Raw genomic sequence first — 94876 nt, 5'->3', positions numbered from 1 at the left:
TTTGGCCGGGGGGGGGGGGGCCTCGAGGCCCCGCCAACGCTCAGTGCGGTTTGGTCACCAGCGTGCCGAACAGGGTGACCGAGATATGGATGTCGCCGCGGTCCGCGCCTGCCTGCAGATCGGCGAGGAGTTGATCGCGATCGCTCGCGGTGATCGCCCCGCGCAGGGCGGCCAGGTCAGCGATGCGGCGCACCAGCGCTCCCGCGCCGACCGTTCGGTCCTGCACCAGTGCGTGTGAGCCGATCTCCTCGACCACCAGGCCGGTGCCGCTGAGCAGCCCGGGGAGGCGTCGGCCCGAGAGCGGATTGGTGGTCGAGGAGATCAGGGTGTCGATCACCGCGCTCACCACCCGGGGGTTGCCGGGATGCACGATCGCGGTCGCCCAGTCGCAGTCCACCACCACCGCGCGCCCACCGGGCCGCAGCACCCTGGCGATCTCGGCCGCCGCCCGCGCGGGTGCGGTGAGGTGCTGGAACACCCGTTCGCACAGCACCGCGTCGAAGGTATCGGTGCCGAACGGTAAGCCGTAGGCATCGCCGGAGACGAAGCTCGCGCTCGACCCGGACTCGATCGCGCGGCGCTGCGCCGAGGCGAGCAGATGCGGATCCGGCTCGACGCCGATCGCGGTGCCGTGGGGCCCGACTTCCTCGGCGAAGGTGAACACCTCCGATCCGGTGCCCGACCCGATGTCGAGCGCGCTCTCGCCGGGCCGCAGCGCCAGCGCGGTGTGACTCCAGGCGCCGAGCGCGCGCATACCGGGTCGGGTGACTTCCAGATCATGGGCGTCGATCAGCTGATCCCGGGCCGCTCGGTCGAAGCGGGCCGGGCGTGGGGTGTAGTCGGTCATTCGCACCGCCAGAGTGGGAGCAGTCCTCGTGAGCATGGACTCAGAGGCTACTGGTGAAATGTGTCACGATGAATGTATGACTCGCACGCTGTGCCTCGCGCAGGAATCCGAGGCCGACGAACTGCTCAGCACCGACGATTTCGCGCTGCTGCTGGGAATGCTGCTCGACCAGCAGTACCCGATGGAGCACGCGTTTCGTGGGCCGCGCAAACTCGCCGAGCGCATGGGCGGATTCGATCTGCGCCGCATCGCCGAAGCGGATCCGGCCGAATTCGAGGAACTCGCGGCCACCCCACCGGCGATTCACCGTTATGGGCGGTCGATGGCGCGGCGGGCCCAAGCGCTCGCCCAGTATGTGATCGAGCACTATGACGGCCTACCTGCGCAGATCTGGACCGCGGGCGATCCCGACGGCGCGGAGGTGCTGCGCCGGTTGCAGGACCTGCCGGGGTTCGGGGCGCAGAAGGCGAAGATCTTCCTCGCATTGCTCGGAAAACAGCGGGGCGTGCAGCCCGACGGCTGGCGAAAAGCGGCCGGATCCTATGGCGACGACGGGTCGCGACGCTCGGTCGCCGACGTCGTCGATGCCGAAACATTGTCGGAAGTACGAGAATTCAAGAAGCAGGCCAAGGCGGCGGCCAAAGCCTCGAAATGAATTCCTAGTTAAGATCTAGCTGCTTTTTTCCCTCGTCACGAGGGTGGATCTGCTCGAAGCTTGCATCTCGAACAGCTCCACAACAGATGAGGGATTGGCAGTTTTATGAAGATGAGGAAGTTCGCCGTTGTCGCGGCGCTCCTGACCGTGGCTACGGGCATCACGGCAGGCACCGTGAACGCCGCGCCGGCCGAGGAAGCCGCCCCGATCAACTACACCGCCGAGGTCGTCGACGATTCGAAGGCCGTCATCACCACCGATGCCGGCTCGCTGGTCGAAGAGGACGGTGTCTTCAAGATCAAGGCCCCCAACGGCGCCACCCTCGCGGGCACCCCCCTGAGTTTCCGCCTCGACGAGTTCGAGCTGCCGATCGCGGCCGAGATCTCGGGCAACACCGCGACCCTGACCCCGCAGCTGGATCCGGCCAAGGCTGTCTACAAGCCGGTCGCGCTGCCCTACGAGGACAAGGCGCCGTGGAAGACCGAGTACGAGCGTGAGCAGGCTGCCTGGAGCCGTCTGACCTCCACCATCTCGCTGGGTGCCGCGATCGGCACCCTGGTCGGTGGCCTCGGCGGCGCCGCGCTCGGTTGCGTCGCGGGTGCGGCGGGCGGCCTGGTCGCCGGTGGCGTGCTCGGCGCGATCTTCGGCGCCCTCCCCGGCGGCATCGGCGGCTGCGTCGTCGGCGCCACCACGATCGGCGCCCTCGGCGTCATCCTGGGCCAGATCTTCATCACCGCCCCGGTGGCGATCGGTGCTGCGATCCAGTACTTCTCCACGATCTCCGCGCCCTTCAACGCGCCGGCCAAGTAAGTCCGACCGGATCGTCGAAACCCTCTGCGGGAACTCGGTTCCCGCAGAGGGTTTCCCCCGTTTGTACCCATTGCGCCTGTCGTGTGCCCCCGCTGACCTGCGGCGATGATGTGCCTCAGCGCACAATTCGCCGGTTTGGCTTGGATGGGTCGGGATTAGGTGTTAACTTGATTGTTATGTCCAGCAACCATCTCCCCGCCCAGCGGGTCACGTACGTGACCGCCGCTCTGGGCTTGCGGTTGCCGTTGACGCGCGAACTGTGTCGTTCCTGCTTCTGCAGCTGAGCCCTTCAGGTTCGCGAGCTGCCACGCCCCACGTGTAGGCAATCCCGTTGGGATAACGGGATTTTTGGCAAGGAACTTCATATGTCTGCTCCCATCATCGATCGCCCCGTCTCCCGGACGGGCGCCGGTCGCCCTCGTGTTTCCCGCCCCGTTGTGCCGCCGGAGCTGCGGCGTAGCGACAACCCCGCCGCAGCGGTGCTGCGTACCGCGGCCTCCGGTCCGGTCTCGCGCGACAACGCCGCGCGAGCAACGGGTTTGAGTATCGCCACCGTCAATCGGCAAGTGGCGTCGCTGCTTTCGGCCGGACTGCTGCGTGAGCGGCCCGATCTGACCGCCGCGGGCGCGGTCGGCAGGCCGCGGGTGCCCTTCGAGATCGATCACGACGCCTACCTGACGCTGGGCATTCATATCGGCGCCGAGGCGACGAAGATCGTCGCCGCTGATCTGCGTGGCCGCATTCTCGGCGGGCTCGCCATCGCCACACCGCAGACCGGGCAGGAATTCGCGGTCACCACCGTCGCGCGCAGCGCCAAGGCGTTCCTGCAGCGGTGGCATCGGCGGACGCCGCTGTGGGCGGGTGTGGCCATCGGTGGGCGGGTGGATCCGCAGAGCGGTGTGGTCGACCATCCGAAGCTGGAATGGAAGGGTGCGCCGATCGGGCAGGTGCTCGGCGATGTGCTCGAGCTGCCGGTTTCCGTCGCGCCGCACGTCGAGGCGATGGCTGCCTCGGAGCTGCTGCTGCCCACCTTCGACGCGCGCAGGCCCGAGCCCGATACCGAACTTCCCGCTGCTCAGCACGGCAGCAGCCTCTACTTCTACGTCCGTGAGACCGCGGGCATCGCCGTCACCCTCGACGGCCGGGTACACACCCCGAGCAACGGCCCGGGGTCGATCGCGCATCTGCCGACGGGCTCCGATGTGCAGTGCACGTGCGGCCGGCGTGGATGCTTGGAAGTGACCGTCGGTGATCGGGCCCTGCAGGCGCGGGCTGTCGGTCGCGGAATCATCCCGGCGCACAACGGGACTGCCGGGACCACGATCAATGATCTGTATCGGGCGGCCGAGTCCGGGTCCGAATCGGCGCGGGAACTGCTCGCCGAGCGGGCGACGATGCTCGGACAGACTGTCGCGCTGGTTCGCGACATGCTCAACCCGGATCGAGTTGTGCTGGGCGGTCAGGCGTTCACGGGGTACCGGCCCGCGCTGGGGCATGTGGCTCGCTCGTTTTCGCAGAGCACGCAGTTGGCGGCCACCGATATCCGGATCAGTGGATTCGGGGGGAAGGTCCAGGAGTTCGCGGCGGTGGTTACTTCGCTGAGCGCGCTGTACGCGGATCCGTTGGCGGCTATCCGCCGGGTGTGAGAGCTGAGAAAGGCCCTGCGACTCTTCTGAGTGGCAGGGCCTTTTCGTATGCCAAGGTCGCTCAGCGCGGGTTGAAGGCGCCTTCCAGTGCGGTGATGAAGAACGGGAACTGGGCGGCGAAGCGGTGGAGGTTGGGGTCTCGGTCGTAGCCGGCGAACCAGTAGAGGCCGGGCTGTGAGTCGGCTGCGGGGTTCATGTCGCGGAAGGTGCGGATCCAGTTGTCCGCTCGGCCGCTGATCACCGTGTAGGGGAGGGCGCGGGAGAAGATCGTCTCCTGGTCGATGGGCGGGATCCGGTCGCGTACGACGGTGTCGAGACCACGGTGCATCGCGCGGATTCGGCCTGCGACGGTGTCGCCGAGTGGGGTTCGGGTGGGGAGGTAGTTAGGGAGCAGCATCGCCGCTCCGCCTGCCAGGGCGATGGCCACGCCGACCAGGGCGTGCCCCGCGGTCAGGGCGAGGGTGACCGTGATGATCAGGCCGAGGGTGATCAGGGCGGCGCCGATCCAGCGGGGGAGCGCGCGCTGTTTCGGATCGGCGAAGGCGCCGGTGGCGACGGCGTCGTTGCGCATGGCGGCGCGGATCGGGTCCAGTTGCAGGCGGCCGGGGGCGCGCAGTTCGCGGACGGCGACGGTGTCGGTGCCTTCGGGCAGCAGCATGTCGTAGACGGTGCGCTCGTATTCGCGCAGCTGGTCGTCGGGGGCGTTGACGCGGCTGATGCGCCAATCGTCTTCGCCCCGCGCGTTCACGGGGGTGATCCACAGGTAGCGCCGGACGGCGAGATCGACGACGGTGGCGGCGATGTCGACCGGATCGGCGTGTTCGTCGATGATCAGGCCGGCCTCGCCGGGGAGCACGCCGTCGGGGGAGGTGAACTCGACGCGGCCTGCCTGCTGGATCAGCGGATCGAAGGTGTCGCTACCCGCCACCGCGGCGGCAGCCCGCTTCCGCGCCAGCAGTACGTAGGCGATCATGCCCGCCAGCGCGAGCAGGAAGGCGCCGAAGGCCGCGAGCACGGGGGTGGTGAAGGCGAACGGGCCCGTACCGCCGCCGCGCACATCGGCATTCGCGGGCACGGTGCCGGGCGGCATCTGCAAGGTGAGGTCGATGGCATCGCCCTTGCGCAGCTCGGTCTGGTGCAGATACAGCACGCCGTCGGGTTCGGTGTGGACATCGGCGCACGGCTTGGCATTGCCCGCCGAGCCGAGTTTGCAGTCGACGATGCCCATTTGGAAGCTCGGGCTGATCACCGAGACGTCGAGCACGGCGATATCGGCGTTGAGCACGCCCAGCCAGTGGAACACCTGCGTGCCCGGCATGTCGGAGACGGTGTTGTGCACCGTATACGTGAACTTCGATTCGCCCGGCTTCGCCTCGACGACGAACTGGTCGTTGACAGTGGTGGCGGTGCCCGTACCGCTCGCGGTCACATCGGTGACCTTGAAGACCCGTTCCACGTCGTCACCGACCTTGAGGCGCAACGGCAGCGACATCGTGAAATTTCCGTCGGCGGGTACCGCGACAGTTTCGATGACTTCGAGCACACCGGTTTCGGTGAGCGTGAGGTCGGCGGTGATCGAAACACCGGAGGTGGAGGGCTCCGTATGGGCTACCGGCGCGGCCACGAGCAAACCCGCCGCAGCGAGCAGCAGCGCGCCAGCGGCGCCCCCCCGAAAAGTCAGCATGGGTGCTTACTCTAGACAGCTTGCTATTCTGCGTCAGCGGCTGTCGACGACTCATGAGACGAGGGGGGTACGGGGGAGTGACTCAACCACCGTACGGTTATGGGCCGAACGGCCCAGGTGGACGACCGGTTCCACCACCCCCCGGCTATGGTCCGCCCCCGGGATACCGGCCACAACCGGGATATGGGCAGCCGGGTTATCCACAGCCGCAGGGCTATCCACAGGGTTATGGGCAGCGTCCGGCGTATGGTCCGCCGCCGGGTTACCGCCCGCCGCCGATGCCCTATGGGCCGCCGGGCAGGCCGACTCCGCCGCCGCGTAAGCGGGGCGGTGGCTTCACCTCGGCAATCCTGGTCGTCATCTTCCTGCTGGTCGGCGGGCTGGTGAAGTACGCCGTCAATACCGGCGTCGACCTCGGGATCGGCGCGATCGGTCCGAAACCGACCACTACCTATACCCCGCAGCCCGGTACCGCGCCCGCCGCGACCGGCGACAACCCGCTGCTCACCGACTCCGACGGCACCCTGGTCCCGGCATCGTGCAATTACGCGCCGTGGGGCACGCAGGTGGACAAGGCGCGCGCCTTCTTCGAGTCGGCCGCCAAGTGCCTCGAGTCGGCATGGAAACCGCTGCTGGCGGAGAACAATCTGCCCTTCGAGTCGCCGACGCTCAGCGTCACCGCGACCACCGACGGCATCACCACCCCGTGCACCGGGTCGACGAGCAACTTCGCCGCCTTCTACTGCCCGGCGAACAAGACCATCTACATGCCGATCAGCCAGCTGCAGACCGAGCAGTTCCGCGACAACTGGGTGGTGTACCTGTCGGTGTTCGCGCACGAGTACGGCCACCACGTGCAGGCCCAGTCGGGCATCCTGCGCAAGGCCAACAGCGAGCGCGTCGACGCGGGCGCCCGCTCGGCCAAGGGGCTGGAGCTCTCGCGCCGAGTCGAGTTGCAGGCCAACTGCTTCGACGGCATGTTCATCGCCTCCTCGAAGGGCGGTGGTTCGCTGACCTCCTCGCAGGTCACGGTCGCCACCAAGGATTCCTACGGCCGCGGTGACGGCCCCGGCGACATGCGCGACCACGGCACCGCCGAGCACGGCGGCCAGTGGTTCGAAACCGGCCTGGACCGCAACCTCACGGCCCAGTGCAACACCTTCACCGTCGCTGCGAGCGAAGTGAACTGAGGCACCCCGCCTCTCCGCGCCTGCCGGGCTCGGGCGCCACACCGGTAGCGTGAGCGGCCGACGGCGGGGCGCGGGGTGAGTCAGCCCGTTCCCGGTGAGTTACCCATATCCGCGCGTGACCAGTTGTCAGGTGATTTCATGTATCCCCCGCCTCCTCCGCAGCCGCCGTACGGTAGGCCCCTGCCGCCACCGTATGGCGGGCAGATGCCGCCGTATGGGGGACAGATGCCGCCTTACGGACACCCGGCGATGCCGCCCTACGGCAGACCGTTGCCGCCGCCTTACGGCTATGCGCCGCAGGGGTATCCGCCGCCGCGTCGGGGTGGTTCGGGTGCGGTCGGTGCGGTGTTGACGGTGTTGACCGTGTTCGGGGTCATCGGGTTGCTGGTCGCCGCGGTGGCCCTGTCCGATCAGAGCTCGCCGGGCTCGGTCGCCAAGACGACGCCGCCGAGTTTCACCTACAGCTCGAATTCGCCGGTGCCGACCACGAATCCGACGACAGCGCGCGCTACGACCACCGCGCGCACCACGGCGCCGACAACGACCAAACCGGCGGGGCCGCAACCTGTTATCGCCCTCGGTCAGCATCCGCTGTTCAGCAACGACGACGCGGGCCTGACGAACATGGACTGCGATCTGCCGCGCTGGTCGACCGCCGCGGCGGTGGCCAAGGCGTTCTTCGCGGCGGCTCAGGTGTGCCTCGATCAGATGTGGCGATCGAATCTGACCGCCGCGAATCTGCCGTTCCAGAGCCCGGGTCTGGTTGTCGCGGAACAGCCGTCGCAGCTGTCGTCGCCGTGTGGTGGTTCAACCAGCGACGCGTTCTACTGCAGTGCCTCGAGCACCATCTACATGTCGACGGAGGGGTTGGTGCTGCACAACACCCCGTATCCGCCGATGGAGGCGCTGTCGGTCTACGCCCACGAATACGGTCACCACATCCAGGGGCTCACCGGCCTGATGCAGGCCTCGTCGAACCAGCGTCGCGAGCAGGGCACGATGTCGGCGGGCGGGCTGGAGACCTCGCGTCGAATGGAGCTGCAGGCCAGCTGTTTCGGCGGCATGTACATCGGTTCGTCGGAAGCAGGCGGTTCGTGGACCTCGCAGGAGGGCTACGCCGCGGTGAAGCACAACTACAACCGCGGTGACGGCGACGGCCGCCACCGCGATCACGGCACCCCGGACCACAACGGCAACTGGTACAACCAGGGCTACTCGAAGAACCGCAATTTCGAATGCAACACCTGGTTGGCACCAGCCGACGAGGTCAGTTAGTTGCCGTAGTGGCCCTCGCCGAAGCGGCGGGGCGAGGAGCCGTGCACCCCTTCGGCGTAGGCGGTTTCGGCGTGGAGGGCGAAGTCGATGCCCGCTGTTTCGTCTTCCTTGCTCACCCGGAAGCCGATGATCTTGTCGATGCCCTTGCCGAGCACCCACGAGACCGCGAAGGCGTAGGCCGCGACCACCAGGACCGCGACGAGCTGCTTGCCGAGCTGGGCGAGGCCGCCGCCGTAGAGCAGCCCGTTCACGCCGCCGGTCATCACCTGGGTGGCCAGCAGGCCGATCAGGACCGTGCCCACGATGCCGCCTACGAAGTGCACGCCGACCACGTCGAGCGAATCGTCATAGCCCGCTTTGTGTTTCCAGCCGACCGCGAACGAACACACCACGCCGGCGGCCAGGCCGACCAGCACCGCGCCGAGGGTGTTCACCACGCCGCAGGACGGGGTGATCGCGACCAGACCGGCCACCGCGCCCGAAGCCGCACCGAACGTGGTGGGCCTGCCGTCGCGGATCTGTTCGACGATGAGCCAGCCGAGCATGCCGAGACTGCCCGCGACCAGGGTGTTCAGGAAGACCGCCGCCGCGGTGCCGGTGGCGCCCAGCGCGGAGCCCGCGTTGAAACCGAACCAGCCGAACCACAGCAGACCGGCGCCGAGCAGCACGAACGGCAGGTTGTGCGGACGCATCGCATCGATGTTGAAACCGATGCGCGGTCCGAGGACCAGCGCCAAGGCGAGGGCGGAAGCGCCGGAGGCGATCTCGACCACCAGCCCGCCCGCGTAGTCGAGCGCGCCGAAGTTCAGCAGCCAGCCGTCCGGCCCCCACACCCAGTGCGCGATCGGCGCGTACACCGCCAGCGTCCACAGCGGAACGAACACCATCCAGCCCGCGAACTTGGCACGGTCGGCGATGGCGCCGGAGACCAGGGCGGCGGTCAGGATCGCGAACGTCAGCTGGAAGGTGACGAACAGCAGCTCCGGAATGGTGCCGCGGACGGAGTCGGGATTGATCCCGGCCAGCCCGAGATGCTCGAGATCGCCGATCAGGCCACCACCCGCGTCGTCGCCGAACGCGAGGCTGTAGCCGGCGACCAGCCAGACCACGGTGACCAGCGGGATCGCGATGAAGCTCATCATCAGCATGTTCAGCACGCCGGTCGAGCGCACCATCCCGCCGTAGAACACGGCCAGTGCGGGCGTCATCAACAGCACCATGGCGGTGGCCGCGAGTAGCCAAGCAGTGGCCGCCGGGTCGATCGTTGCGGGCACGGTAACTCCTTTCACGCGTGGATGCGTTGCGAGAAAGTTACCGAACACTCACCACGGATGGCGGCGCTAGCCCCGGTTTTCCTTGGCCAGCGCCCGCACGCCGCGCTTGCCGGGAACGGGCAGGTCATCGCCGTCGGCGAGCCACTCGGCAGTGGTGAGCCAGCGGCGCTGGGCATGCGCGTCGGCCACGTCGAAGAACAGGCGGCGGCCGCGATCGTCGCGCGCGTCGCGGGCGAGCACCGCCCAGCTCGGCGGCTTGCCCCGGTCGGCGGTGTGTTCCACGACGAAGCCCGCGACCAGCTTGCCGATCATGTTGACCGGCTTCTGCGAGACCCGGTTGCCGTATTTGGTGGTGTGCCAGCGCCGCGCCGGGCACAGTGAACCGGGGCTCGCGTTCGAGGCGATCCAGCCCGCGCGCTGTGCCCGTTCGATCAGCCACAGATGCTTGACCGCCGACGGCGCGATCTCACCCACCCGTTCGGCGATGAGCGTGCAGACCTCGGCATCGGCGAGGATATCGCGCCTGGTGGGGCCGATATCGTGGTCGGTCCAGTGCGCCGCGGCGAGGCGGGCCAGCACGCGCCCGAACTCGTCGATGCTGCGCTGGGCGCGACGGCCGAGCCGCTCGATCCGCTCGGCCTCGCGGCGCATCTCGTTCTGCGCGGTGAGCGTGCGAATGGCCGCCATCGTCGGCACCTGCCCGCGTTCGAGCAGTTGCAGGATGGCGTCGGCGGTCGCCGGGTCGGCTGCGGCAGCGACGGGTAACGAGTCGCGTTTGATGTCGAAGTCTTGTGGGCTGATCGCCCGGCTCAGTAGCCCGACTGCGGCGTTGTCGCCGGCGAAGTCGGTGTGGGCGAGCCAGGCGGTTGCGATGTCATCACACGACAGCACGGTGAAACGTTCCTCCGGTCGGTGCGGTGGGGGAGCGATCGGTGCGCGAAGGTTGTGCCCCGGTCGGGATGAGGGACCGGCCGGGGTCACCAACCTGATGAAGGTTTGGCCACCGAAGTTGCCGAGATCCACGGTAGCCAGGCACTTGCGCCGCTGTCACGACCGTTCATTGTTTCGTTACATCCGGTAAGGGGCCGTCAATCGGGGAATTGGTTTGGATTGCCGTGGCAACCAGTATCAACAGACTGTTCGATGGCGGATTCGCCACGTGTGTGGCAGTCGATAGCTCAGCCGTTGCGCCTAGCGGCACGCTTTGCACCTACGCTCCATACCGCGAAATTCAATGTGATTTAGATCACATCATTATCAAGGCTTCGTTACCGCGCGCGGGTACAGTGCCAGCCGCCGATAAACCCTGTCGGACACTCTCGGTAGCCTGTGGGTCGTGGCTCTGTACCGGAAGTATCGACCGGCGACATTCGCAGAAGTAGTGGGTCAGGAGCACGTCACCGACCCGCTGAGTACAGCGCTGGATACCGGACGGATCAGTCACGCGTATCTGTTCTCCGGGCCGCGTGGTTGCGGTAAGACGTCGTCCGCGCGCATCCTCGCGCGGTCGCTGAACTGCGTGGACGGGCCGACGTCGACCCCGTGTGGCACGTGCTCGTCGTGTGTGGCGCTCGGGCCGGGCGGCTCGGGCAATCTCGACGTGATCGAACTCGACGCGGCCAGTCACGGTGGCGTCGACGACACCCGCGAGCTGCGCGATCGCGCCTTCTACGCGCCCGCCGAGTCGCGCTACCGCGTGTTCATCGTCGACGAGGCGCACATGGTCACCACGGCCGGTTTCAACGCGCTGCTCAAGATCGTCGAGGAACCGCCCGCCCACCTGATCTTCATCTTCGCCACCACCGAGCCGGACAAGGTGCTGCCGACGATTCGCTCACGCACGCACCACTATCCGTTCCGGCTCCTGCCGCCCGCCACCATGCGCGGACTGCTCGGCAAGATCTGCGAGCAGGAGCACGTACCGGTGGAGGAGGCGGTGTACCCGCTGGTCATCCGGGCCGGTGGTGGTTCGCCGCGCGACAGCCTGAGCGTGCTCGACCAGCTGCTGGCCGGCGCCGGGCCCGACGGTGTCACCTACCCGCGCGCGGTCTCGCTGCTCGGCGTCACCGATGTGGCGCTGATCGACGACGCCATCGACGCGCTGGCCGCCGATGATGGTGCGGCCCTGTTCAACACGGTCGATTCGGTGATGGAAGCGGGCCACGACCCGCGCCGGTTCGCCGTCGACCTGCTCGAACGGCTGCGCGACCTGATCCTGTTGCGCGCGGTCCCCGATGCCGCCGACCGCGGCCTGGTCTCCGGTCCAGGCGACGTCCTGGAAAGAATGCGTGACCAGGCCGAACGTCTGGGCCCCGCCACCCTCACCCGCTACGCCGAACTCCTGCACGAGGGCCTCGGTGAAATGCGCGGCGCCACCGCCCCGCGCCTGCTCCTCGAAGTGATCTGCGCCCGCATGCTCCTGCCGTCGGTGTCCGACGCCGAGTCGGCCACCCTGCAACGGCTGGAACGGCTGGAACGCGGATTCGCGAGCGGATCGGCCCCCGCGCCCGCCCGCCCGGGGCCTGCGGCGGGTGAGTCACCCGCCGAACGCCCGGCCGTCCCGGCCTCCCGTGGCCGCCGCGGTGCGGAACTCCTCGCCGCCGCGCGCGCCGAGAAGGAAGCGGCGACCAGCGGATCGTCGGCATCCGGCGCCGCGAGCCCTGCTGTCGCGGAACAGAAGACCGCGGCCCCGGCCACACCGCCGGCACCCGTGACGTCCGCACCGGGTGTGTCCCCGAGAGTGTCTGCACCCGGTTCGCCGACCGCACCGCAAGCATCGGCCACACCGGCTGCACCGCAAGCGCCGACCGCACCGCCCGAGCAGGCAGCGCCGACGGCACAGTCGGCACCGACCGCATCACCCGAGCAGGCAGCGCCGACGGCACCGCCCGCGCCGACGGCACCGCCCGCGCCAACGGCACCGCCCGCGCCGACGGCACCGCCCGCGCAGCTCGAGCCCTCCGCGCCGCCCATCGATTCCGGGCACAGTGCCGTTGACATCTCGTCGGAAAGAGTCGCTTCCCAGCGGCTCGCGGCAGATTCTCCCGAGGTCGAGGCGACCCGTCTGACCGGCAGCGGCTCGCGCGCAGCCGACATCGACTCGATTCCGGAAGCGGTAGCACCGCAGGTGGATTCGCCGGTTCAGCCGGAACCCGAACTGGGTGAAGCCGAAGCGCCGTCGCGGGTCGAGACTGCTTCTGCACAGGTGGAGCCGCCGGTCGGCGCGGCACCCACCGAGGATCTGGTCGGGATCGTCGATGCCGCGTGGCCGGAGATCAAGGGCAGGGTGCGGGAGTTCGGGGCTACCTTGCAGGCGCTGTTGTCGGGGGCGGCGGTGTCGCGGGTCGAGGGCGAGGTGATCGTTTTCGCGCATCCGGCCGCGCCGTTGGCGCAGCGGTTGTCCGATCCGCGCAATATCGAAGCAGTGCGTTCGGCGGTGCGGGCCGTGCTCGGGCGTGAACTGGATGTGCGCTGGGAGACCGGTGCGCCCGCGCCGCGACCCGCGCCCGCCGCCAAGGCCGGGCCCGCGCGGGGGCCGGGAAATCCGGAGGGTAAGCCCGCGGGACGCCCCAAGTTCTCGCGGCCGAGCCAGGCGGCGGGCAACCAGTCGCCGAACCGGGCGAACCGGCCGTCCGACGACGACATTCCGCCGCCGGATTTCCCTGACCTCCCCGACGACCCCGGCCCGGACGAGGGGTCCGAGTCCCGGTCCGGTGGCGATTCCGCGCGCAGCGCCGCCGTTCTCGCCCCGCCGACCCCGGAGGAAGAACGGGAGATGCTGGCCGCCGCCGCGGTGCCGGTGGCTCCCGGTGACCGTCAAGACCCGGACGAGGTCGCGCTGGCGTTGCTACGTGAACAGTTCGGAGCAAAGAGTCTGGATGGTTGACAGCCACCGTCCGTACCGCGTTAAGTTAACCGGAGTTCGCACACCACGGTAGTATGAACGGGTGGCCGGTTTCACCGGATGAGCATGGTTCTATGCTCCGCTGGTGTTTGCCGGGATTTGTACGGCGTCGAGACAATTGGTCGTGGCGTTCGTGCGGCCACCGCACCCCAAGGAAGGAAACACTCCGATATGACCACAGAGGCCTACATCTACGAGGCCATCCGCACTCCGCGCGGCCGCGGCAAGAAGAACGGCTCGCTGCACTCGGTCAAGCCGATCGATCTGACTGTTGGTCTGATCCAGGAGCTGCGTGGCCGCTTCCCGAACCTCGACGAGGACCAGATCTCGGACCTCATCCTCGGCGTGGTCACCCCCGTCGGTGACCAGGGCATGGACATCGCCCGCACCGCGGTCACCATCGCCGGCCTGCCCGACACCGTCGGTGGCTTCCAGCTCAACCGCTTCTGTGCTTCCGGCCTCGAGGCCGTGAACCTGGCTGCGCAGAAGGTTCGCTCCGGCTTCGACGACCTCGTCATCGCCGGTGGCGTCGAGTCGATGTCGCGCGTACCGATGGGCTCCGACGGCGGCTCCTGGGCGCTCGACCCGGCCACCAACTACGACGGCTACTTCGTGCCCCAGGGCATCTCGGCCGACCTGATCGCCACCATCGAGGGTTTCACCCGCGATGACGTCGACGCCTACGCGGTGCGCTCGCAGGACCTGGCCGCCGCGGCGACCACCGGCGGCTACTTCGCCAAGTCGATCGTCCCGGTCAAGGACATCAACGGCCTGGTCGTGCTCGACAACGACGAGCACATGCGTCCCGGCACCACCGCCGTCGACCTCGGCAAGCTGAACCCGGCCTTCGCCGGCATCGGTGAGATGGGTGGCTTCGACGCCGTCGCGCTGCAGAAGTTCACCTACATCGAGAAGATCAACCACGTCCACCACGGTGGCAACAGCTCGGGCATCGTCGACGGCGCCGCCCTGCTGCTGATCGGTTCCGAAGAGGCGGGCAAGAACTCGGGTCTGACCCCGCGTGCCCGCGTCGTCGCGACCGCCACCTCCGGTGCGGACTCCACCATCATGCTCACCGGTCCCACCCCGGCCGCCAAGAAGGCGCTGGCCAAGGCCGGTCTGACGATCGAGGACATGGACCTCGTCGAGATCAACGAGGCCTTCGCCTCCGTGGTGCTGAAGTTCCAGAAGGACCTGAACGTCCCGGACGAGAAGCTGAACGTCAACGGTGGCGCGATCGCGATGGGCCACCCGCTGGGTGCCACCGGCGCGATGATCACCGGCACGGTGCTCGACGAGCTGGAGCGTCGCAACGCGCGCTACGGCCTGATCACCCTGTGCATCGGCGGCGGCATGGGCGTCGCCACCATCATCGAGCGCGTCTGAGCTCCGGCCGACTTTCACTTCTCATAGGAGAGAACGAAAAACTATGACTGACAACATCATCGGCTGGGAGAAGGACGCCGACGGCGTGGTCGTCCTCACTATCGACGACCCCAGCCAGGGCGCCAACACCATGAACGACGCGTACCTCGCGTCGATGAACGCCACCGTCGACCGCCTCGAGGCGGAGAAGGACGACATCACCGGTGTCGTCATCACCTCCGGCAAGAAGACCTTCTTCGCCGGCGGCGACCTGAAGAACATGATGAAGGTCGGCCCGGACAACGCGGCCGAGGTCGTCAAGATGGTCACCGACGTGAAGGCCCCGCTGCGTCGCCTCGAGCAGCTCGGCAAGCCGGTCGTCGCCGCCATCAACGGCGCTGCCCTCGGTGGCGGCCTGGAGATCGCGCTGGCCACCCACTACCGCATCGCGGCCGACGTCAAGGGTTCGGCCATCGGCCTGCCCGAGGTCTCCCTGGGCCTGCTGCCCGGTGGCGGCGGCGTGACCCGCACCGTGCGCATGCTCGGTCTGCAGAACGCGCTGATGCAGGTGCTGCTGCAGGGCCAGCGTCACCGCGTCACCAAGGCCAAGGAAATCGGCCTGATCGACGAGGTCGTCGCCACGGTCGAGGAACTGATCCCCGCCGCCAAGGTGTGGATCGCGGCCAACCCCGAAGCGGCGCAGCCGTGGGACAAGAAGGGCTACCGGATCCCCGGCGGCACCCCGTCCACCCCGGCCTTCGCGGCGAACCTGCCCGCGTTCCCGGCCAACCTGCGCAAGCAGATCAAGGGCACCAACATGCCCGCCCCGCGCGCCATCATGGCCGCGGCGGTCGAGGGTGCGCAGGTCGACATCGACAACGCGCTGACCATCGAGGGCCGTTACTTCACGAGCCTGCTGACCGGTCCGGTCGCGAAGAACATGATCCAGGCGTTCTTCTTCGACCTCAACCACATCAACGGTGGCGGCTCGCGTCCGTCCGTCGAGGATGTGCCCAAGCGTGAGATCAAGAAGATCGGTGTCGTCGGCGCCGGCATGATGGGCGCGGGCATCGCCTACGTCTCCGCCAAGGCCGGCTACGACGTCGTCCTCAAGGACGTCGAGCTCGCCAACGCCGTCAAGGGCAAGGGCTACGCCGAGGCCATCGAGGCCAAGGCTCTCTCGCGTGGCAAGACCACCCAGGAGAAGTCCGACGCGCTGCTGGCTCGCATCACCCCGACCGCGGACGCCGCCGACTTCAAGGGCGTCGACTTCGTGATCGAGGCCGTGTTCGAGAACCCGGACCTCAAGAACAAGGTCTTCCAGGAGATCGAGGACATCGTCGACGCCGATGCCCTGCTCGGCTCGAACACCTCGACCCTGCCGATCACCCTGCTCGCCAACGGTGTGAAGCGCTCCGAGGACTTCATCGGTATCCACTTCTTCTCCCCCGTGGACAAGATGCCGCTGGTGGAGATCATCAAGGGCGAGAAGACCTCCGACGAGGCGCTGGCCCGGGTGTACGACTACACCCTCGCCATCAAGAAGACCCCGATCGTCGTCAACGACAGCCGTGGCTTCTTCACCTCGCGCGTGATCGGTACCTTCATCAACGAGGCCATCTCCATGGTCGCCGAGGGTGTCGACCCGGCCACTGTCGAGCAGGCCGGTCTGCAGGCGGGCTACCCGGCCGCGCCGCTGAAGCTCAGCGACGAGCTGAACTTCACCACCATGCAGAAGATCTACAAGGAGACCTCCGAGGCCATCCTTGCTGCCGGTGGTGAGCTCAACGCCGCGTCCGCGAAGACCGCCGAGGTCCTCAACACCCTGATCGACAAGTACGACCGCAAGGGCAAGCTGGGCGGCGCGGGCTTCTACGAGTACGTCGACGGCAAGGCCACCGGCCTGTGGGACGAGCTGCGCGAGATCTTCAGCTCGAGCCGTGAGCTCCCGGAGGGTGTCACCTTCCAGGACCTCAAGGACCGGATGATGTTCGCCGAGTCCATCGAGACCCAGAAGTGCTTCGACGAAGGCGTGCTCACCAGCACCGCCGACGCGAACATCGGCTCGATCTTCGGCATCGGCTTCCCGGCCTGGTCGGGTGGCTCGCACCAGTTCATCGTCGGCTACCCCGGTGGCCAGGAGGCCTTCGTGGCTCGCGCCGACGAGCTGGCCGCGAAGTTCGGCCCGCGTTTCGAGGTCCCGGCCTCGCTGCGCAAGTAAGTCGGTAGTTCCCGGTTTCGCACCGGGTCGGCGCCCGTCACCTCTATGAGGTGGCGGGCGTTCGCCGTTGTCGGGGCAGTCAAGAGTCCAGCTCGGACTTCGGAGGTGGTGGGGCGGCGACCGACAGTTCGGGTGGTGTTCACCTGGGGGTGTGGTGCGGTGGATAGCTTGTCGGTCATGGGACGTCGGGTGGCTGCAGCGGTTCTGGGAATTGTCGTCGCGGGGGGCGCGGTGCCGGATGCGGGGGCCGCGGTCGATGGCGTGCGGGTGCTGGGGGAACAGGTCGTGGGGCACGACGTCGAATTCGGGGAGACGGTGGTCGGCGGGCTGTCGGGCATCGACTATCGCGCCGACGCCGGTGAATTCGTCTTGATCAGCGATGACCGGTCGGAAAAGGGGCCCGCCAGGGTGTACACGGCTCGGATTCCAGTGGGGGAGACGGGTATCGGGCCCGTGAGCTTCACCGGCACGAAGCCGCTGCTGCGGGCGGACGGCGGCGTGTATCCGCCGAAATCGGTGGATCCCGAGGACATTCGGGTTGATCCGTGGACGGGAGACTACTTCTGGACACAGGAGGGCGAGCGGACCGGTGAGGTGCTTGCCGATCCTTCGGTACGGGTGGCTCGCGCGGACGGCGGGTTCGTCGCGGAGCTGCCGATTCCGGAAAACGAACGGATGCGCGCTGATTCGGGGCCACGGCAGAACCAGGCGCTCGAGGGGGCGACGTTCGCGGCCGGTGGGGCGTTGTTCGTGACCGCGATGGAGGGGCCGCTGCTCCAAGACGGTCCGGGCGCGACCACGACGGCGGGGGCCACGACGCGGATCACCGTCCAGGCCAGGTTCGGGCCGGTGCTCGCGCAGTACGCGTACCCGCTGGAGCCGGTGTTCGCCGAGTCGCGGCCGGAGGCCGGGCAGGCGAGCAACGGCGTGACCGCGATCCTCGCCGACGACAGCTTCGATCCGACCCGATTCCTGGTGGTCGAACGGGCTTTCGCCAAGGGGGTGGGGAATCGGGTGCGGATCTTCGAGATCGACACCACGGCCGCGGGTACTGTGCTCGACGCGCCGATCGCGGGTGCTCGCCCGGTGGCCAAGCGGCTCGTCGCCGACCTCGCCGATCTGGGGATCGAGGCCGTCGACAACATCGAGGGAATGACCTGGGGCCCGCGCCTGCCCTCGGGTGAGCGCACGTTGGTGCTGGTCGCGGACAACAACTTCGCGTCCGAACAGCGCACTCAGCTGATCGCGCTCGCGGTGCGCTGAACCGTGGGTTTCGGACAACCGTTGCCGCCACAGCGTCGAATCTCCACCCGATAGACGCCGGATCGCGCTAGCTTGGATATGTGCGGTGATGTCGGTGACCTCCCCGCATGCCGACCGAAACGCCGGTGACGCCGATGGTGAGAGGTGGTCACATGGATCCGGAGCAGACGCGTATGCGGCGCGGCCTGGCCGAGGCGGCGCCGGTGGGGCTCAATACCCAGCGGACGGTGGCGCCGGGAGTGCCCGACGAGGCCGTGATCGCGGAACTCGATGCCATGGGCCTCACGGGGGCCAAGGAGATCGGGCGCGGCGGATTCGGCGTGGTGTACCGCGCATTGCAGCCGGCGCTGGATCGCGTGGTCGCGGTGAAGGTGCTGTCCTCGGAGATCGATGTGGAGAGCCGGGAACGGTTCCTGCGCGAGGAACAGGCGATGGGCAGGCTGTCCGGACATCCGAATATCGTCGACATCCTGCAGGTCGACGTGACCGCGACCGGGCTGCCGCTGATCGTGATGCCCTACGCCTCGCGCGGCTCACTCGAACGCCTCATCCACGATCGTGGCCCGCTGACCTGGTCGGATACGCTGCGCGCCGGGGTGAAGCTGGCCGCGGCGATCGAATCGGCGCATCGGGCGGGCATCCTGCACCGGGATGTGAAACCGGCGAACGTACTGATCAGCGGGTACGGCGAACCGCAACTCACCGATTTCGGCATCGCCCGCATCCCCGGCGGATTCCAGACGTCGAGCAGCTTGATCACCGGTTCGCCCGCGTTCACCGCGCCGGAATTGCTCAAGGGCACTGAACCGACCGTGCGGTCTGATGTCTACGGCCTCGGCGCGACCCTGTTCGCCCTGCTGACCGGCCATGCCGCGTTCGAACGCCAGGCGGGGGAGAAGGTGGTCGCGCAATTCCTGCGCATCACCACCCAGCATGTCCCCGACCTGCGCGCTCAGGACATCCCCGGCGACGTGGCGGAAGTGATCGAACGGGCCATGTCCCCCGAGCCCGCCGACCGCCCGGCCTCGGCCTACGAGTTCGGCGAACTGCTCCGCGAAGTGCAGCGTGCGCACGGCCAGATGCCCGACGAAATGGCATTGCTCGACTCCGAGGAGACCACCGACGACGCCCCGGAGGTCCTGAAGTCGGTCACCGGCCGCCGCAGCTGGCCGCTGACCTTGCAGGCCGCAGGTGCCTCGGTGCCCATGCCGGGTTCGACGACCGGCACGTTTCCGCCGACCGCTGCCACCAAATTCCGCCCACCCACGCCCGCTCGCGAACCCTTCCCGCGCCAGCGCCTGCTCGACGTGCTGCGTGCGGGCGGCGAGCGCCGACTCGCCCTGATCCACGCGCCCGCCGGTTTCGGCAAGAGCACCATCGCCACGCAGTGGCGCGCCGACCTGGCCACCCGCGACATTCCGGTGGCGTGGCTGGGCGTCGACCAGGACGACGACAGCGAGATCTGGTTCCTCGCCCACCTCATCGAGGCCATCCGCCGGGTGCGCCCCGATGTCGGCGCGGGTCTCGAGCAGGTGCTGGAGGAGCGGCCCGCCGACGCGGTCGCCTATGTGATCGCCACCCTGATCGACGAGATCCACGCGAGCGGGCGCCCGGTGGTCGTCGTGGTGGACGACTGGCACCGGGTACGCGATCCCGGCGTGCAACGCGCGATGGCGACCCTGCTCGACAACGGCTGCCACCACGTGCGGTTCGTCATCACCAGCCGCGATCAGTCCGGCCTGCCGATCAGCAGGTTGCGGGTGCGCGACGAACTGGTGGAGCTGGACGCGGCCGCGCTGCGGCTCACCGAATCGGAGACCCGGCAGATCCTGGTGGAGCGCAACGGTTTCGCGCTCACCGACGAGCAGGTCGAACAGATCCACCTCGCGACCGACGGCTGGCCCGCCGCGATCCAGCTGGTGAGCCTCACATTGCGCGACAAGGCCGATCCGGCCCAGTTGCTCGCCTCGCTCGCCGAGGGCGGGCACGGGATGCGCGAGTATCTGGCCGAGAACGTGCTCGACGCGCTGGCGCCCGAGCAGCTGGAGTTCCTGATGGCGATCTCGGTGGTCGAGCGGGTGAACGGGTCGCTGGCCGGCGTGCTCGCCGATGTCTCCGATGGTGCGGCGATGCTGGAGCAGGCCGAGCAGCGTGAGCTCTTCCTGCATCGGATCCAGCACGATCCGGAGTGGTACCGCATGCAACCGCTGTTCGCCGAGCATCTGCGCGCCCGCCTCGACCGTGAACATCCAGGACGTTCGAAAGCGCTGCACCGCAAGGCCGCTCGCTGGTACGCCGAGCATCAACTGCTGCGCAAGTCGGTGGATCACGCGCTGGCCGCGACCGATCTCAAACTCGCCGCCGACCTGCTCGAGAGCGGGGGCATGGACCTGATCGACGGATCCCGGCTCGCCACCCTGCTCGGCACCGTCTCGAAACTACCTGTGCAGCAGGTGACCTCACGGTCGAAGCTCTTGATGGCGGTGGCCAGGGCGAATATGAACATGCAGCAGACGGGGACCGCCCGCAACGCGCTCGGCCGGCTCTCGAATCTGCTGGCCCGCAGCTCACCCGGCGAACCGGAACTGACCGAACAGCGATGTGTGGCAACGGTGCTGGACGCTGCCGACCGGGTAGCCCACGATGACATCGCCGAGGTAGCCGACAGTCTGGTACCCATTCTGGACGAACCCGGCGACCTGCCCGCCTGGACGGTGTCGACCGCCGCGAATCTGATGTCGTTCGTTCGGCTGTGCGAGTTCGACTTCAGCGCGGTGACCGAGCTCCAGGATTGGGCCGCCGACTATCACACCCAGTCGAAGGACCCACTCGGTCCGGTATTCGGGCTGTGCGCGCTGGGCGACGCCGCCTACGAGCAACTCGACATCGCCTCTGCTACCACCTCTTTCGAGCAGGCATACGAAGCCGCGCGCACCAAGTCGGGGCCGCGCTCGGACGCCGCACGGATCGCGGCCGCCCTGCTCGGCGAAGTGGCCTATCGCCGTGGCGATCTGGCGCTGGCCGATCGGCTCCTCGACGAGAGCCACGAGCTGGTCACCCGGGTCGGTCCCGTCGACTTCCTGATCGCGACCTTCGTGGTCGGTGCCAGGGTGAAGGCGGCTCTCGGCGATCAGTACACCGCCTCGGCCCGCCTCGACGAAGGCGCGCGAGTGGCCGCGGAGAACGGCTTGGCTCGCCTGGACGCGCATGTGCGGGCCGAGCGGGCCAGGCTCGGATTCCCCACCGGCGAAGACACCTTCGTCCCCGACAGCTCCGGTAACGGCGCACGGCGCAAGAAGGGCGCCGCCGCGCTGATCACCGAGGCGCGGGCCATCGCCGACATTCGGCGGCTACTGGCCGAACAGCGCCTGCGTGCCGATGATCGCGCGGCCCGCCATGCGCGGGTGATCTACGCGAAAACACTCGAACAGGGCCGTCCCCGGGCGGAATTGGACGCGACCCTGCTGCTCGCGGAGTGTCTCGCGTCGGCGGGATGGGTCGGGGAGGCGACCGGGCTGGTGCTTCCGGTCCTGCGCACCTGCGCCGAACTGGGCTGGACCAGACCGCTGCTGGACGCGGGGCCGGGGGTCGTCGGCCTGCTCCACGTACTGCGCACGCAATCCCATGACGGGCAGGATCATCCGATCCTGCGCGCCCTGCCCGGTCACTTCCTCGACGAATTACTGGTCTGATCGCGGCCCGGTGGCCCGGGCCGCGATCAGCGACCTACGGCTGCCACCACGGGCGCAACGGGACGTCCCAGGCGCCGTTCGCGTCGAGCTTCACGCCGAGCACATGGTGCAGCTGGATCACGTTGCGCTGGAAGCCGAGTCGGCATCCCGCCATGTACAGGCCCCACACCTTCGCGGTGCCCTCGCCGACCTCGGCGACGGCCGCGTCCCAATTGGCGACCAGGTTCTTGCACCACTCGTGCAGCGTCAGCGCGTAGTGCTCGCGCAGATTCTCCTCGTGCAGCACCTCGAGGCCGACGTTCTGGATATCGGAGATGATGCGTCCGGAGCCGATCAGCTCCCCGTCGGGGAACACGTAGCGGTCGATGAAATCGCCCGCCTTGGTGGTGCGGGTGTTGTCGTGGCGGGTGATGCAGTGGTTGAGGAACAGGCCGCCCACCCGCAGCTTGTCCTTGATGTAGCCGAAGTAGAACGGGTAGTTGTGCACGCCGATGTGCTCGGTGAGGCCGATCGAGGAGACCGCGTCGAATTCGCCCTCGGGGATGTCGCGGTAGTCGCTGTGCCGGACCTCGGCGAGCTCGCTGAGACCTTCCTCGGCGATCTTCTGCTGTGCCCAGGCGGCCTGTTCGGCCGACAGCGTCGCCCCGATCACCTTCACGCCACGGCGCGCCGCATAGCGGACCATGCCGCCCCAGCCACAGCCGATGTCGAGCAGCCGGTCGCCTTCCTTCAGGCGCAGCTTGTCGAAGATCAGCCGGTACTTGTTCTCCTGTGCCTGCTCGAGCGTCCAGTCCTCGTCGCCGTACACCGCACAGGTGTAGGTCATCGACGGGCCGAGGACGTACTCGTAGAACTTGTTGGAGACGTCGTAGTGGTGGTGGATCGCCTCGGCATCGCGAGTCTTGGAGTGGCGTAAGCCTTCCAGCGCGATCCGGCGCCAGCGCGGCAGCGTTTCCTGCGGCGGGGGCGCGATCGGCTTGAGCCGCTCCCAGCCCAGCGAGCGCGCGATGGTGACCAGCGACAATGCCGAAGGACGATGGAACTTCATGTCCTGCATGGCCTTCAAGATGTCGTACGGGTCGCCGGGATGCACTCCCTCGGCGATCATGTCGCCGGCGATATAGGCCCGCGCCATGCCGAGGTCGCCAGGGGCGCCTGCAAGGTAGTTGATGCCGCGTGGGGTCTTGATCTCGAGCGCGTAGGGCGCGTCCTCCGGGCCGGTCGCGCTGCCGTCGTAGGCGGTCAGGCGGACGGGGATTTCGCCGTCTACGAGGCTCTCGACGACCTCGGCGATGTTGAGCCGGGTGCCCAGCTCGGCCAATACCTCGGATCGGTCCTTGAATGTCGTCACTTGCGTTGCACCGCCTTCGAATACAGATTCAGCAGTCGTTGGTCCGGGTCGTAACGGGTCTTCAGTTCGGTGTAGGTGTCGCCGCCGTAGAGTTCGGCGAACTCGGCCTCGTCGTAGTAGGAGTCCGAGTAGAGCGACTTGTGTCCGTCGAACGCGGACACGATCTTCTCGATGGCGCGGTTGGCCGCCCCTTCCGGTTGACCTCGCTCTGTCGGCACCGCCGACCAGAATCCGACATTGACGTAGGTGCGCTGTGGCTCGAGCGGATACAGCGGCCACGGACGCGCACCGTCCGTCGCCGGCGCGTCGTCGAGCGCACGCAAGCGCAATGGGCACAACCAGATCGGCTCGATGGGTATTTCCCGCAGGAACCATTCGACGAAGTCGGCGGTGTGCTGGACCGGCACCTCGATGTCCTGTACGACGCGTTCTTGCGGCGGGTTGCCCTTGCGGGCCTGCCTGCGGTCGTCGATGTGGTACTTGCGATCGAGCGCGACCAGTTTCCAGTAGAAACTGCTGCGGCGGCGCGACTTCGGCCAGAGCCTGCGGATCTTCGGGTTCTGCGCGCCGAACGCGCGCGAGCACCAGAACCAGTCGGTGTCCCAGCGCCACAGGTAATCGTGGATGGTCAGCCGGTCCCGGATCACGCCGTCGGGGTGCTGTAGGGAGCGGTAGAAGATGTCCATGCCGGTGTAGTCGCTGACCGGGCCGGGCTCGTCGGTCTGGCGACCCAGGGTCAAATAGCTCTCGTTCGCGCTGAACACCACGCCGTCGATGTAGTCGACAGCTTCGTCCTGGAAGCGGCGTTCGACGACGATCCGATCGAGTTCGGCTTCCAGTTCGCGCAGGTCGTGGAATCGCACGTGGCGTAATTCCACGAACGGCAGGACGGGTTCGAGTTCGATCTTCAGCCGGACGGAGTATCCGAGAGTGCCGTAGGAGTTGGGGAAGCCGTGGAACAGGTCGGCGTGCTCGCCGGTCGGCGTCGCGGTGACGATCTCCCCGGCCCCGGTCAAAATGTCCATTTCCAGCACGGATTCGTGGGGTAGCCCGTTGCGGAACGAGGTGGATTCGATGCCGAGACCGGTCACCGCCCCGCCCAGGGTGATGGTCTTGAGCTGGGGCACCACCAGCGGCGCCAGCCCGTAGGGGAGGGTGGCCGCCACCAGGTCCTCATAGGTGGTCATGCCCGCGACGTCGGCCGTGCGGGCCTGCGGGTCTACCGCGATCACCTTCCCGAGGCCGGACACGTCGAGACCGGGCGCGGTGGGTGCCGCCCTGGCCCGGAACAAGTTCGATGTCTTCTTCGCCAGCCGGACGACGGCGCCGGGTGGGATGGCGCGATAGCTTTCCAGCAGTCGCTCCACTCCCGCTCGATGCGCGGCATATCCGGACTCGCGTGTGGCCGGTTCGTGACCAGCCCTACCCAAAAGACTCACTGCCACCCTTTGACGCTAGTACGACCGTGTCCGCCGGGCCACCGGATACTTGCGCGCCGCGACAAAATGTCACGCACATGTTCCCGCACCGCCCGAACCTGGTCGGGTGAAGCGGTCGGGGACAGGGCAGGATGTAACCCGGTCGAGATATCGCCACACCCCCAGCAAGGAGTCAACAGTGGGACAGGTCAGCGCCAGCAGTTCGATCGTCGTCGCCGCGGATCCGCAGCGCACGCTCGCCGCGATCGGCGACTACGAGACGATCCGGCCGCGCATTCTTTCCTCGCACTACCGCGACTACAAGGTTGTCGAGGGCGGCAACGGCGCGGGCACCGTGGTGGAGTGGACGCTGCAGGCCACCGAGAAGCGCTCACGCAACGTGCGCGCGACCGTGACGGTGGCCGATTCGGTTCTCACCGAGCGCGACGCCAACTCCACCATGGTCAACACCTGGACCGTCACCCCCGACGGCACCGGCTCGAAGGTCACCGTCGAGACCACCTGGAAGGGTGCGGGCGGCATCTCGGGCATCTTCGAGGGCATCTTCGCCCCGCTCGGCCTGAAGAAGATCCAGGCCGAGGTGCTGGGCAACCTCTCGCGCGAACTGGCCTGAGCTCAGTTCACGGGTCAGTCCTTGCCGATGTCGAAGAGGTTTCCTTCGGGGTCGGCGAGGGTGGTCCACTGGAGGCCGTACTCGTCGAAGTCGCCGATGTGCTTGCCGCCCAGGCTGACTGCGCGTTCGATGTAGTCGGCCCACTCGGCTGTGTGGAAATCCAGATGGACCACGTTCTTGCCAGGTGTCTTGTCGGGAACCTGGATGAACATCAGGATCGGGGCGAGACCGGCGGATCTGCCGACGGTGGCGAAGAACTGTGAGGCCTCCGGGTCGACGGGTACGTCGAGCAGTTGCGCGTAGAACTCGGCCTGGGCCGTGGCGTTGTGGCAGTCCATGGTGATGTTCGCCAGGGCGATGGTCATCAGATTTCTCCTTCGGTGATCGGCCAGCACACTTCGGTGCGGTAGTCGGCCGGGTTATCGGTGATGTCCGGTCCCACGAGGTAGCGCTCGCGGACCGGCTCGTCGGGCAGTGCGGCGCCGTGCTCGGCGACGTGGCTGCCGAGGGCGCCATAGGTGCGGTCGAAGTCTTCGAACGGGCCGTCGTGCACCGCCACGGCGAAGTGGCGGGCGGGAAAGTCGACGATGGCGAGGCCGCGGGTGGGGATGAACTCGGCCCCGGGCGGCAGCGGCACGTACGCGGTGACCTCGCCGTTGGCCTCGGTGAAGAACTCGGTCGAATACGTCGCGCCCGCAACGCCTCCCGGATCGACACCGGACTCCAGCAGGATCATGTACAGCTGCTCGAACGCCGTGCCGCACCAGTCGGCGATGTCGGTGCGCTCGACCTGTTCGGTGACCGTGAGCGCTGTGAACGCGGGCTCGATCCGGTAGTCGACCTCGATCGGCAGCGGGGGCGTGGTGAGCAGGGCGCGCAGCGAGACCACCACCTCACGGGTGCGTTGCAGCGCCGCCTCCATCCTGGTGAGGTGCGCCCGCAGGGTGGTGTCACGCTCGGCGGGATCCGCGGTGGCGAGCACGGTGCGGATCTCCGGCAGCGGCATGTCCAGGTCGCGCAGGCGGCGGATCAGATGCGCCCGCTCCACCTGGTCGGTGGAATAGCGGCGGTAGCCGGTGCCCGCGTCCACCGCGGCGGGCTCGAGTAGCTCGATCTCGTGGTAGTACCGCAGCGTCTTGACGCTCAGATGGGTGAGGCGGGCGAACTCGCCGATCGCCACGGTTGCTGTCATGAAGTCCAGGGAACACCCTCCAGCGGGTGGAGGGTCAAGAACCGATCAGGCGGGCGTCAGCACGAAGGCGGCGAGCAGCGGCCACGAGCCCTCGCGCCACCACGAATAGCCGAACCAGACGCCGGGGGTGACCTCGCGGATCTCGTCGTAGACCTGCGGGGTGGGCGACGGCGCGTAGTTCAGCGCCCAGGTGGGGGCGCCGTCGAGGATCGACGGTGCGCGATAGACATCGGCGGGAAACGCCTCGATCCCGGCCCCGGTGACCCGGTTGGTCAGTGTGCCGCCGTCGGGCCCGGTGCGGAACACCTTGCCGATCCACAACGACTCGGCGGCCCCTCTGAACTGCTGCGGGCGTGTCACCCACCCGTTGGTGAGGCCCACCGGCACCGCGCCCGCCTGCGAGTCCCGGTAGATCTGGTCCTGCTGGGTGACACTGCACCGGAAACGCAACGAATCAACGGTCGCCGCTCGATTGCCGGAATCAAGAACGCAGCCGTTGCCGTAGTCGTTGATCCCGGTCCCGGAATCGGCCGATACGGCGGCGGGTGCGAGAAGAAGCAGGCTGGAGAACGATACGCCCAAGGCCATCATCGAAGCCAGGCGCGCACGGGACACATTCATCGGATCTCCTAGAGATTGCTGAATCATTGCCCTACCTAGGCTGATCGTATGCGCGAATCGTCTGCGGAACCATCGTTTCAGTGACCGTTTCCCACGACTAAACTGGCAACCGCACGCGGCCATGCCCCGCACCCGACGTATCCCACGGTTTTCGGCCGCCTCGCACCCGAGGGGCGAGACGGAAACGCCGAAGGCGCAGTATCGTCCCTCGGGTGCGAGGCCCCCAGGGCCGAAAACCCCGCGGCGCCAGCCGCCAAAAAACACAGGAGTGTTGTGCAACCCGGTGATGGTCAGTTCGATATGCAGGCACTGCTCGCCCAGGCTCAGCAGATGCAGCAGGCAGTGATGCAGGCGCAGGCCGAGCTCGCCGAGACCGAGGTGGCGGGTCAGGCCGGCGGCGGTCTGGTGCAGGCCAAAATCAAGGTCAGCGGCGAGGTGATCGCGTTGACGATCGACCCGAAGGTGGTCGATCCGGAGGATGTCGACGGACTGCAGGACCTGGTGATCGGTGCGATCAACGACGCGATGGCCAATGCGCAGCAGCTCGCGGCCGAGCGCCTCGGCCCGCTGTCGCAGGGTCTCGGCGGCGGCTCGATGCCCGGTCTGCCCGACTTCTGATGTATGAGGGGCCGGTTCAGGATTTAATCGACGAGCTGGGCAAACTGCCCGGTGTCGGTCCGAAGAGCGCACAGCGCATCGCTTTTCATCTGCTGCAGGTGGAGCCGCCGGATATCGACAGGCTGCAAGCCGCTCTGCAGAAGGTGCGCGACGGCGTCCAGTTCTGTGTGTCGTGCGGCACCGTCGCCGATGGTGAGCTGTGCCGGATCTGTGCCGACCCACGCCGCGACCGCACGATGATCTGTGTGGTCGAGGAACCCAAGGATGTGCAGGCGATCGAGCGCACCCGCGAGTTCCGTGGTCGCTACCACGTGCTCGGTGGTGCGCTCGATCCGCTCAGCGGCGTCGGGCCGGATCAGCTGCGGATCAGGGAACTGCTCACCCGCATCGGCAATCAGGAGGACGGCATCGATGTGAGCGAGGTGATCATCGCGACCGACCCGAATACCGAGGGCGAGGCGACGGCCACCTATCTCGTGCGGATGCTGCGCGATTTCCCCGGGCTCACCGTCACCCGGTTGGCCTCCGGGCTGCCGATGGGCGGCGACCTGGAATTCGCCGACGAACTGACCCTCGGGCGGGCACTGTCCGGCAGGCGGACGCTGTAGGACGGATCGCGGCGCGCTGGTCGCCGCCGGTCACGTCCGTACCGGGATCAGAGCTCGACGCGGGTCCAGGCGACGCCGTCGGTGGTGGCGGGCTTGCCGTTGGCCCACTCCCAGATGATGCGGGCGACCTGCGCCGGGTCGTCGAGGGTCGTGCCGAAATGCCGGTCGGGGCCGCCGTCGCGATATTCGAGGGTGTAGGGCCCGTTCGGGTCGCGATAGGTCTGGATGTAGCGCTGTTCGCCCTGCTCGACGATGAGATACGGGTTGGGCGCGGCGAGCCCGGCCACCCAGTGGTGGGCCAATTCCTCGGTGAGATAGGGGAATTCGCCCGCGCCGCCGTGCGTGACGTTGATCGGGATGTGGCCCGCCGGGTCGATGAGCCAGGTCAGCTGCGGATCGTAGACGGCGTAGCCGCGCGGGGTGGCCAGGTCGAAGAGCAGATTGCGGACGAAGCCGATGGCGTCGTACGGCGAGGGGATGTAGAGCGTGTCGCCGCTGGGACCGCCGACGGATTCGACGCTGAGGAACGAGTCGTCCACCGGCAGTTCGGCGTTGCGCGCGTTCAGTTCGGCCGCGATCTCGGCGATCGATGCGGACTCGGTCACGCCTTCCTGGGCGGCCAGGTACGCGTCGATCTCGTCGACAGAGCTGGCGACGCCGGACGGCAGGAGGATGTGGTCGTAGCTCACCCGGCCAGCCTACGGGGAGCGGAGTCGGCGGTAATCGATGTGGTCCCTGCCCCGCGCTATTACCAGCGTGTTTCGAAAGGGGGGCCGGTCGGGAAACTCAGGTTTCGTCGACCCGCGCGGTGTCGGGGGTGTGTGGTCCACTTGGTGGATGGGCATCAAGGTGTCACTCGAGCACCGCACGGCATACTCCTTCGATCGTCTCGTCGAGGTGCATCCGCATGAAGTGCGGTTGCGCCCCGCGCCGCACTCGCGGACGCCGATCGAGGCGTATTCGCTCGAGGTGTCGCCGGCCGAGCACTTCGTCAACTGGCAGCAGGACGCGTTCGGCAATTTCGTTGCGCGCCTGGTGTTTCCGAATCCGACCAAGGAGTTGTCGATCACCGTGGGGTTGATCGCCGACCTCGAGGTGGTCAACCCGTTCGACTTCTTCATCGAGGATTACGCGGAGTTCTTCCCGTTCGAGTACGACACCGCACTCGCCGAGGATCTCGCGCCCTATCTGCGGCGCGTCGACGAGGCGGAGCCGGGCAGCGGCCCCGGCGAGTTGTTGCGGGAGTGGGCGCGGGTACACCGGCCGCAGGGCCGGACCCGTGCCATCGACTACCTCGTGGAACTCAACTACGCGCTGCGCAATTCGGTCGACTACACCGTGCGCATGGAGGCGGGTGTGCAGACACCCGATCACACCTTGCGCACCGCGCTCGGGTCCTGCCGCGACTCGGCCTGGCTGCTGGTCGGCGTGCTGCGTGAGCTGGGGCTGGCCGCCCGCTTCGTCTCCGGCTACCTGGTCCAGCTCACCTCCGACGTGCCCTCGCTGGACGGCCCGTCGGGCCCGACCGCCGACTTCACCGACCTGCACGCCTGGACCGAGGTGTATCTGCCCGGCGCGGGCTGGGTCGGCATGGATCCCACCTCCGGACTGTTCGCAGGCGAGGGCCACATCCCACTCGCGGCCACCCCGCATCCCGGCGCCGCCGCCCCGATCACCGGGGCGACCGGGATCACCGAGGCCACCCTCGACTTCAGCAATGTGGTTCGGCGTATCCACGAGGATCCGCGAGTCACGCTGCCCTATACCGATTCCCAGTGGGACCGCATCGTCGCCTCCGGCGCCGCGATCGACGCGCGGATGGCCGCGGCCGATGTGGGCCTGACCATGGGCGGCGAGCCCACCTTCGTCTCCATCGACGACCAGATGAGCGCCCAGTGGACCACCGACGCCGACGGCAGACACAAACGTGAGCGCGCCGTCGACCTGGCCGACAGGCTCCGCGCGATCTACGCGCCGACCGGCATCGTGCAGTATCGCCAGGGCAAGTGGTATCCCGGAGAACCGTTGCCCCGCTGGGAGATCGCGATCGCGTGGCGGCCCGATGGCGAGCCGGTCTGGCAGCGTCAGGACCTGCTCACCGACCCGTGGACACCGATTTCGCAGCACACGCCGGTGAAGCCGGTCGCCGAGACCGGCGGGCACTCGAACGGCTACGCCCCGGCCGGTGCCGAGGTCGCGACCGCTGTTGTCGCGCTGGGCCTGGCGGACGAGTCCGGCGTGAACGCGGCCGATGACGTGCCGGGGCCGGTCGACGCGGTGTCGGTGCTCGATGCGCAGCTACCCCCCGTGGGCCCGGTCGACATGGTCGCGGTCTTCGACGCGCGCCGTCGGGTCGGCGGTGACGAACTCGCTGCCGCCGTCGTCGCGCTGGGGCTCGCCGACGATGACGATGACCGGCGCGACAGCGAGCCGGTCGGTATCGACGTGGTCGACGAGGCCGATCTCGCGGAAGCCTCGGAACCTGCTCTCGAGGCCGTGGACCTGGAGGTGGTGGAGTTCGACGACGGACCGGCGCTGATCGACGAGCCCGTCGAGTTCGTCGCCGCCGAGCACCGCCGGGCCGCGGAGAGTCAGCAGGCCAGCGCTGAAGCCGGCGGTTCCGTTCGCCCCGCGAAGAGGGCCGAGGAGCCGAAGAGGGCCGAGGAGCCGAAGAAGGCAGCCGAGGAGTCGGTCAAGGCTGCCGAGAAGGCCGAGGACCCACTGCGAAAAGTGCTGCGGAAGAGCAAACTTCGTGGGAAGAAGGGCAAGGCGAGTGCGCCGCAGTCGGCCTACCCGCCCATCCAGCTCGCCCGTTCGCAGCCGATCAACTCGGCCGCCGGAGTGATCCCCGACCGGGCGCCCGCTGCCGATATCGGCGCGGCCAAGGCGCTGATCGCTGAGATCGCGGGCACCCTGGGGTTGCCCGATGGGCAGGTGCGGCCCGCGTTCGAGGATCCGCTGGCGCGGTTGGCGGCGACCGTGAGTGCGCCGTACGGCGATCCGCCGCCCGCCGACATCGACCCGGCCGAGGACTCGCCCGAGGTGCGGCGGGTATTGCTCGAGAGCCTGGAGGAGTCGGTCGATCAGCCGTCGGCATATGTGCTGCCGATTCATCGACGGGCCGACGGCGCGGGCTGGGCCAGTGCCGACTGGCAGCTGCGTCGCGGGCGTGCCGAGGGCGGCCGCGGCCGGATCGTGTTGGCCGATGGTGATTCGCCTGCCGGACTTCGCCTTCCGATCGGGTCGGTGTCCTGGCACACGCCGCCGATCCTGCCCGACAGCGACCCGCTCTATCAGAAACCGCTGCGCGCGGAACGGGCCGAGCCGCCCGCAGCGGTGGAGCCCGCCGATTTCACCCCGACGACCGCGCTGGTCGCCGAGGTCAGACAGGGGCGGCTGCACGTGTTCCTGCCGCCGGTCGCCGAGCTCGACGACTTCCTCGATCTGATCGCCAAGGTCGAGGCAGCCGCGGTGGCGATCGGGCAGCCGGTGGTGCTGGAGGGCTACGCCCCGCCGAGTGATGCACGGCTACAGACGTTTTCGGTGACGCCCGACCCGGGCGTGATCGAGGTGAACATCATGCCCACCAGCTCGTTCGCCGAGCAGGCCGAGGTGCTGAACACCCTCTACGAGCAGGCCAGGTTCGCCCGGCTGAGCACCGAGTCGTTCGACGTGGACGGCACGCACGGCGGCACCGGCGGCGGCAACCACATCACCCTCGGCGGGGTCACCCCGGCGCGTTCGCCGATGCTGCGCCGCCCCGACCTGCTGGTCTCCATGCTCACCTACTGGCAGCGTCATCCCGCGCTTTCGTACCTGTTCGCGGGTCGTTTCGTCGGCCCGACCTCGCAGGCGCCCCGCGCGGACGAGGGTCGCGAAGGCGCGCTCTACGAACTCGAGATCGCCTTCGCCGAGGTCGCCAGGCTCACCGCCGAGCAAGCCCACGGGCCGACGCCGTCCGAGATCCAGTCGGCCCCTTGGCATATCGATCGCGCACTGCGCCATCTGCTCACCGATCTCACCGGCAACACCCACCGTGCCGAGTTCTGCATCGACAAGCTGTACAGCCCCGACTCCGCGCGCGGCCGTCTCGGGTTGCTCGAACTGCGCGGCTTCGAGATGCCGCCGCATTTCCAGATGGCGATGGTGCAATCGCTGCTGGTGCGCGGCCTGGTCGCGATGTTCTGGGACAAGCCGCTGCGCGCGCCGCTGATCCGCCACGGGTCCAACCTGCACGGCCGCTATCTGCTGCCGCACTTCCTGATGAACGACATCGCCGAAGTGGCCGCCGACCTGCGCGCGGCGGGCGTCGACTTCGACACCGCCTGGCTCGACCCCTTCACCGAATTCCGCTTCCCCCGTATCGGCACCGCCATGATCGGTGAGGCGGAGCTGGAACTGCGCGGGGCGATCGAACCCTGGCTCACCCTCGGTGAACAGACCACCGGCCAGGGCACCGCTCGCTACGTGGACTCCTCGGTGGAACGGTTGCAGGTGCGACTGGTCGGCGCCGACCGCGGCCGCTACGTCCTCACCTGCAACGGCATGCCGGTTCCGCTGCTGGCCACCGACAAATCCGATGTGCAGGTGGCGGGCGTGCGCTACCGCGCCTGGCAGCCGCCGAACTCCCTGCACCCCTCGATCACCGTCGACGCCCCCCTGGTGTTCGACCTGATAGACGTCGCGACGGGCATCTCCCGTGGCGGCTGCACCTACCACGTCGTGCACCCCGGCGGCCGCGCCTACGACGACGCACCCGTCAACGCCGTCGCCGCCCAATCGCGCCGTAACCGCCGTTTCGAGGCCGCCGGTCATACGGTGAACCCGATCGATCCCGCCGAACTCCGTGCGAAGATCGCGGCACAGTCGACCGATGTGGGAGCACCAGGCATCCTGGACCTACGCCGCGCGCGAACAGTCTGGGGCCAGTAGGAAAGGGGAGGCCCGGCGCGCCACAGAACGCCGGGGCGACCAGCACACCGATCTGGTCACCAGTCGATGGAAGTCACCGGCTTTGGGTTTGCGGCCGTCCCGATTCTGGACTGACGGAGGGAGGGAGCGCAGCGACTGACCGGAGGAGGGAACAATCGGGACAATCGGTGCCGCAAAACCCCGCGGCGCCAGCCGCAAATAAACACAGGAGGCTCGGTGGCTCAGCGCGATGAAGCGCAACGGGGCGGGAATCGGCCGGGATCGGGCGTTCGCGCTCAGGTTGCCGAGCAGTTCGCGCGGTATCGGGCTGACAGTTCGGCGGGGGCGCGCTTCGACGAGTGCGGCAGGCCGACCAGGGGCTATTACGACGAGTTGGTCGACGGGCGTGGGCGGGTGCGGTCGATGTGGTCGGAGCTGTCGGCCGACTTCATCGACCAGGGGATCGGCGGGATCGACCGGATCGATCACCGGGTGCGCAGGCAGATCGAGGACGACGGTGTCACCTACACCGAGGTCGGCCTGGGCGGCGACGACGACACCGCGATACCGCAACCGTGGCGGCTGGACCCGATTCCGCTGCTGGTGTCCGCCGAGGACTGGACCCGCCTCGAAACCGGTCTCGTGCAGCGCTCGCTGGTTCTCGATGAGGTGCTCACCGACGTCTACGGCCCGCGCAGGCTGCTGAGTTCGGGCCTGTTGCCGCCGGAGGTGGTGTTCGGCAATACCGGGTATGTGCGGGCCGCGCACGGCATCACGATCCCCGGCACCCACCAGCTCTTTCTGCACGCCTGCGACATCAGCCGGTGGAGCGACGGGCAGTTCCGGGTTCTCGCCGACTGGGCGCAGGCACCCTCGGGCGCCGGGTACGCGCTGGCCGACCGTCGTGTGGTGGCTTCGGCCATTCCCGAGGCTTTCGAGCACGCGGGACCGCGTCCACTCAGCCCGTTCGCGCGGGCCATGCGGTTGATGCTTGAGGAGGCGGCGCCCGAACTGGCCGATGGGGAAGAGCCGGTCGTCGTCGTACTCAGCCCGGGTTCGCATTCCGAAACCGCCTTCGACCAGGCTTATCTCGCGCAGATGCTCGGGTTCCCGCTGGTGGAGAGTTCCGATCTGGTGGTGCGCGACGGTGCGCTGTGGATGCGCTCGCTCGGCAGCTTGGAACGGGTCGACGTGGTGTTGCGGCGGGTGGACGCCGAGTTCTCCGACCCGCTGGATCTGCGCCCCGATTCGCGGCTCGGCGTGGTCGGGTTGGTCGAGGTGCTGCGTCGCGGTGCGGTGACGGTGGTGAACACCCTCGGTAGCGGGTTGCTGGAATCGCCCGCGCTGAGCCCGTTCCTGCCGCGCATCGCCCGCTCGGTGCTCGGCGAGGATCTGCTGCTCGATGCCACCCCCACCTACTGGGGTGGCGACGACACCGAGCGCGCGCACTTGGTGTCGCACGTCGGTGACCTGGTGATCCGCTCCGCTGTCGACGGCTCGACGATCTTCGGACCGAGCCTGTCGGCGGCCGAGCGCGCCGATCTCGCCGCCCGGATCCAGGTCGAGCGATGGAAGTGGGTGGGGCAGGAGCCCGCCGAGTTCTCGGTCGCGCCCGCGGTCGACGGCCCGGCGGGGCTGGCGCCGGCACCGGTGGGTATGCGGTTGTTCTCGCTGGCCAGGCGGGGCAGCTATACGGCGATGTCGGGTGGCCTCGGTCAGCAGCGCATGCGGCTCGAACCGACCCGCAGCGTGATCAAAGTGGCCGCGAAGGACGTGTGGGTCCGCGCGGCTCCGGCCGCCGTGCCCGCGGCGAGTTCCGAAGCGCCGCACGAGGAGCGGTTGCGCAGGGCGGTGCCGGTCGTCGAGGCGATCAGCTCGCCGCGCGTGCTCAACGACCTGTTCTGGATGGGCCGCTACAGCGAACGCGCCGAGTCGGTGGTCCGCCTGCTCGCCGCCACCCATGACGTCTATCAGGACTATCGCTACCGACCGTGGCTCGATGGCGCCGAAGCCTTGCCGATCCTCATGCGTGCCCTGTCGATCACCACGGGCACCGTCGCTCCACAGTCGGTGCTGCCCAATGGAATCGGTCAGCTGGTGGCCGTGCGATCCGGCGATGTCGCAACCGAAGATACGAACCCCGATGCTGGGCACCGTGATTCGGTAGGCGCCGAAGCGCCTGACCCGTTGGCGACGCGGTCATCGCGGTCCTCGGGCAGCGAAGATGCAGGAACGGAGGCGGTGGAGCACGACGCGCCCGCTGAACCGAAGGCATCACAGTCGGCGGGGCAGAGCCGGTCCGCTGGTCGGGATCAGCCCACAGCGGACGAGCCCGAACCCGATTCCGAGGCAGAGGCGCCGTGGGAGCGGGCGGGCACCAGTGCGCTGGCCCGCGCGCTGCGCACCACCGGTGTCACGCCCGAACGTGGTTCGGAGCCGGTGCCGCCCCCCGAGCCCGAGCCGGTGCTCGCTCGGTCGCGACAGGCGCAGGGCCAGTTCACCCACCGAGCCATGGATTCCAGTGGTCAGGACGGCGTGGCCGCGCGGCGGGCGGTGGCCGGAGCTTCGGCTGAGGGGTTCGGGTACCTGGCCTCGTTGACCGGTGATCGTGAGCTGGCCGGGTCGCTGTCGTACGCGGTGGATCACTACGGATCCGCCGCGCGAGCGGTGCGCGATCAATTGTCCGGTGACACCTGGATGATCATCGGCGCCGTCGACCGCGCACTGGCCGAATTCCGCAGCGCCAGTACCGAACAGGAGACGGCGTTGTCGTCGGTGCATTCGCTGGCGCTGGCGGCGCTGCTGTCGCTGTCGGGGATCGGCGCGGAGTCGCTGGTGCGCGACACCGGCTGGTACGTCATGGATATCGGTAAACGGATCGAGCGCGGGCTGGCGGTGACGTCGCTGATCAATGCCGCACTGGGGCGACGGAGTTCGGCCGAAGTGCAAGGGGTGGTCGCGGAGGCCGTGCTCACCGCCACCGAGTCGGCGGTGAGTTACCGTCGCCGCCATCGTGGTTCGGCGCATGTGGCCGCGCTCGCGGGACTGCTGCTGTTCGACCCGGGCAACCCGCGGTCGCTGATCTATCAGCTCGACCGTCTCGAGGCCGACTTCCAGGCGCTGCCCGGTGGTTCCGGCGCCTCGCGTTCGCAGCGCCTGCTCGCCGACGCCCAGCGCATGCTGCGCCGCGTCGACCCGGCCGACCTGGAACACACCGACGACGACGGCGTGCGCACCGAACTGGTGGAACTGCTGGAGGGGGTGCACTTGCGACTGCGCAAGCTGGCCGAATCGTTCGAGGCCACCAAACTCACCGTCCCGCTGGGTATTCAGCCGCTCTGGGGCAATACCAGGATGGTCGGATGACCCGGCGATACATGGTGGTGCACCGCACCACCTACAGCTACTCCGACGAGGTGACCAGCTCCTACGGTCGCGCGTATCTCACCCCGCGCGAATATCCGGGTCAGCGCCTGCTCGAGCACGAGATCTACATCGACCCGGTGCCCTCGGACCGCTCGGTGGGCACCGACGTCTACGGCAACACCACGACGTATTTCCACGTGACCTCCGAGCATCGCAACCTCGAGGTCACCGGCGAGTCCCTCATCGATGTCGACGGCGAAGACCCGGCGGCGCTGCCGGGTGCCGACATGCCTTGGGAGTCGGCGCGTCCTACGTCTGCCACCGGCCCGCTGGCCGTCGAGTTCACCCTCGATCTGCTCCCGCCCGAGATCACCCCCGACGTCCTCGCGTACGCCGTGGAGAGTTTTCCGCCGGGCAGGCCGCTGCTCGAAGCCGTGACCGAGCTGAACACGCGCATCCACCACGACTTCCAGTACCGTTCCGGGTCCACGACGGTGAGCACCAGCGTGGCCGACGTGTTCGCCGCCCGCGAAGGCGTGTGCCAGGACTTCGCCCGAATCGGCGCGGCGTGCCTGCGCGCGCAGGGCCTGGCCGCACGCTACGTCTCCGGCTATCTCGCCACCGACCCGCCGCCGGGTAAGGAACGCATGGTCGGCGTCGACGCCACGCACGCGTGGGCCGCGGTCTGGTTGCCCGGCGCCGACGACACCGATCGCACCGGCCGCTGGATCGCCTTCGACCCCACCAACGACCAGTTCGCCGACGAGCGGTACGTGACCGTGGCGTGGGGTCGCGATTACCAGGACGTTCCGCCGCTGCGTGGCATCATCTACACCGACGCGAAGCAGTCCACAATCAAGGTATCGGTCGATGTGGCCCCGGTGGAGGTGTAGTCCGTGCGTGATTTCGTTTGTCCGAACTGTGGCCAGCAGCTGGCTTTCGAGAACTCTGTCTGCCTGTCGTGCCGCAGCGCACTGGGTTTCAGCCTGGGGGAACGGGCGCTGGTGGTGATCGGTGACCCGCCGAGCGACGAGGCGATCGACCACGTGGCCGGCGTCGTCGACAGCGATCGCTTCCGCCTGTGCGACAACCTGCATGTGGCGCAGTGCAATTGGCTGGTCGACGGTGACGCGTCCGGTCCCGGCCTGTGCGTGTCGTGCAAGCTCACCAGGACCAGGCCCAACGACACCGATACCGACGGCCTCGCCGCGTTCGCCGAGGCCGAGACGGCCAAACGGCGATTGATCTTCGAGCTGGTCGAGCTCGGGCTGCCGATCGTCGGCCGCGACGAGGATCCCGAACACGGGCTGGCCTTCGATCTGCTGTCCAGCCGGACCGACGGCGTGCTCACCGGCCATATGGACGGCGTGGTCACCCTCGACCTGGCCGAGGCCGACGACCCGCACCGCGAGCAGTTGCGCATCGAGATGGCCGAGCCGTACCGCACGTTGCTCGGCCACTTCCGGCACGAGACCGGGCACTACTACTTCTCCGTGCTCGTCGCCGACGACGCTGCCCTGCAACGCTTTCGCGACCTGTTCGGCGATCCCTTCGCCGACTACCAGGCGGCACTGGACCGCCACTATTCCCAGGGTGCGCCCAGCGGCTGGAAACGCGACCACGTCTCCTCCTACGCCACGATGCACGCCGCCGAGGACTGGGCCGAGACCTTCGCCCACTACCTGCACATCCGCGACACCCTCGACACGGCGGCCGCTTTCGGACTCGCCCCGGCGGGCGCGACGCTGGACCGCCCACAGATCGGCCGCGCCGGGTTCGACAAGATCATCGAGCTCTGGCTGCCGCTGACCTGGTCGCTGAACATGGTCAACCGCTCGATGGGCCGCGACGACCTGTACCCCTTCGTGTTGCCGGAGCGGGTGCTGGAGAAGATGCGCTTCGTCCACGATCTGTGCACCGGCAGTCATGCCGCCGCTCCGGAGGCTGTCGTCTCGACGGGGTAATACCTTGTCGATTTCGCTGCGACGAACGTCACAGCTGGCTACGCTGCGAGATTGAGACCGGAGCGTCTCAATCCGGTCGGTACCTCGACCCGGACTGCTCGACGAGAAGTGTGTGGCTATGAACTCTCCACTGGTATCAGTCGGTCTGCCGTTGGCGCTGGCGGTGATCATGTTCGGCCTCGGGCTCTCGCTCACCGGCGCCGACTTCGCCCGCATCGCGAAGACGCCGCGCATCGTCGCCATCGCGCTGGTCTGCCAATTGCTGGTGCTACCGGTGGTCGCGTTCGGCCTGGTGCTGCTGTTCGACCTGACGCCGATTCTGGCGGTCGGCATGATGCTGCTCGCCGCCTCGCCCGGCGGGACGACAGCGAACCTGTTCAGCCACCTCTTCCGTGGTGACGTGGCGCTGAATGTGTCGCTGACCGCGGTCAATTCGATCATCGCGGTCGTCACCGTGCCGCTGGTGACCAACTTCGCCATCGGCTACTTCGAGCCGAGCGGCGAGGACGGTTCCGTCGGTTTGCAGCTGAGCAAGGTGATCCAGGTGTTCGCCATCGTGCTGGTTCCGGTCGGCCTGGGCATGCTGGTGCGCCGCTGGTCGGCGGAGTTCGCGGACCGGATGGACAAGCCGGTCCGCATCGGGTCGGCGATCACCTTGCTGCTGGTGATCGTCGGCACCATCGTCAGCGAGCGGGAGACCCTGACCGACTCGCTCGCCGACGTCGGCGCCATCACCGTCGTGTTCTGCCTGATCAGCCTGTCGGTCGGCTACTACCTGCCGCGCCTGCTCGGCGTCGCCGACCGCCAGGCCATCGCCTGCTCGTTCGAGGTCGGGATCCACAACAGCACCATCGCCATCACCATCGCGATCAGCGTGCTCGACAGCACCGAGCTGGCCGTTCCCGCAGCGGTCTACGGCGTGCTGATGTTCCCGCTCGCCGCGCTCGTCGGCTGGCTCATCACCCGTCGGCAGGTGAGCGTCGCCGTCTAGATCAGGCGTGGGCCGCGTAGATGTGGCGAGCCAATTCGTCTCGGAGGGCGCTGAACTCGGGGTCGGCACGGATCGTGGCGAAGTCGGCGCCCGCCTCGAAGGTGGGCGTGACGTCGTGCACGATCCGGCCGGGCTCGGTGCCCATCACCAGGATTCGGGTCCCGAGGAGGATGGCTTCCTCGATGCCGTGGGTGACGAACAGCACCGTCTTGCGGCGATCGCGCCACAGGGTGAGCAGTTCGCGCTGGAGTCGTTCCCTGGTCAACGCGTCGAGGGCGCCGAAGGGCTCGTCCATGAGCACGATGCCGGGATCGTTGATCAGCACGCGGGCGATCTGCGCGCGCTGCTGCTGGCCGCCGGAGAGCTCGTAGGGCTTGCGGTCGCCGAGCTGGTCGAGTCCGACCAGCTCCAGCAGCCGCTGCGCGTCGGCCCGCCGCGTCTGCTTCGACACCCCACGGACTTTCGGACCGAACTCGACATTGCCGCGGACCGAGAGCCAGGGGTAGAGGTTGGCCTGCTGGAAGACCACGCCGCGGTCGGGATCGGGTCCGTCGACCACCCGATCGCCGACCCGCACCGCACCCGAGGTCGGTGGGAGGAATCCGGCGAGGATGTTGAGCAGGGTGGACTTGCCGCAGCCGGAAGGGCCGATGACGCAGACGAATTCGCCGGGTTCGATGGTGAGGTCGGTCGGCGCGAGCACCACGACGTCGCCGTCGGGACCGGGGTAGCTCTTGCTCACCCCGGTCAACGTCACCCGCTCGGCATCGGCGGCCACCGGCCCCGCGGTCACGAGCCCGCGCCCGCCGCGGCAGTGGCGGAGATGCCGTCGCGGTACTGCTGATCGGTGCCGACCGCGGCGATGCCGCCCTGGCTCAACAGGAATCGCGCGGTACCGGCGAGGTCCGCGCCGAAGCCGCCACCCAGGTACTTCGCGCCTGCCTGCTCGGCGGCGGGCAGGTACTGGTAGCCCGCCAGCTGCGGAACGACCTTGTCGGGGGCGATACCGAGCTGCGCGCCGATCGACACCGCGGCCTCGGCCTGCTGGTTCTTCAGCTGACCGACGGCGTAGTCCTGCACCTTGGCCCAGGTCTTCGCGAACGCGGCGTTGTCGGCGAGGAATTTCTTGTCGGCGATCGCGACGTCGAAGGTCGGCGCACCGCCCGCCGCGGTCTCGGCACTACTGGTGAGCACGGTGCCGCCCGCCGCGGTGAGCTTGGACAGCGTCGGGTCCCAGACCCAGGCGGCATCGATCTGATTGCCTTGCCACGCACCGGGAATCGCATCGGGAGCGAGGTTGATCAGCTCCACCTTGCCGGTGAGTCCGGCCTTGTCGAGCGCGGCGAGCAAGCTGTAGTGGGAGGTGGAGCCGAAGGGCGTGGCGACCTTCCTGCCCGCCAACCCGGCCAAGCTGGTGATCGACTTGTCCCGCACGACAAGCGATTCCGAGGTGCCGATCACATCGTGGATCCACACCACCTGCACGGGCAGGTTCAGCGGTGCGGACAGCGCCTTGGTCGCCGGGCTCGAACCGAGCGTGCCGATATCGAGTCCGCCCGCGCCGAAGGCCTGCACCACATCGGCGCCGGAGGAGAACTGGCTCCAGGTGATCTTCGCGTTCGGCAGGCACGCCTGCAGCAGGTTGCGGTCCTTCACCACCAGATCGCCGTTGGGGATGGCTTGGAAGCCGAGGCGAACGGTGCTGGTAACGCTCGGATCGGCGGCGAACGGGCAGCTCGCGGCCGCGCCGGTGTCCTCGCGCCCCGATTCCACGCAGCCCGCGGTGACAGCGACAACGGCGGAGAATGCGGCCGAGGTCGCGACGACCCTGCGCAGTGCGGTTTTCATACTTTGCCTTTCCAGGGAACAGCTCGGGCGCCGATGAACACGATCACCGCGTCCAGCAGCATCGCCGCCACGCCGATCACGATGATGCAGGCGATGGTGAGCGGCGTATTCAGTTGCGTGCCCGCGATATACGCGAGTCCGCCGATGCCGGGGATGCCGTTGTTGAGTTCGGCGGCCACGACCGTGGTCCAGGCGAAAGCCGTCGCGATGCGGATACCGCTGATCACGTTGGGCAGGGTCGCGGGGAGTACGACGAGGGAAATGACCTGTGCGCGACCGGCACCCAGTGAGCGCGCCGCGTTGAGGTAGTCCTGTTTCACGCCCAGTACGCCGTCGAGCGTCGCGATGACGATCGGCGGGAACGCGGCGAGGAACAGCAGCCAGATCTTGGCGGTGTCGCCGATGCCGAACCACACGATGAGCAGACCGATGTAACCCAGCGGCGGCAGGGCGCGCAGAAAGTTCAGGATCGGCTCGGTGACCCACCGCACCGGCGCGACCATCCCCATCACGAACCCGACCAGCGGCCCGGCCACGATCGCCGCACCCACCCCGATCGCGATCCGCTGGAGGCTGGCCAGCAGGTGTTCCCACAGGTAGTAGTTCTGCTCGCCGACCACGAACCGATCCACGCCGTCGGCGATCCGATGCGTGGAATTGGCGCGCACGAAGGCATCCCACACCGCCTTCGGCGACGGCAGATACAGCGGGTCGACCAATCCGGCGGCCGTCACCACCGTCCAGCCGGCCAGCACGACGCCGAGCGCCACCACCGCGGCCAGCACCGAACCACCCCGCCGAGGTGCCTTCGCAGTGCTCGGTTTCGCACCGGCCGCTTCGTCGGCGTCCACGGTCGACACCACTGCGGTCACCTCGGCACTCCTCACCTCCGGTGCCGGGCGGATTCGTCCAGCACTGCGAAGGGAGACGCTATCGGCGCAGGTAGCGGTTACGGGAGGTTAAAAGTCGCGATGAGCGGAAGTCCGCGTGGCGGCGTCGATCCGCTGTCGGGTCAGGCGCGCAGGCGTTCCTTGCGGAGGCGATCGACCTCGGGAAGGTCGAGGGGAGCCAGGTCGGTGGCGGGGATACCGAGGGCCTTGGCGATGAGGAGGTCGGCCAGCTCGGGGTTGCGGGCGAGCGCGGGACCGTGCAGGTAGGTGCCGAAGACCGAGCCCTGGACCACGCCCTCGGTGCCGTCGCCCACGCCGTTGCCGACACCTCGGGTCACGCGGGCCAGCGGGGTGGCATCGGAGCCGAGAGTCGTGCCGCCCCGGTGGTTCTCGAAGCCGGTGAGAGGAGCTTTCAGGCCGGGAACCAGCGGCGTGGTGGTGACCTCGCCGATGGCGCGCACCTTCTGCGGCGAGGTGGTGACGTCGAAAAGGCTGACGCCGTCGACCTTTTCGCCCGCCGAGGTCTCGTACCAGTTGCCGAGCACCTGGATGGCGGCGCAGATCGCGAGCACCGGTGCGCCCTTGGCGGCGGCCTGCTGGAGGCCGGGGTACTTCTGCAGGTGGCGGGTGGCCAGGCGCTGCGCGGAGTCCTCGGCGCCGCCGAGGGTGTAGATGTCGAAGGAATCCGGGACGGGATCGGCGAGGGTGATGTCGATGATCTCGGCGTCGTAGCCCCGCATCCGCAGGCGCTGGCGCAGGACCAGGGCATTGCCGCCGTCGCCGTAGGTGCCCATCACGTCGGGCAGCACGAGGCCGATACGAAGGGTTGACTCGCTCACTTGCGGGCCTCCAGGTCACGGTTGAGATCGCGGAACGCGGTGTAGTTGGCCAGCACCTCGACATGTCCGGGGGGACAGGAGGCGATGGCGCGCACAGGATCCGGGATGAGCGTGTGCTCGACACCCGCGTAGGTGAGGCGCACGGCGAGATCGGTGGCGCGCTCGCCCGAGGCGACCACCTGCACGCCCTCGAAGTGCTCGAACCGCACGTCCCACAGCCACGACAGGTCCTCGCCGTCGGGCACCTGACCGTTCACCGCGATCACCAGACCGGCCGAGGCCGGGTCGATCATCGACAGCGCTTCCTGCCAGCCCGCGGGGTTCTTGGCCAGCAGCAACCGCGCGTCGTGGTCGCCGACGGTGACGGTGCGGTAGCGGCCCGCGATCTCGCGCACAGTGCCGGTGGCATCGGTGGCCTTCGCGGGCTCGGCGCCCATCGCGACCGCCGCGGCCACCGCCTGCGCGGCATTGCCGCGATTCGCGCGACCCGGCAGCGCCAGATGCAGCGGAGCGCGGAAACCGTCAGGGCCGCACAGGTCTTCGCCCTCGAGCCACCACACCGGCTGCGGGCGATGGAAATCGGCACCGGTCGAGCGCCAGTTCTCGCCCTCCCAGACGATCGGCTCGCCGCTGCGCGGACAACTCGTCGCGTCGACGGCCCAGCCGCTGCCCGCCGACACCCACACCACATTCGGGTGGTCGTAGGCGATGGAGGCCACCAGCACGTCGTCACAGTTGGCGATGACGACCGTGTCGGGATGACGCAGGAGCCCGGCACGCAGCTTGCGTTCGATCATGTTGATCTCGCCGACCCGGTCGAGCTGGTCGCGGCTGAGATTGAGCAGTACCACGGCGGCCGGATTCAGCGCGTCGCTCACGTGCGGCAGGTGCAGCTCGTCGACCTCGATCGCGGCCAGCGCCACACCCGGGTGCAGGCTGAGCGCGGCCACGATGCCCGCGTCCATATTGGCGCCGTCGGCCTGGGTGGCGACGTCGCCGAGCGTGCCGAGCGCGGCGGTCGTCATCCGGGTGGTGGTCGACTTACCGTTCGTGCCGGTGATCAGCACCGTTCGCCGACCGCGCCCGAGCTGCGTCATGATCGACGGATCGATCTTCAACGCGATCAGGCCGCCGATCATCGAACCCTTGCCGCGACCCGCCTTCTGCGAAGCCCACGACGCTGCCGCCGCTGCTCGCAAGGCCAAGCGCCCACGCACCGAGATGTCTGCCACGCCGCGAGTCTATGTGCGCGCCGTCCGGGCGCGCGTGCGGGAGCGGTGTGAGCTTGTCCGGGTCAGGTCGGTTCGTCGAAAAGGTTGGGCATGCCCTTGGCGTAGCGGTCGGCGTCGATGATGCGCAGCGGCTCCAGTTCGGGGGTGCGGCGCAGCCGGAAACCACGGCAGCGCGGCGCCGGCGAGCCCGCCACGTCGAGCAGCGCGTTCACCGCCGCACGGGCCGACTCGTTGGCGCCCTCCATGGTCGCCAGGTCCACATCGGTGCGCACGTAGTCACCGGCGAGGAAGAGATTCTCGATCGACCCGTGCGCCTCGGGGCGGGCATCCCACGAGCCGGCGGTATTGATGAGCAACGGGTCGGCATTCGCGTTGTGACTGCCCTGCCAGGTGATTCCCGGATCGAGAAACCAGGAATGCACATCGGCGGGCCGGAGCAATTGTTCACGATCGTTGAGATGGCTGCTCAACTGTGCCCAGACTTCGCGGAAGATCTCCTCGTGGGTGCACGCGGTGGCGGGTTTGCCGTACAGCATTCCCGGCGAATTCCAGTCGGAGATATCGATCGAAAGGCAATCGGCCACCGTGCCGTCGCCGAAGGACGGCAGTTTATCGGTCCACAGCTGATTCTGGCTGATCGAGGTGAGTGACCACGGCGAATCGACGTAGGCCGTGTGTCCGCGCGAAATATGCAGGGGCGCACGGAAATAGATCTGTATTCCGTTCATCCAGTCGACGAAGAGCCGCTCCGTCGCGGCGAGTTCGGGCGCCACGGCGAGTACCTGCGACGACCACAGTTTTCTCGCGTGTTCCACCGGCAGCGCCACCACGAAATAGTCGGCGTCGACGGTGCGCGCGCCCGTGGCGTCGGTGATCCGCGCCGCCCGGATCCGCCGGTCGCGCACCTCGAGTTCGCTGACCCGTGCGCCGAGTTCGAAACGCACGCCCAGCTCACGCAGGTGCCGCACCCACGGATCGATCCAGGCGGCGTTGGTCGTGTTGTTGAGCACGCGGTCGAGGCCGCCGTCGTTGCCGAGGCCGAGCGGGTTGCCGAGGAACTGTTCGCCCATGCTGCCGATGGTGCGGGTGCTGGCCAGGTTCTCCTTGGCGGCGACCATGATCGATGTCAGCGACCGGGACACGACCGCGCGGAACTCGTGCGACCGTTCGTGCCCGTGCACGAAGTCGTACCAGGAGGTGTGCTCCCACTGGCCGAAACGGCGGGCATCGCAGCTGGTGTTGAACACCATCAGCCGATTGGCGAAGAACAGGCCTTCCGCCGCCGACATCTTGGCGGTCGTGGCGATGGTGCCGGCCAGGGTTTCGCGGATCGAATCCGGCGTCGCCTGCGCGGCGGTGAAGCTGTCGGGCAGGGCAAGGGTGATGTCGTCGCTGTCACGGCGGGAGAACCGGGCCTCCGGCACGGCGATGAGGTTGTTCCACACACCGTCGGGATTGCCCGGATGCGGAATGCGGCGCATCGTGTCGGGCAGGTTCTGATAGAAGCCGGGGAAGAAACGGAACCCGTGCTCGCCGGGCAGATCGGGTCTGCCGTCGCGGCCGGTACCCGGCACCCCCACGCTGCGGGCCTTGCCGCCCAGCGCGCGTGCCTCGTACACGGTGACCTCGAACCCGCGCTCGGCCAGTTCGTGCGCGGCCGTGAGCCCGGCGACACCGCCGCCCAGAACCGCTACCCGGCGCCCCGGCGGCGCGGCGAATCCCGGCGCTCCCGCCACGGCCCCCGCCGCTATCACCCCCGCTGCGACCGTGCCACGAAGAAGGTTCCTTCGCGAAACGGGCCACCGCTGTTCCGCCATACGCTGTTCAGCTGCCTTGCTCGAGTATTGCCTGGGATTTGCTACCACTCTAGAGCGCGGCGAAGACCTGGCTGTATCGACCTGTGCGTCGTTCGCGAGCTCAAAACCGACCGGTCGCACGGAAACACATCGGGCGACCGGTCACATGCTAGCCAGAGCTCGAGCGGTCGTGGGCTGAATTCGGGTTCAGGCTCGGGCCAATTCGGGGGTGGGGGCGGGCGATGGCGCCTTCGGGAGGCCCAGGCCGGTGGTTGCCGCGAAGGCGCCCGCGATCACGATCGCCCCGCCGATCAGCGCGGCCACCGACGGCTGTTCGTCGAGGACCACCCACGCCGCCGCGATGCCGACGACCGGCACGAGCAGCGACAACGGCGCCACGGTGCCCGCCGGATAGCGGCTCATCAGATAGGTCCACAGGCCCGAACCGCACACGGTCGCGAGGACGGCGATGTAGGCGACGGCGCCGAGTGCGGGCAGTCCGTCGGCGGAGAACGCGGCGCCGACCGCGCGGAAACCGGTGCCAGGCCCCTCGACAGCCATCGACAGCGCCAGCATCGGCACGACGGGAACCACCGACATCCACAGCGTCAGGTGCAGGGGGTTGTAGCCGGGGGAGTCGGCCCCGGCCTGACGGGCGCCGATATTGCCGAACGCCCAGCCCAGGCCGCCCGCCAACGTCAGCAGGACCGGCAGCAGGGTGGCGTTGGCCAAGCGGTCGGCGCCGATGATGACCATGCCGAACACGGCCACCGCGAGTCCGGCGACCTGCACCGGCCGCAAGCGCTCGCGCAACAGCACCGCGCCCAGCATCACCGTGAACGGCGCCGAGGACTGCAGTACCAGTGAGGCGAGGCCGGTCGGCATGCCGGTGCGCATCGCCGTGAACAGGAACGCGAACTGCAGAATGCCGAAGCCGGTGCCGTAGAGCAGCAGCCAGCGGGTGCGCACGGCCGGACGTGGAATGAAGATCAGCACGGGGATCGCGATGACGGCGAAGCGCAGCGCGACGAAGAAAAAGGGCGGGAAGTGGTCGAGGCCGATGCGGATGGCCAGGAAGTTCAGGCCCCAGAGCACAACGACGGTCAGTCCGAGCAGGCGATCACGGGAGGTCACGCCCTTATCGTGCGGGCCGCTAAAGATCAGCACAATCGAATAAATGTGGATGGATAACGTAGTTTTACTTCATGTTCTCGATTGAGCGACTGCGCATTCTGCGCGAGCTGGCCGACCGCGGCACGGTCGCCGCCGTCGCCGAGGTGCTGTCGATGACCCCGTCGGCGGTCTCGCAGCAGTTGAAGGTGCTGGCCAGAGAGGCCGGGGTCGCGCTGCTCGAACCGGACGGACGCCGGGTGCGGCTCACCGACGCGGGGCAGGCGCTGGTGCTCCGGGCCGACGACGTGCTCGCCGCGATGGACCGGGCCACCGCCGAGATGGCCCACTACCGGGGCTCACCGCGGGGTCAGGTGCGGGTGGCGTCGTTCCCGTCCGGTGCGGCACTGCTGTTGCCGCTCGTGCTCGCCACGCTGGCCACCAGCGGGGTCGAACTGGTCGCGGGCGACGAGGACCTCCCGCCGAGTGAGGCGTCGAAACTGCTGGCCGACTACGACATCGTGCTCACCCATCGCGACGAACGCGCGCCGTCGCTGGCCGGGCCGAGATTGTCGGCGCGAGTGCTGATGCGTGAGCCGATCGATGTCGTTGTCGCACCGGATCATCCGCTGGCCGGGCGTTCGTCGGTGCGCCCGGAAGAACTCGCCGAGGAGACCTGGGTGAGCGTGCGCGGCGGGTTCCCGGTCGACGACGTGCTCGAGTCCATCGCCACGGTCACCGGGGTACGGCCACGGATCGCGCAGCGGCTCAACGAGTTCCGGGTGATCGAAACGCTCGTGGTCTCCGGCTACGGCGTCGCGCTGATGCCGCGCTACGCCGTAGCCCACCCCGACTTGTCGGTGCTACCGCTGGCCGGGGTCCGCGCGGCCAGGGTCTACGAGATCATCACCCGCCCGCAGGCGCACCGCAGCCCCGCCATCGCGACGGTGCTCGACGCGTTCGAGGCCGCGGCGCGCGAGGTGATCGCGCGCTGACGGTGCTACCTCAGAACTGACCCGGCTGGTACTGCTGACCCGGGTAGGGCTGGCCCGGCTGATACGGCTGCTGCTGCTGGTGCTGCTGACCGTGGTAGCTGAAGTCGTCGGCGACCATCGCGGCCAGTTCGAGCAGGGCCCGCCTGGTCGGCTTGCTGACCAGTTCGAGGTCGATCTCGGCGCCCTCGGCCAGGTGATCGTCGAACGGGACGATCTGCACGGCGCGGGTGCGGTCGAGGAACAGCTTGCGCAGCTGATCCAGGTCGACCGTGGAAGCGCCACGGCGAGAAGCGTTCACGACGACGACGGTGCGTTCGACCAGCTTGGAGTAGCCGTGGTGATCGAGCCAGTCCAGCGTCGCCGACGCGCTGCGCGCACCGTCGATCGCGGGGGAGGTGACCAGCACCAGCGAGCTCGCCATGTCCAGCACGCCCGACATCGCCGAGTGCATCAGGCCGGTGCCGCAGTCGGTGAGGATGATGTTGTAGAACGACTGCAGGATGCCGATGGCCTTGCGGTAGTCGGCCTCGCTGAAGGCCTCCGACACGGCCGGATCCTGTTCGGAGGCAAGCACTTCCAGTCGGCTCGGGGCCTGCGAGGTGTGTGCGCGGACATCCGAGTAGCGGGTGATCTGCTGGTCTTCGAGCAGATTGCGCACCGTCGAACGGGTCTGGCGCGGTACCCGGTGGGCGAGCGTGCCCAGGTCGGGGTTGGCATCGATGGCGATGACGCGGTCACCACGCTGGGACGCGAAGGTGGAGCCGAGACCGACCGTGGTGGTGGTCTTGCCGACACCGCCCTTGAGCGAGAGGATCGCGATCCGGTAGTCGCCGCGCACGGGCTGGTTGACCCGTTCGCCGAGATCGCGGTAGACGACATCCGCCGCCGACTCACCCGGATTGATCACACCGCCGGACACCTTGTGCACAGCCTTGCGCCACCCGCTGCGCGGCGACTTCCGCGCGCGCTTGAGCAGGTTCAGGTCGTTCACCGAATGGCCGGGCTGGCCCGGTGCCTGCATGTGCTGCGGCTGGAACGGCTGCTGCTGCTGGGGAGCCGGGCCGCCGCCCCACTGCTGACCCGGCGGGGGACCAGGCTGGCCGAGCTGGCCGGGGAACTGCCCGTGCTGACCGGGGAACTGTCCCTGATCGGGATGCTGGCCGGGGAACTGCCCCGGCTGTTCCGGCTGCTGACCGGGCGGCATCCCACCCTGCATCGGCTGCTGGTACATCGGCGGCGGCGGAGGCGCCCAGCTGTAGATGGGCTCGGACTGCGGGCCCTGCTCCTGGGCGGGGAACTGCTGCTGCTGTTCGGGACCGGGGTACGGCTGACCCTCCGCGCCGGGGTACTGCGGCGGCACGCCGGGCTGCGGCTGCTCGCCCGTCGCGTGCGGACCGGGGTAAGGCTGTTCGGCGCTCGGCTGACCAGGAAGCCACGGCTGCTCGCCCGGCTGACCCGGCCACGGCTGCTGCTCGGGGCCGTTCACCGGCGGCTGCCCGCCGTTGTTCTGGTACGGATCCGGCACCGAGTACGGCGCGCCCTGCGCGAACTGGCCCGGCGGCGCGAAACCGGCGGGCTGGTACACGGTCTGGTCGGCGAGGCCGGCCGCGCCGGGCTCGGCGACGGGCTGGTCACCGGTCGACGGCTCGACGGCGTCACCGGTCGGCTCGGCAGCGGTGTCGGCGGGCTCGATGTCGTCCTCGGTCGCGGTCTGCACACCGGAGGGACCGGACGCAGCTTCGGACACGTCAGCCGACGGACTCTGCAGCCACGGCGGCGAGGTCGGATTATGGTCGTTGTTGGTCACAGTTCCCCCACTTGCTCGCTGAACGAGCAGGAAAGCTCGGCGCTGAATATGCCCTAAAACGCTAACACGGAGGCAATTTTCGCGCGTCGGGGGCAGTAACTCCCATGCCCCAGAGCGAATTCGAATGCTCCCAGCTCAACCGGTATATCCGGAACGAGGCCGACCGGGCGAACCGAAGTTGTCCACAGGCCCGAGAATCTATCCACAGGCACAAAAGCGGCCGGGACCTCAGGTCCCGGCCGCCATAGAGCGAGCTACTGCGCCGCGCGGTTCACGGCCGAGACGACGGCTCGCAGCGAGGCGGTGGTGATCGAGGTGGCGATGCCGACGCCCCAGACGACCTTGTCGCCGATGGCTACCTCGACGTAAGCCGCGGCCTGGGCGTCGTCGCCCGCGGACATGGCGTGCTCGCTGTAGTCGAGGACGCGGACCTCGAAGCCCACGGTCGCGATCGCGTCGACGAACGCCGCCAGCGGGCCGTTGCCGGAACCGCTGATCTCCTGCTCGACGCCGTCGACCTTCACGGTGGCCACGATCGAGTCGACGCCGCCGTCGGTCTCGGCCGCGGTGACCTTCTGCTTGATCCGCTCGAGCGGCAGGATCGGGTTCAGGTACTCGGTGGCGAAGACGTCCCACATCTCCTTGGGCGTCACCTCGCCGCCCTCACCGTCGGTGATCGCCTGGATCGCCTGCGAGAACTCGATCTGCAGGCGACGCGGCAGCACCAGACCGTGATCGGTCTTCATGATGTAGGCCACGCCGCCCTTGCCCGACTGCGAGTTCACCCGGATCACGGCCTCGTAGGTGCGGCCGACATCCTTCGGGTCGATCGGCAGGTACGGGACCTCCCAGACGATGTCGGCCACATCGGCGCCCTGGGCGTCGGCGGCGGCCTTCATCGCGTCCAGGCCCTTGTTGATCGCGTCCTGGTGGCTGCCGGAGAAGGCGGTGTAGACCAGATCGCCGCCGTAGGGGTGACGCTCGGCGACGGCCAGCTGGTTGCAGTACTCCACCGTGCGACGGACCTCGTCGATATCGGAGAAGTTGATCTGCGGGTCGATGCCGCGCGAGAACATGTTCATGCCCAGGGTGACCAGGCAGACGTTGCCGGTGCGCTCACCGTTGCCGAACAGGCAGCCCTCGATGCGGTCGGCGCCGGCCTGGTAACCCAGCTCGGCGGCCGCGACGGCGGTGCCACGGTCGTTGTGCGGGTGCAGCGACAGCACGATCGAGTCGCGGCGGGCCAGGTTGCGGTGCATCCACTCGATCGAGTCGGCGTACACGTTCGGCGTGGCCATCTCGACGGTCGCGGGCAGGTTGATGATCAGCGGCTTGGCCGGGGTCGGCGCGATGATCTCGGAGACCGCGTCGCAGACCTCGCGGGCGTAGTCGAGCTCGGTGCCGGTGTAGGACTCCGGGCTGTACTCGTAGCGCCACTCGGTGTCGGGGTAGCGCTTCTCGATCTCCAGGCACAGCTTCGCGGCATCGGTGGCGATCTTCTTCACCGCGTCGCGCTCGGCGCGGAAGACCACGCGACGCTGCAGGATCGAGGTGGAGTTGTAGAAGTGCACGATCACGTTCGGTGCGCCCGCGCAGGCCTGGAAGGTGCGCTCGATCAGCTCGGGGCGGCACTGGGTGAGGACCTGGATGGTGACGTCGGCGGGGACCGCGCCGTCTTCGATGATCTCGCGGACGAAATCGAAGTCGGTCTGGCTCGCGGCCGGGAAACCGACCTCGATCTCCTTGTAGCCCATCCGCACCAGCAGGTCGAACATGCGGCGCTTGCGGGCCGGGCTCATCGGGTCGATCAGGGCCTGGTTGCCGTCGCGCAGGTCGACGGCGCACCACGCGGGGGCGCGATCGATGATCTTGTCCGGCCAGGTGCGGTCGGGCACCGTGATCGGCTCGACCTCTTCGGCGAAGGGGCGATACCGGAACGACGGCATCGAGGAGTTCTTCTGGGTGTTCCAGGCGGGCTGGTCGGCCGGTGCGGGTTTGCCGGGGGCCGAAATGGTGCGCGAAGCGGATACGAATGCGTCAGCCGAGGACATGCAAGTTTCTCCGTGGGTGTGATGGATTCCCGTGAATGGGAGCGGGTCGACCGGCGCGTTGGAACCCCGCGACGGGAGCCGGTCCGTATCAGGACCCGTCGCGGCGGCCGAGAAGAAGAGCCCGCTGCAGCATGATCCTCCGAGCTTACCGCGTGCCCACCCTTGCTCGTAAGCGACCCGGGCCAATTAGGTGAACCGAGTCCGCTGGCTTTCGCTCACCGGTTGACCAGTACGGTTTCCCCCATAACGCACGCTTGTACGGACCTTCGCGTCCGACGAGACGTACCAAAGGAATTCGCATGACTTGGTTACAACAGGTGGCCATCTTCGCCGCGGGCATCGCGGCGGGTGGCATCAATACGATCGTCGGATCGGGCACGCTGATCACCTTTCCCACGCTGCTCGCGTTCGGGTTGCCGCCGGTGACAGCGAATGTGTCGAACACGATCGGTCTAGTCCCCGGCTCGGTGAGCGGGGTGATCGGCTATCGGCGGGAACTGGAGGGGCAGCGGTCCCGACTGCTGCAGCTGGGCACCGCGTCGCTGCTGGGCGGCATCACCGGCGCGATCCTGCTGCTGACGATGCCCGCGGAGGCGTTCAAGGCGATCGTCCCTGTCCTCATCATCGTGGCGCTGATCCTGGTCGTCGTGCAGCCGCGACTGGCCGCGTGGGTGAAGCAGCGCAGGGCGAACGGTGCGTCGGCGGCGCCGGAACACGGCGGCCCGATTCTGCTGGTCGCGGTCTTCGCCACCGGCATCTACGGCGGCTACTTCGGGGCCGCCCAGGGTGTGCTGCTGATCGGTCTGCTCGGGGTGTTCGTGCACGAGGACATCCAGCGGCTCAACGGCGTGAAGAACGTGCTCGCGCTGATCGTCAACGGGGTGTCGGCGGTGATCTTCATCGCGATCGCGGAGGTGGACTGGCAGGTGGTCGCGTTGATCGCGGTCGGCTCGATCATCGGCGGGCAGCTCGGCGCGAAGGTCGGGCGGAAGTTACCGCCGAATGCGCTCAGAGGGGTGATCGTGGTTGTAGGCACGATCGCGGTGATCCGCCTGCTCACCAGCTGAGGTCCCACCCCGCACCACGCGTCGCCATGACATGTGACAAATACCCGTACGACCGGGCGATTGTCCGGTTTGCAAGGTATTCTTCGCGTCGGCCATGCGTGATGAGGGAGGTGGCCTGGTGCACAGACGTGCCTTTTTCAAGGCGGCGGGACTGGCGGCTGTTGCCGGTGCTGTGGGAACGACGCTGGCGAGCGTGCCCGCTTCGGCGGATCCGCGCGAGGCGATGTTCCAGTCCTGGGTGCCGGAGATCTTCGCGCCGATTCCGGACGCACCCGCCCACACGCAGGCCATCGTCATCGGATCCGGCTTCGGCGCCGCCGTGACGGCGCTGCGCCTGGCCGAGGCCGGGATCGCCAACACCGTGCTCGAGCGCGGTTCACACTGGCCCAACGACCCGTGGCGTGAGATCTTCACCGGCGACGATCTGCCCGACGGCCGCGGGTTCTGGCATCGCACCAGCTTCACCGGCGTCACCAAGGTGCCGATGAGTTTCAGCGCGTTCGGCGGGGTGCTGGATGTGACCGAATATTCCGGGCTCGACGTGTGGCGCGCCGCCGCGGTCGGCGGCGGTTCGGTGATCTTCAGCGGAGCGATGGTGGCTCCGCAACGCACACTGTTCGACCAGGTCTTCGGTGGCGTCGTCGATTACGGCGAGCTGGAAAGCGTCTACTACCCGCGGGTGCGCCAGATGCTGCGGCTCGACACGATGCCGGCCGACATCTACAACTCCTCGCCGTTCGCGCACTCGCGCGCCTGGGACGACCAGGTGCGCGCGGCCGGATACCAGCCGCTGCCCAACGACTCGATCTTCACCTGGGACGTGCTGCGCAGCGAGCTCGCGGGCACCTCCCGTGCCTCCGCCACCACGGCCCGCTCGAACCTCGGCAACTCCAACGGCGCCAAGTTCGACCTCAACCAGAACTACCTGCGCTACGCCCGCGAGACCGGCAAGTCCCAGGTGTTCCCCGGCCACCGCGTCGACGCCATCGCCCAGGAGGCGAGCGGCCGGTTCGTGGTGGCCGTATCGAAGCTGGCTCCGACCGGTCAGGTGCTGAGCACCCGCAACCTGACGTGCGACAAGCTGTTCCTCGGCGCGGGCTCCATCGGTACTTCGGAGCTGCTGGTCCGCGCCCAGGCCACCGGCACGCTGCCCAACCTCAACGAGCACATCGGCGACGGCTTCGGCACCAACGGTGACGTGGTGCTGGCCCGCGGCGCGAGCGCTATCGCGGGCCAGGGCCAAGGTGTGCCGAGCGCCAGCCGGATCCACGACGAATCCAACGTGCCCCTCACCCTGGAGAACTGGTACATCCCCGGTATCCCGTTCGAGACCGGCGCGCTGGCCTCGCTCGGCATGGTCCTCGACCCGACCCGTGCCCGTTTCGGCTATCACACGGCGTCGGGCGGCGTCGGCCTGAACTGGTCGACGGCCACGCAGCACGCGGTCGCCGCGGCGGCTCGCGTGGTCGACCACCGGATCGCCGAGCGCGCGGGCGCGGTCGCCGAATACGGCGCGCTGGGCTACGACGCCAACGCCCAGTTCACCGCGCACCCGCTCGGCGGCGCGGTCCTCGGCAAAGCCACCGACGCCTTCGGCCGCGTCCACGGACACCCCGGCCTCTATGTGATGGACGGTGCCGCGATTCCCGGCAGCACCGCGACGGTCAACCCGTCCCTGACCATCACCGCACTGGCGGAACGCAACATCGAGGCCGTCCTGCGCGGCTGAACACGCCACCGACCGGCGTCGGCAACTCCCCTCGCGGCGTCGGTCGACCAATTAGCGTGGGCAGCGATGTCAAGGCCGACCTACGCGGCGCCGACCGCCAGATATTCAGGAGCAACAGTGGCTTCACCGGGGATCGAACGGGTCGAGGCCCTGCCGGACGTGCGCTCGAAAACGCCGACTCTGCGTACCGACATCCTCATGCTGATCCTCGCGATCATCTCGGTGGTGCTGGTCGTGTGGATCACCTTCTTCGAGGTCAGCGGCCCGACGTACCACGCGATCGTCATCGTCGACACGTCGATCTGCGCGATCTTCCTCGTCGAGTTCATCTGGCGCTGGCGGCGGGCGGGGTGGCCGTGGTCGTTCCCGTTCATCTACTGGTACGAAGTGCTCGGCATGATCCCGGTGACCAGCCCGCTGTTCCGCAGTTTCCGGCTGCTGCGCATCGTGGTGATCTTGATCCGGCTGGGCCGGGTAGCCGACCGGGCGCTGGGGGAGCGGGTCACCGCGACGATCGTCAACCGGTTCGTCGGCACGATCGTCGACGTGATCAAGCGTCCGATGACGATCGCGATCCTCGACGAGGTCTCCAAGGTCCTGCGCGCGGGCCACTACACCCAGAACATCGCCGCCGCGCTGGAGGAGAACCACGCCGAGGTCGACCAGCTGATCATGGACCTGATCAAGAACGATCCGCAGACCGGCAAACTGCGCTACGTCCCGTTCCACGACGACATCATCCGGCTCGTCGCCGACACGGTCTACCGGATGCTGCGCCAGCTGCTCGACGACCCGCGCACCGACGAACTGGTCGCGGACATGCTGCGGGAGAACCTCGACCAGATCAACGACGCGGTGCGTGCCGGGGTGCGGGTCCCGCCCTCACACCGAGGGGCGACGCCCGCCGAGCACGGCGTGCGCCACCACCTCGGTCAGGTCAAGCGTGCCTGATCTGGTCGCGCGGCTGGGCGAAGCGCAGGGTCTCGAAGATCACCAGCACGGACAGCAGCGCGCACAGCACGGTGAGCGAGGCGAGCGCGGGCAGGTGCGCGGCGAACGGGATGAGCGCGAACAGCAACGCGGCTACCACCAGGCGTTCGGTCGACAATGACTTGGTCGCATAGTATTTCGCGAACGTGATGCCGAGCAGGAACAGCGCGGGGCCACCGTAGAGCGCGCCGAGCGGGATGCCGTACAGCGGATCGGTGAGCGTGTGATGCGAGGAATCGCCGACGTAGTACAGCACCTTCTTCAAGCCGAGCGAGAGCCCGATGATGCCGACGATCATCGGGAAATGCCCGTACATGTAGGTGGTCTGGGCGATCTTGATCTGTCGCGCGTCCTTGGCATGGGCGAACGCGTGCTCGATCGAGATCGCGGCGACATCGAAGTACAGCCACCACAGCAGGCCGGATATGGCCAAGCCGAGCATCGAACCGAGCGTGATCGGCCACGAAATGGGCAGTCCGGCCACTCCGATGCCGATCGAGACGATGGATTCGCCCAGCGCCACGATGATGATGAGCCCGTAGCGTTCGGAGTAGTGCTTGGCCGAGTTGAGGCGCCAGTCGGTGCCCGCCGCCCAGGTCCAGACCATGTCCCCGACGATCGCGGCGAGCCACAGCAGGATCTGGGTGAGACCGGTCGTCATCGCGGCGACGACCAGCAGTGTCGTTCCGACGGTGACCGAGCCGACCGCCCAGCGCAGCAACTGCCTGCGCAGCTGAGCATCCCCGGCGCTGATCGTCCAGAACACCACCACGTGCACCAGTCGCACGACCAGATAGGCCACCGCGAACACCAGCGGACCGAACCAGCCACCGGCCAGATCGCTGAAGGCCTCGGGAATGGTGAGCGCGGCCAGGAACGCACCGCCCATCGCGACGAACATCGCGACCCGCGTGATGCCCTCGTCGGCACGCACCACATTGCCCAGCCACGAATACGCGATCCACAGCCACCACATCAGGGCCAGGACCAGCGTCGCACGCAGCATGTTCGCCGCGGTGGTGTCGTCGGCGGCCAGTGCGGTGACCATGGTGAACGCGAAGACGATCACCAGGTCGAAGAACAGCTCGAGCTGGGTCACCGAGTTCTCTTCGGTGACGGGCTGGAACCGGACCCGTCGATTTCCGATCATGGGGTCAATATTCGCACCCCGGGTTGCGATTCGCGGACTGAAGATCGACGACGCGGGGGTTCGGCGACGGCGCGAACTAGCCGGCCGCGAAGCCACCGACCTCTGGGTACCGCTCGGCGAAGTCGATGAAGTTCGCGACCGTCTCGTCGTGCAGTTTGCGCAGGCTTCGGTTGAACAGGATGCCCGGAATGGGCAGCGGAAGGGAGAGTTCTACGTGGTAGTCGACCTCGGTGCCCTCCGGGGTGTCGACCAGTTCGATCCAGCCGCCGCCCTTGGAACCGCGGCTGCTGTCGACCACCCGCCACTCGGACCGGTACTGCTCCCAGGAGTATTCGAGCACCTGGGCGTCGGAGTTACCCATGAAGTGGGCGGTGGCGAAAACTCGGCGCGGCCTGCCGTCGGCATCGCGCGGCCCGACCCGGACATCACTGAGCGAGGTCGACCACTCCGACATCAGGTCAACGGCCAGTAGTGCGTCCATCACTTGGTCGATCTCGGCGTCAACGGTGAATCGGATGTCGATCTTCGAGCGCATCTGTGTCTATCCTCCGAACCCCCGCAGCTTTCGCGCCCGATTGTGCACAGTGGTACCAGTGATCGTCAACACGTCTATGGTCTGGACAAATGACCGGGTCAGCTGCTTATCACACGCTCGACGGCCGTTTCGATCAGTGCCATGCTCTGCTCCTCGGTGAAGATTCCGGGCAGTGTGAGGTGTTCGACGATGAGCCAATTGAGCGCCAGATAGAGCAGTAGTACCGACTCCGCGTCACCGGGTAGACCGGACGCCAGATGGTTGCGGACGTTGAAATCGATGTCGGCCCGGACGCGTTCGGTGAGCACCGTGCGCAGTTCGGGCCGCCGGGTTGCCTCGAGTCGTAGTTCGAGCAGCGCGAGATAGGCCTTGCGATGCGATTCGATGCGCCCGACCACCTCTTTCATCAGCGTGGTGATGTTGTCGATGTCCTTCGGGCCGTCGCTGACCAGGGCCATCGTCTCCTCGCTCGGCTGCACCACCTCGTAGAAGCGGACACCGGCCTGGGTGAGCAGTTCGTCGCGATTGGCGAAGTAGTTCGACGCGGTGCCCGCGGGGACGGCCGCCTGTTTGTCCACCGCGCGGAAGGTGAGGCCGCGGGCGCCCTCGTCGGCGAGGACCTCGATGGCCGCGTCGAGCAGGGCTTGCCGACGTTCGGGATTAGTTCGCACTTGACACCACTCCATCCGTAGTACTACGTTGAAACCACTTCAAACAGAGTACTACATCTGAGGCGGTAACCATGCGAAAGCTTGTCTACTACATCGGCGTCTCCCTGGACGGCTACATCGCGGGCTCCGGCGGCGAGGTCGACTTCTATCCGACACCGCAGAACTATGTGGAGTGGATGATGACGGAGTTTCCCGACGCCATCCCGACCCACCTGCGCGCGCACTTCGGCATGGACCCCGACCTGCCTGCCAAGAACTGGGACACCGTGCTGATGGGGCGCGGCACCTACGTGCTGCCGGATGAGCACGTCGAGAGCCCGTTCTCGCACCTGAAGCAGTACGTCGTCTCGTCCACACTCGACCAGGCCGACCATCCCGGAGTCGAGATCGTCTCCGGTGATCCCCTCGAGCTGGTGCGCGAGCTCAAGCAGCGCGAGGGCGGCGACATCTGGCTGTGTGGCGGCGGGAAGCTGGCCGGGCAGCTGCTCGACGAGATCGACGCGATGATCATCAAGAGCTATCCGATCGTCGCGGGCGAGGGTGTCCCGGTCTTCACCGGCGTCTTCAAACCGACACAGTTCGTTCCGGTACAGCGCAAGGAATTCGACAACGGCACGCAGGTCACCTGGTTCGATCGCGCGTGAATTCCGTGGTTATCCACAGGTGACAAGCCTGTGTCGTTTTCCACAGGCAGGGCAGGTAGCAGCAAAACCGGTGGCCCGCGCCCGGTACTCTTGGTCGCTGATACCAACCTGACACTCGATCGTGAAGGACCTGCTGTGGCTCTCGTAGTTCAGAAGTACGGAGGATCCTCGGTGGCTACCGCCGAGCGGATCCGGCGCGTCGCTGAACGGATCGTGGAGACCAAGAAGCAGGGGCACGATGTAGTTGTCGTGTGCTCGGCGATGGGCGACACGACCGATGAGTTGCTCGATCTCGCGGAGCAGGTGGCCCCGGCGCCGCCTGCTCGCGAGATGGACATGCTGCTCACCTCGGGCGAGCGCATCTCGAATGCCTTGGTGGCCATGGCTATTCACACGCTCGGCGCCGAAGCTCGCTCGTTCACCGGCTCGCAGGCCGGCGTGATCACCACCGGCGCGCACGGCAACGCCAAGATCATCGACGTGACCCCGGGCCGCCTGCAGGAGGCGCTGGCCGAGGGGCAGATCGTGCTGGTGGCCGGCTTCCAGGGCGTGAGCCAGGACAGCAAGGACGTCACCACGCTGGGCCGTGGCGGCTCCGACACCACCGCCGTCGCGCTGGCCGCGGCGCTGAAAGCCGATGTCTGCGAGATCTACACCGACGTCGACGGCATTTTCTCCGCCGACCCGCGCATCGTCCCCGACGCCCAGAAGCTCGACAAGATCTCCTACGAGGAGATGCTCGAGATGGCGGCCTGCGGGTCGAAGGTGCTCATGCTGCGCTGCGTGGAGTACGCGCGCCGCTACAACGTTCCCGTTCATGTTCGGTCGTCCTACACCGACAAGATCGGCACCACTGTTTTCGGATCGATGGAGGACATTCCCGTGGAGCAGGCAATCCTGACCGGCGTCGCACACGACCGCAGCGAGGCCAAGGTGACCGTCGTCGCCCTGCCCGACGAGCCGGGCTACGCGGCCAAGGTGTTCCGCGCGGTGGCCGACGCCGAGATCAACATCGACATGGTGCTGCAGAACATCTCCAAGGTCGACACGGGCAAGACCGACATCACCTTCACCTGCCCCAAGACCGACCTGGTCCGCGCGGTGCAGAAGCTCACCGAGCGTCAGGACGAGATCGGCTTCGCCGAGATCCTCTCCGACGATCACATCGGCAAGGTCTCCCTGGTCGGCGCGGGGATGAAGTCGCACCCGGGTGTCACCGCCACCTTCTGTGAGGCGCTGGCCAACGCGGGCGTCAACATCGACCTGATCTCCACCTCGGAGATCCGGATCTCGGTGCTCGTGCGTGATACGGAACTGGATGAAGCGGTGCAGGTGTTGCACAAGGCATTCGATCTCGGCGGCGATGAAGCCGCTGTCGTCCACGGCGGAACGGGGCGTTAAGCAATGGGTGTACGTGTAGGTGTTGTCGGCGCGACCGGTCAGGTCGGCGCCGTCATGCGCAAGCTGCTCGAAGAGCGCAACTTCCCGGCCGACGAGGTGCGGTTCTTCGCCTCCTCGCGTTCGGCGGGCAAGACGCTGCCCTGGCGCGGTGGCGAGATCGTCGTCGAGGACACCGAGACGGCCGATCCGTCGGGCCTCGACATCGCGCTGTTCTCGGCCGGTGCCACCATGTCGCGTGTGCAGGCCCCGCGCTTCGCCGCGGCGGGCGTCACCGTGATCGACAATTCCTCGGCATGGCGCAAGGACCCCGATGTGCCGCTGGTGGTGTCGGAGGTCAACCCCGAGGCCACCCGCAACCTGCCCAAGGGCATCATCGCGAACCCGAACTGCACCACCATGGCCGCGATGCCGGTGCTCAAGCCGCTGCACGACGTGGCCGGTTTGCAGCGCCTGATCGTGTCGTCCTACCAGGCTGTATCCGGCTCCGGTCTGTCCGGTGTCGAGGAACTCGCCTCGCAGATCCGCGCGGTGTCCGCCGACGCGGAGAAGCTGGTGCACGACGGTTCGGACGCCGAGTTCCCCGCGCCGAACAACTACGTCGCGCCGATCGCCTTCAACGTGATCCCGCTGGCCGGTGCGCTGGTCGACGACGGTTCCTTCGAGACCGACGAAGACCAGAAGCTGCGCAACGAGAGCCGCAAGATCCTGGGCCTGCCCGACCTGCTGGTGAGCGGCACCTGCGTGCGGGTCCCGGTCTTCACCGGGCACTCGCTGTCGATCAATGCCGAATTCGCCGAACCGATTTCGGTGCAGCAGGCCAAGGACCTGCTGGCCAAGGCGTCGGGCGTACGTCTGGTCGACGTGCCGACCCCGCTGGCCGCCGCAGGCCAGGACGACTCCCTCGTCGGCCGCATCCGCCACGATCCGGGCGTGCCGAGCGGTCGCGGTCTCGCGCTCTTCATCTCGGGCGACAACCTGCGAAAGGGCGCCGCGCTGAACACGATTCAAATCGCGGAAGTTCTGCTCGAGAACCGCTGATCACCCGTCGACGGCCGGGCCACCTTCGGGTGTGCCCGGCCTTTGTCGTTGTCAGGGCTCGACCCGGCGCAACCCGTCGAGAATGACCGAGAAGGTGAGACGGCGCCGGCGATCGTCGGCGTCGCGGGTGGCGGCGAACCCCGCTTTCAGGATGAGCATCAGGTCGTCGACCTCCAGGTCCGGTCGGATCGCGCCCGCCTTTTGCGCCCGCACCAGCAGGATCCCGATCGCCGTACTCAGGTCGGCGGTAGGTCCTAGCGCGGCCAGCCGCTCCGAGCCGACCGCGTCGGCCAGCTCGCGTTTCACGCCGTTCTCGCTTCCGAGGAAGGCCAGGAATTCGAAGAAGGCGCTGCCCGCGTCGTCGGCGGTACCGAGTTCGCGCGCGTAGGCGGCGGCACGTTCGACTCGGTCGATGATCGCGGCGGTGAACAGCGCTTCCTTGGTCGGAAAATGCCGGTAGACGGTGCCCGCGCCGACGCCCGCGCGCCGGGCGATGTCGTCGAGGGGAACCGAAATCCCTTCGGCGGCAAAGGCTTCCTGGGCCGCGGCCAGCACCCGTTCGCGGTTGCGGCGGGCATCGGCGCGCAGCGGGCGTGGTTCGTCGGTCACGGCCGTGATTGTATCGGCGGTCGTTGACAAGCGGGGCGAGCGTTCCGGATGATAAGCGGGTCCATCGTTCCGTTTCATCGAAAGGCTGCCGATGATCCCCACTCCGGTCCAGGTCGCCGAACGGCTCATGGCCGTTCTCCCCGCCCGCGACGCGGCCGCGTTCACCGAGTCGTTCGCCGCCGACGGCGTTTTCGAGCTGCCGTTCACGCCGCCGGGCGCACCAGCTCGGATCGAGGGCAGGGCGGCGATCCGCGCCGCCCTGGACGAGGCTTGGGCCGCCACGTCATCGGTCCGGATCCACGCGGTTCATCCCCGTATCTACGCCACCGACGATCCGGAGACCGTGGTGGTCGAGACCGAGGTCGAGGTGACCAAGCCCGGGGCGGAGCGGATCCGAGTGCGCTCCGCCATCACGGTGATCCGGGTTCGGGAGGGGGAAGTAGTGCTGTTTCGCGACTACCTGGACTCGGGCCGACTCGCCGCGGCTGTGAACGGCTAGCGGATTCCCGGGGTGCGTGGGTCGTGGCCTACGCAGGCCAGGATGGCGCAGCCCGGTGGGATGCTGGCGAAGGGTGCGGCCAGGGGCTGGTTGAGGCAATCGAAGACGGTGCAGCCGGGGTAGGCGCCGGGGCCGATGCCGAATACGGCCAGCAGGATGTTGGCGTCGATGAGTTTGCCCGCGTCGAATTCCAGCGGGGGCTCCACATACGGTTCGGCGATCGGCACCGCGGCATCGGTGACGGCGGCGAACAGACGGCGGAAGAACTCGTGGGGCAGTTCTTCGGCGTGGGCGAGGATGCCGCTCGGGCCGTAGGCGGTCTGGTTGCCGAACGGGCCTGTCCACATCACCGTCATGTCCAGGCTCGGCAGGAAGAAGACGTTCTGCAGGCCGAGTCCGGACATGAAAAACGTGTCGGGGGGCAGGAAGTCGGGGGATTCGCTGCAATCGGCGCCCAGCCAGAACAGGTAGCCGTAGCAGCTGTTCGCCGCCGACGGTGTGCGGGCTTTGCGCAGATAGTCCGAGGAGATCACCCGGTCGGCGCCCCAGCGGCCGTCGTTCGAGACGAGCAGGCCGATCTTGGCCAGGTCGTTGGGCGGCAGCAGGAGATGGGCGTAGCCGTAGGTATGACCGGATCGGTCACTTGCCCAGTAATAGTCGCTGCGCGGGATGCCGAGCGGGTCGAACAATTCCCGCTGCGCGAACTGCTGTAGCGGTTCGCCGACGGCCAGCTCGATCACGTAGGACAGCAGATCGACATTGCGCTGGCTGTAGCTGAACGTGGTGCCGGGCGGATTGGTCAGCTGCACCGACAGCGCCTGCACCGCCGAGTGCGGGTCGATGGGGATCACCGCGGTGATGCCCTCGGACAGCACTCCCACCTGCATGCCGGAGGTCTCGGTGAGCAGGTTCTCGACAGTGATCGACCGGTGCGCCGCGTCGCCGAGTCCGGGCGGCAGGTAGCGGTCGATGGGGGCGGCGATATCGATTCTGCCTTCGTCGGAAGCGATTCCGGCCAGCATCGACACCACCGACTTGGTGACGCTCCAGACGTTCCACGGCGTATTGCCGGTCTCGTCGTTGCGCAGGCCCTCACCGACGAGACAGTTGTGCCGGAAGATCTGGACATTGAGCCGGTTGCGGGTGGCCGCGAACTGCAGTGCCGCTTCGATTTTCGCCGAATCCAGCCCCACCTGTTCGGGCTCGGCGCGCTCCAGGTCGCGACCTGAGGTCACCTCGCAGGTCGTACTCGGCGCGGCGTGCGCCGGAACGGCGAATAGGCACGCCGAGGCCAGCACCGCAGCGATCGTTCCCGCGAAAACGCCCGTGATGTGCCGCATGCGGGCGAGAGTAGCCCGTGCCGCGCACCGTAACCCGTATAGCGTGGCCGCTGAATCCCCTAATCACAGGCATGTTCACTTCCCCGCAACACTGCGAATCCCGTAGACCCCCGCGCCGGCCGCGAGGACCGTGAGCCCGGCCAGCACCGACTCGATCGGCAACGCGAACCCGACCACCACGCAACCCGCCGCTCCGAGCACCGGAACCCAGCGCTGCGGCCTGCCCTCGGCGGCGGTCAGTGTGGCCGCGGACAGGTTGGCAACAAGGTAATAGGCGAGCACGGCGAACGAGGAGAACCCGATCGCCGCACGCAGATCCACCGTCGCCGCGAGCACCGCGACCACCATACCCACCGCGAGCTCGGCCCGATGCGGCACCGCGTATTTCGGATGGATCATCGCCAGCGCCCGCGGCAGATGCCCGTCGCGCGCCATCGCCAGCGCGGTCCGCGAGACCCCCAGGACCAACGCCATCAGCGAACCCGCCGCCGCCAGCACCGCACCCACCCGAACCACCGGCGCCAGCCATCCCGCCCCCGCCGCCTCGACCACCTGCGCGAGTGGATCACGCGCGGCCGCCAGCCCACCCGACCCCAACGTCAGCAACGCGGCCACCGCCACCAGCGCGTACACCGCCAATGCCACTGCCAGCGCCAGCATGATCGCCCGCGGAATGGTCCGCTCCGGCGCACGCACCTCCTCGCCGAGCGTGGCGATCCGCGCGTACCCGGCGAACGCGAAGAACAACAACCCCGCCGCCTGCAACACCCCGTACGGCCCGATCTCCTGGTCGAGAACCGATGCCCCCGAATGACTCCCACCGACTCCCATCACGACAACCGCCGCCAGCACCGCCAGCACCACGCCCACGATCACCCGCGAAGCCAGCGCGGACTTCTGCACCCCCACATAGTTGATCCCCGTCACCACCACCACGGCCCCCACCGCCACCGCGTGCGCCTGCTCAGGCCACGCGTAACTCCCCACCGTCAACGCCATCGCCGCGCACGACGCCGTCTTGCCGACCACGAACCCCCACCCCGCCAGATACCCCCAGAACGCCCCCAGCCGTTCCCGCCCGTACACATACGTCCCCCCGGACACCGGATACAACGCAGCCAATCGCGCCGACGACATCGCATTGCAATAGGCGATAACCGCGGCCACCCCCAAGGCCACCAGCAACCAGGACCCACTCACCCCCGCCGCAGGGCTCAACGCCGCGAACACCCCGGCCCCCACCATCGCCCCCAGCCCCACCACTACTGAATCCCCCAGCCCCAGTCCCCGCCGCAACTGCCCATCCGAAGTCATGCACCCATCCTCGAGCACGCGCGCGTGGCCCGCGACCCGGATACGGCAAACGCCGCCAGGTCGATGAGGGTGACCTGGCGGCGTTCGAGTCGATGGGCCGCCTCGAGGACGGCCCGTCAGGGTGCCGACGCCCCACAAGCGCCTCTCGGCGGGTGGTCGCTCGTAGCGACAAATGGGGTGAGGCCCGGGGCTGTTCGGACGTCGACAGTGAGTCCAACCGCTGCTGCCGGTGAACTATTCCGGCGGCTCGATGTGATCCACACAACGGCACGAGGCAGGTACGGCGATACGCGTACCTGCCTCGTCTCATGGGTGGGCGAAGGGCCTGATTCCGGGCTCTCTCGTGGACGGTGTCAGGGGATCAGAAGTTGCTGAACCAGTACAGAAGGCTTGCCAGCAACCAGACGATCGCGGTTTCCATGGTCGATCTCCTTGCGTCGGTACTTCTATCATCGCCGAAAACCCGACTTCGCCGACAAGTTGTTCTTAAGAAGCTCTAGAGACCGACACCGCATTGTTGCTTCAGACACCGGAACAACCGGGTCCGATCGGTCTCGAGGGGTGATCGGTCGGACCCGGCGGTGCAGACCAGAAGGTGGCTCTTCCAGACGCTGAAGACGCACTGCCGACGGTAACCACACCGACGGGCTGGGCCGAAGATGTTCCACGTTATGTCGGTGAGTACGCGTGCCGGGCCGGTCGATCGAGGGGTGATCGGCCCGGGCGTTTGCGTATGGCCCGGATTCGGGTAAGTGTTGGGGGGTGGTCGAAATAGCGGAGCACTCCGACGCGCTCGACCGTGCCGAGGCGCGGCTGCGCGAAGAATTCGCGACGATGTTCGAGCTGGAGACGATCCATCGTTTCCTGCATTCCTCCTACGAGAATTTCGCTGCTCGGGCGACGGTGACCCTGTACTTACCGCTGCTGGCCGAGCGGTTCGGGCGCCAACGGTTGCAGGCGCTGGCCAAGATCGAGGGCAAGGTGGCCCGGCCGCGTCCGACGGTGCTGTTCCTGTGTACCCACAACGCGGGCCGGTCGCAGATGGCGCTCGGATTCTTCGAAGAGCTGGCGCTGGGCCGAGCGGTGGCCTGGTCGGGCGGGTCGGTGCCGAGTGGGCAGCTCAATCCGGCCGCGGTGGCGGTGATGGCGGAGGTCGACATCGACATCTCGCGCGAGTACCCGAAACCGTGGACCGATGAGATCATCCGTGCCGCCGATGTGATCGTCACGATGGGCTGCGGCGATACCTGTCCGCTGGTGCCCGGGGTGCGCTACGTGGAGTGGATCATCGATGATCCGGCCGGCCTCGAGACCGAGCAGGTGCGGCCCATCCGCGACGACATCGGCCATCGCGTGACGGGCCTGCTCGCCGAGCTCGGCATCGACGTCACCGATCCCGTAGATACGCCACCCAGCTCCCGTACCGCGTGATATCGGTGGCGGCGACGGCGGCGTCGTAGCTGCACGCGAAGCCGACCACCGCGCGTCCGTCGGAGAGATCGATACTGGTCAGGGCCATCGGCGGCGGTAGTTCGGCGAGGAATCGGCCGAGGCCCGCGGGGGAGACGAGGAACAGTTCGCCGAGGATCGGTGCGCCGTGTCCCTCACCGTGGCGGACCAGTCCGGGTTTGGCCGGGGTGGTGTCGAGGGCGGTCAGGCGATAGGCGTCGGAGGTGGCGATCTCGCCGGCGAAGCGGGCGCCGAGTTGTTCGAGTTGCCAGTGCAGCGGTTGGCCGCGCAGGTGGGCGCCGAACACGGCAAGGGGCACACCGGTTTCCACGAGCAGCGGCGCCGGGGTGCCGAGGATGCGCGCGGCGAGGTCGACCGCCGATTGGTCGGCGAACGCGGGGACTGCGATCGTGACGCCGAACGGCAGGTTATCGGTGGTGGGCTTGCCGGGGATCGCGACGGCGGCGAGATCGAGGAGGTTGCAGAAATTCGTGTAGGTGCCCAGCCGGCGGTTGATCGCGAGCGGGTCGGCTTCCACTTCGGCGATCGACGGGTGTTCGGTGGTGGTGGGCAGTAGGAGGCCGTCGAAGCCGGTGAGCAGCGTTGTCGCGGTGGTGCGGGCTCGGGCCAGGGCGTCCAGGTCCTGCGCGAACGTGTGCGCGTCGAGTGCTCGTGCGGCACTGATTATTCCGGCGACAGTGCGGTCGAGACCCGGTGCGCCCTTGTCGACGAACTCGCCGACCGCCGCGTACCGCTCGGCGACTATCGCGCCGTCGTAGAGCAGGCGGGCCGCGTCGAGAAGTGGCGAGATATCGATTTCGGTGAGGCGCAGGCCGTGAGCACGCAGGGCCGCGACAGTTTCCGTGAACGCCGTTCGGTAGGCCGGGCTCAGCGGTTCGAGGTCTTCGGGCCGGGGGATGGCGATCTCGGGCTCGGCGGATGCCGCGAGGCGGACGTCGGCGGGCCATTCGCGGCTGCGTGGGTCGCGAGAGTCCTTGCCCGCCATCGTCTTCACGGCGGTGACCGCCAGGTCCAGGTCGGCGGCGAAAATGGTGACCGCATCATAGTCGGCGCAGGCGGGGACGACGCCGTGGGTGGGGATCACGCCGAGCGTGGCCTTGATGCCGACGATACCGTGCAGTGCGGCGGGTACGCGTCCCGAACCTGCCGTGTCGGTGCCGATGGCGAGGTCGGCGATGCCGAGCGCGACCGCCGCCGCGGAACCGGAACTCGAACCGCCGGAGATCAATTCGGGATGAAGGGCGTTGCGGACGGCGCCGTAGGGGCTGCGCGTGCCGACGAGCCCGGTGGCGAACTGGTCGAGGTTGGTCTTGCCGAGCACCAGTGCGCCCGCCGCGACCAGCCGCTGCACCGACGACGCAGTTTCCGTTGCCTCGTAAGCGAATTCAGGACAGGCGGCGGTGGTGGGCAAGCCGGCCACGTCGACGTTGTCTTTCACCGCGAGGAGCAGGCCCGCCAGCGGCAACTGCTCGCCCGCGGCGACACGGCGTTCCAGGTCGACGGCTTCGGTCGTCAGCACCTCCTGGGAGCGCAGCGTGATCCAGACCTCGGGCCGATCCACCTCGGCGATTCGTGCGTAGGCGGCGGCGACCCGTGCGGTCGGGGTGGCAGACATAAACGCTCCTCTATTCACTCAGCGACATGGCGGCGACAGCACGCGAGATCCGCTCGAGCACCACATCCAGCGAATCGCCGATGTGGGTGTGCAAGAGCTGCTGGGCCAGTGTGAGATCACCGGCGAGGACGGCGTCGAGAATGCCGAGGTGCTCGCTGATCGTGGTCTCGATGCGGTTGTTGATCATGAAGTCGTACATGCGGACATGCCGGATCCGGGAGTTCACCGCCACCAGGGCGCGCACCATCTCGGCATTGCCCGCCGCGGTCAGCAGGGCGACATGGAATTCCTCGTCGACGACGACGAAACCCGGCTCCTGGGCGGGCGGGTCGGCCTGTAGCGCCAGCCACTTCTGCCGCTCGGCGTGGAGCAGCGCGGTGTCGTGGGTGATCCGCGGATCCGCTCGTACCCGCGTCATGCCACCCAGTTCCAGGGTCAGCCGCAGCTCGTAGAGATCGCGAATCCGCGCCACACTCGGCCGCACCGGACTGAACCCGAACTCCTCGCGCTGCAACAGCCCGTCCGAGCAGAGCATGGTGAGTGCTTCCCGAACCGGCGTGCGGGAGATTCCGAACCTGGTCGACAGTTTGGGTTCGGTGAGCCGCTCCCCGAACCGGATGTCCCCGTTCATCAACTCCCCCCGCAACGTCGAGTACACGACGTCGCGCAACGGCCTTCCCGAGCCCTCGGCCGGTGCATCCACCCTTGTCGACATGGGTGTATACGCTATCGACCGCGAATTTCTATCAAGTGACAGAAAGTAAGCGGCAGGTTATCCCTTGCTCACACCGACACCCTCACCACGGGCAACCTCGCGTGGGGAGAACTTCTCAACCAACCCCGAACACGCAGGCAACCCCGTTCGCCATGGAGGCGCCCACACTCGACCACGAGCCCACCGCCGCGCTCCCACTCCGCTCACCCCGGAAGGGCGACCCCCATGTGCCCCACCATCCTGGCCCTCATCCTCGGCCTGATCTCCCTCACGGCCCTCACCATCTGCTGGCCGAACCCCCTCGACCGCAAACCCCCACAGACAAGCGAAGAGCCCCTGACCAGTGAACTGATCAGGGGCTCTTCTGTGTCTCAACCAACACGTCGGGGTGACAGGATTTGAACCTGCGACCTCTTCGTCCCGAACGAAGCGCGCTACCAAGCTGCGCCACACCCCGTGAGGCGAACCTGAAGTAGCTTACAACGTGGGGTCGTGAAACGTTAAATTGGCTGGTCAGATGGGGGTTAGTCGAGGGATCTGATGGAGCTGAAGATGCGCTTGGCCTCGGCGGCGTCGATGGCGCCGGGAACGCCGGTGTCGGCGATCATGACCATGACGAAGCTGCCGTCCTTGGCGCCCTTGAAGGCGTAGGTGTAGACGGAGTAGGTGCCGGCGCAGCCGGGTTTGGGGGCGGGGACGGTGCCGGTGGTCTCGGTGAACATGCCCTCGGTTTTGCCGTCGATCGACTTCAGTGGCTGGGCGGGGCCGGGGGTGCCTTTCGAGCCCTGGTAGGCGAGGGGGGCGGCCTTGGTGCCGAGTTCGGCGCCCGCCGCGGCGTTGTCGGCGTTCTTGGAGCCGGTGAGCAGCGACATGGTGCGGGTGGAGTTCGGGCAGTAGTCGCGGCCGTCGGAGGCGTAGCCCTTGCCGATCACCGAGTCGCCCGGGGGTTCACCGACGCCGCCGATGGTGGTTTCGGTGGCGACCTTCCAGCCTGCCGGGACGTCGTAGGCGGCGCCACGGTCCGGGGAGGCGACTACCTGGTAGCCCTCGATCAGGGGTTTGCGATTCGATGCGGCGCCCGAGGGGGAGGGGGTGGTGGTGCTGGGTTTGGGCTTGCTCGACGAGGCCGGTGCCGGGGTGGTGGACAGGGCGCTGACCATCGAAGGAGCGCCGCCCGCGGTGGTCGTCGGTGCGTCGTCGCCGCGGGTGAGCGCGACTGCGGTGATCGTGCCGCCGACCAGAAGTAGCGCCGCCACACCTGCCGCTGCCCAGATCGCCGCCTTGTTCCCGGATTTCTGGTTGGGCGGGAGCGGCTGGCCGTAAGGCTGGATGCCCTGGTGATCCAGCGGGGGGATTTCGCCGTATTGCTGCGGTGCCTGCTGCTGCCAGCCCGGTGCGCCGACTCTGGTCGGGTCTGCCTGCCCGGCCGGCGTGCCCCACTGCTGCTGACCGGGCGGATTCGCCGGGGCGCCCCACTGGTGCTGCGCACCGGCCGAGGGACCGCCCCACTGCTGACCGGGAGGTACCGGCGCGCCCCACTGACCCGGAGGCTGTTGTCCGGCAGGCGGATTCATGCCCGGTTGCCACTGCTGATTCGAACCAGGGTGTCCGCCAGGAAAATTGGCGCCGGGAGCTACCGGTCCGCCCGGCTGCGGGGGCTCGGGGTGCCACTGCTGGCCAGGTTGTCCGGCGGGTGTATTCATGCCGGGCTGCCAAGGCTGATTCGAACCCGGCTGGCCCACAGGCGGATTCGCCCCGGGCCAGGGTGCCGGCTGGCGCAGTTGGGTGGGGTCGGCCTGTCCCGGCTGCGGAACCTGCTGTCCCGCAGCGGGATTACCGGAATCCTGCCAATCCTGCGGACCCGCCGGCGCCCACTGCGTGGGTTCGGGAAGCCCGGGTGGTGGCCCGGAGCCGTCCCAGCGCAGGGTTGGAGGGAGGCCGGTGCTGCCCGGCGTCCACACCGCGGTGGGATCTGGTGCGCCCGGATTCGGCTGTTCCGCAGCCGGATCCGGCGAACCGGGCCGCTGCCACTGCTGGTCGGGCTGGTTCGGTGCGCCGGGCCCGCCGAATACGGTCGGGTCGTCGCGCCTGTCGTCGGATCCACTGCTCACGGTCGTCTCCTGATGACACCTCAATGACAATGTCGTTCGGAGCCAGACCCTAGCGGGCGACGGCCTCCGAGGTCGAAATGCCGAAGCCGGTGTCGGCGGACGGCCGCTTGGGCTGGGCGCCGACCAAGGTGAGCAGCGTGGCCTCGGGGCGGCAGCAGAAGCGGTAGGGCGCCCACGGTGAGGTGCCGATGCCGGCCGAGACGTGCAGCTGGGTGTGCTCGCCCCACTGCGAGGCACCCTTCACCCGGGACTTGTCGATACCGCAGTTGGTGACCAGTGCGCCGTAACCGGGGACGACCAGCTGCCCACCGTGGGTGTGACCGGCCAGCACCAGGTCGTAGCCGTCTTCGGCGAAGCGGTCGAGCACGCGCGGCTCGGGCGAATGCGTGACACCGATGCTGAGCTGGGCCAGCTGGTTCGGTGCGCCCGCGACGGTGTCGTAGCGGTCGCGCTGCAGGTGCGGGTCGTCGACGCCGGCACTGGCGATGCGGATGCCCGCCACTTCGAGGTCGCGCCGGGTGTGGGTCAGGTCGAGCCAGCCGCGCTCGGTGAATGCCGCGCGCAGGTCCTTCCACGGCAGCGGATCGCCGTAGACGCGACGGTGATCTTTCTTGAAATACTTCAGCGGATTCTTCGGCACCGGCGCGAAATAGTCATTCGAACCGAACACGAACAAGCCGGGTCGGGCCAGTAGCGCACCGAGGGATTGCACCACCGCGGGCACGGCCTTGGGATGGGAAAGATTGTCGCCGGTATTCACGACCAGGTCGGGTTCGAGGCGGTCGAGTTCGCGCAGCCACTGCTGTTTGAGCTGCTGGCCCGGCATCATGTGCAGGTCACTGACGTGCAGAATGCGCAACGTCGGCGAACCGGGCGCGAGCACCGGCATCGTGGCTTCGCGCAGGACGAACGCGTTCCGTTCGATCAGCGTGGCGTAGCCGATGCCTGCGACGGCGGCCCCGGCGGCTCCCAACGCGGTTCGGCGGACAGCGGACGTCGAGATAACGGGCATTTGCCCAGCATAGGCGACCCCCTCCCGGATCGGCGCGTGTGTTTCCGCACAAACGGTCTGGAATTTTCGCTGCGACGAAAATGTGATGGGACTCCACTGAGCGAACGACTACGGTAAACCGCATGTCGGAACTGAAAGCCAAGCTGCGCGCGGATATGACCACCGCGATGAAAGCCAAGGACAAACTGCGTCTCGCGACCCTGCGGATGCTGCTCGCCGCTATCCAGACTTCCGAGGTCTCCGGTACGGAGGCGCACGAACTCTCCGATGCCGATGTCGTGTCGCTCTTGCAGAAGGAAGCGAAGAAGCGCAACGAGGCGGCCGTGATCTACGAGCAGAACGGTCGCGGTGAACTGGCCGCGAACGAGCGGGCCGAAGAAGAGATCATCGAGGAGTACCTGCCGACCCAGCTCAACGACGCCGAGGTCGCGCAGGTCGCCGACACCGCGATCGCGGAGGTGGCCGAGCAGCTCGGTGAGCGTCCGGGAATGAAGCAGATGGGTCAGGTCATGAAGGCGGCCACCGCGCTGGCCGACGGCAAGGCCGACGGTTCGCGGCTCTCCGCCGCGGTCAAGGCCCGGCTGTAGAAACGAGCAAAGGCCGCCGTCCGAATCGGACGGCGGCCTTTGTCGTGTGACTAGCGCGGCACCGGGATGGGGATCGGTGGCAGGCGCGGAATCTGCGGCAGCCCCGGAATCACCGGTGCCGGCGCGGCGGGCGGGGGAGTCGTCGGCGCGGGCACCCGGACGGTGCCGTCACTGATGTAGATCGTGACCACCGAGCCCGGAATGGCCGAGCCGTTCGGCGAACTGCCCATCACCGTGCCCTTGGCCTGCGAACCGGCGCCCGTCACCGCGGAGACCTGGAAGCCGGCGCCGGACAGGATCGAGGTGGCCTCGCCCTGCGACTTGCCCGCCACATCGGGGACCTGGGAGTTGTTCGCGCCGCGGACGTACTTGTCGTCCACCGGCGGCAGGCCCGGCGGCGGGAACCGGTCCATCAACGGCTTGATGGCGTTGAACCAGGTGCGGGCCGGTTCGTTACCACCGAACAGGCCGGAGGCATCGCTGGCGCCGCAGTTGCGCAGCGGGAACGAGCAGATCTCGCCGGGGGTCGGGCTGTCGCCGTAGACGTAGACCGACGAAGCCAGCGCGTTGGTGAAGCCGAGGAACGCCGAGGAGCGGTGGCTCTCGGTGGTGCCCGTCTTACCCGACATCGGTGCCGACCACCCGGCCGCGCGCGCGGCGCCCGCGGCGGTACCGCTGACGTCGTCCTTGCTCATCGCGTTGGCGAGGGTGTTGGCCAGACCCGGGTCGACCACCTGCTCACAGGCTTGCTGGGTGAGCGGAACGGTCTTGCCGCTGCGGTCGACGACCTCCTTGATCGGCGAGGGCGGGCACCACTTGCCGCCCGAGCCGAGCGTGGCGGCCACGTTCGTCAGTTCGAGCGGGTTGATCGCGAACGGGCCGAGGGTGAACGAGCCCATGTTGTTGTTCTTGATGTGGTCGGCCAGGCTCGAGTTGCCGTGCCCGGAGGTGCCGGGGTTGGTGTAGGACCGCATGCCCAGGCGCACGGCCATGTCCACCGCGGCCGAGACGCCCACGTCCTGGATCATCTTCACGAAGGTGGTGTTGGGCGAGGTCGCCAGCGCGTCGGTCACCGACATCGACCCCGGGTAGTTGCCCGCGTTCTTGACACACCACGAGTCGGCCGGGCAGCCCGGCGAGTTCGAGTAGCCCATGCCCCTGGCGGCGTAGGTGCCGGGGACGTCCACCTGGGCGGCGATGCCGAGGCCCTTCTCCATCGCGGCGGCGGTGGTGAAGAGCTTGAAGATCGAGCCCGCGCCGTCACCGGCCATCGAGTACGGCTGGCCCAGCAGCGTCTCGTTGGCGTCGCGGTTGAGGCCGTACGTGCGGCTCGACGCCATCGCGAGGACGGGGTGCGAATCCTGACCGGGCGCGACCACCGACATCACCTCGGCGATGTTGTCGAGGTCGGGGTTGGCCTGCTCGTTCACCGAACGCTTCACCGATTCCTGCAGCACCGGATCGAGTGTGGTCTTGATCAGGTAGCCGCCCTTGTCGATCTGCTCGCGACTGATCCCGGCCTCGGCCAGGTACTGCAGCGCGTAGTCGCAGAAGAAGCCCTTGTCGTTGGCGGAGATGCACCCGCGCGGCAGGCCCTTGGGTTCGGGCAGCACGCCGAGCGGTTCGGCCTTGGCCTTGCGGAACTCCTCGGCGCGGTGCGGGATGTTCTGGATCAGCGTGTCGAGCACGGTGTTGCGGCGGTCGGTGACGCCGGCCACGTTGGTGTAGGGGTTCAGCTTGGAGCTGGACTGCACCATGCCCGCCAGCATCGCCGACTGGGTGATGCTGAGCTGGGACGCGTCGATACCGAAGTAGGTCTGCGCGGCGTCCTGGATGCCGTAGGAACCGTTGCCGAAGGGCACCAGGTTCAGGTAGCGGGTGAGGATCTCGTCCTTGGACAGTTCGCGGTCCAGCGTGAGCGCCATCCGGATCTCGCGCAGCTTGCGCGCCGGTGTCGTCTCGATCGCGGCGCGGCGTTCGGCGTCGGTCTTGGCGACCACGAGCAGGTTGAAGTTCTTCACGTACTGCTGGTCCAGGGTCGACGCGCCCTGCTGCACGGCACCGGAGGAGGTGTTGGTGAGGAACGCGCGCAGCGTGCCCTGCCAGTCCACGCCCTTGTGGTCGGAGAAGCGCTTGTCCTCGATGGACACGATCGCCAGCTTCATGTTGTTGGAGATCTTGTCGCTCGGTACTTCGAAGCGGCGTTGCTCGTAGAGCCACGCCAGCGGCGACCCGTTCGCGTCGACCATCGTCGACACGGCGGGGACCGTGCCCTCCACCAGTTCGGCGGAGACATTGTCGACGGCGTCGGCGGCGCGGTTGGAGATGAATCCGAATCCACCGGCCAAGGGGAACAACAGCCCAGCGACAAGCACGGCGGCCAGCGCGCAGCTGCCGGCCAGCCTCGCGAGCGTTTGAGTGATCGGCACGATCCCAGACTAGAGGGTGGGGTGGTGAGGTTCACGGCTGTGCTGCTCGACGGGGAATGTCCGGGCGGTGCCAGGGGGGTTGCTCGGGCGTGTCAACAAAATGATCACATCGGCGTGTCGCGACCGGCCACGCCGGTGATCAGCACTACTGCGCGGTTCTGGCCCGATTTGAATGGACGCCCGTACCAAAAAATCGGGGGGCGGTCTTGCGTAACCGCCATACCTTTACCTAGATTGAGAACCCAGTGTGATAGAGCTAACACTCAAAGTGGAATGTGGTGCGGGACGCAGCGGTAGTTGGGTTGCTGTGATCCGCGCTCGCGATTCTGGAGCGCCGCACAACGGTGTTCGGACTGCAAAGGGGCACATCAAATGCACATCACAACCCCCATCGCTCGACTGGATGTAGAGCAGGCCGAGGCAAGGATCGCTTGGGTTGCCCAGGCGCGATGCAAGGAAGTGGACCCTGATCAGCTGTTCGTTCGCGGTGCGGCGCAGCGCAAGGCGGCAACGATCTGCCGTCACTGCCCAGTGCTGATGCAGTGTGGTGCCGACGCTCTCGACAATCGCGTCGAGTTCGGTGTGTGGGGCGGGATGACCGAGCGGCAGCGGCGTGCGCTGCTCAAACAGCATCCCGACGTGACGTCGTGGGCTGAATTCTTCAACGCCCAGCGTCAGCACCAGGTAGCTATCTAGCAGACGAGACCGGACCGTTATCACAAACGGCGCCGAGACCGCGTGGTTTGCGGAATCGGCGCCGTTGGTGAGTGTTACCGGATTGTGAGCTATAGCGGATTTGTCTGAATCGATCAGGCCGAAGCCGGGGTACCGGTCAGCTGATCGCCGACGGCGCGCAGTGCTTCGAGATCCGAGACCTCGAAGGGCAGCGCGGTCACCGAGACGATCTTCACCCGCGGGTGCGCACCGGTGAAGCGGTGCAGCAGCCGCCGCTCCCGCGCCGCCGTCGACACCCGATCGGCGTGGATGCGCAGCACCGACGCGGTCAGCGGGTTCGAATCAGCCAGCTGGTCGGCGGCAGTCAGCGCGTGGTCGCCCGACAGCTCCGACAACGCGGGATGGGTCCGGTTCAGCACCAGACCGGCCAGCGGCATCTTCTCGGTCGACAGCCGGTCGACGAAGAACGACGCCTCGCGCAACGCGTCCGGCTCGGGCGCGGCGACCACCAGGAAGTGGGTACCGGGCTTGGACAGCATCGCGAAGGTGCGCTCGGCCCGGTCCTGGAACCCACCGAACAGCGATTCCAGCGATTGCAGGAACGTCGAGGCATCCTTGAGCATCTGCCCGCCGACAATCGTCGACACCCCGCGCATCGCCAGGCTCATCGCCCCCGTGACGATCCGGCCGACACCGCGTCCCGGCGCCATGATCAACCGGATCATCTTGCCGTTGAGGAAGGTGCCGAGCCGCTTGGGCGCGTCGAGGAAATCGAGCGCGTTGCGAGACGGGGGAGTGTCGACCACGATCAGGTCCCACTCCTTGCGCGCGGCCAGCTGGCCGAGCTTCTCCATCGCCATGTACTCCTGCGTGCCGCCGAACGACGACGCCACCGTCTGATAGATCGGGTTGGCGAAGATCTGCTCGGCCTTGTCCGCGCTGGTGTGCTCGAGCACCATGTCGTCGAAGGTGCGGCGCATGTTCAGCATCATCGCGTGCAGTTCACCGGGCACCTCGGGACCCAGCTCCACGCGCTGCGGGGTGTTGTCCAGTTCGGCCACGCCCAGCGACTGCGCCAGCCTGCGCGCCGGATCGATGGTCAGCACCACCACCTTGCGACCCGATTCGGCCGCTCGCAGCGCGATCGAGGCCGCGGTGGTGGTCTTGCCGACGCCGCCGGACCCGCAGCACACGATCACGCGGGCACTCGGGTCGGCGATGATCTGCGAGACATCCAGCGCGGGCGGGGTGGAAACGTGCTCGCTCATCGGACTCCCTGCGCGGATAGCTGTTCGGCCAGTTCGTACAGGCCACCCAGGTCGATGCCGTCGCCGAGGGCGGGCAGGGACAGCTGGGGGACGTCGATCTGCGCCAGTTCGGCGGCACTCGCGTTCTGCGCGGTCAGCACGATCGCATGGTCGACCGTTTCGGCGATCAGGCCGTCGAAGTCCGATTCGGACAGGGTGATGCCTGCCTTCGCCAGGTCGGCGGCGACCGCGGCGGTGTCGAGTTCGCCCGCCACGGCCGTGTCGCGCTGAGCCGGGGTGAGTTCGGCGGTGGCCGCCCGGTTGACGATCACCGTGCCGATCCGCAGATCGTCGGCGGTGAGCTCGGCGATCGCGTCGGCGGTCTCCTGCACCGGCAGCGCCTCGAGCAGCGTCACCAGGTGGATCATCGTCTGATCGGAATGCAGCAGGTTGGACACGCCCTCGGCCTGCGAGGCGATCGGACCGCCCTTGGCGATCTCGGCCATGGCCGTGGTGACATCGAGGAAGCCGGCGATCCGGCCGGTCGGCGGCGCGTCGACGACGATGTCGTCATAGGCGGGTTTGCCGTCCTTGCCGACCCTGACCACACACTCTTTGATCTTGCCGGTGAGGATCACGTCGCGCAGACCGGGCGCGATCGTGGTGACGAACTCGATGGCGCCCATCCGGCGCATCGCCCGCCCCGCGAAGCCGAGGTTGTAGAACATGTCGAGGTACTCGAGGAACGCGTACTCGATGTCCAGAGCCAGTGCCGTCACCTCGCCACCGCCGTCGGCGCTGGCGATATGGGTCTCGGTGGGCGGCAACGGTGGCCGATCGAACAACTGCGCGATGGACTGGCGACTCTCGACCTCGACCAGCAGCACTTTGCGTCCCCCTGCGGCGAGCGCGAGTGCGAGTGCGGCCGAAACGGTCGACTTGCCGGTGCCTCCCTTGCCGGTCACGTAGTGCAAGCGGGCCTTGGCCGCGCGCTGTGGCCATCCGGTCGACGGTTCGGGAACCGACGAAACCGGCTCTGCTGTTGGTGCTCCCACGCCGCCGAGCCTATAACCCGTTTCGCCCAGGCGTTCGGGGTGAGCCCTAAACTCACACCATGAGTGAAGTCACCCTGTGGGAGTACGCGACCGTGCCGCTGTTGACGCACGCGACCAAGCAGATCCTCGACCAGTGGGGGTCCGACGGCTGGGAGCTGGTCTCGGTGCTGCCCGGACCGACCGGCGAACAGCACGTCGCCTACCTGAAGCGGCAGAAGTAGCCGTGGCCACCGCGTGGAAGGACGCGCTCGACCGGCTCGGTGTCACGCTGCCGCCGGTCGCCGCTCCTGTCGCGGCCTACATTCCCGCCGTGCGCACCGGTTCGCTGGTGTACACCTCCGGCCAGCTGCCCTTCGTCGACGGTGAATTGTCGGCGGTCGGCAAGGTCGGGGCGGAGGTGGATGTGGAGCAGGCCAAGGAGGCCGCCCGGCTGTGCGCGTTGAACGCGCTCGCGGCCGTGCACGACCTGGTCGGGCTCGACCAGGTGGTGCGGATCGTGAAGGTCGTCGGATTCGTCGCCTCGGCGCCCGGATTCAGCGATCAGCCGATCGTGATCAACGGTGCGTCGGAGTTCCTCGGTGAGGTGTTCGGCGAGGCGGGCGTGCACGCGCGCTCGGCCGTCGGCGTCTCGGAACTGCCCAAGAACACGCCCGTCGAGGTGGAATTGATCGTCGAGGTCGGATAGGCAGCCGTCATGGCACTGGAACATCCCGCGTACAGCCAGGTCAGGCCGGTCACTGCGACGGCATCGGTACTACTGGCCGACAACCCCAATCAAATGACGCTCGACGGCACCAACACCTGGCTGCTGCGTGGCCCGGACAGCGATTCCTACGTGGTCGTCGATCCGGGACCGAAGGACAAGAAACACACCGCCGACATCGTCGAGGCCACCGGCGGCCGGATCGCGTTGACGCTGATCACCCATCACCACCACGATCACACCGGCGGCATCGATCACCTGGTGAAAGCCACCGGGACGCCGGTGCGATCGGTGGACCCGGCGTATCTGCGTGGCGCGGTCGTGCCGCTGGTGGACGGCGAGGTGATCGAGGCCGCCGGCCTGCGGATCACGGTGCTCGGTACGCCGGGACACACCACCGATTCGGTGAGCCTGCTGCTCGACGACGCGGTGCTCACCGGTGACACGGTCCTCGGCCGCGGCACCACGGTGCTCGAATCCGCGCCGGGCGCGCTGGCGAACTTCCTCGCGTCGCTGGAAAAGCTGCGTGAGCTGGGCGCGGGTAAGGCATTGCTGCCCGCGCACGGGCCCGACCACCCCGATGCTGCGCCGGTGGCGCAGTACTACCTCGACCACCGGCGTGAGCGGCTCGACCAGGTGCGGGCCGCGCTGGTCGAACTGGGTCCCGGCGCGGGCGCTCTCGCGGTGGTCCGCAAGGTGTACGCCGACGTGGACAAACGGCTGTGGCCCGCCGCGCGCAGTTCCGTGCAGGCACAGCTGGAATACCTGCGGGCCGAACAGAACTGAAGACCGGTCGATCGCCGACGCGCTTGCCGTGTCGGCGATCGAGTGATGTCCGGCGGACAACGGCCGATGTCCCGGCACAACGAAACCGCGGTGGTGTGGACGAGGCCCTCTCCTCGTGAGCCCACACGCATCAACGGTCCCGTCATACCGGGACGGCAGGTGTTCGAACGTCAGCGAGCGCGACGTGCCAGACGCTCGGAATCCGAGATCAGCACGCTCTTGCCCTCGAGGCGCAACCATCCGCGATGAGCGAAGTCGGCGAGCGCCTTGTTGACGGTTTCCCGGGAAGCACCGACCAGCTGGGCGATCTCTTCCTGGGTCAGGTCGTGGGTCACGCGCAGCGCGCCCGCTTCCTGGGTGCCGAAGCGCTGTGCGAGTTGCAGCAGCGCCTTGGCGACGCGACCTGGCACGTCGGTGAAGATCAGGTCGGCGAGGTTGTTGTTGGTGCGGCGAAGGCGTCGTGCCAGCACGCGCAGCAGCTGCTCAGCGATCTCAGGGCGCTGATCGATCCACGACTTGAGTGCGTCGCGGTCCATCGTCACGGCGCGGACCTCGGTGACCGTGGTTGCGGTCGAGGTACGCGGGCCCGGGTCGAAGATCGACAGTTCACCGAACATGTCGGACGGACCCATGATGGTCAGCAGGTTCTCCCTGCCGTCCGGGGACCGCCGGCCGATCTTCACCTTGCCCGTCGTGATGATGTACAGCCGATCGCCGGGTTCGCCCTCGTTGAAGATGACGTGGCCGCGCGGAAAATCTACGGGCTGCAGCTGCTTGGCGAGCGCGGCCACCGCGGTGGGCTCGACGCCTTGGAAGATGCCTGCTCTGGCGAGGGCCTCGTCCACGAATGTGCTCCTTATGGGATATGGCTTGCGAACCTGGTCGAGCGAATCGACCAACCGCGCAGTCTACGCGGCATTCCGGCACCGCAGTGACAGACACCACGTAAAGAGTGGATTGCGCGTTGAGAATCGATCGTTTAGCTCGCCCGTGCGACATCCAATTCGGAGGTACGGGAACGGCGCTTGCGCACGCGCGCCACGGCGGCGGGCAGGCCGAGCTTCGTCAGCTCTTTCACTTCGGCGTTGCTGGCGTTGTCCAGGTACTGCTGAACCTCTTCGTCGGGTTCGAGAAGCTTTCGGAGCCGATTCTCGACCCGCTCCATCCCCAGCGCGAACAGCATCAACAGCACTGGGAAGAGCACCACAGCGAGTCCTTGCATGACTGGCAGTAAACACGGTCCAGGTCTCAGATGGAACACAGCGGGCAAACTGGCCGGGCAATGTTGTCGTAGTGGTTCCGTATGGTGAAGCGGTGCCCGTTTCCCCTGCCCCCGCCGCCGCCGGCGATGCCGATCCGGCAGCGGATTCGGCCGCCGTACCCACCGGCATCTCGGCCGCTCGCAAACGCAAGAACCGTGCGATAGCTGCGGAAACGCGGATCGGACTGGTCCGGCGCGCCCGCCGGATGAACCGCACGCTCGCCGCGGCGTTCCCCGACGCGCACTGCGAGCTCGACTTCACCACTCCGCTGGAACTGGCTGTCGCGACGATCCTGTCCGCCCAGTGCACCGACGTCCGGGTGAACCTCACCACTCCCGCCCTGTTCGCGAAGTACCGCAGTGCCTACGACTACGCGCAGGCCAACCGGGTGGAGCTGGAGGAATACATCAGGCCCACCGGCTTCTACCGGAACAAGACCAGTTCGCTGATCGGCCTCGGCCAGGCGCTGGTCGAAAAATACGACGGTGAATTGCCTCACACTCTGGACGAATTGGTGAAATTGCCCGGGATCGGGCGCAAGACGGCCAACGTCATCCTCGGCAACGCGTTCGATGTGCCCGGTATCACCGTCGACACCCATTTCGGCCGGTTGGTGCGTCGCTGGAAGTGGACCGACGAGGAGGATCCGGTCAAGGTCGAGCACGCGGTCGGCGCGCTGTTCGAGCGCAAGGACTGGACCATGCTCTCGCACCGGGTGATCTTCGAGGGGCGTCGGGTGTGCCATGCGCGCAAGCCGGCCTGCGGCGCGTGCATGCTCGCCGGCGACTGCCCGTCGTTCGGGCTCGGCCCCACCGACCCGGCGGTGGCCGCGGAGTTGGTGAAGGGCCCGGAGCGCGATCACCTGCTGAACATGGTCGGCCTGTGAGCGAAGCCTCGCTGCTACGGCGGCCCGCTGTGCGCTGGGTGCTCGCCGCGGTGATCCTGGTGGTCGCCGCCACGGTGGCGCTGTGGCCGCGTGAGGGTTCGCAGACCACCGGCGTCGTTGCGCAGACATCGCAACAGACATCGGGCGTGTCGGCCGAGGAACGAGCGGCGGCGGGGTCCCAACCCTGCCCGTCGCCCGCGTCCGCGTCCGCGTCGGGGCCGCTGGCCGGTCTCCAGGTGAGCTGTCTGGCGGACGGCACGCCCGTCGATCTCGCCGCGGCGCTCGCCGGAAAGCCCGCGCTGCTCAACCTGTGGGCCTACTGGTGTGGACCCTGCGCCACCGAGTTGCCGCATCTACAGGAGTTCGCGCAGCGGGCGGGCTCGGCACTCACGGTCATGACCGTGCACAGCGATCCCGACGAGGCGAAGGCACTGTCTCGGCTGACCGGACTCGGCATCACCCTGCCCGGCGTCGAGGATCCGCAGGCCGCCGTGCGCAGTGCGGTCGGTGCGCCCGCGGTGCTGCCCGTCTCGGTGCTCGTGCGGGCCGACGGCACCATCGCGAGCGTGGAGGTGCGTACGTTTGCCGACGTGGCCGACATCGCGGATACGGTATCCGCGAAGCTCGGGGTCACGGTATGACAGAGGACGTAACAGTGGCGTGTGGATCGAAGGCGATGGCGTGAACGATGTAGCGAGGCTCGACGATTCCGGCGTTCCCTCGTGGTTGCGCACCGCGATCAGATCCGGCGGCCCCGACGCCGACGACACGCTCGCTACTTCCCGCGCCCTGCGCCGGGCCATGTCGATCACCGGCAGGCCACGCCAGGCCGCTGTTCTCGTGCTGTTCGGCGGCTCGCCCGACGCCGATGAGTCGGTGCCAGGGGGCCTGCCCGCCGACGCCGACGTCCTGCTCACTCAGCGTGCCTCGACCATGCGCCAGCACCGCGGCCAGATCGCGTTCCCCGGCGGCGCCGAGGATCCCGGCGACGACGGCCCGGTCGGCACCGCCCTGCGCGAAGCCGCGGAGGAGACCGGACTCGACCCGGCCGGTGTGCAGCCGTTCGCGCTGCTGCCGAAACTGTTCGTTCCGCCGTCGAAATTCGACGTGACCCCGGTGCTCGGCTACTGGCGAGCACCCAGCGCGGTCCGCGTCGTCGATCAGGGCGAAACCGAGCGTGTCGTGCGTGTGCCGCTCACCGAATTGCTCGATCCGGCACACAGATTCATGGTGCGTGGCAGTCTCGGCTACCAGAGCCCCGCGTTCCAGGTCGACGGCATGCTGGTGTGGGGACTCACCGGCGGTATTCTCGCCGGCATCATCAAATCCGCTGGCTGGGAACGAAACTGGGATCGGGGCGACGTGCGTGACCTGGAGAGCTCGCTGGCTGCGGTCGGAATGACCCTGTGACCGCCTCGGTATGGCTCGACATCGCGGTGGTACTGATCGCGCTGGTCGCGGCGTCCACCGGCTGGCGGCAGGGCGCGGTGGCGTCGGCGCTGGCGTTCTTCGGCGTCGCGCTGGGCGCGGTCGCGGGCATTCTGATCGCACCGCACATCCTCAAGCACCTCAGTGAGGGTCGCAGCCGGGTACTCGGCGGCATCCTGCTGATCGTGCTGCTGGTGATCGTCGGTGAGGTGGCGGGCATGGTGCTCGGCCGGGCCGCGCGCACCAGCATCCGCCAACCGGTCGCCCGCAGCGTGGACAGTGTTGTCGGTGCGGTGTTGCAGGCGGTGACCGTGCTGGTCGCGGCCTGGCTGCTCGCGTTGCCGCTGGCCACCGCGTCCCAGCCCGCTGTCGCCGCCGCGATCAACGGGTCGAAGGTGCTCGCCGACGTCAATTCGGTCGCGCCGGACTGGTTGCGCAAGGTTCCCAACGAATTCTCCAAGCTGCTCGACACGTCGGGCTTGCCCGATGTGATCGGCCCGTTCGGCCGAGCGCCGATCGCCGCCGTCGAACCGCCGGATCCCTCGGTGCTGGCCAGCCCGGTTGCGGCGTCGCTGCAGCAGAGCGTGCTGCGCATCCGCGGCACCGCACCCAGTTGCCAGCGGGCGCTCGAAGGTTCCGGCTTCATCGTCGCGCCGGAACGCGTGATGACCAACGCGCACGTCGTGGCGGGCACCAACACCGTGTCGGTCGACACCGCGCGCGGTGCGCTCGACGCCACCGTGGTCCTGTTCGACCCGTCCAAGGACATCGCGGTCCTCGCCGTCCCCGGTCTGACCGCCCCCGTGCTGCCCCAGGCCCCTGAGCCCGCGAGTTCGGGCGAGAGCGCGATCGTGCTCGGTTACCCCGGTGGCGGCCCGTACACCGCCAGCGCGGCCCGTGTCCGCGAGACCCTCGACCTCACCGGCCCGACCATCCACCGCGACGGCACCGTCGAGCGTGAGGTCTACACGGTGCGCGGTCAGGTCCGCGCGGGCAACTCCGGCGGCCCGCTGGTCGACGCCGAGGGCCAGCTCCTCGGCGTGGTCTTCGGCGCGGCGGTCACCGACGACGACACCGGCTACGTCCTCACCTTGCACGAGGTCGCGTCCGAACTGGCCGCAGCCGCCCCGAGCAGCACCCCCGTCAACACGGGCGCCTGCGTACTGAGCTGATCACAGACCCATCTCGAGCGCGCCGACGCTCCGAAACTACGGCGAAACCAAGTCGTCGTGCGGCGGCGACCCGTTCACACCGTTCTGCTCGCGCCAGTGCGCGGTCAGCGCCTCGTTGACCCTGCTGGGGTTCTCCTGATGGGCGTAGTGCCCCGCACGCGGAATCGAGACCAGCGTCCGATGGGGTGATAACGACTCCCCGCGACGGAACGTGGCGTCGAGCAGATACGAGTCGTGCTCGCCGCGCAGCATCAGCACCGGGATGTCGATCGGGGTGCGCATCGTGGCCATGAACCGCTTACCGTCCGGTCGCCACTGACTGCGAAACGCCCAGCGCTGATACTCCAGCGCACTGTGCGCGGCCCCCGGTATCCGGATGGCATGCCGCATCCGCGACGCGGTCTCGACGAATTCCGCACTGCGCGACCAGGATTCACCGACCCGATCGTGCAGCAGGCGCTCCACCTCGGCGCCACCACGTCGGGTGAGCAGGTTTTCGGGATAGCGCGGCAGCTGATACCGCAGGAAATCGGGCAGCCAGGTCGCCCGTTGGGCCGGATCGCGCAGCACGGCGCTCTTGAGCGCGGCGGGATGCGGCGAGCTGACCAGCGCGATCGAGCGGACCAGTCGCGGATGCAGCACCGCGGTGGCCCAGCAGACCAGTCCGCCTTCGGCGTGGCCGACGAGCGTGGCCTCGGTGTGCCCGAGCGCCCGGACCAGGCCAGCGATGTCGCCTGCGAGGGTCCAGCCGTCGTAGCCACGCGGTGGTTTGTCGGTATCGCCGTAGCCGCGCAGGTCGACGGCGACAGTGCGATACCCGTGGCCGGCCAGCGCGGTCAGCTGATGCCGCCACGACCACCAGAAATCGGCGAAACCGTGCAGCAGCAGCACCAGGGGCGCCTCGGGGCGGTCCGCACCGTCGGGTTCGGCGACAACTGCTTCGACGACGTGGAAGCGGATTCCGTTGGCGTGCACGTCCCGGTGGGTCCACGGTCCGTCGAAACGGACGCTGGAGGGATCCGGGAATGAATTGGACGACACGCCGATCGAGCCTAGTGGGCGGGTCCGGCTGTTGCGACCGGGCCCGCCCGGCGCGTCATCGGTTGCTCGACTTCTCCAGCGACGTGGCGCCCGCACCACTGGATCCGATGGCCGCGTGCGCGTCGGCCGCGTCGCGGTGGGTGAACGCGGCGGGCAGCACCTCGGCGGCCTGCTTGAGCGAACCGATCGTCTTCTCCGGCGCGCGCACCTTCCGTACCTTGAGCCAGCCGAGCAAGGCCAGCAGGACAGTGGTGAGCACCATCAGCAGGAACACGATCAGGAACGCGGCCCAGCGCCACAGCCACATGTCGAGCAGCTCGGCGAGGAAGAAGAAGAAAAAGAACGAGCTGAACAGCAGCACTGTCAGCGCGAGGATGAAGAAGACGCTGCCGGTGAGGCCCTTCTTGATCTCACCGGTGACCTCGGCCTTGGCCAGCGCCACCTCGGCGCGCACCAGTGTCGACATCTGCTCGGTGGCATCGCGCACGAGGCTGCCGATGCTCGCCGATCCGGGCGGATTGGCGTCGGTCAACGGGATCGAAGTGACCGTCCGACCGTCATTTCCGCCTTGGGTGTAACTCACTTCGTCGACCCTTCTCCCTGTGGTAACTGGTCTGCATCGCGGCGCGCCTGGTGCACACGTCCTCGGCGCAACAGTAGCGCCGATCCGATCAGCGATGCTGCCATCGAGGTCACCAGAACGGCGGCCTTGGCAAGATCGATGGCATCGTCGCCGACGTCGGCGAGCGCGAGTTCCGCCACGAGAAGGCTAACGGTGAACCCGATCGCGCCGAGTACCGACAGGGCGAACATGTCGCGATACTCCAGTCCGGCTGGGCGTTTCGCCCAGCCGAGTTTGATAACGACCCAGCTCACACCGAAGATTCCGATGGTTTTGCCGAGCAAGAGCCCGAGGATGATCGCCAGCGCGAGCCGGTCGGTGAACAGTGATCCGAACACCGCGCCGTCGAGCGGCACACCGGAGGCGAACAGCGCGAACACCGGTACGCAGAAGCCGGCCGAGATCGGTTGCACCACATGCTCGAGGTGCGTCGCGGGCGCGATCTTCTCGCCGGGATCCTTGCGGACCCTGGTGAGCAACCCGAGTGCGACGCCGGCCAGCGTCGGATGGATGCCCGCCTCGTGCAGCGCGTACCAGCACACGAGCGCGACCGGAATATAGAACAGCGGCGTGTGCAGGCGCAGCTTCTGGGCCAGTGCCCACACTCCGCAGCAGGCGAAGGCGGCGGCCAGCCACAGCAGCGACAGCGAGGCGGTGAACAGCACCGCGATGAGAACGATGGCGAGCAGATCGTCGACCACGGCCAGGCTCAGCAGGAACACCCGCGCACTGGTGGGGATCCGCGAACCGGTCATCGCCAGGATCGCGAGCGCGAAGGCGATATCGGTGGCGACGGGAATGGCCCAGCCCTTGTCCATGCCGGGTACGCCGTGGCCCACCACCAGCGCGATCACGGCCGGGGTGATCACACCGCCTACCGCGGCGACGACCGGCAGCGCGGCCCGCTTCGGGTCGCGTAGCTCGCCGACGGCGAACTCGCGTTTGAGCTCGAGCCCGGCCACGAAGAAGAAGATCGCGAGCAGACCGTCCTTGGACCAGTCGGCCAGGGTGAGGTCGAGGTGCAGTGCGGGAATGTCGAGGTGGGTGTCGATCATCGTCTGGTAGCTCGCGCCCCACGGCGAGTTCACCCAGATCAGGGCTACCGCGGCGGCCACGAGCAGCAGCGCACCGCCGACGGTTTCGGTGCGGAGATAGCGGGTGAGCTCGGAGCGGACGCGCGTGATCAAGGGCAAGCCTTCCGGCAGAGGTCGACGGAACTGCGGGCGCTCATCGACTCGGATTCACGACCGCATGCCGACCAGACTTCCCGGCACACCTTTACTCGATCCTAACGGACCCGGCCGGTGACATCTGAGGTCACCGGCCGGTGCGCGTCAGTTGCTCCCGGTGCGAATGGCCTCGAAAACGCCCGGATCGACCAGCGTGGAGGTGTCGCCGAGCTCGCGCCCTTCGGCGACATCGCGCAGCAGCCTGCGCATGATCTTGCCGCTGCGGGTCTTGGGCAGTTCCGGCACGATGTGGATTTCGCGTGGCCGCGCGATCGGGCTGATCTCCTTGGACACCTGCGCCTTCAGCTCGGCGACCAGTTCGGGCCCGGCCGATGCCGCGGCCTCGCCGGTGAGGATCGTGAACGCGACGATCCCCTGCCCGGTGGTCGCGTCGGTGGCGCCGACCACCGCCGCTTCGGCGACGGCTGGATGCCCCACCAGCGCGGACTCGACCTCGGCGGTGGAGATGCGGTGTCCGGAGACGTTCATGACGTCGTCGACCCGGCCGAGCACCCACAGGTCGCCGTCGGCGTCGAGCTTGGCCCCGTCGCCCGCGAAGTACCATCCCTGCTCGGCGTAGCGCTCCCAGTAGGTGGCGCGGTAGCGATCCATATCGCCCCAGATGCCGCGCAGCATCGACGGCCACGGCTTGTCCAGCACGAGGTACCCGTTGGCCTCGGTTTCGCCGAGTTGCACCGGTTTGCCCTCTTCGTCGACGACCGTCGCGGAGATGCCGGGCAGCGGGCCCATCGCGGCGCCCGGTTTGGCCGCGGTGACGCCGGGCAGTGGCGCGATCATGATGGCGCCGGTCTCGGTCTGCCACCAGGTGTCGACGATGGGAGTCTTGTTCGCGCCGAAGACTTCCCGGTACCAGCGCCAGGCTTCGGGGTTGATGGGTTCGCCGACGGAGCCGAGCAGTCGCAGGGTGCTCAGGTCGTGGGCGTCGGGGATCTCCCGACCCCATTTCATGAAGGTGCGGATCAGGGTGGGTGCGGTGTAGTAGATGGTGACGCCGTACTTCTCGATGATCTGGAAGTGGCGGTGTTCGTCGGGGGAGTTGGGGGTGCCTTCGTAGACGACCTGGGTGGCGCGGTTGGCGAGGGGGCCGTAGACGATGTAGCTGTGTCCGGTGACCCAGCCGATGTCGGCGGTGCACCAGTAGACGTCGTCTCCGGCTTTGTGGTCGAAGACGTTGTGGTGGGTGTAGGCGGTTTGGGTGAGGTATCCGCCGGTGGTGTGCAGGATGCCCTTGGGTTTTCCGGTGGTGCCGGAGGTGTAGAGGATGAACAGCGGGTGTTCGGCGGGGAAGGGCTGCGCATCGTGGGAAGGTGAAGCGGCGGCGACGGTTTCGTGCCACCACAGATCGCGACCGTCGGTCCACGGCACCTCCGTGCCGACCCGGCGCACCACGAGCACGTGCTCCACCGACGACGGCACGTCGCCCTTGGCGGCCAGCGCCTCGTCGACGGCCTCCTTGAGCGGTGCGGGCTTGCCGCGCCGCCACTGTCCGTCGGTGGTGATGATCAGTCGGGCCTCGGCGTCGTCGACCCGCTGGCGCAGCGCGCTCGGCGAGAAGCCCGCGAACACCACCGAGTGCGTGAGTCCCAGCCGCGCGCACGCCAGCATCGACACGATCGCCTCGGGCACCATCGGCATGTAGATCGCGACGCGATCGCCTGCCTCCAGTCCGAGCTCGGTCAGATAGTTCGCCGCTCGCGAGACCTCCTCCAGCAGTTCGCGGTAGGTGATGTCGCGCGAGTCGCCGGGTTCGCCTTCCCAGTGGATAGCGACCTGATCGCCGTGTCCGTCGATGACGTGGCGGTCGACGCAGTTGTAGGCGACGTTGAGCTCGCCGTCGCCGAACCAGCGCGCGACCGGCGCGTCGGTCCAGTCGAGTACTTCGGTGAAGGGTTTGTGCCAGTGCAGCCGGTTGGCTTGTTCGGCCCAGAAGCCGTCGCGGTCGGTCTCGCCACGGTCGTAGAGCGTGGCGTCCGCATTGGCGGCGGCGGCGAATTCCGCACTGGGCGGAAACGAGTCCTGGTGTCCTGCAGCAGTTTCGGTCACGTCGGTTCAGCCTCACATGCCTGGTGCGGTCGGGTCGGTCGCCGGGGTGCGGCCCGGCTGTCTAGACAGTAGCCAACTGACCCGCGACGGCGTGTCCCGTTGTCGTGACGATGTTTCGCGGCGGTCAATAGGGCTAGTTCATCCGATGACTTCGCCGGACAGACCGGACGGTCGCGAGCTATCGTTTTTACTCAACGGTTCAGCTGAGCGTTCCCGATATTTGTTCATATTTTTCTGCCGAGAGCGAGGGGCTCGGCAATTTTTCCTGCGTTTCCAGCGAGTAACCGTACTGATACATGTGAACTGAAAATGGCTCGGATCGCTGAAAAATCCAGCCGGAGCCGCTAACCTCCGACCGTTAGCCACGGAATTGAACCGGGAGAGAGCGTTGAGATTCATCAGAGCGACCGCGCTGGTCGCGGCGGGACTGGCGGCCACAAGCCTCGGTCTCACCGCGTGCTCGTCCGACGACAGTGCTGATTCGAGCATCGTCACCACCAATGCGGGCGAGCCGCAGAATCCGTTGGTGCCCAGCAATACCAACGAGAACATGGGCGGCCGCGTCGTCGACCGTTTGTTCGCCGGGCTGAAGTACTACGACGCCAGCGGTGAGGCCCACGACGAGGTGGCCGAGAAGATCGAGACGGCTGATCGGAAGTCGTACAAGATCACTATCAAGCCGAATTGGAAGTTCACCGACGGCACCACGGTCACCGCGAAATCGTTCGTCGACGCGTGGAACTACGGCGCACTCGCCGACAACGCGCAGCTGCAGAGCTACGTGTACAGCCCGATTGCCGGGTTCGACGAGGTGAGTGCCGAGAATCCCACCGTCAAGACGATGTCGGGCTTGAAGGTTGTCGACGACCGAACCTTCACCGTCGAGTTGAAGTCGCCCTCGATCGACTTCGAGAGCGCGCTCGGCTACGCGCCGTTCTATCCGCTGCCCGATGCCGCTTTCAAGGATATGAAGGCGTTCGGTGAGAAGCCGATCGGCAACGGTCCCTACGCGTTCGGTTCGTGGGAACACAACGTGAAGATCGATCTCACGCCCAACCCGGACTATCCCGGTGGCCGCCCGGCCATGAACAAGGGCCTGCGATTCGTGATGTACCAGTCCTACGACACCGCGTACGCGGATCTGCAGGCCGGAAATCTCGACACACTCGACACCATTCCCGACAGCGCGATCACCACGTACGAGAGCGATCTCGGCGACCGTGCCATCACCAAGCCGACCGCGCAGAACCAGCACATCGGCATCCAGACCACCGTGCCGCATTTCGGTGGCGAGGAAGGCATTCTGCGTCGCAAGGCCATCTCGATGGCGATCAACCGCCCGCAGATCATCGACAAGATCTTCAACGGCACGCGCACGCCGTCGCGCGACTTCACCGCCGCGACCCTGCCCGGCTACGACGCGAACCTGCCGGGTGCGGAAGTGTTCGATTACAACCCCGACCAGGCCAAGAAACTGTGGGCGCAGGCCGACGCGATGTCGCCGTGGTCGGGTCAGTACCAGATCACCTACAACAGCGACGGCGGCCACCAGGCCTGGATCGAAGCTGTCGCCAACAGCGTGAAGAACACCCTCGGTATCGACGCGGTCGCCAACCCGATGCCGACGTTCAAGAACATTCGCGACGCGGTGAACGCCAAGACGATCGGTACCGCGTTCCGCTATGGCTGGCAGGGCGACTACCCCACGATGATGCAGTTCCTCAGTTCGCAGTACTACAGCTTCTCCGAGACCAACAACGTCAACTACAACAATCCCGAGGTGGACCGGCTGTTCAACGCCGCCCTCGCCGCCCCGACACAGGCGGATTCCTACAAGCTGATCGCGCAAGCGCAGGCGATCATGATCAAGGAGATGGCGGACATCCCAGTGTTCGACTACGTCGCCAACGCGGGCCGCTCGGACAAGGTCACCAAGGCCGAGCTCACCTGGAACGGCCTGTTCGACTTCGAGAACATCGAGAAATAGAACTCGACAGCTGGGCCGGGCCACTGCGAAGTGGCTCGGCCCCGGTCGTTTTCGGAGGAAACGATGGCTTGGTACGTAGTTCGGCGTCTGCTCCAGATGATCCCGGTATTCCTGGGCGCGACGCTGCTCATCTATGCAATGGTCTTTCTGATTCCGGGTGACCCGATCAAGGCGCTGGCCGGCGAGAAACAGCTGACGCCGGCCGCCGAGGCGGTACTGCGCGCCCGGTATCACCTCGATCAGCCTTTCATCGTGCAGTACCTGCATTATTTGAAGGGAATTCTGACTTTAGATTTCGGCACCTCGTTCTCGGGCAGACCGGTCCGCGAAGAACTCGAACGCGCCTTCCCGATCACCATCAGGCTGGCGTTTCTCGCCGTGTTCATCGAAGGTCTTTTCGGCATTTTGTTCGGCATGATCGCCGGGTTGCGAAAGGGCAAGCTCTTCGATTCGACCATGCTCATCGCGAGCCTGGTGATCATCGCGCTGCCGGTGTTTGTCGTCGGTTATCTCGCGCAATTCTTTCTGGGTGTGAAATGGGGGATCGCCCCGGTTACTGTCACGGGTAAAGCGAGCCTGAGCGAGTTGATCGTTCCCGCGTTCGTGCTCGGCTCGCTGTCGTTCGCCTATGTACTGCGGCTGACCCGAAACTCGGTGGCGGAGAACAAATCCGCCGACTTCGTTCGCACGGCGACGGCCAAAGGGCTCGGGCGCCGACGCGTGGTGAGCGTGCACATTCTGCGGAATTCGATGATCCCGGTCGTCACCTTTCTCGGTGCCGATTTCGGCGCGTTGATGGCGGGTGCGATCGTCACCGAGGGCATCTTCAACATTCCCGGCGTCGGCGGCACCATGTACCAGGCGATCATCCGCGGCGAGCCACCTACGGTGGTGTCGTTCGTGACGGTGCTGGTGGTGGTGTTCCTGATCGTCAACCTCGTGATCGACCTGCTCTACGCCGCACTGGACCCGAGGATCCGCTATGCATGACAAGCAACAGCATTTCGTGGCCCCCGCCGACGAGGTGGAGGTGCTCGCCACCGACCGTGTCCTGGACCAGGGCACCCCGACCAGCATCTGGGGCGACGCGTGGCGGCGACTGCGCCGAAACCCCGTGTTCCTGGTCTCGGTGGTGTTGATCGTGTTCGTCATGCTCGTGGTGGTGTGGCCGTCGCTGTTCACCAGCCAGGACCCGCGGTTGTGCCTGGGGGAGTTCGGCATGGACGGCCCGCGCGAGGGTCATCCGTTCGGCTTCGACAAGCAGGGTTGTGATGTCTACGCCCGCACCGTCTACGGCGCGCGTGCGTCGGTGAGCGTCGGCATCGCATCGGCGATGCTGTTCCTGCTGGTAGGTGGCATCCTCGGCGCGATTTCCGGTTTCTACGGTGGGCTGCTCGACACGATCGTCTCGCGCATCGCCGAGATCTTCTACGCCATTCCGATGGTGCTGGCCGCGATCGTGCTGCTGCAGCTGCTGCGGCCCGCGGGGATCATGACGGTCGTCGCGATCCTGGTGGCCTTCACCTGGCCGCAGGCCGCGCGCATCACGCGTGGCGCGGTGATCGAGGCCAAGAACAGCGAATATGTCACCGCCGCGAAGGCGCTGGGCGTGTCGCGTCTGGGCACGCTGATGAAACACGTGCTGCCCAACTCGGCGAGTCCGCTGATCGTGGTCGCCACCATCTGGCTCGGCGTCTTCATCGTCACCGAGGCGACGCTGTCCTATCTCGGCGTCGGTCTGCCGCCGAGCATCGTGTCCTGGGGCGCCGATATCGACCGCGCCAAGACCGAGATCCGTACCTCGCCGATCCTGTTCTATCCGGCGACCGCGCTGGCCATCACCGTGCTGAGCTTCATCATGCTCGGCGACGCGGTGCGCGACGCGCTCGATCCGAAGGAGCGCACCCGATGAGCCTCGACAAATCCGCGCCCGAGCCCCTGCTCGAAATCCGGGACCTGGACGTCGGTTTCACCTCCGACGGCAAGGAGATCCCCGCCGTCCGCGGCGTGAGCCTCACCGTCTACCCCGGGCAAACCGTCGCCATCGTCGGCGAATCCGGCTCGGGCAAGTCCACCACCGCGCACGCCATCATCAACCTGCTGCCCGGCACCGGCAGGGTCACCGGCGGTTCGATCCTGTTCGACGGCAAGGACCTGACGAAAGCGTCGGAGAAGGAGATCGTCGCCATCCGCGGCAACGGCATCGGCCTGGTTCCACAGGACCCGATGTCGAACCTGAACCCGGTGTGGAAGATCGGCTTCCAGATCCGGGAAACCCTGGTGGCCAACGGTATCGCCACCGGCGCCGCGGCCCGCGAACGCGCGGTGGAACTGCTGGCCGAGGCGGGTATGTCCGATGCCGAACGCCGCGTGAACCAGTACCCGCACGAGTTCTCCGGTGGTATGCGCCAGCGCGCGCTCATCGCGATCGGCCTGTCGTGCAGGCCGAAACTGCTGATCGCCGACGAGCCGACCTCGGCGCTCGACGTCACGGTGCAACGCCAGATCCTCGGCCATCTCGAACAGCTCACCACCGAGCTGGGGACCGCGGTGCTGCTGATCACCCACGACCTCGGCCTCGCCGCGGAACGGGCCGAGCACCTGGTGGTGATGTATCGCGGCAAGGTGGTGGAATCCGGCCCCGCACTGCAGATTCTGCGCGATCCGCAGCATGCGTACACCAAGAAGCTGGTGAACTCGGCGCCGTCGCTGGCGGCATCGCGGATGTCGTCGTCGCGGCAGCGGGCCGAAGTGCGCGCGCAGGCTGTCGAAGTGGCTGTCGCCGAGAAGGCATCCGACGCAGTGCCCGACACCGTGCTCGATGTGCGAAACCTGTCCAAGGCGTTCAAGATTCGGGGCAAGCGGCCGTGGCTGTCCACGGACTTGGTGGCCGTCGACGAGGTGAGTTTCACGGTCTGTCGCGGCACCACCACCGCGATCGTCGGTGAGTCGGGATCCGGCAAGTCGACCATCGCGCAGATGGTGCTCGGCCTGCTCGAACCGACGTCGGGCACCGTGGAGTTCGACGGCAAGGACGTCGCGAAGCTCGACAGCAAGGGCGCGTTCGCCTTCCGGCGGCGGGTGCAGCCGATCTTCCAGAATCCCTACGGCTCGCTCGATCCGATGTACTCGATCTTCCGCACGATCGAGGAACCGCTGCGGGTGCACAAGATCGGTACTCCCGCCGAGCGCGAAGCGGTGGTGCGTGACCTGCTCGACAAGGTGTCGCTGCCTGCGTCGGTGCTGCGGCGCTATCCCAACGAGTTGTCGGGCGGGCAACGTCAGCGGGTGGCGATCGCCCGCGCGCTGGCCCTCTCGCCCGAGATGGTGGTCTGCGACGAGGCGGTCTCGGCGCTGGACGTCCTGGTCCAGGCTCAGATCCTCACCTTGCTCAACGACCTCCAGGCCGAACTGGGGCTGACGTATTTGTTCATCACTCACGACCTGGCGGTTGTTCGGCAGATCGCGGACAACGTGTTGGTCATGCGCGAGGGGAAGGTGGTGGAGGCGGCCACAACGGACGAGGTGTTCGCATCTGCGCGCGAGGAGTACACACGGGCATTGCTCGAGGCGATTCCTGGTCGCGAGCTGCTCACGGGGTAAGGGTGCCGGCCGGGCTCCCGAAACCCTTCGAGAGCCCGGCTCATCGGCGTAGCGTGGATTCGTCCGAGGTGGTGCGGTGTGGATCGCGGGGTTGGAGACGCCGGTGGATCGAATCGATGCTG

The 94876-nt window shown here is 67.7% G+C and carries 78 protein-coding genes and 1 tRNA gene; 40 read left to right on the top strand and 39 right to left on the bottom strand.

The genetic code is table 11. The features are described from left to right. Positions 1–40: 40 nt before the first annotated feature. The gene (locus ACFQ9R_RS27620; protein ID WP_378994506.1) at positions 41–847 is read right to left on the bottom strand and encodes a methyltransferase domain-containing protein; all 807 of its coding nucleotides are present in this window, start codon (positions 845–847) and stop codon (positions 41–43) included. A 76-nt stretch (positions 848–923) separates the two neighbouring features. Between ACFQ9R_RS27620 and ACFQ9R_RS27615 the strand changes: the two genes are divergently transcribed. From ACFQ9R_RS27615 to ACFQ9R_RS27605, 3 genes are all read left to right on the top strand, one after another. Continuing rightward, positions 924–1502, top strand: coding sequence for an HhH-GPD-type base excision DNA repair protein (locus tag ACFQ9R_RS27615; protein WP_378994424.1), 579 nt, complete (start codon positions 924–926; stop codon positions 1500–1502). Positions 1503–1607: 105 nt separating this feature from the next. Continuing rightward, complete coding sequence (locus tag ACFQ9R_RS27610; protein WP_378638579.1) at positions 1608–2312, top strand: hypothetical protein; 705 nt, start codon at positions 1608–1610, stop codon at positions 2310–2312. A gap of 365 nt (positions 2313–2677) precedes the next feature. After that, the gene (locus tag ACFQ9R_RS27605) at positions 2678–3958 is read left to right on the top strand and encodes an ROK family protein (RefSeq protein WP_378994422.1); all 1281 of its coding nucleotides are present in this window, start codon (positions 2678–2680) and stop codon (positions 3956–3958) included. 61 nt (positions 3959–4019) lie between these two features. Here the strand turns inward: ACFQ9R_RS27605 and ACFQ9R_RS27600 are convergent, their stop codons facing one another. Beyond that, a complete protein-coding gene (locus tag ACFQ9R_RS27600) occupies positions 4020–5642 on the bottom strand; it encodes a DUF2207 family protein (RefSeq protein WP_378994420.1) in 1623 nt (540 codons plus the stop codon). Positions 5643–5920: 278 nt separating this feature from the next. On the opposite strand from ACFQ9R_RS27600, the gene ACFQ9R_RS27595 reads away from it, so the two are divergent. Next, complete coding sequence (locus ACFQ9R_RS27595; protein ID WP_378994418.1) at positions 5921–6832, top strand: neutral zinc metallopeptidase; 912 nt, start codon at positions 5921–5923, stop codon at positions 6830–6832. A gap of 225 nt (positions 6833–7057) precedes the next feature. Continuing rightward, positions 7058–8107, top strand: a complete 1050-nt coding sequence (locus ACFQ9R_RS27590; protein WP_378994416.1) for a neutral zinc metallopeptidase — start codon at positions 7058–7060, stop codon at positions 8105–8107. Here ACFQ9R_RS27590 and ACFQ9R_RS27585 read toward each other — a convergent pair. Together ACFQ9R_RS27585 and ACFQ9R_RS27580 are read right to left on the bottom strand one after the other, a co-directional pair. Beyond that, on the bottom strand, positions 8104–9381 hold the full coding sequence (locus tag ACFQ9R_RS27585) for an ammonium transporter (protein WP_378994414.1): 1278 nt from the start codon (positions 9379–9381) through the stop codon (positions 8104–8106). The genes ACFQ9R_RS27590 and ACFQ9R_RS27585 overlap by 4 nt on opposite strands. A 66-nt stretch (positions 9382–9447) precedes the next feature. Beyond that, a complete protein-coding gene (locus ACFQ9R_RS27580) occupies positions 9448–10272 on the bottom strand; it encodes a hypothetical protein (RefSeq protein WP_378994412.1) in 825 nt (274 codons plus the stop codon). 445 nt (positions 10273–10717) lie between these two features. Between ACFQ9R_RS27580 and ACFQ9R_RS27575 the strand changes: the two genes are divergently transcribed. The 5 genes from ACFQ9R_RS27575 to ACFQ9R_RS27555 all read left to right on the top strand — a co-directional run bounded on the left by ACFQ9R_RS27575 (position 10718) and on the right by ACFQ9R_RS27555 (position 21826). Next, positions 10718–13267 carry a DNA polymerase III subunit gamma and tau gene (locus ACFQ9R_RS27575; protein WP_378994410.1) on the top strand — a complete coding sequence of 850 codons (2550 nt, stop codon included), beginning with the start codon at positions 10718–10720 and terminating at the stop codon, positions 13265–13267. A 189-nt stretch (positions 13268–13456) separates the two neighbouring features. Further along, positions 13457–14671, top strand: a complete 1215-nt coding sequence (locus ACFQ9R_RS27570; protein WP_378994407.1) for an acetyl-CoA C-acetyltransferase — start codon at positions 13457–13459, stop codon at positions 14669–14671. Positions 14672–14714: 43 nt separating this feature from the next. Next, positions 14715–16871, top strand: coding sequence for a 3-hydroxyacyl-CoA dehydrogenase NAD-binding domain-containing protein (locus ACFQ9R_RS27565; RefSeq protein ID WP_378994405.1), 2157 nt, complete (start codon positions 14715–14717; stop codon positions 16869–16871). Between the two features lie 189 nt (positions 16872–17060). Continuing rightward, positions 17061–18134: an esterase-like activity of phytase family protein gene (locus ACFQ9R_RS27560; RefSeq protein ID WP_378994403.1), complete on the top strand. Its 1074-nt coding sequence runs from the start codon at positions 17061–17063 to the stop codon at positions 18132–18134. Between the two features lie 152 nt (positions 18135–18286). After that, positions 18287–21826 (top strand): protein kinase, encoded by a 3540-nt coding sequence (locus tag ACFQ9R_RS27555; protein WP_378994400.1) that lies wholly within the window; start codon positions 18287–18289, stop codon positions 21824–21826. 34 nt (positions 21827–21860) lie between these two features. Here the strand turns inward: ACFQ9R_RS27555 and ACFQ9R_RS27550 are convergent, their stop codons facing one another. Together ACFQ9R_RS27550 and ACFQ9R_RS27545 are read right to left on the bottom strand one after the other, a co-directional pair. Beyond that, positions 21861–23177, bottom strand: coding sequence for a class I SAM-dependent methyltransferase (locus ACFQ9R_RS27550; RefSeq protein WP_378994398.1), 1317 nt, complete (start codon positions 23175–23177; stop codon positions 21861–21863). Next, the gene (locus ACFQ9R_RS27545) at positions 23174–24616 is read right to left on the bottom strand and encodes an FAD-binding oxidoreductase (protein WP_378994504.1); all 1443 of its coding nucleotides are present in this window, start codon (positions 24614–24616) and stop codon (positions 23174–23176) included. Before ACFQ9R_RS27545 ends, ACFQ9R_RS27550 begins: the two co-directional genes overlap by 4 nt. A gap of 178 nt (positions 24617–24794) precedes the next feature. On the opposite strand from ACFQ9R_RS27545, the gene ACFQ9R_RS27540 reads away from it, so the two are divergent. Then, the gene (locus tag ACFQ9R_RS27540; protein WP_056822013.1) at positions 24795–25229 is read left to right on the top strand and encodes an SRPBCC family protein; all 435 of its coding nucleotides are present in this window, start codon (positions 24795–24797) and stop codon (positions 25227–25229) included. Positions 25230–25243: 14 nt separating this feature from the next. Here ACFQ9R_RS27540 and ACFQ9R_RS27535 read toward each other — a convergent pair whose 3' ends face one another. The 3 genes from ACFQ9R_RS27535 to ACFQ9R_RS27525 are packed head-to-tail and all read right to left on the bottom strand — an operon-like array spanning position 25244 to position 27042. Continuing rightward, the gene (locus ACFQ9R_RS27535; protein ID WP_378994395.1) at positions 25244–25594 is read right to left on the bottom strand and encodes a VOC family protein; all 351 of its coding nucleotides are present in this window, start codon (positions 25592–25594) and stop codon (positions 25244–25246) included. Beyond that, positions 25594–26421 (bottom strand): MerR family transcriptional regulator, encoded by an 828-nt coding sequence (locus ACFQ9R_RS27530; RefSeq protein ID WP_378994393.1) that lies wholly within the window; start codon positions 26419–26421, stop codon positions 25594–25596. The genes ACFQ9R_RS27535 and ACFQ9R_RS27530 overlap by 1 nt, the downstream gene beginning before the upstream one ends. A 45-nt stretch (positions 26422–26466) precedes the next feature. After that, positions 26467–27042, bottom strand: a complete 576-nt coding sequence (locus ACFQ9R_RS27525; protein ID WP_378994391.1) for a hypothetical protein — start codon at positions 27040–27042, stop codon at positions 26467–26469. Between the two features lie 300 nt (positions 27043–27342). Between ACFQ9R_RS27525 and ACFQ9R_RS27520 the strand changes: the two genes are divergently transcribed. Together ACFQ9R_RS27520 and recR are read left to right on the top strand one after the other, a co-directional pair. Further along, on the top strand, positions 27343–27660 hold the full coding sequence (locus ACFQ9R_RS27520) for a YbaB/EbfC family nucleoid-associated protein (protein ID WP_378994502.1): 318 nt from the start codon (positions 27343–27345) through the stop codon (positions 27658–27660). Continuing rightward, entirely contained in the window at positions 27660–28268 is a 609-nt protein-coding gene (gene recR / locus ACFQ9R_RS27515) for a recombination mediator RecR (RefSeq protein ID WP_056822003.1), read from the top strand. The genes ACFQ9R_RS27520 and recR overlap by 1 nt, the downstream gene beginning before the upstream one ends. Before the next feature lie 47 nt (positions 28269–28315). Here the strand turns inward: recR and ACFQ9R_RS27510 are convergent, their stop codons facing one another. Continuing rightward, positions 28316–28957: a hypothetical protein gene (locus ACFQ9R_RS27510; protein WP_378638622.1), complete on the bottom strand. Its 642-nt coding sequence runs from the start codon at positions 28955–28957 to the stop codon at positions 28316–28318. Positions 28958–29105: 148 nt separating this feature from the next. Between ACFQ9R_RS27510 and ACFQ9R_RS27505 the strand changes: the two genes are divergently transcribed. The 5 genes from ACFQ9R_RS27505 to ACFQ9R_RS27485 all read left to right on the top strand — a co-directional run bounded on the left by ACFQ9R_RS27505 (position 29106) and on the right by ACFQ9R_RS27485 (position 39500). Further along, entirely contained in the window at positions 29106–33200 is a 4095-nt protein-coding gene (locus ACFQ9R_RS27505) for a transglutaminase family protein (protein WP_378994389.1), read from the top strand. Between the two features lie 216 nt (positions 33201–33416). Further along, entirely contained in the window at positions 33417–36545 is a 3129-nt protein-coding gene (locus ACFQ9R_RS27500) for a circularly permuted type 2 ATP-grasp protein (protein ID WP_378994387.1), read from the top strand. Then, positions 36542–37438: a transglutaminase N-terminal domain-containing protein gene (locus ACFQ9R_RS27495; protein WP_378994385.1), complete on the top strand. Its 897-nt coding sequence runs from the start codon at positions 36542–36544 to the stop codon at positions 37436–37438. The genes ACFQ9R_RS27500 and ACFQ9R_RS27495 overlap by 4 nt, the downstream gene beginning before the upstream one ends. 3 nt (positions 37439–37441) lie before the next feature. Further along, on the top strand, positions 37442–38509 hold the full coding sequence (locus ACFQ9R_RS27490) for a putative zinc-binding metallopeptidase (RefSeq protein ID WP_378994383.1): 1068 nt from the start codon (positions 37442–37444) through the stop codon (positions 38507–38509). Between the two features lie 118 nt (positions 38510–38627). Further along, positions 38628–39500 (top strand): bile acid:sodium symporter family protein, encoded by an 873-nt coding sequence (locus tag ACFQ9R_RS27485; RefSeq protein WP_378994381.1) that lies wholly within the window; start codon positions 38628–38630, stop codon positions 39498–39500. A gap of 1 nt (position 39501) precedes the next feature. On the opposite strand, the gene ACFQ9R_RS27480 is transcribed toward ACFQ9R_RS27485, so the two are convergent. The 7 genes from ACFQ9R_RS27480 to ACFQ9R_RS27450 form a co-directional block, all read right to left on the bottom strand. Beyond that, entirely contained in the window at positions 39502–40293 is a 792-nt protein-coding gene (locus ACFQ9R_RS27480) for an ABC transporter ATP-binding protein (protein ID WP_328658596.1), read from the bottom strand. Then, positions 40290–41348 carry an ABC transporter substrate-binding protein gene (locus ACFQ9R_RS27475; RefSeq protein WP_378994378.1) on the bottom strand — a complete coding sequence of 353 codons (1059 nt, stop codon included), beginning with the start codon at positions 41346–41348 and terminating at the stop codon, positions 40290–40292. Before ACFQ9R_RS27475 ends, ACFQ9R_RS27480 begins: the two co-directional genes overlap by 4 nt. Then, on the bottom strand, positions 41345–42211 hold the full coding sequence (locus ACFQ9R_RS27470; RefSeq protein WP_378994500.1) for an ABC transporter permease: 867 nt from the start codon (positions 42209–42211) through the stop codon (positions 41345–41347). The genes ACFQ9R_RS27475 and ACFQ9R_RS27470 overlap by 4 nt, the downstream gene beginning before the upstream one ends. 149 nt (positions 42212–42360) lie before the next feature. Next, positions 42361–43077, bottom strand: coding sequence for a type 1 glutamine amidotransferase (locus ACFQ9R_RS27465; protein WP_378660960.1), 717 nt, complete (start codon positions 43075–43077; stop codon positions 42361–42363). Continuing rightward, on the bottom strand, positions 43074–44309 hold the full coding sequence (locus ACFQ9R_RS27460) for a MurT ligase domain-containing protein (protein ID WP_378994375.1): 1236 nt from the start codon (positions 44307–44309) through the stop codon (positions 43074–43076). The genes ACFQ9R_RS27465 and ACFQ9R_RS27460 overlap by 4 nt, the downstream gene beginning before the upstream one ends. A 62-nt stretch (positions 44310–44371) precedes the next feature. After that, positions 44372–46126 carry an FAD-dependent oxidoreductase gene (locus ACFQ9R_RS27455; protein WP_378994372.1) on the bottom strand — a complete coding sequence of 585 codons (1755 nt, stop codon included), beginning with the start codon at positions 46124–46126 and terminating at the stop codon, positions 44372–44374. A 186-nt stretch (positions 46127–46312) separates the two neighbouring features. Then, a complete protein-coding gene (locus tag ACFQ9R_RS27450; protein WP_378994370.1) occupies positions 46313–47239 on the bottom strand; it encodes an EamA family transporter in 927 nt (308 codons plus the stop codon). A 71-nt stretch (positions 47240–47310) separates the two neighbouring features. Between ACFQ9R_RS27450 and ACFQ9R_RS27445 the strand changes: the two genes are divergently transcribed. Further along, positions 47311–48210: a LysR family transcriptional regulator gene (locus tag ACFQ9R_RS27445; protein WP_378994368.1), complete on the top strand. Its 900-nt coding sequence runs from the start codon at positions 47311–47313 to the stop codon at positions 48208–48210. A 10-nt stretch (positions 48211–48220) separates the two neighbouring features. Here ACFQ9R_RS27445 and ACFQ9R_RS27440 read toward each other — a convergent pair whose 3' ends face one another. Next, complete coding sequence (locus ACFQ9R_RS27440) at positions 48221–49957, bottom strand: AAA family ATPase (protein ID WP_378994366.1); 1737 nt, start codon at positions 49955–49957, stop codon at positions 48221–48223. 314 nt (positions 49958–50271) lie between these two features. Beyond that, positions 50272–52068: a 2-isopropylmalate synthase gene (gene leuA / locus ACFQ9R_RS27435; RefSeq protein ID WP_378994364.1), complete on the bottom strand. Its 1797-nt coding sequence runs from the start codon at positions 52066–52068 to the stop codon at positions 50272–50274. Between the two features lie 299 nt (positions 52069–52367). On the opposite strand from leuA, the gene ACFQ9R_RS27430 reads away from it, so the two are divergent. The 3 genes from ACFQ9R_RS27430 (at position 52368) to ACFQ9R_RS27420 (ending at position 55815) form a co-directional block, all read left to right on the top strand. Then, positions 52368–53135, top strand: a complete 768-nt coding sequence (locus ACFQ9R_RS27430; RefSeq protein ID WP_378994362.1) for a sulfite exporter TauE/SafE family protein — start codon at positions 52368–52370, stop codon at positions 53133–53135. Positions 53136–53253: 118 nt separating this feature from the next. Continuing rightward, complete coding sequence (locus ACFQ9R_RS27425) at positions 53254–54864, top strand: GMC oxidoreductase (RefSeq protein WP_378994360.1); 1611 nt, start codon at positions 53254–53256, stop codon at positions 54862–54864. A 117-nt stretch (positions 54865–54981) separates the two neighbouring features. Then, the gene (locus ACFQ9R_RS27420; RefSeq protein WP_378994358.1) at positions 54982–55815 is read left to right on the top strand and encodes an ion transporter; all 834 of its coding nucleotides are present in this window, start codon (positions 54982–54984) and stop codon (positions 55813–55815) included. Here ACFQ9R_RS27420 and ACFQ9R_RS27415 read toward each other — a convergent pair. The 3 genes from ACFQ9R_RS27415 to ACFQ9R_RS27405 form a co-directional block, all read right to left on the bottom strand. Then, the gene (locus ACFQ9R_RS27415; RefSeq protein WP_378994356.1) at positions 55802–57004 is read right to left on the bottom strand and encodes a low temperature requirement protein A; all 1203 of its coding nucleotides are present in this window, start codon (positions 57002–57004) and stop codon (positions 55802–55804) included. The two genes, ACFQ9R_RS27420 and ACFQ9R_RS27415, sit on opposite strands and share 14 nt — an antisense overlap. Before the next feature lie 76 nt (positions 57005–57080). Beyond that, positions 57081–57539 (bottom strand): SRPBCC family protein, encoded by a 459-nt coding sequence (locus ACFQ9R_RS27410; RefSeq protein ID WP_378994354.1) that lies wholly within the window; start codon positions 57537–57539, stop codon positions 57081–57083. Between the two features lie 98 nt (positions 57540–57637). Continuing rightward, positions 57638–58210, bottom strand: coding sequence for a TetR/AcrR family transcriptional regulator (locus ACFQ9R_RS27405; RefSeq protein WP_378994352.1), 573 nt, complete (start codon positions 58208–58210; stop codon positions 57638–57640). A 71-nt stretch (positions 58211–58281) separates the two neighbouring features. Between ACFQ9R_RS27405 and ACFQ9R_RS27400 the strand changes: the two genes are divergently transcribed. From ACFQ9R_RS27400 to ACFQ9R_RS27390, 3 genes are all read left to right on the top strand, one after another. Then, positions 58282–58854, top strand: coding sequence for a dihydrofolate reductase family protein (locus tag ACFQ9R_RS27400; protein ID WP_378994350.1), 573 nt, complete (start codon positions 58282–58284; stop codon positions 58852–58854). A 135-nt stretch (positions 58855–58989) separates the two neighbouring features. Continuing rightward, on the top strand, positions 58990–60255 hold the full coding sequence (locus ACFQ9R_RS27395) for an aspartate kinase (protein WP_378638675.1): 1266 nt from the start codon (positions 58990–58992) through the stop codon (positions 60253–60255). A 3-nt stretch (positions 60256–60258) separates the two neighbouring features. Then, positions 60259–61293: an aspartate-semialdehyde dehydrogenase gene (locus ACFQ9R_RS27390; RefSeq protein WP_378994347.1), complete on the top strand. Its 1035-nt coding sequence runs from the start codon at positions 60259–60261 to the stop codon at positions 61291–61293. Positions 61294–61344: 51 nt separating this feature from the next. Here the strand turns inward: ACFQ9R_RS27390 and ACFQ9R_RS27385 are convergent, their stop codons facing one another. Beyond that, the gene (locus ACFQ9R_RS27385) at positions 61345–61902 is read right to left on the bottom strand and encodes a TetR/AcrR family transcriptional regulator (RefSeq protein WP_378994345.1); all 558 of its coding nucleotides are present in this window, start codon (positions 61900–61902) and stop codon (positions 61345–61347) included. 91 nt (positions 61903–61993) lie between these two features. Between ACFQ9R_RS27385 and ACFQ9R_RS27380 the strand changes: the two genes are divergently transcribed. After that, entirely contained in the window at positions 61994–62401 is a 408-nt protein-coding gene (locus ACFQ9R_RS27380) for a nuclear transport factor 2 family protein (protein WP_378994343.1), read from the top strand. Here ACFQ9R_RS27380 and ACFQ9R_RS27375 read toward each other — a convergent pair. Both ACFQ9R_RS27375 and ACFQ9R_RS27370 read right to left on the bottom strand, forming a co-directional pair. Continuing rightward, positions 62398–63741 (bottom strand): serine hydrolase domain-containing protein, encoded by a 1344-nt coding sequence (locus ACFQ9R_RS27375; RefSeq protein ID WP_378994341.1) that lies wholly within the window; start codon positions 63739–63741, stop codon positions 62398–62400. The genes ACFQ9R_RS27380 and ACFQ9R_RS27375 overlap by 4 nt on opposite strands. 75 nt (positions 63742–63816) lie before the next feature. Continuing rightward, positions 63817–65055 carry an APC family permease gene (locus ACFQ9R_RS27370; RefSeq protein WP_378994338.1) on the bottom strand — a complete coding sequence of 413 codons (1239 nt, stop codon included), beginning with the start codon at positions 65053–65055 and terminating at the stop codon, positions 63817–63819. A 762-nt stretch (positions 65056–65817) separates the two neighbouring features. On the opposite strand from ACFQ9R_RS27370, the gene ACFQ9R_RS27365 reads away from it, so the two are divergent. After that, on the top strand, positions 65818–66486 hold the full coding sequence (locus tag ACFQ9R_RS27365; protein ID WP_378994336.1) for an arsenate reductase ArsC: 669 nt from the start codon (positions 65818–65820) through the stop codon (positions 66484–66486). On the opposite strand, the gene atzF is transcribed toward ACFQ9R_RS27365, so the two are convergent. The 5 genes from atzF to ACFQ9R_RS27340 form a co-directional block, all read right to left on the bottom strand. Continuing rightward, positions 66443–68140 carry an allophanate hydrolase gene (atzF, locus tag ACFQ9R_RS27360; RefSeq protein ID WP_378994334.1) on the bottom strand — a complete coding sequence of 566 codons (1698 nt, stop codon included), beginning with the start codon at positions 68138–68140 and terminating at the stop codon, positions 66443–66445. The genes ACFQ9R_RS27365 and atzF overlap by 44 nt on opposite strands. 10 nt (positions 68141–68150) lie before the next feature. Beyond that, positions 68151–68855, bottom strand: coding sequence for a GntR family transcriptional regulator (locus ACFQ9R_RS27355; protein ID WP_378994332.1), 705 nt, complete (start codon positions 68853–68855; stop codon positions 68151–68153). Positions 68856–69238: 383 nt separating this feature from the next. After that, positions 69239–69312: transfer RNA gene (locus ACFQ9R_RS27350), tRNA-Pro, on the bottom strand. A gap of 67 nt (positions 69313–69379) precedes the next feature. Beyond that, on the bottom strand, positions 69380–70966 hold the full coding sequence (locus ACFQ9R_RS27345; RefSeq protein WP_378994330.1) for a hypothetical protein: 1587 nt from the start codon (positions 70964–70966) through the stop codon (positions 69380–69382). 49 nt (positions 70967–71015) lie between these two features. Further along, positions 71016–71978, bottom strand: coding sequence for a metallophosphoesterase (locus ACFQ9R_RS27340; protein WP_101464816.1), 963 nt, complete (start codon positions 71976–71978; stop codon positions 71016–71018). A 122-nt stretch (positions 71979–72100) separates the two neighbouring features. Here ACFQ9R_RS27340 and ACFQ9R_RS27335 point away from each other — a divergent pair, with 122 nt between their 5' ends. After that, complete coding sequence (locus ACFQ9R_RS27335) at positions 72101–72565, top strand: GatB/YqeY domain-containing protein (RefSeq protein ID WP_378994328.1); 465 nt, start codon at positions 72101–72103, stop codon at positions 72563–72565. A 50-nt stretch (positions 72566–72615) separates the two neighbouring features. Here the strand turns inward: ACFQ9R_RS27335 and ACFQ9R_RS27330 are convergent, their stop codons facing one another. Beyond that, on the bottom strand, positions 72616–74994 hold the full coding sequence (locus ACFQ9R_RS27330; RefSeq protein ID WP_378994326.1) for a penicillin-binding protein: 2379 nt from the start codon (positions 74992–74994) through the stop codon (positions 72616–72618). A gap of 372 nt (positions 74995–75366) precedes the next feature. Here ACFQ9R_RS27330 and ACFQ9R_RS27325 point away from each other — a divergent pair, with 372 nt between their 5' ends. After that, positions 75367–75690 carry a WhiB family transcriptional regulator gene (locus tag ACFQ9R_RS27325; RefSeq protein WP_056821932.1) on the top strand — a complete coding sequence of 108 codons (324 nt, stop codon included), beginning with the start codon at positions 75367–75369 and terminating at the stop codon, positions 75688–75690. A 113-nt stretch (positions 75691–75803) separates the two neighbouring features. On the opposite strand, the gene ACFQ9R_RS27320 is transcribed toward ACFQ9R_RS27325, so the two are convergent. After that, on the bottom strand, positions 75804–76937 hold the full coding sequence (locus tag ACFQ9R_RS27320) for an ArsA family ATPase (protein WP_378994324.1): 1134 nt from the start codon (positions 76935–76937) through the stop codon (positions 75804–75806). After that, positions 76934–77971 (bottom strand): ArsA family ATPase, encoded by a 1038-nt coding sequence (locus ACFQ9R_RS27315; protein WP_378994322.1) that lies wholly within the window; start codon positions 77969–77971, stop codon positions 76934–76936. Before ACFQ9R_RS27315 ends, ACFQ9R_RS27320 begins: the two co-directional genes overlap by 4 nt. Positions 77972–78030: 59 nt before the next feature. Here ACFQ9R_RS27315 and ACFQ9R_RS27310 point away from each other — a divergent pair, with 59 nt between their 5' ends. The 3 genes from ACFQ9R_RS27310 to ACFQ9R_RS27300 are packed head-to-tail and all read left to right on the top strand — an operon-like array spanning position 78031 to position 79460. Further along, positions 78031–78192, top strand: coding sequence for a DUF4177 domain-containing protein (locus tag ACFQ9R_RS27310; RefSeq protein WP_101464811.1), 162 nt, complete (start codon positions 78031–78033; stop codon positions 78190–78192). A 2-nt stretch (positions 78193–78194) separates the two neighbouring features. After that, entirely contained in the window at positions 78195–78656 is a 462-nt protein-coding gene (locus tag ACFQ9R_RS27305) for a RidA family protein (protein ID WP_211300352.1), read from the top strand. 9 nt (positions 78657–78665) lie between these two features. Then, positions 78666–79460: an MBL fold metallo-hydrolase gene (locus ACFQ9R_RS27300; RefSeq protein ID WP_378994320.1), complete on the top strand. Its 795-nt coding sequence runs from the start codon at positions 78666–78668 to the stop codon at positions 79458–79460. A gap of 170 nt (positions 79461–79630) precedes the next feature. Here the strand turns inward: ACFQ9R_RS27300 and ACFQ9R_RS27295 are convergent, their stop codons facing one another. After that, on the bottom strand, positions 79631–80305 hold the full coding sequence (locus ACFQ9R_RS27295; RefSeq protein ID WP_040703546.1) for a Crp/Fnr family transcriptional regulator: 675 nt from the start codon (positions 80303–80305) through the stop codon (positions 79631–79633). A gap of 134 nt (positions 80306–80439) precedes the next feature. Further along, a complete protein-coding gene (locus tag ACFQ9R_RS27290; RefSeq protein ID WP_056821920.1) occupies positions 80440–80682 on the bottom strand; it encodes a hypothetical protein in 243 nt (80 codons plus the stop codon). A 167-nt stretch (positions 80683–80849) separates the two neighbouring features. Between ACFQ9R_RS27290 and nth the strand changes: the two genes are divergently transcribed. From nth to ACFQ9R_RS27270, 4 genes are read left to right on the top strand one after another with little or no spacing between them, the layout of a single operon-like run. Then, a complete protein-coding gene (gene nth / locus ACFQ9R_RS27285) occupies positions 80850–81608 on the top strand; it encodes an endonuclease III (protein ID WP_378994498.1) in 759 nt (252 codons plus the stop codon). Beyond that, positions 81605–82249: a TlpA family protein disulfide reductase gene (locus ACFQ9R_RS27280; protein ID WP_378994318.1), complete on the top strand. Its 645-nt coding sequence runs from the start codon at positions 81605–81607 to the stop codon at positions 82247–82249. The genes nth and ACFQ9R_RS27280 overlap by 4 nt, the downstream gene beginning before the upstream one ends. A gap of 40 nt (positions 82250–82289) precedes the next feature. Next, positions 82290–83018: an NUDIX hydrolase gene (locus tag ACFQ9R_RS27275; RefSeq protein WP_378638735.1), complete on the top strand. Its 729-nt coding sequence runs from the start codon at positions 82290–82292 to the stop codon at positions 83016–83018. Then, on the top strand, positions 83015–84208 hold the full coding sequence (locus ACFQ9R_RS27270; RefSeq protein ID WP_378638738.1) for a MarP family serine protease: 1194 nt from the start codon (positions 83015–83017) through the stop codon (positions 84206–84208). Before ACFQ9R_RS27275 ends, ACFQ9R_RS27270 begins: the two co-directional genes overlap by 4 nt. A gap of 36 nt (positions 84209–84244) precedes the next feature. Here ACFQ9R_RS27270 and ACFQ9R_RS27265 read toward each other — a convergent pair whose 3' ends face one another. The 4 genes from ACFQ9R_RS27265 to acs all read right to left on the bottom strand — a co-directional run bounded on the left by ACFQ9R_RS27265 (position 84245) and on the right by acs (position 89164). After that, the gene (locus tag ACFQ9R_RS27265) at positions 84245–85249 is read right to left on the bottom strand and encodes an alpha/beta fold hydrolase (protein ID WP_378994316.1); all 1005 of its coding nucleotides are present in this window, start codon (positions 85247–85249) and stop codon (positions 84245–84247) included. 55 nt (positions 85250–85304) lie between these two features. Next, a complete protein-coding gene (locus tag ACFQ9R_RS27260) occupies positions 85305–85832 on the bottom strand; it encodes a phage holin family protein (protein WP_378638743.1) in 528 nt (175 codons plus the stop codon). After that, a complete protein-coding gene (gene nhaA, locus ACFQ9R_RS27255; protein ID WP_378994314.1) occupies positions 85829–87058 on the bottom strand; it encodes a Na+/H+ antiporter NhaA in 1230 nt (409 codons plus the stop codon). Before nhaA ends, ACFQ9R_RS27260 begins: the two co-directional genes overlap by 4 nt. A 147-nt stretch (positions 87059–87205) precedes the next feature. Then, entirely contained in the window at positions 87206–89164 is a 1959-nt protein-coding gene (gene acs / locus ACFQ9R_RS27250) for an acetate--CoA ligase (protein WP_378994312.1), read from the bottom strand. A 388-nt stretch (positions 89165–89552) separates the two neighbouring features. Here acs and ACFQ9R_RS27245 point away from each other — a divergent pair, with 388 nt between their 5' ends. The 4 genes from ACFQ9R_RS27245 to ACFQ9R_RS27230 all read left to right on the top strand — a co-directional run bounded on the left by ACFQ9R_RS27245 (position 89553) and on the right by ACFQ9R_RS27230 (position 94754). Beyond that, positions 89553–91151, top strand: coding sequence for an ABC transporter substrate-binding protein (locus ACFQ9R_RS27245; RefSeq protein WP_378994310.1), 1599 nt, complete (start codon positions 89553–89555; stop codon positions 91149–91151). Between the two features lie 63 nt (positions 91152–91214). Continuing rightward, the gene (locus ACFQ9R_RS27240; protein WP_378994308.1) at positions 91215–92141 is read left to right on the top strand and encodes an ABC transporter permease; all 927 of its coding nucleotides are present in this window, start codon (positions 91215–91217) and stop codon (positions 92139–92141) included. Continuing rightward, the gene (locus ACFQ9R_RS27235) at positions 92134–93063 is read left to right on the top strand and encodes an ABC transporter permease (RefSeq protein ID WP_378994305.1); all 930 of its coding nucleotides are present in this window, start codon (positions 92134–92136) and stop codon (positions 93061–93063) included. The genes ACFQ9R_RS27240 and ACFQ9R_RS27235 overlap by 8 nt, the downstream gene beginning before the upstream one ends. Continuing rightward, on the top strand, positions 93060–94754 hold the full coding sequence (locus tag ACFQ9R_RS27230; RefSeq protein ID WP_378994303.1) for an ABC transporter ATP-binding protein: 1695 nt from the start codon (positions 93060–93062) through the stop codon (positions 94752–94754). Before ACFQ9R_RS27235 ends, ACFQ9R_RS27230 begins: the two co-directional genes overlap by 4 nt. The last annotated feature ends 122 nt before the right edge of the window (positions 94755–94876 follow it).

Origin of the sequence: Nocardia sp. NPDC056541, from assembly GCF_042794235.1 — a bacterium.
Lineage (GTDB): Bacteria > Actinomycetota > Actinomycetes > Mycobacteriales > Mycobacteriaceae > Nocardia.
This window is presented reverse-complemented; position numbering and strand designations above follow the sequence as displayed.

Excerpts from the sequence above, each read along its gene's own strand:
- ACFQ9R_RS27620 (WP_378994506.1), bottom strand. The coding sequence starts at position 847 with ATGACCGACTACACCCCACGCCCGGCCCGCTTCGACCGAGCGGCCCGG.
- ACFQ9R_RS27615 (WP_378994424.1), top strand. The coding sequence starts at position 924 with ATGACTCGCACGCTGTGCCTCGCGCAGGAATCCGAGGCCGACGAACTG.
- ACFQ9R_RS27610 (WP_378638579.1), top strand. The coding sequence starts at position 1,608 with ATGAAGATGAGGAAGTTCGCCGTTGTCGCGGCGCTCCTGACCGTGGCT.
- ACFQ9R_RS27605 (WP_378994422.1), top strand. The coding sequence starts at position 2,678 with ATGTCTGCTCCCATCATCGATCGCCCCGTCTCCCGGACGGGCGCCGGT.
- ACFQ9R_RS27600 (WP_378994420.1), bottom strand. The coding sequence starts at position 5,642 with ATGCTGACTTTTCGGGGGGGCGCCGCTGGCGCGCTGCTGCTCGCTGCG.
- ACFQ9R_RS27595 (WP_378994418.1), top strand. The coding sequence starts at position 5,921 with ATGCCCTATGGGCCGCCGGGCAGGCCGACTCCGCCGCCGCGTAAGCGG.
- ACFQ9R_RS27590 (WP_378994416.1), top strand. The coding sequence starts at position 7,058 with ATGCCGCCTTACGGACACCCGGCGATGCCGCCCTACGGCAGACCGTTG.
- ACFQ9R_RS27570 (WP_378994407.1), top strand. The coding sequence starts at position 13,457 with ATGACCACAGAGGCCTACATCTACGAGGCCATCCGCACTCCGCGCGGC.
- ACFQ9R_RS27565 (WP_378994405.1), top strand. The coding sequence starts at position 14,715 with ATGACTGACAACATCATCGGCTGGGAGAAGGACGCCGACGGCGTGGTC.
- ACFQ9R_RS27555 (WP_378994400.1), top strand. The coding sequence starts at position 18,287 with ATGGATCCGGAGCAGACGCGTATGCGGCGCGGCCTGGCCGAGGCGGCG.
- ACFQ9R_RS27535 (WP_378994395.1), bottom strand. The coding sequence starts at position 25,594 with ATGACCATCGCCCTGGCGAACATCACCATGGACTGCCACAACGCCACG.
- ACFQ9R_RS27530 (WP_378994393.1), bottom strand. The coding sequence starts at position 26,421 with ATGACAGCAACCGTGGCGATCGGCGAGTTCGCCCGCCTCACCCATCTG.
- ACFQ9R_RS27525 (WP_378994391.1), bottom strand. The coding sequence starts at position 27,042 with ATGAATGTGTCCCGTGCGCGCCTGGCTTCGATGATGGCCTTGGGCGTA.
- ACFQ9R_RS27520 (WP_378994502.1), top strand. The coding sequence starts at position 27,343 with ATGCAGGCACTGCTCGCCCAGGCTCAGCAGATGCAGCAGGCAGTGATG.
- recR (WP_056822003.1), top strand. The coding sequence starts at position 27,660 with ATGTATGAGGGGCCGGTTCAGGATTTAATCGACGAGCTGGGCAAACTG.
- ACFQ9R_RS27505 (WP_378994389.1), top strand. The coding sequence starts at position 29,106 with ATGGGCATCAAGGTGTCACTCGAGCACCGCACGGCATACTCCTTCGAT.
- ACFQ9R_RS27495 (WP_378994385.1), top strand. The coding sequence starts at position 36,542 with ATGACCCGGCGATACATGGTGGTGCACCGCACCACCTACAGCTACTCC.
- ACFQ9R_RS27485 (WP_378994381.1), top strand. The coding sequence starts at position 38,628 with ATGAACTCTCCACTGGTATCAGTCGGTCTGCCGTTGGCGCTGGCGGTG.
- ACFQ9R_RS27475 (WP_378994378.1), bottom strand. The coding sequence starts at position 41,348 with ATGAAAACCGCACTGCGCAGGGTCGTCGCGACCTCGGCCGCATTCTCC.
- ACFQ9R_RS27455 (WP_378994372.1), bottom strand. The coding sequence starts at position 46,126 with ATGGCGGAACAGCGGTGGCCCGTTTCGCGAAGGAACCTTCTTCGTGGC.
- ACFQ9R_RS27445 (WP_378994368.1), top strand. The coding sequence starts at position 47,311 with ATGTTCTCGATTGAGCGACTGCGCATTCTGCGCGAGCTGGCCGACCGC.
- leuA (WP_378994364.1), bottom strand. The coding sequence starts at position 52,068 with ATGTCCTCGGCTGACGCATTCGTATCCGCTTCGCGCACCATTTCGGCC.
- ACFQ9R_RS27430 (WP_378994362.1), top strand. The coding sequence starts at position 52,368 with ATGACTTGGTTACAACAGGTGGCCATCTTCGCCGCGGGCATCGCGGCG.
- ACFQ9R_RS27415 (WP_378994356.1), bottom strand. The coding sequence starts at position 57,004 with ATGATCGGAAATCGACGGGTCCGGTTCCAGCCCGTCACCGAAGAGAAC.
- ACFQ9R_RS27410 (WP_378994354.1), bottom strand. The coding sequence starts at position 57,539 with ATGCGCTCGAAGATCGACATCCGATTCACCGTTGACGCCGAGATCGAC.
- ACFQ9R_RS27400 (WP_378994350.1), top strand. The coding sequence starts at position 58,282 with ATGCGAAAGCTTGTCTACTACATCGGCGTCTCCCTGGACGGCTACATC.
- ACFQ9R_RS27390 (WP_378994347.1), top strand. The coding sequence starts at position 60,259 with ATGGGTGTACGTGTAGGTGTTGTCGGCGCGACCGGTCAGGTCGGCGCC.
- ACFQ9R_RS27380 (WP_378994343.1), top strand. The coding sequence starts at position 61,994 with ATGATCCCCACTCCGGTCCAGGTCGCCGAACGGCTCATGGCCGTTCTC.
- ACFQ9R_RS27375 (WP_378994341.1), bottom strand. The coding sequence starts at position 63,741 with ATGCGGCACATCACGGGCGTTTTCGCGGGAACGATCGCTGCGGTGCTG.
- ACFQ9R_RS27370 (WP_378994338.1), bottom strand. The coding sequence starts at position 65,055 with ATGACTTCGGATGGGCAGTTGCGGCGGGGACTGGGGCTGGGGGATTCA.
- atzF (WP_378994334.1), bottom strand. The coding sequence starts at position 68,140 with ATGTCTGCCACCCCGACCGCACGGGTCGCCGCCGCCTACGCACGAATC.
- ACFQ9R_RS27355 (WP_378994332.1), bottom strand. The coding sequence starts at position 68,855 with ATGTCGACAAGGGTGGATGCACCGGCCGAGGGCTCGGGAAGGCCGTTG.
- ACFQ9R_RS27340 (WP_101464816.1), bottom strand. The coding sequence starts at position 71,978 with ATGCCCGTTATCTCGACGTCCGCTGTCCGCCGAACCGCGTTGGGAGCC.
- ACFQ9R_RS27335 (WP_378994328.1), top strand. The coding sequence starts at position 72,101 with ATGTCGGAACTGAAAGCCAAGCTGCGCGCGGATATGACCACCGCGATG.
- ACFQ9R_RS27325 (WP_056821932.1), top strand. The coding sequence starts at position 75,367 with ATGCACATCACAACCCCCATCGCTCGACTGGATGTAGAGCAGGCCGAG.
- ACFQ9R_RS27320 (WP_378994324.1), bottom strand. The coding sequence starts at position 76,937 with ATGAGCGAGCACGTTTCCACCCCGCCCGCGCTGGATGTCTCGCAGATC.
- ACFQ9R_RS27310 (WP_101464811.1), top strand. The coding sequence starts at position 78,031 with ATGAGTGAAGTCACCCTGTGGGAGTACGCGACCGTGCCGCTGTTGACG.
- ACFQ9R_RS27300 (WP_378994320.1), top strand. The coding sequence starts at position 78,666 with ATGGCACTGGAACATCCCGCGTACAGCCAGGTCAGGCCGGTCACTGCG.
- ACFQ9R_RS27290 (WP_056821920.1), bottom strand. The coding sequence starts at position 80,682 with ATGCAAGGACTCGCTGTGGTGCTCTTCCCAGTGCTGTTGATGCTGTTC.
- ACFQ9R_RS27240 (WP_378994308.1), top strand. The coding sequence starts at position 91,215 with ATGGCTTGGTACGTAGTTCGGCGTCTGCTCCAGATGATCCCGGTATTC.
- ACFQ9R_RS27235 (WP_378994305.1), top strand. The coding sequence starts at position 92,134 with ATGCATGACAAGCAACAGCATTTCGTGGCCCCCGCCGACGAGGTGGAG.
- ACFQ9R_RS27230 (WP_378994303.1), top strand. The coding sequence starts at position 93,060 with ATGAGCCTCGACAAATCCGCGCCCGAGCCCCTGCTCGAAATCCGGGAC.